This is a genomic window from Pseudonocardia broussonetiae (assembly GCF_013155125.1).
Lineage (GTDB): Bacteria > Actinomycetota > Actinomycetes > Mycobacteriales > Pseudonocardiaceae > Pseudonocardia > Pseudonocardia broussonetiae.
This window is the reverse complement of record NZ_CP053564.1, coordinates 5,826,620-5,940,422: the sequence shown is the minus strand read 5'-3', so window position 1 is coordinate 5,940,422 and position 113,803 is coordinate 5,826,620. Positions and strand designations below refer to the sequence as shown.

Below are 113,803 nucleotides of genomic sequence, written 5' to 3'. Positions count from 1 at the left end.
CGCTGTGGAGCATCTACGGCGGCCTCGGCGTCACCGTGCTGCTGATCGTCTTCTCGCCGGTCGTGTCGGGCAAGCCCGTCGACCCTGCGACGGGGCGCAGCGCGTCGATGCTGCAGGGCGTGGACTTCAGCTGGTTCCCGCTCGACAACCCGGGCATCGTCTCGATCCCGCTGTCGTTCCTGCTCGGCTACATCGGCACCGTGATGAGCAAGGAGACCCCGAACGCCGACAAGGTCTCCGAGATGGCCGTCCGCTCCCTCACCGGGGTGGGCGTGGAGAAGTCGGTCGTGCACTAGCACCACCGCCCCTCGCGCGAACGGCCCTTCCGCCCGGCACGACCGGGCGGGAGGGCCGTTCGCTCGTCCGTGCCGGAGGTGTCAGCGCAGGGCGCCGGTCAGGATCGCCACCAGCACGGCGCCCCCGAAGAGCACGACCGAGGCCCCGGCGACGAGGACCGCCGTGCGCGCCGGGGCGGCCGGGTCGGCGAGCACGCGGCGCGAGCGCCGGGCGCCGAGCACGGCCACCAGCAGCGCGAGCACCAGCCCGAGGACGCCGAGCACGAGCGCGCCCGACCCGGGGGCGCCGAGGTGGCGCAGCACCAGCAGGACCCCGCTCGCCAGCACCGCCAGCGCCGTGCGCTCCCAGGCCAGCGCCGTGCGCTCGGCCTGCAGCGCCGGGGGAGTGCTCACCCCGTCCCGCCGACGGCGAGCACCACCGCCACCGCGAGCCCGAGCGCGGCCAGCGCCGACCCCAGCAGCAGCGGCATGCGGGTGGCCGGCAGGTCGTCGCCGCGCTCCATCGCGGCCTGCACCCGGTGCCAGCGGAGCACCGCCCCCGCGGCGACCGCGACGCCCAGCGCGGCCAGCGCCACCCCGACGACCTGCCGCGCGCCGGCCACCCCGAACTCCGGGACCAGCGCGACGACGGCGATCCCGCCGGCGACGAGCGCCAGCGAGGTGCGCAGCCAGGCCAGGAACGTGCGCTCGTTGGCGAGGGTGAAGCGGGCGTCCGGCGCGCTCACGCGGGCTCGCGCGTGGCCCGCCGCAGCCGCTTGCGCTCGTACATCGCCTGGTCGGCGGCCTGCCACGCCCCGGGCAGCCCGGCGACGACGCTGTAGGGCGCGTGCCCGAAGGATCCCGACACCCCGGCCGCCTCCAGCGCGAGCTCCATCCGCTCGACGAGCTCGACCGTCTGCTCGACGGTGGCCCCGACGGCGAGCATCCCGAACTCGTCGCCGCCCAGGCGCGCCAGGACGTCGCCGCCGCGGACGCAGCGCGCGAGCGCCGCGGCGGCCCGGCGGATGTAGTCGTCGCCCGCGTCGTGGCCCCGGGTGTCGTTGACGGTCTTGAGGTGGTCGAGGTCCATGACGACGACGCACGCCGGGTCACCGAAGCGGCGGTAGCGCAGCTCCTCCGTGGACAGGAAGCGGTCCCAGCCGCGGCGGTTGAGCAGGCCGGTGAGGGCGTCGGTGTCGGCCTCGCGGCGGGCGAGCTCCAGCTCGCGCGCGGTCGCGGTGGCGAACTCGTCGGCCTCCAGCACGGCCGAGAGCATGCTGGAGAGCAGGTCGAGCAGCGGGCGGATCTCGTGCAGCGAGTCGGGCCTGCTCTCGGGGTCGTAGCCGCAGACCGTGCCGAACAGGGCACCGTCCGGGCGGACGATCGGCGTGCCGACGTAGGCGCCGACGACGACGTCGGGCGCGACGAGCCCGGCCGCCCGCGCGTACTCCGGCACGCGGGACACGTCCGGCGCGATGCGCGGGGTGTCGCCGGCGACCATCGTCCGGCAGAACGAGGTCGCGTACGGGAACTCGGCGCCCTCCGGCATCCCGTAGGCGGGCGCGTCGAGGGCGAGCATGATCTGGCGCCCGTCGACGATCCGGCTGACGGCCCACATGCCCATCGGCACGGCGCGGGCGAGGTACTCGACGACCGTGGCGCAGGCCGCGTCGAACGTGCGGGCGGGCCGCAGGTGCGCCGCGACGAACGGGGTCTGCGACTCCATCGTCCCCTCCCGGTCGGTGCGTCCGCACAGCATATGCACGGGCTGATGACCTGATCGGGGGAAGGGCGGGGCGTGTCGACCCCGGACGTGCCACGGGGCCCGGCCTGGACGGCCGGGCCCCGAGACGTCCCGAACTGACGCGCTGCTCCCACCACGAAGCAACGAGTAAGAGGTTAGCCTACCCTGAATTACGAGGCAAGGGCTTCTCCTCGTTGGTCCCGGCCGATCGCCCGCGGGCCCCGCGTTCACCCGGCTCGACTTCCCGGCGGCCCTGCGTGGCCCGGCAGAGCTCCCCGCGGCGATGCGGGAGCTCGCGTGCCGGGCCGCGCAGGTGACGTGAGCCGTGCCGGAGTCGCCCTAGCCCGGTCCGGCGGTCAGGTCCAGGACGGGCCAGGCGGCCGTGTCGCGCCGCAGCTGCCGGTCGTGGGTGGCGACCACGACCGCCGCCCGCGCGACGCCCAGCGCGTCGGTCAGCTCGTCGACCAGCGCGGGCGACAGGTGGTTGGTCGGCTCGTCGAGCAGCAGGACGTGCGGGCCGGCGGCGAGCACGACGGCGAGGTCGAGACGGCGCTGCTGCCCCACCGACAGCTCCGTCACCGGCCGCTCGGCGTCGTGGGCGGACAGCAGGCCCAGCGAGGCGAGCGACGGCCCCTCACCGCCGGTGGCGGCGCGGTGGACGTCGGCGGCGCGGCGCCGGGACGGGGGCGGCGACTCCTGCGCGAGCAGGCCGACCCGCCCGCCGTGGCGGACGCGGCCCGACGCCGGGGCGAGCGTCCCGGCGAGCACGGCGAGCAGGCTCGACTTGCCGGTGCCGTTCGCGCCCGTCACGACGAGCCGGTCGCCCGAGCCCAGCAGCATGGTGCACGGCCCGGCGAACCGGGCCGGCAGCGTGACGTCGTCGGCCCGCAGGACCCACCCCTCGCGCACCGGGAGGTCGGGCGCGGCGAACCGCAGCGGCGGCTCCGGCACCGCGACCCGGTGCGCGGCGAGGTCGTCGGCGCGCCGGTGCACCGCGCGGACCAGGGCCGGCGCGCGCGTCGCCCGGGTGTGCTTCCCGGTGCCCTTGTCGGGGCGCCAGCCCGTCGTCAGCCGGTCCTGCGCGGCGGTGAGGTCGCGGGCGAGGCGCTCGCCGTGGCGGACCTGCTCGCGGTGCTCGGCCTCCCAGCGCTCCCGCTCGGCGGTGCGCCCGGCGCGGAAACCGGCCCAGCCGCCGCCGTGGGTGCGGGGCCGGCCGTCGCGGCTGGGGTCGAGGTCGAGCACCGCGGTGGCCACGTCGGCGAGCAGGGCCCGGTCGTGGCTGACCAGCACCAGCCCGCCCGGGTGGGCCCGCAGCGCCGCGGTGAGGTGGTCGAGCCCGGCGGCGTCGAGGTGGTTGGTGGGTTCGTCGAGCAGGAGCAGGTCGTGGCCGGCGCCGAGCAGGCAGGCCAGGCGGACGCGGTGGCGCTGCCCGACCGACAGCGTCGCGAGCGGCCGCTCCCGGTCGGTGACGGCGCCGAGCGCGGTCAGGGAGAGCTCGACGCGGCGGTCGGCGTCCCAGGCGTCGTGGGCCTCCGCGGCGGTGAGCGCGTCGGCGTAGCGCCGTTCGGCGTCCGGGTGGCCGTCGGCGAGGGCGGCGGTCGCCGCGTCGAGCTCGCGCAGGGCGCGGCGGACCGCGGCCAGCTCGACGTCGACGAGGTCGCCGACCGTCCGCCCGGCGGCGGGGACCTCCTGGGCGGCCGCGCCGAGGGTGCCGACGCGGCGGACGGTGCCGCGGTCGGGCACCAGCGCGCCGGTCAGCACCTCGAGCAGGGTGGTCTTGCCGCGGCCGTTCTCCCCGACGACGGCGAGGCGGTCGCCGGCGGAGACGGTCAGGTCGACGCCGGTCAGGACCGGTCGTCCGCCGCGGGCGAGGTGGACGTCGGTCGCGCCGAGGTGGGCGCGGGCGCGCGCGGGCAGGGTGGTGCGGGGCACGGGTTCCTCCGGGGACGGGCCCGTCGGGCCCGGTGTGCGGCTGGTGGCGGACGCGCTCGGCCGGGCCCGGACCCGGGGGACCGGGTGGGGCCGCCGAGGGGCCGTCCCTCAGAGGAAGAAGAGCTGGTGCTGCACGGGGACCACGCTAGCGGCGCCCGCAACGGGTTTGCGGTCAGCCGGGGACGCGGGCGCGGGCTCCCGGCCCGAACCCGGGTGCCACGACCAGGGCGCCGCGCTCGCGCCGGCAGGAGGCCACGGCGACGTGGCAGGGGCGCGGCACCGACGCGGGCAGCAGCAGCCCGCCGTCGAGCTGGTAGCGCATGTTGGTGATCTTCCACGTGGTGGCGGCCGGGTCGCCGGGGGACAGCGGCGGCCCGTCGCGGCGGACCACGACCATCGCCTCGGTGACGCCGTCGGGCCAGGTGAGCACGAGCGTGCCGGGGGCGGCGACGGCCAGATCGGTGACCGCCGGGATGCCGCCGGGGTCGGTGACGTCGGGCGACGGGGCGGGCGCGGGGACCGGATGCCGCGGCGCCTGCTGCACCGCTGCCTGCTGTGCCGCTGCCTGCTGTGCCGCTGCCTCCTGCCCGGGCTGCACCTCCTCGGACACCGCCTGCGCCGACACCTCGCCGCCGATCCGGGCCACGACGGCGTAGACGGGGACGTCGGAGTCGGCGGCCGGGGCGCCGTCGATCAGGCCGGTCGTCCGGGTGCGCCCGACGACGTGCCACCGGCCGTCGGGGCAGAGGCGGCTGACCTTGTACTCGACGTCCCGGTCGTCGCCCGGCGTCCAGGTCACGGTGACCGAGGTGTCGTCGGTGCCGCGCTCGGCCCGGACGTCGACGGGGGCGGGGACGGCGGGTGCGACCGGTGCGGGCTCGGGCGCGACGGGCTCAGCGGGCTCGGGCGCGGCGGCGACCGGGGCGGGAGCGGCCGGGGCGGGACCGGCCGGGGCGGGACCGGCCGGGGCGGGACCGGCCGGCGTGGACGGCGCCGGCGCGGGGTCGGGCGCGACGGGGTCGGGCGCGGCGTGCCGGGGCACGGGGACCGCGACCGGCGGCTGCTCCGGAGCGGCCGGCGCGGGCGGCACCGGCTCCGGCCGCACCTCCGGCAGCGGGAGCGGGCGCGTGGGCCGCAGCGCGCGGCGGGTCGGGGCGGCGGCGGGCACCTCCGGCGGCGCCGCGCGGCGCGGTGCGGGCGTGGGTCGCGGCCGCGAGGACGGGACAGTGGCCGCCGCCAGCGCCGCGACGAAGGCCGCGCAGCTGTCGAACCGGCGGGCGGGGTCCTTCGCGGCGGCGCGGGCGATCACGTCGTCGACCGCGGGGGGCAGTTCGGGGCGCAGCAGGCTCGGACGCGGCGGGTCGGCGGCGAGGTGGGCGTAGATGACAGCGGCGGTGTCGTCGCGCGGGTAGGGCACCTGGCCGGTCAGCCCGCGGAAGACCAGGCAGGCGAGCCCGTACTGGTCGGAGCGCCCGTCGATCCACTTGCCCTGGATCTGCTCGGGCGAGGAGTACTGGAGGGTGCCGAGGTACCGGCCGGCGGCGGTGATGTCGCTGCCCGGGTCGGTGCGGCCGCGGGCGATGCCGAAGTCGCACAGGTACACCTGCCCCGACCGCGACCGTCCCGGCCGCGAGATGAGCACGTTCCCCGGCTTCACGTCGCGGTGCACCAGGCCGGCCTCGTGCACCGCGTCGAGGGCGTCGGCGACCGGGCCGAGCAGCGCGCACAGCCGGCCGACGTCGAGCGGGCCCTCCCGCTGCAGCACGGCGCCCAGGTCGTCGCCCTCGATGAAGCGCATCGACAGGAACAGCACCCCGTTGGCGTGGCCGGCGTCGTAGATCGGGACGACGGCCGGGTGCTCCAGGCTGGCCGCGATGGTGGCCTCGCGCTCGAACCGCCTGCGGTACTCCAGGTCGGCGGCGAGCGCGGGGGAGAGGACCTTGAGCGCGACCGTGCGCCGGAGGTTGAGGTGCGTGGCGCGGTAGACCACGCCCATCCCGCCCTCGCCGACGAGCGCGTCGATGCGGTGGCCGGCCAGCACGTGCCCGACCCATCCCGCCGCTGCGCCCTGCTGCTGCGGCACCGGGGCCCCGCCCTCCCCTCGCTCTCGTGCGCGCCGTCCGGGGGCGGGCGCCGACCTGCACGGCCATCGGGGCCGGTCCCCGCCGAGCCTACGGCCTGCGGCCGACGGACCGGAGGCGGCCGACACGGCCCCGCGCGAACGGCACTCTCGCCCGACCCGGTCGGGCGGGAGTGCCGCTCGCCTACCCTCGGGCCCCATGACGATCCTGGTCACCGGCGCCACCGGCAACATCGGCCGCAAGGTCGTCGACCAGCTCCTGACCCGCGGCGCCACCGACGTCCGCGCCCTCACGACCGACCCGGAGCGGGCGGCGCTGCCCGAGGGCGTGGAGGTCGCGCGGGGCTGGCTGCGCCGGCCGCACACGCTGCCCGCGGCGCTGCGCGGCGTCGACCGGATGTACCTCGCCCCGACCCCCGACACCGTCGACGAGGTGCTGGCCGCGGCGCGCGACGCGGGCGTGCGGCACGTCGTCGACCTGTCCGGGGAGCCGGAGAGCTGGTGGGGGAGCGTGACGCGGGCCGTGGAGGCGTCCGGCATCGCGTGGACGCACCTGTGGCCGGGCGACTTCTTCGAGAACGCGCTGACCTGGGCCCCGCAGGTCCGGGCGGCGCGGACGGTGCGCGAGCCGTGGCCGCACGCCGCGAGCGCCCCGATCGCGATGGACGACATCGCCGCGGTGGCCGCGACAGCGCTGCTCGACGAGGGGTCGCACGTGCACCGGGCCCACTCCCTCACCGGCCCGGAGACGCTCCGCCGGACCGCGCTCGTGGAGCGCATCGCCGCGGCGCTGGGGGAGCCGGTCGGGTTCGTCGAGGTGCCGCGCGACGAGGCCGTCGCGGTGCTGGAGCCGGTGATGGGTGCGGACGCGGTCTGGTACGTCGACGCCGTGCTCGGGGGCTTCGCGGAGCACGCGCGGGAGGCGACGCCGATCGTCGAGGAGCTGACGGGGAAGCCGGGCACGACGTTCGCCGCGTGGGCCGTCGAGAACGTGGACGCGTTCCGCTGACACGACGACGGCCCCCGAGCCGGAGCTCGGGGGCCGTGGTCGGGAACGTGCCTAGTCCAGGTAGTCGCGCAGCACCTGGGACCGCGACGGGTGGCGCAGCTTCGACATCGTCTTCGACTCGATCTGCCGGATCCGCTCCCGGGTGACCCCGTAGACCTGGCCGATCTCGTCGAGCGTGCGGGGCTGGCCGTCGGTGAGGCCGAACCGCAGCCGCACCACGCCCGCCTCGCGCTCGGACAGCGTGGCCAGCACCGACTGGAGCTGGTCCTGCAGCAGCGTGAAGCTCACCGCGTCGACGGCGACGACCGCCTCGGAGTCCTCGATGAAGTCGCCGAGCTGGGAGTCGCCCTCGTCGCCGATGGTCTGGTCGAGCGAGATGGGCTCCCGGGCGTACTGCTGGATCTCCAGCACCTTCTCCGGGGTGATGTCCATCTCCTTGGCGAGCTCCTCCGGGGTGGGCTCACGGCCCAGGTCCTGGAGCAGCTCGCGCTGGATGCGACCCAGCTTGTTGATGACCTCGACCATGTGCACCGGGATGCGGATGGTGCGCGCCTGGTCGGCCATCGCGCGGGTGATGGCCTGCCGGATCCACCACGTGGCGTAGGTCGAGAACTTGTAGCCCTTGGTGTAGTCGAACTTCTCGACCGCGCGGATCAGGCCGAGGTTGCCCTCCTGGATCAGGTCCAGGAACGCCATGCCGCGGCCGGTGTAGCGCTTGGCGAGGGAGACCACGAGGCGGAGGTTGGCCTCCAGCAGGTGGTTCTTCGCGCGCTCGCCGTCGCGGACGATCCAGCGGAGGTCGCGGCGCAGCTGCGGGGAGACCTTCTCGCCGGCGTCGATCGCGCGGCGCAGCCGCTCGGCGGCGTAGAGGCCGGCCTCGATGCGCTTGGCGAGCTCGACCTCCTCCTCCGCGTTGAGCAGCGCGACCTTGCCGATCTGCTTGAGGTACGCGCGGACCGAGTCGGCCGAGGCGGTGAGCTCGGCGTCCTTGCGCGCCTGGCGCAGGGCCTCGGACTCCTCCTCGTCCCAGACGAAGTCCGACGACTTCGTGGGGGTGGAGGAGCGCTCGCGGGGGCCGCGGCGGTTGACGCCGGTGTTGGCCGGCTCGTCGTCGTCGTCCTCGTCGTCCTCGTCCTCGTCGGTGGCCTTGCCGGGCACCTGCACGCCCTTGGCGGGCGCGTCGGGAACGAGCTCGGCGTCGTCGAGGTCGACCTCGACCTCCTCCAGGTCGGCGCCCTCGGGGGCTCCGTCCAGCTCGGCGCCGTCGACGTCGGCGCCGTCGAGGTCGGGCTCGTCGCCCGCCTTCTTCGCGGGCGCGGCCTTGGTGCCGGTGCGGGGGGCACGCGGCTTCGGTGCGGTCTTCGCCCGAGGTGCCCGACGTGCCGGGGCGGGAGCGGCGGCCTGGTCGGCCGTCGGCTCGGTACGGGTTGCGGAATCTGCGGCTGCCACCTAGGCCCTCTCACTGCGGTGCGCTCTGTGGTGAGCCGGAGAAAAGCATGCACCGGCTGCCTGACGAGAATCTTGTGTGGTCACGAACCCTGTCGCGTCGCCCCCCGGAGGTACCGGAGGCGGGCGTCCCGCGGCGGGGTGCGGACCCATTGTAACTGCGTGCGCCCGCGGTACTCGCGCCTCGCATCCCGTAGGCGTGTCCGGGGGCCGCGGATGTGGTCGGATGACGCCGTGAGCACCCCCTCCGACAGCCCTGCCCCGACGGTCGACCCGGAGGCGTTGCGCCTGGTCGCGGTGCGGATCGCCACCGAGGCGGCCGAGCACCTGCGCGGCCTCCCGAGGCCCTGGGAGTCCGGTGGCGCGGAGGGCTCGGTCGCCACCAAGAGCACCCCGACCGACGTCGTGACGGCGTCGGACACCGCGGTGGAGACGCTGGTGCGCGAACGGCTCGCCGCGCTGCGTCCGGCCGACGCCGTGGTGGGGGAGGAGCACGGCGGCAGCGCGGGCGTCGACCCCGACCGCGTGGTGTGGGTCGTCGACCCGATCGACGGCACCGTCAACTTCCTCTACGGCCTGCCCTGGTACGCGATCTCGGTGGCCGCGACGCGTGCGGGGCGCTCGCTCGCGGGTGCTGTGGTGGAGCCCGACTCGGGCCGGGTCTGGAGCGCCGCGCTCGGCCGGGGCGCCATGTGCGACGGGCGGCGGCTGGCGGCGTCGGGCGCCACCGACCCGGCGCTGTCGCTGCTGGGCACCGGCTTCGCCTACGACGGGACGCGGCGGGCCCGGCAGGCGGGGATGGTCGCGGCGCTGCTGCCCCGCGTGCGCGACGTCCGGCGCACCGGTTCGGCGGCGCTCGACCTGTGCGCGGTCGCGGCCGGCTGGACCGACGGCTACCTCGAGCACGGCTGCAACTGGTGGGACTGGGCCGCGGCGGCGCTCGTCGCGCAGGAGGCGGGCGCGGTCGTGCGCACGCCCGGCGTCGCGGGGCTGGTGGCTCCCGACGACGGGCTCGGCGCCGACGCCCTGCTCGCGGCCGCGCCCGGGGTCGCCGAGGCGCTGGCGGGTCTGGCTCGCGACGCCGGGGCGGCCTCCGTCTGAGCAGGCGTCAGCAGGGGGTCGTGCTGCGCGCCTCGGCGAGCACGGCCGGGTCCGGTGCGGCCGGGGCGCCGGCCTCGCCGTCGTCGGCGGGGGAGGGGGCGCCGAGCGTCTCCAGCACGTCGCGGACGGGACGGGGCGGGTTGACGTCGCCGAAGCCCGTGCCCACCGCGACGTCGACGGTGTCGTCGGCGCGCTCGTCGCGCACGAGCTCCGCGCACGGCAGCACCAGCGCGAGCGTGCCCGCGGCCGCCTCGCCGGCGGGGCCGAAGCGCACCTGCCCGACGCAGTCCATGTCGCCGTCGGGGTAGAACGGGTCGTTGTCGGGCGGGCCGGCCGTGCCGAAGCCCAGGTCGTCGAGCTGCGCGGCCACCAGGTTGGCCTGGCCGCGCTGGCCGCCCGCGTTGAGCACGCGCACCGGGATCGCGGCGGGCGGCGCGGGCGCGACGGCGTCGAGCGCCCCGGCCTCCAGCGTCACGCCGGGTGCCGTGCCGCCCACCGGCGTCGGGCAGGACTGCGGGCCGCTCGGGCCGGAGGCGCCGACCAGCACCACGGTCCAGGTGACGACCGCGATCACGGCGAGCACCGACACCACGGCGACGATCGGGGTGCGCCGCCTGCGGCGGTAGGGGACCGCGGTCACCGGGCGCTCCGCTCGAGGCCGTGGGCCAGCACGTGCTCGCCCAGCGCGACGAGCGGGTCGACCGCGTCGTCGAGGCCCTCGGCCATCGACGCCGGCACCATCCCGGCGTGCACGCGGGCCAGGATCCCGGCCAGCACCACGGCCAGCTTGAAGGCGCCGAAGGCGACGTACCAGGGCAGCTGCTCCAGGTCGAGGCCCGACCCCCGCGCGTAGGCGGTGGCCAGCTCGGTGCGGGTGGGGAAGCCGGGCAGCCGCGTCGGGCTCGACAGGTGCTGCGCGGCCCGCCACACCGGGTCGTCGTCGGCCTCGTGCCAGTAGACGAGCAGCAGCCCCAGGTCGGCGAGCGGGTCGCCGAGCGTCGAGAGCTCCCAGTCGAGCACCGCGCGGATGCGGCCGGGGTCGTCGGCGTCGAAGAGGCAGTTGTCGATGCGGTAGTCGCCGTGGACGATCGTGTTCCGCTGCGCCTGCGGCACCTCCGCGGCCAGCGCCGCGCTCAGCCCGGTGAGCGCGGTGGCGGTGCTCTCCTCGACGGCGCCGCCCGACTCGCGCGCCGCGTCCCACTGCTTCCCCCAGCGGCGGACCTGGCGGGCCATGAACCCCTCGGGCCGGCCGAAGTCGCCGAGACCGACCTCGTGGGGGTCGACGGCGTGCAGCGCCACCAGCACGTCGACCAGCGCGGCACCGGCGCGCCCGCGGTCGGCCTCGGTGTCGGCCCAGCCCGCCGGCAGCTCGCCCAGCGGCACCACGCCGTCGACGAGCTCCATGACGAAGCACGGCGCGTCGACGGGCGGGCCCTCCTCGGACCAGGCCAGCACGGCCGGCACGGGGACCGCGGTGCCGGCGAGGCCGGTGATGACCCGCCGCTCGCGGCCCATGTCGTGCGCGGTGGCGGCGACCTGCCCGACCGGCGGGCGGCGCAGCACCACCGCGCCCGCCGGGCTGTCGACGCGGTAGGTCAGGTTGGAGCGGCCCCCGCCGATCGGCGACAGCGCGCACTCCGCCCACCGGGGGTCGCCCAGCCGCTCGGCCAACCAGGGTCCGACGGTGCCGGGATCGGCGCCGGGGACGAGGCCGTGGGGGGTGCCGTCGGGTGCGGAGCCGGGGGTCGTCGACGCGGTCACGAACCGGAACCCTAGCCCGCGGCGCGCCGTCGGGCCGGGCCCGTCACGGGCCCCCTCGCGGGGGCTTGACGGGTGGGCTAGGGTTCGCGCCCCGGGACAGGCGCGGGGAGCCCCCGGCGAGTGAGACCGGGGTCACTCCGGGCCCGGGCACAAACACTGCCGCTGTGACGTTGTCCAGCGGCACGACGACGAAGAACTGCTGTTCACAGAGGGTGGGACGATGGCAACCGACTACGACGCTCCACGGCGCAACGAGACCGACGACATGGCGGAGGACTCGCTCGACGAGCTGAAGGCCCGTCGCAACGAGGCTCAGTCGTCCGTGGTCGACGTGGACGAGACCGACACGGCCGAGAGCTTCGAGCTCCCGGGCGCCGACCTGTCCGGCGAGGAGCTCACCGTCAAGGTGATCCCGAAGCAGGCCGACGAGTTCACCTGCTCCAGCTGCTTCCTGGTGCACCACCGCAGCCGCCTGGCCGAGAGCAGCCCCCAGTTCGTCTGCCGCGACTGCGCGGCCTGACGCACCGTTCACCTCGACGCCCCGGACCCGTGGGGTTCCGGGGCGTCCTCGTGTCCCCGGTCAGCGGCCCAGCGCCCTGACCAGCCCCTCGGCGTCGCGCACGCTGACCACCCAGTACGGCGTCGGGTCGGCCGGGTCGGTGACCTCCACCCGCACCACCGGCCGCACCCACGCGCGGTGCAGCAGGTGCGCGGTGGGGTCGAGGTCCGGGCCGAGCGCCACCTGCTTCTCGTCGCGGTCGCGCAGGACGTCGACGCGGCCCACGTGCCGCAGCGCCAGCGCGGCGCCGCCGGCGCGCAGCTCGCCGTCGCGGACCTGCACCCGCACCCGCCCGAGCCAGACCAGCACGGCGACCGCCAGCGGGATCAGCGCGGCGTACCCGATCCAGGCCCGGATGCCCGGGTAGCCCATGTGGATCTCGGCGCCCAGGAGCACCGCGACGCCGATCGCCGGGAGGTACCACCACCACGGCACGGACAACCGCTCGTCGAATCCGGACGTGCCGGACGTCGCAGGGTCCGCGGCCGGTGCGTGCTCGTTCACGATTCCTCAGGGTAGCGTCGGTCGTCGTGTCCGGCCCCGTCGATGCTCCCCAGCAGGCGCCGTCCACCGCACCGCCCGCCGCGCCGTCCCCGCGCGCGCAGGTCGGGCCGCCGGTCGACGAGCGCGCCGCCCCCGTGGGTGGCGCGCGCCCGCTCGAGGTCGAGATCGTGCGGCTCGACCCGGCGCTCCCGCTGCCCGCGTACGCGCGGCCCGGCGACGCGGGCGTCGACCTGGCCTGCACCACCGACGTCGTGCTGGCCCCCGGGCGTCGCGAGCTCGTCGGCACCGGGGTCGCGGTGGCGCTGCCCGCCGGGTACGCCGGGTTCGTGCACCCCCGGTCCGGGCTGGCCGCGCGCACGGGCCTGTCGATCGTCAACGCCCCCGGAACCGTCGACGCCGGCTACCGCGGGGAGATCCGCGTGTGCCTGGTCAACCTCGGGCAGGACGAGGTGCGGCTGGCCCGCGGCGACCGGATCGCCCAGCTCGTCGTGCAGCGGGTGGAGCAGGTGCGGTTCGTGGAGGTCGACGTGCTGCCGGGGTCCGAGCGCGGCACGGGCGGGCACGGGTCGACCGGCGGGCACGCGGTCCTCGGCGGTGGTGCGCGGTGACCGCCGACGCCCGCCTCGGCCGCCGCTCCTCGGCCACCGGCACGTTCGGCACGGCCGCCATCCGCCGCCGCCTCGCCGCCTCGCGCGACTTCGGCCCGTTCGACGCCGAGGACCTCGACCCCGCCGTCGTCGACCCCGGGCTGCTCGACTTCGGGTCCATCCGCGTGCCGGTGCCGCCGGAGGGCTCGGTCACCGTCGAGCCGACGGCCAACGGGCGGCTGCAGGCCGTGCACATCGCGCTGCCCGGCGGGCGGCTGTCGGTGAGCGCGCTGGCGGCGCCGAAGTCGTCGGGCCTGTGGGGCGAGCTGGTGGCGGAGATCGACAGCTCGTTGCGCGAGGGCGGAGCACGGGTGCGTTCGTTCCAGGGCGACTGGGGCCGCGAGCTGCACGCGCAGACCGGCGCCGCGCTGTCGGTGTTCGTGGGCGTCGACGGTGCGCGGTGGATGCTCTACGGCGTCGCCACCGGGCCCGAGCGGCACGCCGCCGGCCTCGACGCGGCGCTGCGGCAGATGCTCAAGGGCACGGTCGTCGACCGGGGCCGCTCGCCGTTCCCGGTGCGCACGGTGCTGCCGCTGACCGTGCCGGAGGAGCTGGCCGACGCCGACGTCGTCGACGACTCGGCGCTCGGGGTGCCCGGGCCGCCTGCCGCCCGTCACGACGCTCCCCGTCACGACGACCCGCCGCGCTACGAGGACGGGCCGCGCTACGAGGACGGGCCGCGCTACGAGGACGGGCCGCGCTACGACGACCCGCTCGCCGAGGGCTCCGGTCCGGCGCGCGCTCCGCAGGGCCGACCGGGCGGGCCGCCGCCCGCCCAGCTGCCCCCCGCTCCTCCGCCCGCTCCTCTGCCGGCCGGTCCGGGCCGGTCCGGGCTGCCCGGTGGGGCCCCGGTGCCGGTCCGCGCGCCCGCCCCGGTGGTGCCCCGGCGCATCGACGCCCCGACGGTCGTGCGGCCCGCGGTGGCGCGCCCCGCCGCGGCGCGGTCGGTGCCGCCGGTCGCCCCGCCCGCCTACCCGCCGCCGCCCGTGCGGCCCGCCGCCGCCGCGTGGTCCGGGGCGTCCGACCCGCGCGGCGCCGATCCCCTCCGTTCCGACCCGCTCCGTCCCGACCCCCTCGGTCCCGGTCCGTCGGGCGGGTCGTGGGCGGAGGAGACGCGGTACGCCGAGCCCGCCGGGCACGAGCCCTCCGCGTACGGGTCCCGGTACCCCGAGTCCTCGCCCTACGACCGCTCGGCCTCCGACCTCGCGCCCTACGAGCCCCCGTCGTACGACTCCCCGTCGTCCTACGGCTCCCGCTCCTACGACGCGCCCTCGTACGACGCGCACTCGTACGACCCGCCCTCCTACGACGCGCCCTCCTACGACAGCCCCTCCTCCGACACCCCGTCGTACGAGTCGCCGTACGGGGCGCCGTCGTACGGGTCGTCGCCGGCCCGCAGCACGGCCGACCCGACGCAGGCCCTGCCCGCCGCCCGGCGCGACCGGCCGCGCGACCGCCCGTCGGAGACGCCCGTCCCGCTGTGGGCCGCCGCCCCGTCCGGCCAGCTCGAGGACGGTCTGGGCGCCGACCCGACCACGGCGCTGGGCCTGGACCCGTCGGGCGACCGCTCCGCCGACCGGTACGCCGTCGCCGACAGCGCCGAGACCGAGTGGTGGCCCGCCCTCGACCGGCACGCTCCTGACCGCCGGACCCCCAACCGCCCCACCGCCGACCGCCCCACGGCCGACCGGCACGACGACGACCCCCGCACCGCCGACCGGCACGACGACGACCGGCACGACGACGACCGGCACGACGACGACCGCCGCGCCGAGGCCGCGCCGACCGAGATCCGGCCCCTGCGCCGCGGCTCCGGGCCGTCGGGCTCCCGCCGCTCGGACGAGCCCTGGTCGGACGAGCCCCGGACGAGCGCGCCCCGCACGAGCGAGCACCGGACGAGCGTGCCGGCCGAGCCCTGGTCGGCGGCCGACCCGTGGGCCGCCGCCACCCCGCTGCACGACGACCTCTCCGCGCCGACCGCGTTCCCCGGGCCGGCCGAACCCACCGCGGCCGCCGCGCCCGCCGACCGCCACCGCCCCGGCTACAGCGGCGCCCGCGACCCCGGCTTCGACGACTCCGGCTACGTCGGCGCCCCGAGCTACGACCCCCGGCGCCACCACCCCGTCGCCCCGCCGGCTGCCGACCCCGCCGCCACCCAGTGGTGGCCCGCGCTCCCGCCCGAGACGCCCGCGGCCGACCCCGCGGCCGACCCCGTCGACGCGCGCCACGGCCGCCCCCTCGAGGACCGCCACCCGGCCCCCGAGTTGCCCCGCACCGGCCGCCGCCGCCGGGCCGAGGACACCGGGACCGGTCCGGCCGCCGAGGCCACCCTCGACCTCGCCGCCCTCGTGCGCGAGCGCCCCGGCCGCCGCCGCTCCCGCTACGAGCCCGAGGCCCCGGCCACCGGGTCCGGGGAGGCCGGCGCCCGGCGCGCCGCCGCCGACCCGCCGCGGCGCGCCGATCCCGACCGCGGCACCCCGTCCGACGACGCCCCGCTCCCGCGGTCCGGGCGCCGCCGCGCGCCCGAGGACGGCGTCACGGACCCCCTGCCGCGGGTCACCGACGACGGCGGGACGGCCCGGCCGCGGCGGCGCCGCAGCGTCGACGTGCCGCCGGACCCCTACTGGGCACCCCTGTCGGCGCGGGGGAGCGACGCGGGCCGCCACTCCCGCCCGCGCTGAGCGGAGCGCTGTGCGGAGCGCTGGGCCCCTACCGTCCCACCGCCCGCCGCCACCCCGCGAGCGCGGCCCGGCCCAGCACGGCGGGGTCGGCACCGAAGGCGTCGAGCGTGGACGTCTCCAGCACCGCGCGGGGGAGCAGTCCGGCCCACCGCCGGGCCTCCGCGAGCGGGTGCACGGCGTCGCCGGTGAGCCCCACGACCCCGGCCGGCAGGTCCAGCCCGGCCAGGTCCTCGCGGGAGGGGCCCGGCTCGGCGGCGGCGGCGTCGAGGGCGTCGGCCAGGCCGGTGCCGTGCGCGGTCCACGCCCGGGCCAGCTCGTCGGCCAGCCAGGCCGGGGCTCCGGCCCGCGCCGCGTCCACCGCGGCCGCGAGCCCTCCGGCCCGCACCTGCGCGGCGGTCAGCCGGGCGGCGAGCGCGGCCGGGGCGTCGACCGGGTCCCCGCCCCAGGCGGGCAGCGCCAGCAGCAGCCCGGCCACCCGGCCCGCCGCCGGACCCGCGGCCGCCCGCGCCGCCCAGCGCACCGCCACGTGCGCGCCCAGCGACACACCGCCGACCAGCAGCGGGCCGTCGGCGCGCTCGAACGCGGCCTCCAGGGCGGCCCGGTACCCGACGACGACGTCCCGGCCCCGGCGCGGCGCGGGCGCCACCAGCGCGATCCCGGCGGCCCGCAGGGGCGCGGCGAACGCCGAGCGCACGAACACGTCATCGGAACCGGAACCGGGCAGCACGACCGCCGCGGAGGGGTGCCGTTCGGCGCTCGGCGCGGCACGCGCGGCTCGGATCACGCGATCGACCCCGTCCGGTGGCATCGACGCAGGTTTCCGGGGAGTTACATTGGAGACCGTAGCGGGCCCGACGGCGGGCCCGGATGTGATGGGGGAGAGATGGGCACCACCGACGGTGGCGCGTTCAAGCGGATGCTCAAGCGCCTGACCAGCGACGTGGACACCCTGGACGCCGACGACCTCTCCTCCGACGCCGAGAAGTCCGGTGCGCAGCGGGCGTCGGACTGCGCCTGCGGCGAGGAGGTCGAGGTGCTCGGTAGGCTCCGCAGCGTGGAGTTCTGCCCCCAGGACGCGAACGCGTCGCTGGAGGCGGAGCTGTTCGACGGGAGCGAGGGAGTCACCTTGATCTGGCTGGGCCGGCGGCGCATCCCGGGCATCGAGCCCGGGCGCACCATGCGGGTGCGGGGGCGGCTCGCCGTCCGCGACGGGCGCAAGGTGCTCTACAACCCGTTCTACGAGATCTGCCAGGCCCAGTGACGGCTGGTCCCGACGGGGAGCGGCCCGCGCGCGAGACACCGACGCTGCTCGACCAGATGGGCGGTGTGTCCGGCGTCGTCGCCTCCAGCATCCCGGTGGGCGTGTTCGTCGTCGCCAACGTGCTGTTCGACCTGCAGCCGGCGATCATCGCCGCGCTCGTGGCCGGCGTCGCCGTGGCCGTGTACCGGATCGTGCGCAAGCAGCCGCTGCAGCCCGCGATCTCGGGGCTGTTCGGCGTCGGCCTGGCCGCATTCATCGCCTCCCGCACCGGCGAGGCCCGCGGCTTCTACCTGCCCGGCCTGATCACCAGCGCCGCCTTCGGGCTGGCGTTCCTGGTCTCGGTGCTGGTGCGCTGGCCGCTGGCCGGGGTCGTGTGGCACGGCGTCAACGGCGACGGGCACGGCTGGCGGCGCAACCCCGCCCTGCTGCGCGCCTACACCTGGGCCACGCTGCTCTGGACGCTCGTGTTCGCCTCGCGCGTGGTCCTGCAGGGCCTGCTCTACGACGCCAACGAGGAGACCTGGCTCGGCATCGCCCGCCTGGCCATGGGCTACCCGCTCACCGGGCTGGCGCTGCTGTTCACGATCTGGGCCGTCCGCCGCGCCCACCGCACGGCGGGCACTCCCGCGACCTGACCGGTCAGCGCTCCAGCGCGGCGCGGATGTCCTCCTCGACGGCCGTGGTGGCGACGAAGAGCAGCTCGTCGCCCGGCTCGAGGGCGTCGTCGCCCTGGGGCACGATCACGCGGCCGCCGCGCAGGATGACGACGAGCGCGGAGTCGCTCGGCAGCTTGACCGAGCGCACCGGGCGCCCGGCCAGCGGCGTGTCCTCGGGCAGCGTGACCTCGACGAGGTTGGCCTGGCCCTGGCGGAAGGTCAGCAGCCGCACCAGGTCGCCGACGGCCACGGCCTCCTCGACGAGCGCGGCCAGCAGGCGCGGCGTGGACACGGCGACGTCGACGCCCCAGTTGTCGCCGAAGAGCCACTCGTTGCGCGGGTCGTTGACGCGCGCGACGACGCGCCGGACCGCGAACTCCGTCTTGGCCAGCAGCGACACCACGAGGTTGACCTTGTCGTCGCCGGTGGCGGCGATGACGACGTCGCAGCTCTCGATGTCGGCGTCCTCGAGCGTGGACAGCTCGCACGCGTCGGCGTGCACCCACTCGGCGGCCTCGACCGTCTCCGGCGCGATGTTCGCGAGCTCGCGCTCGATGAGCATCACCTGGTGGTGGTTGTCGAGGAGCTCGAGGGCGATCGAGCGGCCGACGGCTCCGGCCCCGGCGATGGCGACGCGCATGGTCAGGCCTCCTGCGGGGCGGCGGCCGCGGCGGCCGTGACGTCGCTGACGGTGCCCGAGACGGCGGCGACGTAGAGCGTGTCCTCGGCCTGCACGACGGTGTCGGTCCGGGGCAGCACCCCGGTGCCGAAGCGGACGATGAACGCCACCCGCGAGCCCGTGACGCGCTCGAGCTCCGACACCGGGTGGCCGACCCAGTCCTCGTGCACCGGCAGCGGCAGGATCGCGACCGTGCCCGACGGCTCCCGCCACGCCGACGCGACGCCGTCGGGCAGGATCATCCGCAGCAGCCGGTCGGTGCTCCAGGGCACGGTGGCCACGGTCGGGATGCCGAGGCGCTCGTAGACCGCGGCGCGCTTCTCGTCGTAGATGCGGGCGACGACCCGCTCCACGCCGAAGTTCTCACGCGCGACCCGCGCGGCGATGATGTTGGAGTTGTCGCCGCTGGAGACCGCGGCGAAGGCCTGCGCCTTCTCCACGCCGGCCTCGACGAGCACCTCGCGGTGGAAGCCCTCGCCCACGACCTGGCGGCCGCGGAACTCGGGCCCGAGCCTGCGGAAGGCCTGCGGGTTCCGGTCGACGACCGCCACCTCGTGGCCCAGCCGCTCCAGCCCGGCGACGAGCGACGACCCGACCCGTCCGCACCCCATGATCACGACGTACACGAGGGGGAACGTTAGCGCGCCCGGTGCCCGGACGTCGGGTCGCAGGCATAGGCTGCGCGCGTGTCCACGCTCGCCACCGCGGTGAAGCGCATCCTGGTGGGTAGGCCGCAGCGCAGCGATCGACTCAGCCACACGCTGCTGCCCAAGCGCATCGCGCTCCCCGTCTTCGCCTCCGACGCCATGTCGTCCGTCGCCTATGCGCCGGAGGAGATCTTCCTGACGCTGTCGATCGCCGGCGTCGCGTCGTACGCGTTCTCGCCCTGGATCGGCCTGGCGGTCGTCGTCGTGCTGCTCACCGTGGTCACGAGCTACCGGCAGAACGTCAAGGCCTACCCCTCGGGCGGCGGCGACTACGAGGTCGCGACGGTCAACCTGGGCAGGCGCGCGGGGCTCACCGTGGCGAGCGCGCTGCTCGTCGACTACACGCTGACGGTCGCCGTCTCGATCTCCGCGGCCGCGGCCAACGTCGGCGCGCTGGTGCCCTACGTCGCCGAGCACAAGGTGCAGTTCGCGGTGGCCGCGATCGTCGTGCTCACCGCCGTCAACCTGCGGGGGATCCGCGAGTCGGGCGTGGCGTTCGCGATCCCGACCTACGCGTTCATGCTCGGCATCGCCACCATGATCGTCTGGGGCCTGACGCGCATCCTGCTGCTCGGCGACACCGTGCAGGCGCCGAGCGCGGGCCTCGACCTGGTGGCCGAGGGCGACGCGCTCACCGGCCTCGCGCTCGCGCTGCTCGTGCTCCGCTCGTTCACGCAGGGCTGCGCGGCGCTCACCGGCGTCGAGGCGATCAGCAACGGCGTGCCGGCGTTCCGCAAGCCCAAGTCGCGCAACGCCGCCACCACGCTGCTGCTGCTGGGCGGCATCTCCGTCACCATGTTCATGGGCCTGATCTGGCTGGCCCAGCTCACCGGGGCCAAGATCGCGGAGAACCCGGCGGTGCAGTTCCCCGACGCGCCGCCCGGTTACGTCCAGCAGACGCTGGTGGCCCAGCTCGCCGACGCCGTGTTCGACGACTTCCGCCTCGGCTTCTTCTTCGTCGTCGTGGTCACGGCGCTGATCCTCGTGCTGGCCGCCAACACCGCCTACAACGGCTTCCCGGTGCTCGGCTCGATCCTCAGCCAGGACCGCTACCTGCCCCGCCAGCTGCACACCCGCGGCGACCGCCTCGCCTTCTCCAACGGCATCCTCGTGCTCGCCGGCGTGGCGATCCTGCTGGTCGTGGGGTTCCAGGCCGAGGTCACGCGGCTGATCGCGCTCTACACGGTCGGCGTGTTCACCTCGTTCACGCTCAGCCAGTTCGGCATGCTGCGGCACTGGAACCGCCACCTCGCCACCGAGACCGACCCCGCCGAGCGCACCCGGATGCGCCGCGCGCGCGTCGTCAACGGGTTCGGGGCGGGGATGACCGGGCTCGTGCTGATCATCGTGCTGATCACCAAGTTCACCCGGGGCGCGTGGATCGCGATCGCCGCGATGGCCGTGTTCTACGTCCTCATGCTCGCCATCCAGAAGCACTACGACCGGGTGTCGGCCGAGCTGGTCGCGGGCGACGTCGACGGGGTGCTGCCCTCGCGCAACCACGCGATCGTGCTGGTCTCGACGCTGCACAAGCCGACGCTGCGGGCCGTCGCGTACGCCCGGGCCACGCGCCCCGACGTGCTGGAGGCGGTCACCGTCAACGTCGACGACGCCGACACCAAGCGGCTGATGCGCGACTGGGACAAGCGCAAGATCCCGGTGCCGCTGAAGGTCATCGAGTCGCCGTACCGGGAGATCACCAAGCCGGTGCTCGACTACGTCAGGCGCATCCGCGGCGACAACCCGCGCGACGTCGTCACCGTGTTCATCCCCGAGTACGTCGTCGGGCACTGGTGGGAGCAGATCCTGCACAACCAGAGTGCGCTGCGGCTCAAGGGCCGGCTGCTGTTCCAGCCCGGGGTGATGGTGACGAGCGTGCCGTGGCAGCTCGCGTCCTCGGAACGGGTCGCCACGGCGCGCCCGGAGACCCCGCCCGGCTCGGCCCGGCGCGGGTACGAGACGCCCGCCCGCGACCGCGCCCCCGACCCCCCTGTGAAGGCACGCCGATGACGCTCGACTGGACCGACCGGATCCTCGACCTCGAGATCGGCCCCGTCGCGCACGGCGGGCACTGCGTCGCGCGGTCGGAGGGGCGGGTCGTGTTCGTGCGGCACGCGCTGCCCGGCGAGCGCGTGCGCGCGGTCGTCAACGAGGACGGCGGGGGCGCGTTCTGCCGCGCCGACGCCGTCGAGGTGCTCGACGCCTCCCCGCAGCGCGTCCCGGCGCCCTGCGACTGGGCCCGCGCGGGCGGCTGCGGCGGTTGCGACCTGCAGCACGTCGACCCCGCCGCCCAGCGCGCGCTCAAGGCCACCGTGCTGGCCGAGCAGCTGCAGCGCCTCGCCGGGATCGTGCGTCCGACCGAGGTGGAGGAGCTGCCCGGCGGGCCGCTGGGCTGGCGCCACCGCGTGCGGCTGGCCGTCGACGAGGCCGGGCGCGCCGGGCTGCGCGCGCACCGCAGCCACGACGTCCTGCCCATCGCCGACTGCCCGCTCGCCCCGGCCGGCAGCCTGCCGCCGGTGCTGGAGCACGCGTTCGAGCCCGGGGGAGAGGTGGAGATCGCCTCCGACGCCGACGGGCTGCTGCACGTCGACGCACCCGGCCCGCACGCGGGCGGCTTCCCCGAGGACGGGCCGGTGGTCCAACGGGCCGCGGGCCGGGAGTGGCGGCTCTCGCCCGGCGTGTTCTGGCAGGTGCACCCCGCGCTGCCCGACACGCTCGCCGCGGTCGTCGGCGAGTGGGCGCGGGCGCCGCTCGGCGGGGTGGCGTGGGACCTGTTCGGCGGCGTCGGCCTGTTCGCCGCGGTGCTCGCGGAGCAGGTGGGGCCCGAGGGCGGGGTCACCGTCGTCGAGTCGTCGCGGCAGGCCGTGGCCGACGGGCGGGCGGCGCTGGCCGACCTGCCGCAGATCGGGTGGCGGGTCGGGCGCGTCGAGAAGCTGGTGACCACACTCGACGGGCAGCCCGACGTCATCGTCGCCGACCCGCCGCGCAAGGGCCTGGGCCGCGAGCTCGTCGAGTCGCTGGTGGCGCGCGGGCCGGAGCGGATCGTGCACGTGGCGTGCGACCCGGCGTCGCTGGCGCGCGACGTCGCCCTGTTCGAGGGGCGCGGCTACGCCCTCACCGAGCTGCGGGCGTTCGACGCGTTCCCGATGACGCACCACTTCGAGTGCGTGGCGCTGTTCGTACGGGCGTGAGCCCGGCGGTGCACCGGATCGCTATACGGGCGCCGGGCACGGTGCTGTCGTGGGCGCGGGAGCAGCAAAAGCCCGCGAGTCGGGGTCTCGTTGCGAGCGAGTCGCGGTGTCGTGGTGCGCGAGTCGGGCTGTGACTGTGCGCGAGTCGGGGTGTGGTGATGCGCGAGTCGCGATCTCGCTCGTCCGTCCCACCCGGCTGGCGCGCCCGTCGTCGGCACACCGAACCCGTCCCTCGAACACAGGTTGCGGCTGGTGTGCCGGGTAGGAAACCGGTGTGCGGCGGCCAGCGGGTTGAGTAGAGCCGACCCCGCGCACTCAGTGGCCGCTGGCGCACGTCCTGGCGTGCGCGGAACGCCAGGAGGTGCGCAGCTCGCACCAGGTGCGCGGGCCGCCCGTCGGCCCACCGGCCGGCCGCGCCGGGAGCCCGCACACCGGAACCGGCGTGCGGCGGGCTCCGCCCCGACGAAGCCGCAACTCGCACGCAATGAGACCCCGACTCGCGCGCAGCTACACCCCGACTCGCACGCAATGAGACCCCGACTCGCGCGCAACGAGAGCCCGACTCGCGGGCGGGCGGGCTCGGGCGGGCCGCACCGCTCGTGAGCGGCAACCGTGGCCCTGGCCACGGTTGCCGCTCACGGGGGTGTCAGGGGTGGCAGTGCGGGCTGCTGGCGGGCAGGTCGAGCGAGGGGTTGCCGTCGAAGAACCCGCTCGGCTTGAGCATGAAGCCCGCCGTGCTCACCGGCATCACCGGCCAGTCCTCCGGACGCACCACGTGGTGGGCGCCGAAGGTGTACCAGACGACGACGTCGGCCCCCTCCAGCGGACGGTCGCCCGCCCCGTACACCGGCAGGCCCTGGCCGCCGGGGTGCTGGTTGGGGTAGTCGCCCGCCGCGAAGCGCTGGCTGTCGTCGTCCGCGGTGACCCACAGCTGGTGCCCGGTGAACCCCGCGCGCGGCGCGAACACCGCGTCCGGGGAGTACATCGGCGGCACCGTGGCGCCCGGCATGAGCGCGTAGGCCGTGGGCGCCCCGAGCGCCGACGTCTTCTCCGCGCTCTCGATCTTCCAGTACCGCGCCCGCGCCGCGTCGACGTCACGCTGCGCCACCGCCTCCGACGCCAGCACCGTCTTCTCGACGTGCCACGCGTTGCCGTGCGGGTTCGCCGGCCCGGCCGGGCTCGGCGCGGAGTCGACCTCCACCACCGTGTTGGCGACGCCGTCGACGGTCATGTCCAGCCGCACGCAGAAGAAGTGCTGGTGGTTCGGCCCGTAGAGGCCGGGCGCGACGAGCGTGCCGTGCGCGGGCACCTCGCCGGGGGCGATCGCCGCCGTCGAGATGACGCCCGTCAGCTTGACCTCGTACTCGATCGTGCCGTCGGTGTAGAGGTACCAGAAGTAGCCGTACTCGTAGTTGCCGACGGTGACGATCGTCGACACCACCAGCCGCCGCCGGCGCCGCACCTGGACGGCCCCGGTGCGGAAGTCGGTGTGCTTCCAGGCGATCCCGGCGTCCTCCTCGTGCATGCAGACCGCGTTCGGGATGACGACGGGCACGCCGTCGTTGTCGTGCACGACCCCGTCGAAGTAGTGGATGTGGCCGACGCAGTCGCAGCCCAGCGTCAGCGAGTTCGCCAGCCATCCGACGCCGTACTCGCCCTGGTCGAACACGTTCTTGAAGCGGTGCGTGGGCGCCGGGTCGCCGTAGGGCACGTACATCTCGGCGAGCGAGGCCCGGTGCACGATCGGCCGCCCGTCGTAGGCGACCTGGTGCAGCACCAGCCCCTCGCGCGGGGTGAACCCGATCCGCAGCGTCCACTTCTGCCACTCGACCGCGTGCCCGTCGACGGTGAACGACGGCCCCTCGGGCTGGGTGATCTCGATCGGCTTGACGTCGGTGCGCGGGCCGTCGAACGCGGGCACGTTGCCCGGCTGCGACATCCACGGCTCCTCGTAGTTCCCGGCCAGGGTCGGGAACGGGACGATCCCGTGGTCGGTGACGTCGATGACCGCGCCCGCGTCCAGGTCGACCAGCACGATCAGCCCCTCGACGGGCCGGGCGTACCCGTGCTCGCCGGGCGCGGACCGCAGCCAGGTCAGGGGCCGGGCGATCCGGCGCTGCGACGGGTCGTCCTCCGGCCCGGTCCAGCTCGACGCCCACGGGTCGACCATCGCCAGCGTGAAGTCCTCCACGCCGCGCCGGCGCATGGCCTCCTGCCAGCGGGGGTCGGCCATGACGATCGACTCGCAGGACTCGAACTCCTCGGCCATGATCGGCGGCTGCACGCCGGGTACGTGCGTCCAGGCGACGACCGCGCGCTCGGTCAGCGACACCACGGCCTCGTAGGTGTTGCGGGTGCCGCGCTCGTAGAGCACGACGTGCGCCTCGCGCGGGACCTCCTCGCCCGACCACCCGAGCACCACCGACTTCGGCGGCTCGTGCAGCGCCACGAAGACGAACCGCATGGCGGGGGTGAAGCGGTCGGAGTCGCGCAGGACCGCGGCGGCCGCGGTGATCTCGTCGGCGGTCAGCGGCTCCAGCGGATGGCCGGTGATCACTGCGGTCATGTCGTCACCTCGAACTGCCCGAGACGGGCGTAGACAAGCGGACGCCGGGACCGCAGCACGAGCGCCACGGCCATCCCGACGACGAACACGGCGAGCACCACCCAGGGAAGCACCTGGATGTAGGGCGCGTCACCAGCTCCGGACAGATCGGACCTGTTGACGATCAGCAGCACGCACGCGCCGACCATCGCGAGACCGCCGACGATCGGGGCCGCCAGCGTCGTCCACCAGTGGAGACCGTCGCGCGCGGTCGTCAGGAAGTACCGGATGATCGCGACGCAGACCAGCGCCTGCACCGACAGGATCCCCAGCACGCCCAGCAGCGGCGACCACGTGCCGAGCACCAGCAGCGCCGACTCGGTGCTCGGGTCGGCCAGGGTGAAGACCAGGCAGTAGACGGCGACGACCGCGGTCACGGCCATGGCCGCCGGCACCGGGCTGCGCGTCGCCGACACCCGCGCGAGCGCCGCCGGCAGCACCCCCTCGCGGGCGAGGGAGAAGACGTAGCGGGCGCCGGTGTTGTAGAAGGCCTGCGCGCAGGCGAAGGAACCGGTGACGATGAGGACCTGCATCGCCGTCGTCGCCCACGGGCCGACGTAGCGGTCGGTGAGCGGGTAGAACGCCGAGGCGTACTCGCCGTCGAACTGCGCGGCCACGGCCTGCGCCGAGCCCTCCAGCCCCCAGCCGGTGACGAACACGTAGGAGATGAGCACGTAGAACACGCCCAGGCCGATCACCGAGCCGTAGGTGGCGGTCTTCGCGATGCGGTGCGGGTCGCGGGTCTCCTCGGCGTAGTTGGGCGCCATCTCGAACCCGACCCACGACCAGAACGCCGCGAACAGCGCGATCCCGGCCGCGCCGCCGCCGAACACCCCGACCGCCGCCGGGTTGTCGAAGATCTCGACCGGGTTCAGCGGCCGCAGCGAGAAGCCCTCCGCACCCCCGACGGCGAGCACCCCCACCGCGAGCACGGCCAGCACCAGCACCTCGCTGACCAGCAGGACGCCGAGCACCTTGGCCGTCAGCTCGATGTGGAACAGCGCGAGCACGGTCATCAGCGCCAGCGCGATCGTCATGTAGACCCAGGCCGGCAGCACCAGCCCGGTCAGGCTGGCGACGGTGGTGGCCGCGAAGTACCCGAGCACGCCGAGCACCGCCGCGGCGAACACGATGTAGCAGAGCCCGATCAGCAGGCCGGCCCCCACGCCGACCACGCGCCCGAGCCCCCGGGCGACGAACGTGTAGAAGCCGCCGGCCGACGTCACGCGCCTGCTCATCGCGATGTAGCCGACGGAGAAGATCGTCAGCGCGACGGTGGCGACGGCGAACGCGGCGGGGGAGGCGTACCCGCCGCCGAGGGTGGCGACCGGGACGTTGAACAGCATGGCCGTCAGCGGCGCGGCGCCGGTGACGATGCAGAACAGCACCGAGGTCAGCCCGAGCGCGCCGCCGGCGAGCTGCCCGGGTTCGCGGGGGGTGGTCGTGGTGGGTGGGTCGGCCGTGGCGGTCATGGGCACTCCCTGCGGGGCGGGGAACGAGCGGATCGCTGCAGCGTGCGACGCCCACGTGGCGTCCGTGTCACCCGCTCGTGTCGAACGCGTGGCCCCGAACGGGAACGCCGGGCCCGCCCGGGCGTCGAGCGCCGCGCGTGACCGGGCACCATGTGACGGTGACGAGTACTGCCCCCGCACCGCACAGGACCCGCCAGCCCGGGACCCGCCCGCACACCGTCGAGCAGCGGATCGCCGACGAGCTCGGCGTCCGGCCGAACCAGGTCGCCGCCGCCGTCGAGCTGCTCGACGGCGGCGCCACGGTGCCGTTCATCGCCCGGTACCGCAAGGAGGCGACCGGCACCCTCGACGACGCGCAGCTGCGCACGCTCGAGGAGCGCCTGCGCTACCTGCGCGAGCTGGAGGAGCGGCGCGGCGCGGTGCTGGAGGAGATCGCCAAGCAGGGCAAGCTCGAGCCCGCGCTGGAGGAGCAGATCCGGGCGGCGGAGTCGAAGGCGCGGCTGGAGGACATCTACCTGCCGTTCAAGCCCAAGCGCCGCACGAAGGCGATGGCGGCGCGGGAGAACGGGCTGGAGCCCCTGGCCGACGCCCTGCTCGCCGACCCCTCGCTCGACCCCCAGGCCACCGCGGCCGGCTACGTCACCGAGACCGTGGCCGACGCCGCCGCGGCGCTGGAGGGGGCGCGCTCGATCCTCGTCGAGCGGTTCTCCGAGGACGCCGACCTCATCGGCGGGCTGCGCGAGCGGATGTGGACGCGCGGGCGGCTGGTCACGAAGGTGCGCGAGGGCAAGGAGACCGAGGGCGCGAAGTTCGCCGACTACTTCGACTTCTCCGAGCCGTTCACCAAGCTCCCCAGCCACCGCATCCTGGCCGCGTTCCGGGGGGAGAACGAGGAGGTCCTCGACATCACCCTGGAGCCCGACCGCGAGCCGGTCGAACCCGGCGTGCGGACGGACTACGAGGCCACGATCGCGGCGGCGTTCGGCGTCGCCGACGAGGGCCGCCCGGCCGACAAGTGGCTCGGCGACGTCGTCCGCTTCGCCTGGCGCACCCGCATCCTGCTGCACCTGGGCATCGACATCCGGGTGCGGCTGCGCACCGTCGCGGAGGAGGGCGCCATCGGCGTCTTCGCCACCAACCTGCGCGACCTGCTCCTCGCCGCCCCCGCCGGCAGCCGCGCCACGATGGGCCTGGACCCGGGGCTGCGGACCGGCGTGAAGGTCGCCGTGGTCGACGCCACCGGCAAGGTCGTCGCGACCGACACGGTCTACCCGCACGAGCCCCGCAAGGACTGGAAGGGCGCCCTGGCGACGCTGACGAGGCTGGCCGCCGCGCACGACGTCGAGCTCGTCGCGATCGGCAACGGCACGGCGTCGCGGGAGACCGACCAGCTCGCCCGCGAGCTCGCGGCCACCAACCCCGCCCTCAAGCTGACGCCGGTCACGGTCAGCGAGGCCGGGGCGTCGGTGTACTCGGCGTCGGCGTTCGCGTCGGCGGAGCTGCCCGACCTCGACGTCTCGATCCGCGGCGCCGTCTCCATCGCGCGCCGCCTGCAGGACCCGCTGGCCGAGCTCGTCAAGATCGACCCGAAGTCGATCGGCGTGGGGCAGTACCAGCACGACCTGGCCGAGTCCGCGCTCTCGCGCTCGCTCGACGCGGTCGTCGAGGACTGCGTGAACGCGGTCGGCGTCGACGTCAACACCGCGTCGGTGCCGCTGCTGCGCCGCGTCTCGGGCATCACCGAGGGCCTGGCGACGCAGATCGTCACCCACCGCGACACCCACGGCCCGTTCCGCACCCGCACCGCGCTGGCCGACGTCCCGCGGCTGGGGCCGAAGGCGTTCGAGCAGTGCGCGGGCTTCCTGCGCATCCGCGGCGGCGACGACCCGCTCGACGTCTCCGGCGTCCACCCCGAGGCCTACCCGGTGGTGCACCGCATCCTGGGCGCGGCCAAGGTCGAGATCGGGTCGCTGATCGGCAACGCGCCGAAGCTGAAGTCGCTCAAGCCGCAGCAGTTCGTCGACGAGAAGTTCGGCCTGCCGACCGTCACCGACATCCTCACCGAGCTGGAGAAGCCCGGCCGCGACCCGCGCCCGGCCTTCCGCACGGCCACCTTCGCCGAGGGCGTGCACAAGATCTCCGACCTGCGCCCCGGGATGCTGCTGGAGGGCCAGGTCACGAACGTGGCCGCGTTCGGCGCCTTCGTCGACGTGGGCGTGCACCAGGACGGGCTCGTGCACGTGTCGGCGATGTCGAAGGACTACGTGTCCGACCCGAGCGACGTCGTGAAGACCGGCGACGTCGTGCGCGTCAAGGTCATGGAGGTCGACGAGGCCCGCAAGCGGATCTCGCTGACGCTGCGCCTGGACGACGAGGTCGGCGCCGACGGTGCGCCCAAGGGCCGCCGCGGTGGCGGGCGGCCCGAGGGTGCGGGCGGCGGCGGCCGGGGTGCCGGACGCGGCGACGCGCGCGGGGGCGACCGCGGCGGTGACCGCGGTGGATCCGGCGGCGGGCGCGACCAGCGCGGCGGCCGTGGCGGTGGCAGTGGCGGCGGCGGCGGTGGCGCCGGCAAGGGGGCCGGCGGCAAGGGCGGCGGCGGCAAGGGCGGCGCCCCGCGCGGCGGGTCGAGCAGCTCCGGCGGCTCGGGCGGCGGCGGGCTGGGCAACAGCGCGATGGCCGACGCCCTGCGCCGTGCCGGGCTGGCGAAGGACGAGTAGCAGGCGGCTCGCACACAGGCTCCGGGGCCCGCACACAGGGCCGGACCTGTGTGCGAGCCCCCGGAGGTGTGTGCGAGCCGGTGGGGGCTACCGCTGCAGCACCAGGTCGACCTCGGCGTGTCGGAAGGGGACCGGCACCCCGTGGCGGGCCCCCTCCGCCGGGTCGGTGACCTCGGCGAACTCGACCACCAGGCTCTCCTTCACGGCGAACACCGCGTCGGAGTCGAGGTAGGGCCCGCCGGCCACGAACACGTGCGTGGTCAGCGGGGCGCACCCCGGGGCCTCGACGAGGAAGTGGACGTGCGCCGGCCGGTACGGGTGCCGGGCGGTGGCCTGCAGCAGCCGCCCGACGGGGCCGTCGGTCGGGATCGGGTAGTGGCTCGGCACGACCGTGCGGAACGCGAACGCGCCGTCGTCGTCGGTCCGGAACAGCCCGCGCCCGTTGCCCGGCGGCTGGACGTCGGGCTGCTGCACGTCGTAGAAGCCCTCGGCGGTGCACTGCCAGACGTCGACGGTGGCCCCGGCCAGCGGGGTCCCTGCGGTGTCGCGGACCCGCCCGGTCACGACGCACGGGGGCCCGCCGCCCAGCAGGTCGAGGGAGTCCCCGAGCGCGCGCTCGGGTGAGGCCGTCATGTGGAACGGCCCGAGCACCGTGCTCTCCGTGCCCGCGTCGCTGCCGTTGAGCGTCTCGGTGAGCATCGAGACGCCCAGGACGTCGGAGAGCAGGATGAACTCCTGGCGGGTGTCGTCGCAGGTCTGCCCGACGGCGGTGAGGAACCCGATCGCGGCCTCCCACTCCGCCAGCGTCGGGCGGACCTCGTGGACGAGGTCGTGCAGGTGCGTCACGACGGCGGTGAGCACCTCCCGCAGGCGGGGGTCCGGGGTCGCGGCGAGGCTGTCGAGCACCTCGCCGGTCGTGTCGCCCATCAGAGCTTCAGCAGGAGCTCGGCGTTGCCGTGCGCGATCTTCGCCCGGTCGGACTCGCTGATCGGGGCGCGGGCCAGGAACTCCGTGGCCGTGGCCATGTCCTCGAACGGGTAGTCGGTGCCGAACAGGATGTGGTCGGCGCCGAGCGCGAGCAGCGCGCACAGCAGCGGCGGGGCGTCGCAGACCCCGCTGGTCGTGATGTAGAGGTTGTGCCGCAGGTACTCCGACGGCCTCTCGCGGGCGAGCTCGATGCCGCGGTGGTCGTGGAAGGCCCAGCGCGAGTCGAGCCGCCACAGCACGTAGGGCAGGCCCTCGCCCATGTGCCCGAGGAGCAGCTTGGCGTCGGGGAAGTCGTCGAACACGCCGCCGAACACCAGGCGCAGCACGTGCGACGCCGTGTCGGTGCCCCAGCTCCACATCGGGCCGACCAGCTCCGGGTGCCCCGTCAGCACGTGCGCGGAGTCGACGCCGTTGGCGGGGTGCAGGTACAGCGGCACGTCCAGACCCGCGGCGTACTCCCAGACCACGCGCATCGTGGGGTCGTCGAGGTAGCGGCCCTGGGTGTGGGCGTTCACCAGCGCGCCCCTGAGCCCGAGCTGGGTGACCGCGCGCTCGAGCTCCTTCGCCGCGGCCTGCGGGTCCTGCAGGGGCAGCGCGGCGAACCCGGAGAACCGCGTCGGGTTCTCGGCGATCGTGGCCGCGAGCAGGTCGTTGACGGCGGCGGCGCGCCCGACGGCCACCGACGGGTCCTGCTCGGCCTGGATGCCGGGGGAGTTGAGCGAGAGCACCTGCACGTCCAGGCCCGCGGCGTCCATCCCGGGCAGCCGCTCCGCCGTCAGGTCGAGCAGCCGGCGGGAGGCCTCGGCCCACACGTGCGGCTGCGCGATCGTCGCGGTGCCGGCGCCGTAGCCGGCCAGCTCCTCGGTCACGAAGTGCTCTTCCAGTCCGATCGTGCGCATCGCGTGCTCCTCGTCGAGTCGGTTCGTGGTTTCACCATCATGCATTGACTTCACGAATAAGGAAACCTACGGTTCGGCGGTGTCGGACGTCACGAGGGAGCTGGTCATGTCGCAGGACGAGTACGACGTCGCCGTCGTCGGCTACGGGCCGGTCGGGATGGCGACCGCCGCGCTGCTCGGCCGTGCCGGGCACTCGGTGGTGGTCGTGGAGCGCTACGGCGGTCTCTACAACCTGCCGCGGGCCGCGATCTTCGACGACGAGACGATGCGGACCTTCGCGCGGCTGGGGATCGCGGAGCGGCTGCTGCCGACGCTGCACGTGCAGCGGAACTACGAGTGGCGCAACGGCGCGGGCGAGCTGCTCATCGAGCACGACTTCGCCGCGACCGGCCGCTCCGGCTGGGCCGAGTGGTACATGATGTACCAGCCCGAGCTCGAGGAGTCCCTGGACGCGGTATGCCGCGCGTCGGGCGTCGAGGTCCGCCTCGGCAGCGCCGTCACCGCCGTCCACCAGGACGCGGACGGCGCCGTCCTCACCACCGCCGACGGCCGCTCCGTCACCGCCCGGTACGTCGTGGCCTGCGACGGGGGCAACTCCTTCGTGCGCCGCGCGCTGGACGTCGGGATGGACGACTACGGCTTCGCCGAGCCGTGGATGGTGTGCGACTTCCGGTTCACCCGGCCCGTCGACCTGCCGACCGCGCTGCAGCTCGGCGACCCGGCGCGCCCGACGTCGATCATCTCGCTGGGCCCGCGGCACCACCGCTTCAGCTTCATGCTCGACGACGAGGGCGACTTCGCCGTCGAGTCCGCGCCGGAGAAGGTGTGGGCCCGCGTCGCCGACCGGTTGACCCCCGACGACGCCGAGCTGATCCGGGTCGCGACCTACACGTTCCGCTCGCTCGTCGCGCACCGGTGGCGGGCGGGCCGCATCCTGCTCGCCGGGGACGCCGCGCACCAGATGCCGCCGTTCCTCGGGCAGGGGATGTGCTCGGGCGTCCGCGACGGGCAGAACCTGGCGTTCAAGCTCGACCTGGTGCTGCGCGGCGCCGTCGACGACGCGCTGCTCGACACCTACCAGCCCGAGCGCGAGCCGCACGTCCGGGCCGTCACCGAGAAGGGCATCGAGCTCGGCCGGATGCAGACGATCCGCGACCCCGGGCGCGCCGCCGAGCGCGACCGCGAGCTGCTCGCCAGGCGGGCCGCGCACCAGGCCCCGGAGAGCATCCGCTTCCCCGGACTGGGCGGCGGGATGCTCGCCGCGGGCGGGCCCGGCCGGGGAGCGCTGTCCGAGCAGGGCCGGGTGCTCGGCCCCGACGGCCGCACCGACCTGCTCGACCAGGTCGTCGGCGACGGGTTCCACCTCCTCGTCGCCGACGCCCACCTCGCCGCGCTCGACCTCCCCGCCCTGGCCGCGGCCGGGGTGCGGGTCGTCGGGTTCGGGGACCGGCCCGGGCAGCAGGAGGGCGCCACGGTCGTCGTCGACGTCGACGGCACCTACCGCCGCTGGTTCGACGGGCTGGGGGCGGCCGCGGTCGCCGTCCGTCCCGATCTCTACGTGTTCGGCGCCTCCGCCGACGCGGCACCGCTCGCCGCAGAGCTGCTCGCAGCGCTCGGCGCCCCCGTTCCCGCGCTCGCCGAGCGCTGAGACCCAGGAGACCTGATGTCAGAGACGACTCAGACGGCCACGAGCCGGGCCGGGGGCGTGTCCTCGCGGACGGTCCTCGCCGTGGCGGCGGGCTTCGCGGCGCTCGAGGGCTACGACCTCGCCTGCTACGGCGTGACGGTGCCCTCGCTGCTCGCCGACCCCGCGATGGGGGCGACGAAGGCGTCCGCGGGGACGGTCGGGTCGCTGGTGGCGATCGGCATGCTCGTCGGGGCGGCGCTGTCGGCGGCGCTGATCCGCCGGTTCGGCGCCCGGAAGCTGCTGTTCGGCGGCGCGACGCTGTTCTCCGTCGGGATGGGCGTCTGCACGGTCGCGCCGACGTTCGGCCTGTTCGGCGCGGCGCGGCTCGTCGTCGGCATCGGGCTGGGGATCGTGCTGCCCACCGTCACCGCCTACGTCGCCGACCTCTCGGCGCCGGAGCACCGCGCCCGCAACGTCGGGATCATGATGGCCGGCTACGCGACCGGCGCGCTGATGGCGCCCCTGCTCGGCGCGGCGCTGCTGTCCGGGTCGTCGTGGCGCTGGATCTACCTGATCGGCACCGTCCCGGCGCTGTTCCTCATCCCGCTCGCGGTCCGGCTGCTCCCGGAGAGCCCGGTGTCCCCGCCCGCCGCCGAGCCCGGCCGCGGCGACCTCGCGGGCCTGCGTCCGCTGTTCGCCCCGGGCCTGCGCGCGGTCACCCTCCTGTTCTGGGCCGTCTCGTTCTGCGGCCTGCTGCTGGTGTTCGGCATCAGCACCTGGCTGCCGACGATCATGCAGGCCGCCGGGTACTCGCTCGGGTCCTCGCTGCTGCAGACCGCGGCGATGTGGGTCGGCGCGGGCGTCGGGATGGTCGCGGGCGGCACCGTCGCCGACCGGGTCGGGATCAAGCCCGTCGTCGCCACCGCGTTCCTGGCCGGCTCGGTCAGCCTGCTGCTGATGAGCACGAACCCGGCGATCGGCCTCCTGTTCCTGCTGATGTTCGTCAGCGGGCTGGGCTTCATCGGGTCGCAGGTGCTCACCAACGCGTTCGTCGTGACCCGCTACCCCGCGGAGCTGCGGGGCCGCGGCATCGGCTGGGCGCTGTCGGTCGGGCGGCTCGGCGCGATCGCCGGACCGGTCCTCGGCGCGATGATCCTGTCGTCCGGGCTGGACGTGGAGTGGAACTTCTACCTCTTCGCGGTGCCCGGCGTCGTCGGTGCCGTGCTGGCGTCACTGGTGCCGGTGGTCCGGGCGCGGCGTACCGCGGAGCCGGGCTTCGTATAGTGCGCCTCGTGGCAGACGGTGAGGGCGCGACGGACGCCCGGCAGGGCATCCAGTCCGTCGAGCTCGCCATGACCGTGCTGCGGGCGCTGGAGGAGGGCCTCGGCCCGATGAGCCTCACCCAGCTCGCCGGGGCCAGCGGGATGAGCGCCAGCAAGGCGCACCGCTACCTGGTGAGCCTGGGCCGGGTCGGGCTCGTCGCGCAGTCGCGCAGCTCCGGGCTCTACGACATGGGCCCGGCGCTGCGCCGCCTCGGGATGGAGGCGCTGCGCCGCATGGACGAGGTCGGCCTGGCGTCGGAGTACCTGCCGGGGCTGCGCGACCGCACCGGGCACGCGGTCAACCTCGCCGTCTGGGGGGACCACGGGCCGGTGATCGTCCGCTGGGACTACGGCTCGTACGCCCTGCCGATCACCGTGCGGGTCGGGGCGACGCTGCCGCTGGCCGGGTCGTCGGTCGGCCGCGTGTACCTCGCGCACCTGCCCGAGACGCTGACCGGCCCGGTGCTGCGCGGGGAGCGCGAGGCCGGGGTGCCCAACACCGCGTCGGACGCCGAGATCGGCCGGATCACCGCGGCGGTGCTCCGCGACGGCGTCGCGCTCACCACGGGCGGGGTGATCCCCGGCGTCACCTCGGTGGCGGCGCCGGTCTTTGCCGCGGGGGAGTCGCTGCCGCTGGTGGTGGCGCTCGCGCTGCCCGCGCGGGTGGCCACGGACGAGGTGCTGGCCGCGGTCACCGCGGAGCTGGTCGAGACCACCGCGGCGATGTCGGCCGAGCTCGGCAGCTCCCGCCCGGTGGCGCGGCGCAGCGGCTGACTCAGCCCGCCAGCACCGCCACCGCCCGCTCCACGTCGTCCAGGCCGGGCAGGACGTGGTGGGCGCCCGCGGCGGTGAGCTCGTCGACCGTCGCCGGGCCCGTCGCCACCCCGACGGCGACGACGCCCGCCCCGAGCGCGGCGGCCACGTCGTGCACGGTGTCGCCGACGACGAGCACGTCGGCGTCGGCGAAGGGGCCGTAGGCGGCCTCCGCGCGCTCCCGGCTGCGGCGCACGAGCTCGGCGCGGACCGGGTGGTCGTCGCCGTAGCCGCCGACCGCCGTGTCGAGGTGCGGGTGCAGGCCGAACGCCGTCACCTTCGCGACGCCGACGGCGGCGATGTTGCCGGTGACCAGCGTCTGCACGACCCCGGGCCGCCCGGCCAGCGCGGCCAGCACCGCGGCGGCGCCGGGCAGCAGCGTGCCGTGGGCGGGGAGCCGGTCGGCGCGGGCGGCGAACTCGGTCGTGTAGCGGGCGAAGAACGGCTCCAGGTGCGGGCCGGCGTCGTCGATGCCGTGCTGGGCGAACAGCTCGGGGGTGATCGACAGGTCGGTCCGGCCCGCCGCCACGAGCGCCCCGCGCCACGGCACCCCGGTGACGGCGGTGAAGGCCGCGGCGAACGCGTCGACGCCGAGCCCGCCTGCGACGAGCAGCGTCCGGTCGACGTCCCACTGGATCAGCCTCATGGGCCGATCCTGCGCCATGCCTCCCGGCCCGGTCTCAGGCGGTCGGGTCCCGGGCGGTCGGGCCTCAGGCGGCCGACTCGTAGGCCGTGCCGAGCAGGCGGTCGGAGAGCCGGGCCAGCGCGGCGTCGTCGACGCCGTGCGCGGCGAGCCAGCCCGCGGCCCCGCCCTCGTGCCCCTCGACCTCGTCGAGCACGGACTCCAGAGCCGCGCGGTGCACGCCCATCAGCGCGCGGTTGCGCGGCTCGCGGATCCCGGCGGCGCGCAGCGTGGCCCACAGGCGGGGGAGGTTGGCCTCGGTGCGCAGGTAGTCGGCGACGACGTCCTCGCGGCGCACGCCGACCGCGCGCAGCAGCACCGCGACGACGACGCCGGTGCGGTCCTTGCCCGCGGTGCAGTGCACGAGGACGGGGCCGGGGGAGTCGGCGACGAGCGCGGCGATGTGCGCGATCGAGCCGGCCGCGTCGCGGGCCAGGAGCGCGTAGGCCTCGGCCAGGTCGTGGCCGGTGGGCTGCGCGGCGGCGAGCGCGGGCGCGAGGTCGGCGCCCATCGGCACGGAGTGCACGGTGGTGCCGGGCAGGTCGAGGTGGTGCGGGGCGGGGTGCTCGCCGGGCACGCGCAGGTCGATGACGTCGGCGGGCGGCCACACCGCCACCTCGGCCGCCGCGGCGGTGCCCGACAGCGGCAGCTCGCTGCGGTAGAGGACACCGCGGCGGACGATCCGTCCGTCGTCGGTGCGCAGTCCGCGGAGGTCCCGGAGGTTGGCGGGGGCGTGGTTCGTCACGCCGTCCAGGCTGCCGTCCGCAGGTGAACGGCGGGCGACGTCGTGACCGAGCGCCCGTGTGATCTCTGCGTCAGGTGCCCCGCCGTCGCGGTGAGCGGCGTCACCTGGGAGTATGTGAGGCCGATGGTGCGTTGAGACCATCAGAGACCGCAACGGCCAGGCAGAACTCGTGCAGAGGGCCCGCGGGCTCGCCCGCGGGTACGCCGACGTGTGCCCGCTGACTGCGACGGAAGATTCCACTTGTCTGAGCTCGACCTCGACCTGCCCACCTTCTCCGACCTGCCGCTGCGCGACGAGCTCCTCGCCGTCGTCGACGAGCTGGGCTACACCCACCCGAGCCCCATCCAGGCCGAGGCGATCACGCCCCTGGTCGAGGGCCGTGACCTGCTGGGCCAGGCGGCCACCGGCACCGGCAAGACGGCGGCCTTCGCGCTGCCGATGCTGGAGCGCATGGCCGACCAGCGCCCCTCCCGCGAGCGCGGCGCCGCCCCGTTCGGCCTGATCCTGGCCCCCACCCGCGAGCTCGCGCTGCAGGTGTCCGAGGCCGTCCAGCGCTACGGCGCCGGCCTGCACGCCCGCGTGCTCACCGTCTACGGCGGCGCGCCGGTCGGCCCGCAGCTCAAGGCGCTGCACCAGGGCGTCGACGTCGTCGTCGCCACCCCGGGCCGCGCCATCGACCTGATGAACCGCGGCGCGCTCAAGCTGCACGACCTCGAGGTCGTCGTCCTGGACGAGGCCGACGAGATGCTCGACATGGGCTTCGTCGAGGACATCGAGACGCTGCTCGACGCCACCCCGGACACCCGGCAGGCGGTGCTGTTCAGCGCCACCATGCCGCGGCGCATCGAGACGCTGGCGCAGAAGTACCTGCGCGAGCCGGTCACGGTGCGGATCCGCCGCGAGGAGGTCGCGGAGGGCGAGGCCCCCAAGGTCCGCCAGACCGCCTACCTCGTGCCCCGCACCCACACCACCGCCGCGCTGGGTCGCGTCCTGGAGGCCGAGCGCCCCACGGCCGCGATCGTCTTCTGCCGCACCCGGCTCGACGTCGACGCGGTCACCGAGACGCTCACCGGCCGCGGCCTGCGCGCCGAGGCGCTGCACGGCGGCATGGACCAGGAGCACCGCACCCGCGTGGTCGAGCGGCTGCGCAGCGGGCGCACCGAGCTGCTCGTCGCCACCGACGTCGCGGCCCGCGGCCTCGACATCGACCTGCTCACCCACGTCGTCAACCACGACGTGCCGCAGAGCTCCGAGGCCTACGTGCACCGCATCGGGCGCGTCGGGCGGGCCGGGCGCGAGGGCGTCGCGATCACGCTGGCGCCGCCGTCGAAGGTCTACGCGCTGCGCAACGTGGAGCGGCTCACCGGCCAGCCCATCGAGATGGCCGCCGTCCCCACCGCGGCCGATCTGCGCGCCGCCCGCCTCGAGCGCACCCGTGAGGCGCTGCGCGAGGCGCTGGCCGAGATGTCGGCCGACGACGACGGCGTGGCCGCCATGGTCGCCGGGCTGGCCGAGGAGTTCGACGCCGCCGACGTCGCGACCGCCGCGATCCGGCTGATGGCCGCCGCCGCGGGCACGCCCGACGACGGCGAGGACATCCCGGTGGTCAGCGCTCCGCGCTCCGGCTCGCGCGACGCGCGGGGTCCGCGCGACGCCCGCGACTCCCGGGGCCGCGGCGGCGCCGCGGGCACCCGGGCGCCGAAGGCCGGCACCACCCGGCTGTTCGTCAACGCCGGCCGCGCGAGCGGCGTGCGCCCGCAGGACATCGTGGGCGCGCTGGCCAACGAGTCGAACCTGACGGGCCGCGACATCGGCGCCATCCAGATCCACGAGCGGCACGCGCTCGTCGAGATCCCGGAGCACGCCGCCGACGACGTGCTGCGCAGCCTGCGCGGCACGACGACGCTCAAGGGCCGCCGCGCCAACGTGCGCCGCGACCGCGGCTTCGCCTCCGCCGGCAGCAGGGACTAGTCCACTAGGCCGAACGGCCCAACGCCGTCCTGCTAGCGTTCCTTCCATGCGCTGGCGGACGGGGGTGGCCGTTCTGGCCGCGCTCCTGGCCGGGTCCACGGGGGCCGGGTGCTCGGCCACCGTGCCCGGCACCGGCTCGCCCGCCCGCGACGCCGCGCTGGCCGCCCTGCCCTTCGACGACGGCGAGCGCGTCCTCGCCGGGCAGCTGGCGGTGCTGCGGTCGTGGGACGTCTGCGCGATGCACGACGTCGCCGCGGCCGAGCGCGCCTCCGGGGCCGTCGCGTTCGCGCTGCGCCCGGTCCGCGGCTACGACGGCTGCGAGGTCGCGCTGGAGTCCGCCGCCGACGGCGCGCTGTCCTACGTGACGATCGAGGTCGCGGAACTCGTGCGGGGCCCGGGCGCCCCCCGCGAGATCGGCGGCCGCTCCTTCCCGCCCGTCGCGCCGGCCGAGGAGGCGCACGGGCGTCCCGAGTGCGGGTACGCCCGCGAGGTCGCGCTGGGCTGGGGCGTCGTCGTGCGCGGCGAGGCGGCCGACGACCCGGCGGCGTCCTGCGCGCTCGCCGCTCGGTACCTCGCCGACGTCCTACCGCGCATCGACGCCCCGCCGCGCCGCGCCGCCGCGGGCACCGACCCGGCGTTCGCGGTGGGGGAGCAGGACCCGTGCGCGGCGCTCGCCGCGATCGTCACGGCGCCCGCCGACGTCACCGTCACCGGGCCGCGGACCTGCTCGGCCCCCGGGCTCGCGGTGGCGCTCGGGCTGGGCCAGGTCGAGGTCGACGTCGAGGGCGTCGCGGGGATGCTGCCCGACGGCCGGGTCGAGGTCGTCGACGACGCCCCGGACGGCTGCACGGTGACCCGCCAGGTCAGCGACACGACGCTGCTGGTCCCGTCGCTGCCCTACCTGTTCCGCGAGACCCTCGCCGTGACCGCGCCCGGCTGCGACGCCGCGCGCACCGGCGTCGACCGCGCGGCCGCCGCGCTGCCGGGCCCGCTCCCCGCCGCCCCGGACGCGCTCGCCCTGGGCTCGCTGGAGGACCTGCCCACCGCCGACGACGTCGGCGCGCCGTTCGACCCCTGCACGACGATCGGCTGGTCGGCGTTCCCGGCCGAGGTGCGCCCGCCCGGCGTCGACCCGCACCCGTTCCCCTCGCCGGTCGAGGCCGACACGCTCTACCGCGTGGGCTGCGACTACGCCTCCGACGCGCTGGTGTCGGTCGTGAGCTGGGGCCCGGCGGCGGGCGCCTACAGCGTCGACCCCGCCGCACGCCCCGGCGTCGCCACCCGCTTCGGCGACCGGCCGGGCCTGGAGCACCGCGCCGCGGCGGCGCCCGGGCAGGCGGCGCTGTGCCTGTCGACGATGCAGCTGGGCAACGGGCTCGCCGGCGTCGTCACCCTCGCCCGCGAGACGCAGGCCGACCTCTGCGCGGTCAACCGAGCGGTGCTGGAGGCGCTGGCACCGCGCGTGCCCTGACGACCGGAGGACACCGAGCCTGCGGTTGTCCCCGTCGCGCCCCCGGGGTAGGCAGTGGCGCATGGCCGATGACGTCCCGGAGTCCCCGCTCGTCGAGGCGGCGGTGCGGCGCGCCATGTGGCGCCTGCTGCCGTTCCTCGGGCTCTGCTACCTGCTCAACTACGTCGACCGCGTGAACGTCGGCTTCGCGGCGCTGCGGATGAACCCCGACCTCGGACTGTCCGCCGCCGCCTACGGGCTGGGGGCGGGGCTGTTCTTCGTCGGCTACTTCTTCTTCGAGGTGCCGAGCAACGTGGTCCTGCACCGGGTCGGCGCCCGGTTGTGGATCGCGCGGATCATGCTGACCTGGGGGATCGTCGCGTCGGCCACGGCGTTCGTGACGAACGAGCTCGGCTTCTACGCCGTGCGGTTCCTGCTCGGCGTGGCCGAGGCCGGGTTCTTCCCCGGGATCATCCTGTACCTGACGTACTGGTTCCCGCGGGCGCGGCGGGCGCGGGTGGTGGCGCTGTTCTTCCTGGCGGTGCCGCTGTCGACGGTGCTGGGCGCGCCGCTGTCGACCTGGCTCATCGAGAACGGCGACGGCGTGCTCGGCTTCGCCCAGGGCTGGCGGTTCATGTTCTTCGCCGAGGGCGTGCCGGCCGTCCTCGTCGGGCTGCTGGTGCTCGTGCTCCTGCCCGACCGCCCCACCACGGCCCGCTGGCTCGAGCCCGACGCGGCCCGGGCGCTGGAGGCGCGGATCGCCGACGAGGACGCCGCGCAGGTGCCCGAGACCACCGGGATGCGCGACGCGCTGCGCGACGGGCGGGTCGTCGCGCTGTCGGTCGTCTACTTCGGGGTGGTGTTCGGGCTCTACGTGCTGGCGTTCTTCCTGCCGCAGGTGGTGTCGGACCTGCAGGAGCAGTTCGGCGTCGAGTTCTCGCTCGTGCAGATCGGGCTGATCACCGCGGTGCCCTACGCGGTCGCGTCGGTCGTGATGGTGCTCAACGCCCGGCACTCCGACGCCACCCGCGAGCGGACCCTGCACGTCGCGGTGCCGGCGCTGGTCGGGGCGGCGGGCGTCGCCGTCGCCCTGTTCCTCGACTCGCCCTACCTGGTGATCGCCGCGATGTGCGTGTGCGCGTCCGGCGTCTTCGCCGCGATCCCGGTGATCTGGCAGATCCCGCCCACGTTCCTCACCGGCGTCGGCGCGGCCGCGGGGATCGCGCTGATCAACTCCTTCGGCAACCTCTCCGGGTTCGTCGGCCCGTACCTGACCGGGTGGCTGCAGGGCGTCACCGGCGACTTCCGCGTCGGCATGTTCGTCGTCGCCGGGTTCATGGTGCTGGCCGCCGTGGTCGTCCTGGTCGTGGGACGACGGGTGGGCACCCGCGATGATGGAGCCCCCACCACGGCAGGAGCCCGCCCATGACGGACATCAAGCCCCGCTCCCGCGAGGTCACCGACGGCCTGGAGCGCACCGCCGCGCGCGGCATGCTGCGCGCCGTCGGGATGCGCGACGAGGACTTCGGCAAGCCCCAGATCGGCATCGCGTCGAGCTGGAACGAGATCACCCCGTGCAACCTGTCGCTGCAGCGCCTGGGCCTCGCGGCCAAGGAGGGCGTGCACCGGGCGGGCGGGTTCCCGATGGAGTTCGGCACGATCTCGGTGTCGGACGGCATCTCGATGGGGCACGTCGGGATGCACTGGTCGCTGGTCAGCCGCGAGGTGATCGCCGACTCCGTCGAGACCGTCGTGCAGGCCGAGCGCCTCGACGGCACCGTGCTCCTCGCGGGCTGCGACAAGAGCCTGCCCGGGATGCTGATGGCCGCGGCGCGCCTGGACCTCGCCGCGGTCTTCCTCTACGCCGGGTCGATCATGCCCGGGTACGTGGGGGAGCGGGAGGTGACGATCGCCGACGCGTTCGAGGCCGTCGGGGCGTGCCAGCGGGGCCTGATCACCCGCGAGGAGGTCGACGCGATCGAGCGCGCGATCTGCCCCGGCGAGGGCGCCTGCGGCGGCATGTACACGGCCAACACGATGGCGAGCGCCGCCGAGGCGCTCGGGATGGCGCTGCCCGGCTCGGCCAGCCCGCCCGCGGTCGACCGCCGCCGCGACGGCATCGCCCGCGCGTCCGGCGAGGCCGTCATCGGGATGATCGAGAAGGGCATCACGGCCCGGCAGATCCTCACGCGCGAGGCGTTCGAGAACGCGATCGCGGTCGTCATGGCGTTCGGCGGGTCCACCAACGCGGTGCTGCACCTGCTCGCCATCGCGTGGGAGGCGGGCGTGCCGCTGGAGCTCGCCGACTTCACCCGCGTCGGCGACCGCGTGCCGCACCTGGCCGACGTCAAGCCGTTCGGGGCGCACGTGATGTCCACCGTCGACCGCGTGGGCGGCGTGCCCGTCGTCATGAAGGCGCTGCTCGACGCCGGGCTGCTGCACGGCGACGTGCTCACCTGCACCGGCTCCACCGTCGCCGAGAACCTCGCCGCGATCGACCCGCCGGACCTCGACGGCGAGATCCTGCGCGCCCTGTCGAACCCGATCCACCCCACCGGCGGCATCACGATCCTGCACGGCTCGCTGGCGCCCGAGGGGGCCGTCGTCAAGAGCGCCGGGTTCGACTCCTCGCGCTTCGAGGGCACCGCCCGCGTCTTCGACGGCGAGCAGGGCGCGATGGACGCCGTGCCGGACCTGCAGCCCGGCGACGTCGTCGTCATCCGGTACGAGGGGCCGCGCGGCGGGCCGGGGATGCGGGAGATGCTGGCCGTCACCGGGGCGATCAAGGGCGCCGGGCTGGGCAAGGACGTCCTGCTGCTCACCGACGGCCGCTTCTCCGGGGCGACCACCGGCCTGTGCGTGGGGCACGTGGCGCCCGAGGCCGTCGACGGCGGGCCGATCGCGTTCGTGCGTGACGGCGACCGGATCGTGCTGGACATGGCGTCGCGGACGCTGGAGCTGGTCGTCGACGAGGCGGAGCTCGCGCGCCGGCGGGAGGCGTGGTCGCCGCCCGCCCCCACCCCGGAGCTGCGGCGCGGGGTGCTGGGGAAGTACTCGAAGCTCGTGGGGTCGGCGGCGCAGGGGGCGGTCTGCGGGTAGTCGGCGCGCGCCGACTACGCGGCCAGGTGGGCGAGGGCCGTGCGGCGGGGTCTCTGCGCGGGGTCGATCCAGCGGGGTGGGACGAACTCGGGTAGCCCGTCGCGGGTCCTCACCTGCCAGTCGGTGTGGTGGATCTGGCGGTGGTGGGCCTTGCAGAGCATCACCAGGTTGTTCAGGGCGGTGGGTCCGCCGTGTTCCCAGTGGTGGATGTGGTGGACCTCGGACCAGGAGGGTGGTCGGTCGCAGCCGGGGTGGGCGCAGCCGCGGTCTCGGGCGGTGACGGCGCACCGGAGGCGCAGTTCGTTGACCGGGGCCGGGGTGTGGTCGTCGGGTTCGGCGCCGCCCTGGTCCAGCAACGCGACCAGCGCGGTACCGAGGGTCTGGAGCTCGGTGGGGGTGAGGCGGGTGGCGTCGGCGGCGAGCTGGGCCTCCACCGAGGCCCACTGCTCGGGGGTCAGGCGGGACGCGGCGTCGGTCGCGAGGACGCGTCCGATGACCTCGACGTGGCGCAGCGCGATGTCGCCGTCGGCGAACGCAGCGGCGGTGGCAGGCAGCCGGGCGGGGAGCGGCGTCCCGTCGAGCGTGGTGCGGGCGTGTACGTCACCGGCGACGGCCGTGCGGCGCCGGGCGTCGAGGTGATCGACGGACAGCAGATCGGCCAGTGCCCGCGCGGTGGACCGGTAGCCGCGCGTCAGGAAGGCGCCCTGGTCGTCGGGAGTGGCGATGGCGGCGGTGGAGAGGGCCTCGACCCGCCGGGCGAGGTTCTCGCACAGCGTGAGCATGACAGCAGCTCGGTCTCGGAGGCGGTGGTGAGCTCGTCCGACGCGGCAGCGAGGTGCTGCTGCGCGCAGGCCCGGAGGCAGGCCGACCACGACGGCAACCGACCCGGTAACCGTTCGTCTGCCCCACGGGACCACCGCTGAGCGACGATCGCACCCGGACGGGACCGGAACCGACCGCACGCCGAGGCCCACGATCACGAACCACGCGAACCCTGCCTAGGCTGGCCGACATGAAGGAAGACCGTGGGGCCCGGGAGATCGCGAAGGCCGCCGAGGCGATCGGCGACCTGCTCTACCGCGCGGTGGAGGCCACGCTGGAGGAGCCCTCGCCCGACCCCGGCCGCCAGGCCACGGCGCAGTTCGTCGAGCTGGACGCCCGCGCGGTGCCCGACGGCGACGGCGGCCCGGCGCAGCTGATGGCCACGCTGACGCTCGTGCGGCTGCTCAGCCTGGTCCGCGAGGCCGTGGCCGACCGCCCGGACCGCGTCGAGGAGGCCCTCGGGTGGATCACCGAGCGGATGGGCAAGCGGTACTCGGCGCGGGCGCGGTACGTCACCGGGGTGCTGGAGAGCGAGGCGGACACGGCCGACGTGCCCGCGAAGCGCCAGGTGCTGATGTCGGAGTTCCTGCCGTCGCTGGTGTGGCTGCTGACGGGCGCGGTGGCCGTGTTCGGTGACGGCGACCTCGACTGGCTGCGCGGCCTCGAGGCCGGCACCCCGACGACGGCCAGCTTCCTCACCGGGAGCTGACCGCCGCCGGTCGCTCAGGCGACGCGGTGCAGCGGGGTGATGACGAGGTCGCCGTCGAGCAGCTCGGGGATCTTCGGCAGCGCGGCCTGCAGGTGCGGGGTGCCGAGGTGGGCGTCGAGCGCGGCCTGGTTGGTCCAGTGCTCGACGAAGATGAACACCGCCGGGTCCTGCGCGCCCCGGTGCAGCGCGTAGGTGACGTTGTCGGCCTCGGCGCGCGTGGGCGCGATGAGGGCCTCGAGCACGTCCTGCAGCTCCTGCTCCTTGCCGGGCTTCGCGCGCATGGTGGCGACGACGGTGAGCAGGTCGCGGTTCTCGTCGGTGGGCAGGGTCACGGGCGCTCCTCGGGGTGGTTCGGCGGTGAACGGAGATCACCGTAGACCGCGAACCGGTAACGTCCGCCCGGCGAAGGTGTGTGCGGGGCCACACGGGAACGAGGAGCAGTCGATGGTGAGCGAGACCGGGTTCGACAGCCACGGCACGCGGTGCTCCGCGTGGTACCTGGAGGCCGGCACCGACGCGCTCACCGGTCCCCGCGGCCGCCCGTGCGTGGTGATGGGGCACGGGTTCGGGGCCACGAAGGACGCGGGGCTGCTGCCGTTCGCGGAGCGGTTCGCCGCGGCCGGCGCCGCCGTGCTCGTGTTCGACTACCGCGGCTACGGCACCTCCGAGGGCAGCCCGCGCCAGAACGTCTTCCACGTCGCGCACCGGCAGGACTACCACGCCGCGCTGGCCCACGCCCGCGGCCTGCCCGGCGTTGACCCCGACCGGATCGTGCTCTGGGGCAGCTCCTACTCCGGCGGGCACGTCGTGCCGGTGGCGGCGCGCGACGGGCAGGTCGCCGCCGTGATCTCCCAGGGCGCGGCCATGGACGGGCTCGCGGCGCTGCTGGAGATCGGCCGCTACGCCGGGATCGGGCAGCTGCTGCGGCTCACCGGGCACGGCCTGCGCGACCTCGTCGGCTCCGCGCTGGGCCGCGGCCCGCACCTCATCCCGGTCGTGGGCCCGCCCGGCTCGCTCGCGGCGATCACGGCCGAGGGCGCGGAGGACGGCTACCGCTCGATCATGGGCCCGACGTTCCGCAACGAGATGCTGGCCCGCGGAGCCCTGTTCATCCCGCTCAACCGGCCCGTCACCGCGGCCGCGAAGCTGCGGGCGCCGATCTTCCTGGTGGTGGCGGCCGACGACAACATCGCCCCGCCCGCCGCCGTCCGCGCGGTGGCCGCGAAGGCCGGCGCCGGTTCGGAGATCCTCGAGCTGCCGTCCGGTCACTTCGACATCTACTCCGGCGAGATGTTCGAGCGGTCCGCCTCGGCGCAGGTGGCGTTCCTGCAGCGGGTGCTGCGCGTGGAAGCGCCTGCGGTCTGACGGAGCTCCTCGACAGCGCTGACTCGCCTCGATCACCCGGTTCTGCGACCGGCTGCGGGCCTCGACGGGTCGGGCGGACCTGGCCGACGTGACGCGCGAGAACCTCGAGGGCTGGGTGTTCGACGACGCCGACCGGTGGGAGGCCTCGACCACGAACACGAAGATCGCCGGTGTGCGCAGCGTCGGCCGGTGGCTGGTCGAGGAGGAGTACCTGACCAGCGACCCGGCGTCGACCTGCCGCCGGAGGTGCTCGGTGACCACCAGCTCAAGGCGATCCTCGCGTGGTGCGTGGGCCGGTCGTTCCTCGAACGGCGTGACCACGCGCTGGTCCGGGTGCTGCTGGACACCGATGTGCGGGTGTCGGAGCTGTGCCAACTGACGGTCAGCGGCACGGACCTGGACGCCGAGGTGACCACGGTGCTGGGGGAGGGCAGCCGGCCGTTGGCGTTGTCCGGTCGAGACAAGCGGCCCGACCAGTTCTATCCGAACAGACCATCGGTGGGACAAGTGACGGACGGCACAGTGAGGCCAGCGACGCCGCTACCCGGGGCCCGCTCGGAGCAGCCCGGGCGAGTCATCCGGAGCAGGTTCAAGGAGGAACGCATGGCCGAGGTCCTGGCCGAGGGCTACAACGTCTTCGACACCGCCAAGTCACCCAGCGGGACGATCAAGTACCTGGAGAAGCCTGCGGACGTGATCGGTCTGATCAAGTCGGGCAAGCTCAAGGATCACATCCTGCTGGTCCGCGGGGGTACGACCACCTTCCTCGCGCCGGCCCTGAGCATGGGCGCCATCGGCGTGATCACCATGTCGGGTTCGCCCGAGTCGCACCTCGGGATCCTCACGCGGGAGTTCCAGACCCCCTGTGTGATGACCGCCTCCCTCACCACCAGCGAGTCCCGCTACGTCGTCGGCGAGACCGGCGACGAGCACTTCGTGGAGATCGCGAAGGCCCTCGACGGCCGCAAGGTCCGGCTCGAGTGCACCGACCACGAGGTCGGCCGCGTCGTGGCCGACGACTGAGCGCCCGCACCCCGACACGGACAGGAGTACACAGTGACCACGACTGAGGGCAAGCGCGCCACCTACAAGAAGCGGTACGAGCCCGGTGACGACGGCCTGCGTTTCCAGGACCTGACCTACACCGGCAACTTCGTCGGCATGGAGCCCGTCGTCGACGGGATCAAGGGCGACCGGATGATGAAGGAGCGCGCGAAGAGCGGTGTGCTGGAGAGGGTGTCGAAGGAGGACGTCCTCCGTGACGAGTTCACCATCCCCGAGCTCAACGACCTCAACAACTACCTCGCCTGGAACATCTGGGACGTGCTCGTCATGCGCGCCACCGAGGGCGTCAGCGGTATGATCCCGCGCCAGGAGTACGAGATCCTGGCCTTCATGCACGAGTTCTACCGGTGGCCGGAGATCCTGCGCATGACCACCAAGGAGGTGGGTGCGCAGGGGATCATGGACATCGGCGCCAGTGCGCGCCGCGAGATCGGCACCAAGGTCAACGCGGTGCACGACTGGTGCATCGGCGCCGTCGGGTTCGGCATGGGGCGCTGTGGCCTGCTGGCGCTGGAGGTCATCGGCCCGGACGACTACATCGGCGAGAGCAACGAGATCCTCAAGTTCATGCAGCGCGTCCTGTGGGGCAAGCGGCAGGACGGCTTCATCCTCAACTCCCAGGACAACTACCGCTGCCAGATCCACGAGCCGGACTTCCTCTCGCAGATCACCTCGCAGATCGAGCCGATCGAGAACGGCAGCCCCAAGCACAGCGCGTTCACCCAGTTCAACGCGGCTGCGGAGCTGTTGTCGTTCCTCGACCACTACGACTGCCGGCTGGGCCTGGGCGACACCGGTCCGTACGAGCTGCCGGACGGGCAGCTGCTGATCCTGCGCGACCTGTTCGTCAACGAGGAGGCGTTCCACTGGAGCGACGTCTGCGACGACGAGGGTCTCCCGCACTGCTACACGCTCGCGCTGACCATCGACCCGGAGAAGATGTCGCTGGCCGAGATCCGGGTCAACGACATCTCCACCACGTTCACCCGGCCGAAGAACTACATCGAGGCCATCACGGGCGGTGCGGTGTTCGCCCGGGAGAAGTGGGACACCCCGATGGGCGAGGTGTACCCGATCAAGATCGACGATCTGGCCGACCACCTCGGCCGCGTCCAGAGCGCCACGCTGAAGCTCTACAGCAAGACCGCCCGGATGAACCGGCGCGACCTGATCTGGAACGGCCAGTACGTCTACTACGTGGACATGATCCTTCCGCACCTGCGGCTGGCCGGGACCTACGAGAAGGCGTGCCAGGACTACGACCTCTGGGAGATCGACCAGCGCGTCGCGAACTACTACTACGACATCACCAAGCGCGGCTTCGCCCAGGCGACGGTGCCCAGCAAGATCTTCTCGGGCGCGGGCTACCTGCCCTTCTCCGAGGACGCCGACCGCCGCAACTCGAAGGGTCGCTGGCTCTAGGGCGGCTCGTCCCCTGTCGTCCCACCGGGCGGCGCGCCGTGCGCGCGCCGCCCGGTGTCCGTTGCACGGGAAGGAACCTCTATGACCGCCCCGGTCCTGGACAAGACCGACTACGACGTGCTGAACGTCGTCGCACTCAAGAAGATGGTCGCCGCCGACGTGATCGCCGGCGACACCGGGATGGCCGCGTCCGACGTGGGATCGGCCTTGGAGCGGCTCGCCGGGCAGGGACTGGTCGTGGACGCGGCGGGTGCCGTGTTCCCGGCCGACGAGGCCGAGCCCGCACTGGTCGCGGCCGCGGCGCACCACTACGCGGCGATGCGCGAGGACCCGGACCTCGTGCCGCTGGTCGATCGGTTCGAGACTGTGAACGCCCAGTTCCTGACCACGATGTCGTCCTGGCAGCAGATCGAGGTGGGCGGCCGGAAGGTCACCAACGACCACTCCGACGCCGAGTACGACGACAAGGTCATCGCGCGGCTGGACAAGCTCGTCCAGCGTCTCGGCCCGCTCCTCGACGCGCTGGCTCGGCGCGACCCGCGCTTCGACGCCTACCCGCGTCGCTTCTCCGTCGCGATGGAGGGCATCGACGCCGGGCGCCACGAGCTGGTCTCCTCGCCCACACTCGACTCGGTGCACAACGTCTGGTTCGAGTTCCACGAGGACCTGCTGCGCACCCTGGGCCGGGAACGCGTCGAATGACCTTCACGCTCACGTTCACCGACGCCGATCCCGCCGACGTCGACCGGCTCGGCGGCAAGGGGGCCGGTCTGGCCCGCATGACGCAGGACGGGCTGCGCGTGCCGCCCGGGTACATCGTCTCCACCGACGCCTGCCGCCACTACCTCGCCGCGGGCGCGATGCCGGACGGGCTGGTCGACGAGGTGTTCGACCGGCTCGCGGCCCTGGAGACGGCGTCGGGCAAGACGTTCGGGACGGGTCCGCTGCCGCTGCTGCTGTCCGTGCGCTCCGGGGCGCCGATCTCGATGCCCGGGATGATGGACACCGTCCTCAACCTCGGGCTCGGCCGCGAGGCCGCGATCGCGATGGCGACGGCTACCCACGACGTCCGGTTCACCGCCGATCTCGTGGCCCGCTTCCACGCCATGTACGCCGAGACGGTGCTGGGTGCTCTCGACCCGGGCGACGGCATCGCCGACCTCGTCGCCGCCGTCTCTGCGGACGACGACCCGGGCGCGGTCCACGACCGCGTGTGGGCGGCGTGCGAGAAGGCACTGGACGACGACTGCGGCGAGAGCGTGCCGGACGACCCGCGCGCCCAGCTCGTCGGCGCGGTGGAGGCCGTCTTCCGCTCCTGGAACACCCGCCGGGCCCGGACCTACCGTGACCACCACAAGATCCCGCACGACCTCGGCACCGCCGTCGTGGTGCAGGCGATGGTGTTCGGCAACCTGTCCTCCGACTCCGGCTCGGGCGTGGTCTTCACACGCAACCCGGTCACCGGCGAGCCGGGGCTGTTCGGCGAGTACCTCGCGCACAGCCAGGGTGAGGACGTGGTGGCCGGCACCCGCACCCCCGACCCGGTCGCCACCGCGCTCGCCCCGGAGGTGCTCGACGAGCTGCGGACGACCTGCGCCGAGCTGGAGCGGCGCCAGGGCGACGTGCTCGACATCGAGTTCACCGTCGAACGCTCCACGCTGTGGCTGCTGCAGGTGCGCAGCGCCAAGCGCACCCCGGAGGCGGCGGTGCGGATCGCCTCGGACCTCCTCACCGAGGGTGCCCTGACGCCGGGTGCCGCGCTGCGGGCGGTCTCCTCCGAGCAGGTCCGCCAGGTGCAGCGGCCCGGTTTCGCCGACGGGGACGTCGAGGCGGCCCGGGAGGACGGGCGGCTCCTGACCACGGGCATCGGGGCCTGCCCCGGCCAGGTCAGCGGCGAGCTCGTCCTGGATCCCGACCGGGCGAAGGAGGCGGCCGACGCCGGCACCGCGGTGATCCTCGCCCGGGCCGTCACCAGCCCGGCCGACCTGCACGGCATGATCGCGGCGCAGGGCATCGTCACGGCCACCGGTGGCTCCACCAGCCACGCCGCCGTCGTCGCCCGCGCCCTGGGCACGGCCTGCGTCGTCGGTGCGTCGGCGATGACGGTCGACCCGGAGGCCCGCGTCCTCGCGGTGGACGGGCGGAGCATCGCCGAGGGCGAGCCCGTCTCCCTCGACGGCGCCACCGGCGAACTGTTCACCGGGTCCTTCGCCACGTCGACCCCGGCGTCGGCGACCGGGTCGATGTCGGCGTTGCTCGCGGTCGCTGCCGATGCCGCCCGCTGCGAGGTGCTCTGCCGGGTGACGCTGCCCGGCGATGTGGCCGGCGCGCGCGAGGCGGGAGCACACGGCCTGGTCACGGCCGTCGACGACGTGCTGGCGGCCACCGGTCACCTGGACGGTCTCGTGGAGGGGCTGCTCGGCCACGGTGCCGGCCGGGACGGCTTCGGCGCGATCGCGGCACTGGTGGAGGCCGAGTTCACCCCGCTGCTGGCGGCCGCGGGCGACGTGGAGGTCGGCGTCCGCGCGATCGACCTGGTCGCCGACGAGGCCCGCGAGCTGCTCCAGCAGACGGCCGTCACGACGCGGCACCCGGAGCTGTCGGTACCGCTGGGCCGCCCGGAGCTGGTCCGGGCGCAACTGGAAGGCCTGGGGCGTGCGGTGCTGGCGTCCGGATCGCGCGCCCGCGTCCACCTCGCGGTACGGCACATCAGCGACCCGATGGAGGCCCGCGCGCTCACGGCGCTGGCGGAGGAGACCGGGCCGGATGTCACCGTCGGCACCTACCTGACCAGCCCGAGGGCCGCCTACGGAGCGGTGGACATCGCGGCGGCCAGCGCGGTCGTCTGGCTCGAGGTGCGCACCTTGCAGGCGGCGATGTTCGGGATCCCCGCCCGCCAGCTGCTCACCGCGGAGCCGTTGGACGGGTACCTGCGGCGCGGGCTGCTGAGCTGCGATCCGCGGACCACGCTCGATCCCTCGGTGCAGGTTCTGCTCACGGAGGTCGCGAGGGCGACCGACGACTCCGGTCGACGGATCGGGATGCGGCTGTCCGGCGAGGTGTCCGACACGGTCGCGGCCCAGCTGTACGCCTCGGGCTTCCGTCGCTTCGCCGTCGACGCCGCGCAGACCCGCCCGCTCGTGCTCGCCCTCGGCAAGGCCGCGCTCGCCGGGTGACCCGTCAGGGGACCGGCTCCAGCAGCCCGTCGGTGAGCTCGGCGAGCACCGCGGCGGGGATCCCGCGGGCGGCGGCCCAGCCCGCGGCCCCGCCCCAGTCCCGGTCGAGCACGTCGAGGAAGCCGCGGATGGTCCCCTCGTGCGTCTGGTAGAGCTCGGGCGCCACCGCCGCCATGTGGTCGCGGTAGAACGGCCAGCCGCGGAACCGTTCGACCATGCGCGGCATGTTGTGGGCGCTCGCCAGGTAGTCGTCGACGATGTCGGACTCGTCGACACCGACGAGGCTCAGCGTCAGTGCCGTCACCAGCCCGGTGCGGTCCTTGCCTGCGGCGCAGTGCAGGACGGTCGGGCGGCCCGCGGTCGCCGCGAGGACCCGTACCACCGTCGGCAGCACCGGACCGGGTGAGTTCAGGGTCGAGCGGTAGAAGTGCAGGGTCTGCTCGGCCGGGGGCACGTCGGTCACCGGCGCCGTGGGCAGCGGCGCGTTGAGGTAGCAGATCCCCGCGGCGGCCATCGGTCCGCGCCCCTGCGTCACCGTCTCGGCGCCGAGCCGCAGGTCCACCAGCAGCTCGACGCCGAGCCGGTCGACCAGCCGCGTGACGTCGTCGTCGGTGAGTGCCTGGAGGGTGTCGCTGCGGAACAGGACGCCGTCGCGCACGCGGCGCAGCGGACCCGCCCGCAGCCCGCCGAGGTCGCGGAAGTTGAACGCCCCGGCCAGCGGCGAGACGTGCCGACCGCCGGGGTCAGCCATCGGCGCACACGGCCCGCACGGCGGCGAGCAGCTCGGCCGGCACGCATTGCAGTAAGGCCACCTTGCTGCCGTCTGGTTGCGGCAAGGTGGCCTTACTGCAATCCGGGGCGGGGGCGGTGGGCAGCGCGGCGAGCACGTGCGACCTCGCCGCGGTGCGGCGCCGTCGGCGGGCCGCAGCGGCCTCCCGGACCGGGTCGTCCTGCCCGTCGGTGCCTGAGCATCCGCACCCGCAGTCCTTCTCCACGGGGCGGGCCGGCACGGCACACGCCCCGCCCGGCGGCTCCACCGCCGCGTCGCCCAGCAGGTAGGCGGTGATCTCCTGCGGCCACAGCGCCACGAACTCCGCCCCGGCGTCGAGGAGCTCGTCGACCGAGTGCATCCCCCACGCCACGCCGACGACGCGGATGCCGGTCTCCCGGGCGTCGCGCACGTCGCCCGCCGTGTCGGTGACCAGCACCGTGCCGGCCGGGTCGGGCGCCGGGTGCTGCCCGGCCTCGTCGTAGTCGGCGGCGCAGCGCCGGCCGAACCCGCTGCCGGAGTCGGCGAGGAACGCGCGGATCGCGGCCCGCTTGTCCGGGGCCACGTCGCCGCCGAACACATGGGCGAAGCAGAAGGCCAGGTCGCCTGCGACGAGCACGCGGCGCAGCACCTGCATCGCGTTGGACGACATGACCGCGAGCGTGCAGTCCCCGGCGAGCCTCCTGACCACGTCGCTCATCCCGGGGATCATCGCCGGCGTGTAGTCGGTGCGCAGCAGGGCGAGGAACGCCGCCTTCACCTCGTCGGCGTGCGCCTCGTCGCGGCACAGCGTACGGATCGAGGCGAACACGTTGTTGCGGAACAGGTCGAAGTAGCGCTCCGGGCTGTCGACGCCGAGCGAGAACCGGTCGTTGATCCGGGAGAACACCTCCCATGACGCGACGCGCGTCTGCACCAGCGTGCCGTCGAGGTCGAAGACGACGGCCCGCACCGGCGGCGCGGGGGACGGAAGGGACGACGAAGGAGGCCCGGTGTGGGTAGGCCCGGCCATGTCAGGCCCGGTTGTAGACGGCGCCGAGCTCGCCGAGGCCGATGAAGTCCATGCACTCCCCGTACCCGGTGCGGCCGTTCAGCGTCCAGCGGTGCAGCACGTTGTGCCCGACGGTGCCCGGCCACGCCTGCCACGGGAACGTCGTGAGCCCGGTACCTTCCAGCTCCCACGTGCGGTCGGCCGAGTCGGTGACCGACAGCTGCACCGCCTCGCCGTAGAACCCCGTCCTCCACGACGTGCCGCTTCCGGCCTTGAGGCCGTGGACCTTGCCGCCCTCCAGCACGTAGCCGTGGGTCATCGTCAGCGGGGAGGGCGCATCGGGACCGGCGTCGGTGGAGAAGTCGGAGATCACGTGGATCGCGAGGTCGCGGTCGAAGTGGGCGTGCATCCACGACAGGCGCGATGCCTGCCGCTCGGCGCGCACGCCCCAGCTGTGGTCCATCGTGGACACGCAGTCGATCGGGAACGTCTCGCCGCGCAGCGACAGATCGCCCTCGAAGTGCCCGGTCTGGTCGAAGTGGCCGGCGTAGGCGTGGCCCCAGGTCTTGGCCATGTCCTTGCCGGCGGCCATCGGGTCCTGGGCCGGGTCGTTGATGTCGTAGGCCTCCATCAGCGCCGTGTACCGGAAGCGCAGGTCGAGCCCGGCGGCGGCGTCGGTGTAGGAGACGTCCCACACCGCGTTCGGCTCGGAGCACACGACCTTGAGACCGTTGGCCAGCTCGTAGTCCAGCAGGTTCGACGGCTGGGGTACGACGAGGTGCTCCCACGCGTCCCAGTAGTCCGCGGCCCACGGCATCGTCACGCGTCTGCGGTTCACCGACACCGTCGAGCCGACGACACCGAGCGGCTCGCGGAACAGGCCGTAGACCCCGATGTTGATCGGCGCCTCGGTGTCCTGAGCGGCGTAGAGGCCGAAGTAGTTGGTCTCCGCCCACAGCGGGTCGTCGCTGGTCGGCGGGTGGAACTGAGCGTCCTCGGGACGGATCACCGGTGCACCTCCTGTGTCCTGCGTCACCGCTCACCCTGCCTGCGGCGAGGAGGTCCGGCCAGAGCGTCCGGGGACAACGACGCCGCCGGACGTTGTCCCCTCCGGATAGCGCCTGGCCCGGAGGAGTCGACCTACTGTCGCCTTCCATCGAGTGGCACGGCTCACAGCCGGCCCGGGACCGGCCGTGGAGGTGACGACGTGCTGCTCGCCAAGGTGCTGGGGCAGGTGGTCGCGACGGTCAAGGAGCCGGGCCTGGAGCGGTTCACCCTGCTCCTGCTGCAGGACGCCACCGGCGCCGATCCCGAGCGGTCCACCGGCGCGGCCTACGTGGCCGTCGACCTGGTGGGGGCCGGTGTCGGCGAGATCGTCCTGGTGGCGGCCGGCGGGGCCGCGCGGATCGCCGCGGGGGCCGACGCCCCCACCGACCGGGCGGTCGTCGCGATCGCCGACACGGTCGTCCGCAACGGCACCGTCACCTACAGCAAGTTCTGAGACGCGCCTTGAAACACCTACTGGAGGACCCATGGCAACCCCCTCGACCGGCGCAGCCGGCACGCCGACCGGGCCGCGCGGTGCGCTGGGCCTGATCGAGACGAAGGGCCTGGTCGGGGCGATCGAGGCCGCCGACGCGATGGTGAAGGCCGCCAACGTGCAGATCGTCGGGCACCGCGAGATCGGCGGCGGCCTGGTGACGATCATGGTGCGTGGTGACGTCGGCGCGGTGAAGGCCGCCACCGACGCCGGTGCCGTCGCCGCGGGCAAGGCGGGCGAGGTCGTCTCGGTCCACGTCATCCCGCGCCCGCACGACGAGACCGAGGGCATTCTCGCGATCCTCACCCGCCCGAAGGGCTGATCCCCGGTGACGGCTGCATGGGACGCCGACCTGGCGGGCCTCGCGGACGTCCGGAGCAAGGCCCGGGCGGCGCGGGAGGCCTTCGACCGGCTCGCCGGCTGCGACCAGGAGACCCTCGACCGCTTCGTACGGGCCATGGCCCTCGCCGGCACGAAGGGCGCCGAGGAGCTGGCCAGGCTCGCCGTGGACGAGACAGGCTACGGCGTCTACGAGCACAAGATCCACAAGAACCGCTACAACACCGGTTTCGTCGCCCGCTGGATGCTGGAACGCCGGGCGGTGGGCGTGCTGTGGGTCGACGAGGACGCCCGCGTCACCGCCGTCGGCAGCCCGATGGGCGTCATCGCGGGGATCATCCCGGTGACCAACCCGACGTCGACGGCGCTGTTCAAGTGCCTGGCGGCGGTGAAGTCGGGCAACGCGATCGTGCTCGCCCCGCATCCCCGAGCCGCCCGGTGCACGCTGCGGGCCGCCGAGATCATGGCCGAGGCGGCAGTGGGCGCCGGTGCCCCGGAGGGGCTGATCTCCTGCCTGGAGTCGCCGACGCTGTCCTCGACCCAGGAGTTGATGCGCCGCGAGGAGATCGCGCTCGTGCTCGCCACCGGTGGGCCGGGGATGGTCCGCGCCGCGTACTCCAGCGGGAAGCCGACCATAGCCGTCGGGGCGGGGAACGTGCCCGCCTATGTCGGGGCGTCGGTCGCCGACCCGGCCGAGGCCGCCGAGATGATCATCACGTCGAAGTCGTTCGACAACGGCACGGCGTGCGTCGCCGAGCAGTCGGTGGTCGTCGTGGAGGCCGTGGCCGACGCCTTCCTCGCCGCGTTCGAGCAGCGGGGTGCCCACTGGATGAACGAGGCCCAGCAGGCCGCGCTCGTCCGCACGCTGTTCGACGAGCGGGGGGCCCTGCGCCCGGCCGCGGTCGGGCAGAGCGCGGTGGGACTGGCGGAGCTGTCCGGGTTCGCCGTGCCCACCCGCACGCGCGTGCTGGCCGCGAGGCTCGACCGGGTCGGGCTCGACACGCCGCTCTCCCGCGAGATCCTCGGTCCCGTGCTGTCGGTGTACCGGGAGCCGGACGCCGCGGCCGGCTGGGCGCGCTGCCGCGAGGTGCTCGCGCTCGACGGCGAGGGCCACACGTGCGCGGTGCACGCTGCCGACCCCGAGGAGATCGCCCCGTTCGGCACGCTCCCGGCCGGCCGGATCGTGATCAACACCCCGGCGCTGTTCGGCGGCATGGGCTACTCCTGTGAGGTCGACCCGTCCTTCCAGCTCGGCACCGGCACGTGGAGCGGCTCGATCTGCTCGGACAACGTCACCCCGCTGCACCTGATCAACATCAAGCGGATCGCGCACGAGGTGCGGCCGTGGCGGACCGTGTACGACCCGGTGGAACTGTGATCGTGACCACCGACCCACGCGCGCTGCTGGACGCCGCCGCGGCCTGCGCCGGCACCGTCCCGGAGACCGTGACCGGGCCGCTGCGGGTGGGCGTCGACCTCGGCACGGCCACCTGCGTGCTGGTGGTGCTCGACGCCTCGGGCGCCCCGGTGTGGGTCGACGCCCACCCGTCGGGCGCGCTGCGCGACGGGGTGGTGGTCGACTTCGCTGCCGCGGTGGCCGCCGTGCGGCACCTGCGGACGCGGGCCGAGGAGGCGCTCGGCGCACCGCTGACGGCCACCGCCACGGCCTACCCTCCGTGCATCCCGGTCCGCGACGCTCGGGCGTGCACCTACGTCTGCGAGACGGCCGGGTTCGCCGACGTCGTCCTGGTCGACGAGGTCACCGCCGCGCAGCGCACGCTCGACGTCCGGGACGGGGTGGTGGTCGACGTCGGGGGCGGCTCGACAGGCGTCGGTGTCTTCCGGGACGGCGTGCTCGAGGCCCTCGACGACCGGGCCGGCGGCGGGCACCACCTCGACCTGGTGCTGGCCGGCGCGCTGCGGATCCCGGTGGAGCAGGCCGAGGCGCGCAAGCGCGAGGATCCGGCCGGGGCCTTCCCGATCCTCGTGCCCGGCCTGCAGAGGATCGCCGAGTCGGTCCGTTCCATGACCCGCGGCGTGGAGCACCTTCCCGTGCACCTCGCCGGGGGTGCCCTGATGATCCCCGGCGCGGACTCCGTGCTGGCCGAATGGCTGGAGCGCCCCGTCGTGACCTACCCGCACGCCCTGTTGATCACGCCGCTCGGGATCGCGAGGTCGGCGCCGTGACTCCCACCTTGCGCACCTACGCGTTCGTGGACCGGATGCAGCCGCAGTGCGCGGCGCACATCGCGGCCACCAGCCCCGGTGACGTCCCGCTGGCCGGGATGGCGGAGCTCTACATCGAGATGGCGCCGGGCAACGAGGTGTTCCGGGCCGCCGACATCGCGCTCAAGGCCTCCGGCGTCCGCCCGGCCCTGCAGATCATCGAGCGCGAGTTCGGGCTGCTGGAGATCCACTCCGAGCAGCAGGCGGAGGTGCTGGCCTCCGGGCAGGCGGTGCTCGACGAGCTCGGCCTGACCGAGGCGGACCGCATCCGGCCGACGATCGCGTCGACCCAGTTCATCACCAACGTGCACCCCTACCAGGCGCAGCTGCTCAACAAGTGGCGCAAGGGCTCGATGATGATGCCCGGGCAGAGCCTGCTGGTCATGGAGGTGGCCCCGGCGGCATACATCGCCGTCGCGGCCAACGAGGCCGAGAAGGCCGCCGACATCACCGTGATCGAGCTGCGGGCGGTCGGCCGGTTCGGGCGCATGTTCCTGTCCGGCAGCGAGAGCGACGTGGTGACGGCCCGGGACGCGGCGGTGGCCGCGCTGGAGGGGATGCACGGGCGGGAGGACGGGCGATGAGCTCCCGCGTGGTCGGGGCCGACGACGTCGACGCGGCGGCGCAGGCCGGGATCCTGGCCGTCGGCCCGCGCGACGTGGTCACCCCGCTGGCGCGCGAACGGGCCAGGGAGCGGGGCGTCGAGATCGTCGTCGCCACGCCGGGCACGACGGCCGCGGTCACCGGGGACCGCCGTACCGGGTCCGGGACCTCGTCGGTGCCGCCGCCGCGACCGGCACCCGCCGCCCCGCGCCCCTCGCCGGCAGGTGCCCGCCCGCCGACCGTCACCGGTCGCAGCTCGACCGCCCCCCGCCCGGTCCGGCCGCCGTCGGGCGCGCTGTTCCGGCGGGGCGCCCCGCTGCCGTCCGCCGTCCGTCCCGGCGCGGTCCGGCGGGTGATCGTGGTCGGGGCGGGGAACGTCGGCACGGTCACCGCGATGCGCCTCGCCGACGCCGACGTGTTCGGCGAGATCGTCCTGGTCGACGTCGACGAGGGCCGGGCCCGCGGGGTGGCGCTCGACCTCGCGCACTCCGCGGCTCTCGGTGGGTTCGCCACGCGGGTCCGGGGGTGCGGGACGGTCGAGGAGGCGGGAGCCGCCGACTACGTCGTGATCACCGCGGGACGGGCCCGGCAGCCCGGGATGAGCCGCGCCGACCTGGTCGGCTCGAACGCCGCGATCGTCGGCGACGTGGCCGCGCGAGCCGCGCGGACCTCCCCGGACGCGGTGCTCGTCGTCGTCACCAACCCCCTCGACGAGATGACCCAGCACGCCTGGCAGGCGTCGGGGTTGCCCGCCGAGCGGGTCGTCGGGATGGCCGGGGTGCTCGACACCGCGCGCTTCCGGGCGCTGGTGGCACCGGCGGCAGGGGATCGCCCCGACCGGGTGCGCGCGCTCGCGCTGGGTGGCCACGGCGAGGAGATGGTCATCCCGCTCTCGCAGGCAACGGTCGGTGGCCGCCCGCTCGCCGAGGTGGCCGACGGGGTCGACGCGGCCGTCGACCGGGCCCGAGGATCCGGCGCCGAGGTGGTCGGCCTGCTGCGCAACGGCAGCGCGTTCCTGGCGCCCGGCACGGCGGCCGCGTCGATGGTGCTCGCGATGGTCCGCGACACCGGCGAGGTGCTGCCCGCCGCGGTGCTGGCCGACGGCACCTACGGCATCCGCGACGTCTACGTCGGGCTGCCCGTCCGGCTGGGCCGGGGTGGGGTGCGGGAGATCGTCGAGGTCGACCTCGCGCCCGACGAGCTCACCGCGCTGCGCGCGGCCGCCGACCGGATCCGCGAGCGCGTGGGAGCGCTGACACGGTGAGAGCCGTCGTGTACACGGGGGAGGGGCGGGTCGAGGTGGACACCGTGCCCGACCCGGGTGTCGAGGAGCCCACCGACGTCGTCGTGCGGGTGCGCCGTGCGGCCGTGTGCGGCACCGACCTGCACGTCGTCGCCCATCCGACCGGGCTGCCCGAGGGCTTCGTCCTCGGCCACGAGTTCGTGGGCGAGGTGGTGGACCTGGGCGCCGGCGTGCACGGTCATCGCCGCGGTGGCCTCGTGGTCGGAGCGGACTTCACGTCGTGCGGCCGGTGCTGGTGGTGCCGCCGCGGCGATCACTGGGAGTGCGCCGAGCGACAGTTCTTCGGCACCGGCTCGGCGTTCGGCCCCGCGTTGCCGGGTGCGCAGGCCGAACTGGTCCGCGTACCTCACGCCGACACGGTCCTGCAGGCGGTCCCCGACGGCGTGGACGTCGACGCCGCGGTGTTCCTGGGCGACACGCTCGCCACCGGGTACGCGGCGGTGCAGCGGGCGGCGATCCGGCCCGGCGACACCGTCGCCGTCATCGGCGGAGGACCGGTCGGGCAGCTCACCAGCCTCGCCGCGCAGGCCTGCGGGGCCGGGATCGTCGTGCTCGTGGAGCCCGTCGACGCCCGTCGCGAGCTCGCGGCCGCCCAGGGCGCCGTGGTGGCCACCCCCGACGACGCCCGCGCGCTCGTCGACCGGCTCACCGACCGCCGCGGTGCCGACGCCGTGATCGACGCGATCGGCGGGCCCCGCGGCCTGCAGACCGGGTTCGCACTCGTGCGCCGCCGCGGCACCGTCGTCTCCGTCGGCGTGCACACCGACCCGGGCTGGGAACTGCCGGTGGCGCGCGCCTTCGCCGACGAGCTGACCCTGACCTTCGCCATCGGCGACCTCGCCCGCGACGCCGGCCCGCTGCTGGCGCTGGTGCGCTCCGGCGCGGTCGACCCGACGGTCGTGGCGTCGGAGACCGTGCCGCTCGACGCCGTTCCGGAGGCATATGCACGCATGGCCGGGCGCCGTACGCTCAAAACGCTGATCGCGATCCAGTGAGGGATGGACGGGCCGACGCAGGAGGCCCGGGGTGGGTAGGGACGAGCACAGGCGGAGGACGGGCGATGACGCCAGCCGAACGCGAGAGCTACGCGGCGCTGCGCCTCGTCGACGACCCCGCCGCGGAGCTGGAGCGTCTGCTGGAGCGGGTGCCGCCCGATGCCGCGGCCGCGCAGGCCGAGCTCACGGAGCTGGCCGGTCGGCTCGTCGGTGCGGAGGTCATCGCACGTCCGATCGGCGACGAGCTGGAACTGCAGTGGGATCCGTCCCGGGCGGTGCCCGCAGGCGTTTGCTCCCTGCTGCGTCGCGCCGCCGCATGGCTCACCCTCGCCACCGCCCGCGACACGGCGCGGCACGGCGCCGTCGCCGAGGCCGCGGAGACGGCGGTCGTGCGCGACATCGTCGAGCGGCTGCTGACGGTGCACGACCTCGACCAGGTGCTGCTGTCCATCGCCGACCGCACGTCCCAGCTGCTCGACGCCGACATCTGCGGAGTGTTCCTGCGCGAGGGCGACGAGGTGCGCATGCGCTCCTGCGTCGGCCACCGCGTGATCGACACCTCCCGGCTGCGGATGCAGCGCGGCCAGGGCGTGGCCGGGCTGGTGTTCCTCACCGGGGAGCCGGCGAAGGTCGACAACTACCTGGATGACCACACCATCAGCCAGGACTTCGTGTTCCTCGCGGTGGCGGAGGAGACCCAGTCCGCACTGGCCGTGCCGCTGCGGCTGCACGGCGAGCTGGTCGGGGTGCTCGAGGTGTGGCGCCGCCGCCCGTCGCTGTTCACCGAGCGCGACGTCCGCCGGATGGTGACCTTCGCCGACGTCGCGTCCGTCGCGATCGACAACGCCCGGCTGCACGACGAGCAGGCCGCGGCCGTCCGGGAGATGGAGCAGGTGGGCGAGGAGCTGCGCCGCCAGGTGGCGGTGCTGGACCGCTCGTCCCGCCTCCAGCAGACGCTGCTCTTGACGGTGCGCGACGGCGGTGGCCTGCCGGCGATCGCGCGGACCGTGGGCGGGGAGCTGCACTGCCAGGTCGGGATCTACGACACCCAGGGCGTCCTCGTCGCCTCGCACGGGGGCCGCAGCCTCACCGTCGAGCTGCCCGGCACCGTGCCGTCGGGCACCCGAGCCGGGCGCACCACCATCGCCGGGCGGGCGGTGTGGACCCAGCCGGTGCACGCCGACGGCGACCGGATCGGCTGGGTGCTGCTGCGCCCGGACGGCGACTCCACGGAGATGATGGACGCCGTCGCCGGCCAGGTGGCCATGGCCTGCTCGCTGGCCCTGCTGCGGCAGCGCGCGGCGAGCCGGGCCCGGTCCGAGGCACTGGAGCAGGTGCTGTGGGACCTGCTGCAGGGGCCGGTCGAGCACCGCATCGCCGCGCGCACCCGGGCGCAGCACCTCAACGTCCCGCTCGGCGGGGCGCTACGCGTCCTCTACGGACGGCTGGAGAACGTCGAGGAGCTCGCCGCGGAGCACGGCTGGGACACCTCGCAGACCGACCGCGTCCGGCGGGACGCGGTGCGCGCGGTCCGCTCCGCCGACGAGGGGCAGGCGCTGTCGCTGGCCAGCCTGCGCGGCGACTTCGTGGTCGTCGTCGTGTCCGATCTCGACCGGACGGGTGTGAAGGACCTGGTGGCGCGGATGAGCGCCGTCGTCCGGGACGGCAGTGGCGGGCTCCGCCTGACGTGGGGGATCAGCCGGCCGCACGAGGACGTCGTGGAGCTGCCGAGCGCGCTGAACGAGGCGCGCACGGCCCTGTCGGCCGCACACCGCCTCGGCGGGGAGAACGTGTTCCTCTACGAGGAGCTGGGCATCGTGCGCCTGCTGCTCGGCTCCGGCGACGACCCGGACCTGCAGACCTTCATCGAGGAGGCCACCGGGCCGCTGCTCGCCTACGACCGCGACAACGACGGGTCGCTGATCCGCACGCTGCGCGCCTTCTTCGACGCCGACTGCTCCCAGCGGGTGGCCGCCGAGCGGCTGTTCGTCCACCACAAGACGCTGCGCTACCGGCTGGAGCAGATCAAGCAGCTGACCGGGCTCGACCTCAGCCGGCACGAGGACCGGATGCGCGCCGACTTCGCGCTGCGGCTGCTGCAGGTGAGCGGTGTTAACGAGCCGGACGCCGACGGCGACGCCGCCGACCTGCTGGGGCGGTCGGTCAGGTCGGTGTGATGGCGGCGCCGATCACCGTCTCGGTCTCTCCGTGCGGCCGGGGGATGACCCGGGCGACGTAGAGGTCCCCGACCGCGGCCGCGGCGGCCGAGCCGGCGTCGACGGCGGCCTGCACGGCACCGACGTCGCCCCGCACCAGTATCGAGACCTGCCCGTTGCGCAGCGTGCGATAGCCCTCGACCACGACGTTCGCGGACTTCACCATCGCGTCAGCCGCTTCCAGCGCCCCGACGAGCCCCTTGGTCTCGACCATGCCGAGTGCTCCGCTCGAAACCGCCATCACGTCTCCTCGGTGGGCAGGTGATACCCGACCAACGCTAGGCCCGGAACGGGCCAGGACGGTTATCCCGTTCGGACAACGAGTGGTCGCGTGGCTTGTCCTTCCAGAGAATGGATCCTGATCCGCCATAGCGACGGACCACCATGGACGCAGCGTCCGAGATCTCCGCAGTTCCGCCGAGCGTCCAGGTGGTGTTCACGGCATCGCCTGGATCCTGCACGCCTTCGCCACCCACCCCGACGAGTGACCTGCACGTTCACCCCCGCCCGCGATGGCTTCCGCCTGCTCACTGGCCGTCCCGGTGCTCGTGGTCCCCACGTCGTCGGGCTCGAGCTGTTGCCGCGATGGTGGCGAAAGTGACCACCAGGCCGCCACTGCCGGCCGTGATGAAGGTGGTGCGCGGGTCGGTGAGCTCCAGTAGCAGTGCGCCGAGGAGGTAGGACCCCGCCGCGGCCACGCCGATGCCGCCGTAGAGGTTGCCGAACACGCGGCCGAGCATGTCCGGGGCGACCTGGCGTTGCAGGAAGGTGTTCACGCCGACGTCGATCGCGCTGAGTCCGATCCCCCGCAGGAGTTGCAGAGCGAACGCCGCCGCGACTGCCGAGGCGAGTCCGGTGAGCAGGTTCCCGAGGCTGCTCACCGCGAAGCCGGCGATGAGCAGGACGACCGGAGAAGAAGGCACTGATCGGCGGGTGAGCAGCGCGTAGCCGACGAGCAGGCCGATACCGACCGCGCCGTAGAGCACCGCCACCGCGGACCCGTCGCCCTGCAGGGTGTCGCGGGCCAGGAAGACCAGCGCGACGTCGTCGACACCGTTGAACGCCACGACTGCGGTGAACCCCAGGACGACGGCCCGGACCAGCGGCGCGGTTGCGACGTAGCGCAGCCCGGCGCGGGCATCGGCGAGCACCGTCGTTCGCGCACCGTTGCGGGTGATCGGAGGCAGCCCGGGGAGGAGGACCAGCAGCCCGGCGGAGATCAGGAACGTCGCGACGTCGACCAGCAGCACACCGCGGACACCGATCAGCGGCAGCAGGACGGCAGCGGCCAGCGGTCCGACTGCTTCCACACCGTTGGACCCGAAGCCCAGGGTGGAGTTGGCCGCTTCCAGCTGTCGGTCCGGGACCAGTGCCGGCACGGCCGACCTCGACGCGGGCTGGAAGATCTGCGCGGCCACCGCCCGTGACGCCACCAGAGCCAGCAGCAGGGGTAGCGGCGGCAGGGTCAGCAGGATGAGCAGCACCGTGACGGCCTGGGCGAGCTCGCACGCGATCATGACCCGACGCAGGTCGAACCGGTCGCTGATCACTCCGGTGAGCGGAGCCAGCAGGGCCGGGGCGAAGTCACCGACCAGCAGTAGCGCGGCAACGGCGAAGGCCTGCCCGGTGTCCTCGGCGAGGTGGAGCAGCAAGGCGACCAGACTCAGCGAGTCGCCGAACACCGACACCGCCCGCGAGGTCCACAACCGGCGGAATCCGATGTTCGAACGCAGGACAGTGGAGCGTGGGCCGCTTCCCCCCGAGCCGCAGTCGGATGACGGGTCCACCCGCGCACCCCCCGCCAGACTCCGGCGCCGCCGTTGCTGCGAAGGATGGCATCGCGCGTCCCTACGTACAGCGCTCCTGGATCGCCATCACCCGGCCCGGAGCCCTGGACCGACCAACCGTTCAGCGGCGCGGGGCTGCACCTCGCCCCAGTTGCTGCGCAGCACGTACCGGCGGGCGCCGATCAGCGCGTGGGCGTGAGCGAGGGCGGCGTCGTTGACCGTGTACTTCGCCATGCGTCCATGGTGGCGGCCGACGCAAGGCGAGGGCCGGACCGCCGGAGGTCTGCGGTCGAGGGTGGCCTGCTCGAGGGTGCTCGGCCTGGCGATGGTGCCACGCGGAACCTGCGACGGCGGCGGGGTGGAGCGGGGCGACCGCGTCTCGGTCGCCAGAACGCGCTCCGGGGCTGCGGCACCACCGCAGCAACCCCTCGAACACCCGAGATCGCTCGTCACATCGGCACCCGGCGCGACGTCCGGTGGACGCTGCCGACCCGGCAGGCGCGCGTCAGACTGGTGGGATGCGAGAGGAGTACTACCACGACCCGGATGCGCCGACGTCGAACTCGTTGGCGCCCAGCGCGTTCGCGGTCGTGCGCGACGACGCCGGCCGGGTCCTGCTGGTGCGCCGGGCCGACAACGGGCACTGGGAGCTGCCGGGTGGGCGGGTCGACCTCGGCGAGTCCGCGCCGACGGCCGCGGAGCGGGAGGTGGCCGAGGAGAGCGGGGTGACGGTGAAGGTGACCGGTGAGGCGGCCTGGGTGCCCGTCGACCGGCTCGACGCGCTGGTGATGCACCCGACGATGCGCCGACGCGTCATCGACGCCCTCGGCGAGCCGAATGTGCCCCATGTGCGGTAAGAGTGTGGCCGGTCGGCGCCTGCCGGTGCCGGTGGCCGCATCCAGCGATGGCCTGTTCGAACCGGTTGGGAGACCCCGTGGTGGTACGTGAGAACTTCCGGGAGTACCTGGAGCAGCTGCTGCGCGAGGGCTACAGCGTGCGCCACGACGAGCACCTCTCGGACCCTGACCTGATCGACCCCGGTGGGGATCCCGTCGAGACCTGGCGTGAGGACTACCCCTACGACGAGCGGCTCGACCGCGACGTCTACGAGGAGCAGAAGTACCAGCTGCAGATCGAGCTGCTGAAGTTCCAGTACTGGGCGCAGGACACCGGCACCAAGCACGTGGTCCTGTTCGAGGGGCGCGACGCGGCCGGCAAGGGCGGGACGATCAAGCGGTTCATGGAGCACCTCAACCCGCGCGCGGCCCGGGTGGTGGCGTTGAACAAGCCGTCCGAGACCGAGCGCGGCCAGTGGTACTTCCACCGCTACATCGCCCAGCTCCCGACCGCGGGGGAGATCGTGCTGTTCGACCGGTCCTGGTACAACCGCGCCGGGGTCGAGCGGGTCATGGGGTTCTGCAGCGACGACGAGTACCGGGTGTTCCTGCGCCAGGCGCCGCTGTTCGAGGAGATGCTGATCGAGAGCGGGTTCTCCCTGACCAAGCTGTGGTTCTCGGTCACGCAGTCCGAGCAGCGGACCCGGTTCGCCATCCGGCAGATCGACCCGGTGCGGCGGTGGAAGCTCTCACCGATGGACATCGAGTCGCTGGACCGCTGGGACGACTACACCACGGCGAAGGAGGCGATGATCGAGCGCACCGACACCGACCACGCCCCGTGGACCTCGATCAAGAGCAATGACAAGAAGCGCGGCCGGATCAACGCGATGCGGTTCTTCCTGAACCAGTTCGACTACGAGGGCAAGGACCCCGCGGTCGTCGGGCCTCCGGACCCCCTGGTCGTGCAGCGCGGCCGGGACTCCATCCAGGACTAGAGCAGACGGTGACCGCCGGTCGGAGCTCAGCCCTTCGGTACGACGGGGTGCGGAACGGCGCATCCCTCTCCGGCCCGCGGTCCGGCCCGACGGCACCGCCCGTGCGGGTCAGTACGTCCGCCGGAGCCGCATGTCGAGGGGACGACCGTCGGGATCGAGCAGGGACCGGTAGACCGGGGCGGTGAACCAGCGGTGGTGGGCCGGCAGCCCGGCATCGGCCCCGACCGAGTGGCTCCGCAGCCGCCCGGCCGGTCTCGGTCCGCGGCAGCCGCCGGCGTGCCAGAGGTCGACCTCGGCGGCGCTCCTCCGGACGGCGTCGGCGGCCCGCGCCGCGTCGAGCAGTGCGTCGTCCTCGTCGACGCCGAGGTGTTCGCGCAGGAGGGTGAGGCGCAGTCCGCGGGCGAACCGGCGGGCCCCGTCGCCGAGCCCGCCCGGGTCGGTGGGCGCGCGGTCGTCGCGTTCGGCGTCCACGACGGCGGCCGTCAGCTCGGAGTCGTGCGTCCAGGACCGGGTGTTGAAGTTGTCGCTGCCGACCGCCGCCCAGACGTCGTCGACGACGCACAGCTTCGAGTGGACGTAGACGGGACGGCCCTCGACGTTCTCGACGTCGAGCACCTGGACCCGGTCCCCGCCGGCCTCCCGCACCATCGCCAGTGCCTCGGCGTGTCCCAGCAGCGCGGCGTCGGTGTAGAACGGGTTCTCGTTGTCCGGCCGCCGCGGCACCACGGCGATGAGGTGCAGTCGCGACGAGCGCTGGAGGGCGGCGGCGAAGATGCGCGCGACGTCGAACGACCACAGGTACTGGTCCTCGACGTAGATCAGTCGCTCGGCCCGGCCGAGCGCTTTCGTGTACGCCAGGGCGATGCTGCGCTCACCCCGGGGGGCGTACGGGTAGCGGGGGCGGCGGCGGGGGTAGGTCCTGAGGAGCTGGACCGCGCAGGTCCCGTCCGGCGGTGGGGCAGGTGCGGCCGGCGCGAGCGGCGAGGCGGTGCGGTCGGTGCGGTGGAACCAGTCGGGCACGACCTGCCACGGTAGCCGCGACAGTGCGGCCGGGTTCGTCCACCGCTCGCGGAAGGTCTCCTCCGCCTCGCCCACCACCGGCCCGTGCAGCATCAGCTGCACGTCGTGGTAGGCGGGATTGGGGCCGTAGACGGGGTCGGCGCCGACGCTCTGCCGGTCGCCGCGGTGGTCGGCGTCGTCACGGCTGCCGTGGTCGAGGTCGATGCCCCCGATGTAGGCGACGTCGTCGCCCCGGCGGCCGCGGTAGCGGACGACGACCATCTTCTGGTGGTGGCAGCCGAACGCGAGCACCCGCTGGTCCAGCAGCACCTCGCCGCCCGCAGCGCCCACCGCACGGGCGAGCACGCGGTTCGCGCCGAGGTGCAGTCCCACCAGGCCGCTGTGGGCGTGCCACAGGAGCCCGCGCACCGCCGCGCCCCGGCGCGCCGCGGCGGAGAGCGCCTCGCCGACGGTCGGTCCACCGTCGTCCAGGAGCTGGTCGGCGTCCGCTCGCCACCCCACGAACTGGACCGAGTCACCGCCGCCCGCCACGGCGAGCGACCTGGCCAGGGCGGCGTAGTAGGACCGCCCGTGCACGAGCGCGCGGACGGAGTTCCCCTCGGTCCACGGCTGCAGGCGGGTGGCGGAGTTGCGGCGCTCCGGACCGGAGAGGAACCAGTCGCCCACCGAACCCCGCCGGGGCTGCCCGATCCCGAGAGCCGCTCGCGCCAGCGGCAGGAGCTCCTCCCCGTTCGGCGCGCCGACGACGGGCACCTCGGCAGCTGCCGCAGCCCGGAGGAGCCGCCTCGTGGCCGGGTGGTCGTCGTCGAACACCCGGCGCAGCGCGATGAGCGCGACGCGGTCCGGGCGGCGCTGCGCGAAGCCGGCGAACACCTGCGGACCGGTGCCCCCGTCATCGCCGAGGAGCACCCACCGCACCCCCGGCATCCGATCGGCGATGCTCTCGACGGCCCGGAGCTTGCGCGCCGCCCTCCCGGCCGGTCCCAGCGCCGGACCGCGTCCGGTGGTGAGCACGGTGCCCGACGGATAGCCGTCGCGGCGGAGCAGATCGGTGATCGGCCGGGCCAGCAGGGCGGGGAAACCGGTCACGTAGTGCACCGGCGCCTCACCGAGGTCGACCGAGAGCGCGCGCACGACGCGGGGCATGGCCAGCATCGACCGACGATCCCGGGGGCTGCTCGTGCCGAGGGCGCGCAGTCGCCCCACCAGGCGGCGCAGGGATCCCCACCGGAGCACGCCGTCGACGTCGAAGACCACCGCGCGAGCACCGTCGTCCACGGGCTCGGGCTCCACGGAGGAGGAGGGTGACGACGACCGGGCGTCCTCCGGTGGTGCGAGCCGCGGCTGTTCCATCGTCCACCTCTGGTCCGGTCCGGTCCCGTGCGGTCGTCCCGAGCATGCAGGGCGGCCGGTCGTGCGCCCTCGTCCGTCGTGGGTGAGGACGCCGCACGCACCGCGTCCTGCAGGGAGCACTCCGCCCCGGTGATCAGGCCTTCCCGGGCGCGGTACCCCGCTGGGAGGGTCGTCCGGTGCCGGCCACGGGGACGAGGCGGCGGGGCCGGGTCGGTCCCCCCTCGGAGCGACCCGACCTCGACGCGCCCCCGTGGCCGGTACCCCGGACCGCCGCCGGCGCGGGCGGCAGGACCGCCCAGACGACCTTGCCCCCGTCGGCCGGGCTGACTCCCCACTCCCGGCTCAGAGCGGCCACCAGGGACAGTCCGCGCCACTCGCCACGAGGAGCCGTGGCCGGGTGGCCGGACGTCGTCCAGTTCCGGCGGTAGTCCCGTACGGCGATCTCCAGCCTGGATCCGGCGAGCTGGACGGCCACCCGGCAGCCGGTACGAGCGTGTGTCACGGCGTTCGTCACCAGCTCGTTGACCACCATGACGGCGTCGTCGTGGAGCTGCGCCGCCGACGGGTGGTCGTGGGCGGGGTCCCAGTCGTCGCACGCCGACCCGACGAAGAGGCGGGCCCGGTGGGCGGACGACGGTGCCTCCGGGAGGTCGAGCCGGCGGGCGACGAACGGCGGGCGCACGTCCAGGAGCCGTCGCGCCGTGGCCTCGTCCGGAGCGAGCGGGACGGCGGACGGCACCCGCGCCGCCCACAACGCAGCGGCCAGCGTCCGGTCGGCGCCGAAGAGGGCGAGCCGCGCCCACGGCCAGCCGCCCGCTGCCAGGAGTGCGGACGGGAGCACCTGAGCGGCGGCGGAGGACGCCAGCCGCAGCCCGGACACGTCCACCAGCACCCGGTCCGCACCGACCAGTGCCGTGAACACGGCGGCGCACGCCGAACCGCCCGAGCGCCGTGACAGCTCGCCCGTCAGACCGAGCACGCAGCTCCCGGCATCCCGGTGCAGGAGCTCGACCGCCAGACCCCCTGCTCGTTCCGTGCGCATCTCTGGGCCTCCGGTCCTCGCGCTCGTGCCGAGACTGACCGGGAGCGGACGCCCACGCCTCACCCGCTCGGGGCGACTGCGCGGCTCGGCCGGCGGAGCGGCCGTGGGCGGCACACCGAGCGGCCGACGGGGTGGCGCTGCGGGGTCGTGACGAGCCGAGCGCGGCACGCTCGCGGAGCACGCTGCTCGATCGCGTCCGTGCGCATCATGCGTCGCGGGTGACGACGCGCGCAGTCCCGTCGACGAGGGTGGCCCCGCAGCCGAGGGCCGCGCCGGCCACCGGACACCCACCGGAGGCGGCCGCGTCCGGCGCCGCCTCACGGCGCCGAGCAGGGAGGAACGCCTGACATGCGTGAGCCGCAGCCCGTGCGCCTGACCCCCGCCGAGCGGCGCGCTCTCCGGCTGATCGCCGACTCGCTCTCCGAGGAGGACCCGGTGCTGTCCCGGTTGCTCGGGGCATCGACCGAGCGCGAGAGACCGCGACGGTGGTGGGCGATCATCGTCTGCAGCTACACGTGCGTCGCACTGGTCGTGTTCACCATCGGGACGGTCGGCGGTGACACGGCGGTCCGTGGCTGGGGCACGCTGATGCTGCTGATGATCCCGTTCGTCGCCGCCGCGGCCGCGGAGATCTCGGACCCACCCGGCTGACCCGCCGCGGTCCGGGGAGCGCCGGAGCGGTCACGCGATGTCCCGGTCGTACGCCGTCAACGCCCGGGCGGCCGCGACGTCGAGCGCGATGATCACCACCGCGTAGACCGGGTGGAGGGGGAGGAGCGCGAAGTTGAGGATCGTGCTGAGCACCACGAGCACGGTCGCGGCCGTCGTGCCCCACGCCCGCTCCGTCAGGACGGCGACGCCCGCCCCGGCCGTCGCGATCCCCACGAGGATCAGCGCCCACCCCCACGAGGCGGGATCGGTCGAGCCGAAGTACGCGGGCAGGGCCGTGGGGTCGGCGCCCCGGGCCACCACGGCCGCGCCGGCGAGGACCTGCCACAGACCGAGGACCAGCAGGGCCGCAACGGCGAACAGGGAGAACCCGTTCACCCACGGGCGCTCGTGCATCCTGCGGCCCGCTCCGTGCGGGGACGGGTTCACGGTGCTCATCTGCTGCTCCGATCGAGAGGGTCCGCGGAGCAGTGCCGCGGTCGTGCAGTGTCGCGGCCGCCGGGCCGGCCTGCCTCGCCCTGTCGGGGTGGTACCCGGCGAGCGGCCCGGAGGCCCTGGGTGCAGGCGCGCGCCGGCCCGTGACGGGCTGCGCGGCCCGTTCACCTGGAAGAGGTGGCCCGCCGCCACCGCGCGCACGTGATGCTCGTCGTTCCCGAGGACGTCAGCAGGAGTGCGGATGACGACGGTGCGCAGCAGTCGGACGCCGGGGCGCAGGCGGCGGGTACTGGCGTCGGTGTGCCGGTCGGCTCTGACGACCGTGCTCCTGCTGGTCGTCTACTACCGGGCGCCGCTGGACCGGCCCGCGGACGTCCGCGTGGCGCTCTGGCTCGCCGTCGGGATCGCCGGCCTGAGCGTGGCGGTGGCCTGGCAGGCGCGGGCGATCGCCGCGTCGGACATGCCCCGGCTGCAGGCCGTCGAGACGGCTGCGGTGGGGCTGCCGGCCCTGCTCCTGCTCTACGCGTCGGCGTACGCGGTCCTCTCGCACGGCGAGCCCACGAGCTTCACCGAGGTGCTCGACCGCACGGACGCCCTCTACTACACGATGACGGTCTTCGCGACGGTGGGCTTCGGGGACATCGCACCCACCGCGCAGACCACGCGGATCGTCACCATGACGCAGATGGTCGTGGGGCTCCTCGCCGTCGGCCTCGCCGCGAAGCTGCTGCTCGGCGCGGTCGAGGAGGCCGTCCGCCGCAACGCGGCGCGCGCCGACCGGCTGACCGCCCAGGACGAGCAGCGGCCGGACTAGCGCTGCGCCGGGCGGGGGCGCCTGCCCCCGGCGTGAGCCGTCGCGAGGACCCGCGGCTCCGGTCGGGGCTCGGCCGGGGAGCCCCGCCGCAGCTTCCGGGCGATCGAGCGGCCGTACGGGGTGAGGCGCCAGACCGCCACGTGCCCGACGAGCGGCCAGTCCTCGCCACCGCCGACCGCCAGCCCCGCCTGCTCCAGAGCGCCGCACATCGCCCGCGTGTGCGCAGGCGACACGATCCCGTTGTTGGCCAGTGCATCGAGCAGCGCAGCCCTCCACGCGCTGCTCAGGACCATGCGGCTCACAGCACTGCGCGGCGGTAGGTGGAGAGGGCCCAGATGATGGCCACGTCGAGCGCGATGATCAGCAGCGACCAGAAGGGGTAGCTCGGCAGGAGCACGAAGTTCGCGATCAGGCTGAGGCACGCGAGGACGATCCCGAGCACGCGCGCCCACGGCTGCCCCTTGAGCACCGCGAACCCCGCGACGACGACCAGGATCCCCAGCAGCAGCTGCATCCACCCCCACGCGGACAGGTCGACCACGTAGACGTATCCCGGCATCCTGACGTACACCTCGTCGTTCATCACGGCGGCGATCCCCGCCAGGGCGTGCCACACGCCGCCGATCCCCATCAGCAGCGCCGCAGACGTCGTCAGTCCGGCGGCCCACGGCGACTCCCGCTGCTCGGGGGCCGACCACGCCGGGTTTCCAGTACTCATCACGCAACTCCTCCACCACGGGACCGGACGAGGACCGATGGTGGAGCCGGTCGCGGCGCCGGGCCTCGCCCCCGACGGGTGAACCCCCGGTCGCCGCGGCACCTCCGCCCGGCCCGGTCCGGCCGGCGCCGGCGATCATCCGCACCGGGTGAGGGGAGACGCGCCGGTGGCGGTCAGACTCGCCGCGTCCGGCGGAGCGCCGACGAGCGCGCCGCTCCGGACGAGGTCGAGTCCGCCGTCATCAGCTCTGGGCGGACGAGTGCACCGCTGCCGTGGGTGCCGGAGCTGCAGTCGTCGAGAGGACGGTGGATCGACATGACCGGGACAGGAGCGCCGAGCGTTCCCGAGGGGGCGACGGGCAGTCGGGCGCTCGGCCTGCTCCTCGCGATGGCGATGTTCGTGCTGGTCGTGGACACCTCGCTCATGAACGTGTCCATCTCGGCGGTGGTGCAGGACCTCGGCACGACCGTGAGCGGCGTCCAGTCGGCGATCGCGCTCGAGGCGCTGGTCTCCGCCGCCTTCATCCTCATCGGGGGCAAGGTCGGCGACCTGGTGGGGCGCAAGCGGGCGTACGTGCTGGGGCTGGTGGGCTACGCCGTGGGCGCGACGGCGATGGCGTTCGCCCAGACCCTGACCGCGGTCGTGATCTTCTGGGCCGTCGTCGGCGGCCTGGGCGCGTCGCTCCTGCTGCCCGCGATGCAGTCACTCATCCACGGCAACTTCGAGGGGGCGGCCCGCAAGAAGGTGTACGCCCTGGTCGGGGCTGCGGCGGCGATCGCCGCCGCCGTGGGTCCCCTGCTCGGGGGCTTCATCACGACGTACCTGTCCTGGCGGGTCGGGTTCGTGTTCGAGGGCGTCGTCATCGCCGTCGTGCTGACGGGCATCAGGCTCGTCCACGACGTGCCCTACACCGGTGCCCGGCAGATCGACCTCGTGGGTGCGGCGCTGTCCGTCCTGGGCATGGGGGGCGTCGTGCTGAGCATCCTGGTCTGGCAGGAGGGAGGTGGCGCGGTCGGCCTCATCATGCTGATCGGTGTCGCGGGCCTGGTCGGCCTGGTGCTCTGGCTGCGGCGGCAGGCGGACCGGGGCAGGACGACCCTCCTCGACCCGGCGCTGTTCGTGTCGAGGCACTTCAGGATCGGCGTGTCCCAGCAGCTGTTCCAGCAGATCGCCCTCGGCGGCACGATGATCGTCCTGCCGATCTACCTGCAGATGGTCCTCGAGTACGACGCGATGGAGGCCGGTCTGGCCCTGTCGCCGCTCTCGCTGACCATGTTCGGCGTCGCGGTGCTGGCGGGCAGGAGTGCGGGGAAGCGGCGCCCGAGCAGGATCGTGCAGCTCGGGTTCGCGCTCTTCGCGGTCGGGGTCGTCGCCCTCATCGTGATCGTCCCTCAGTCGGGCTCGGGCTGGAGCCTGTCCCTGCCGCTGGTGGTCGCGGGATCGGGACTGGGGCTGCTGGTGTCCCAGCTGAACAACTACACGCTGTCGCCGATCGCGGACGAACGCGTGAGCGAGGCCGCCGGCGTCAACTCGGCGGCGGGCTCCTTCGGGCTCTCGTTCGGCCTGGCGTTCTCCGGGGCCATCATGCTGGCGACGCTCGCTGCGACCTTCACGGCGGAGGCGGAGTCGAGCACGGTGCTCCCGCCCGACGATCAGCAGCGCGTGGCGCAGGTGCTGGCCGAGGACGCCGAGCTGATGAGCAACACCAAGCTCAGCGGACTGCTGGCGGAGCAACCCGAGGAGATCCGTCAGGAGATCCTCCGCATCAACACCGAGACCAGGCCGTTCGCGCTCCAGGTGTCGCTGGCCGTGCCGCTCCTCGCGGGGCTCGTCGGTCTGGTCAACTCCTTCCGGATGACCCGCCTTCCGGACCCCCGGCCCGCCGGACCGGACGGCCCCGTCGCAGGATGAGACGAGAGGAGGGGGGCGCGACATCGCGCCCCCCTCCTCTCGTCTCACCGGCCCGGCGTCACACCCGCTCGGATTCCTCCTCCTCGAAGGCCTCCCGGAGCTTCGCCTCCTGATCGGCCGACAGGTTCGTCGAGATCAGCTCGGGGTCCGAGTCGCGGAAGCTCTCGATCACCCGGTCGGTCACCGTGTCGGACGTCATCACGAACAGGGCCGACGTACCCGGTGTGACCTTCTCGCGGACGCTCCGGATGAAGCCGTCGTCGATGCCCACGTCGGCCATCGCGCCGGTCAGGGCCCCCATCGCCGCGCCGACCGCCATGCCGAGGAACGGCACGAAGAAGATCAGCCCGAACAGCATCCCCCAGAAGGCGCCGCCCAGTGCGCCGGCGCCCGTCAGGTTGCGGAGCTGCTCGGTCTTGGGCTTCTTGCGGTCGGCGGGCCACGTCAGGACGGCCGCATCGACGATCCGGACCAGTTCCTCCTTCTGCAGGCCCTGCAGCGTCGTGAGAGCGTTGCCCGCTCCTTCCGCCGTGTCGAACTTCCACACCGTCAACGTCGCCATGTGCCTTGCCTTCCCTCGGAGCGATGGTCCCGACGACTGTGGTTCCGCGTCGTCCGGGCGGCATCACCCGGCCCGGGTGAGCGGTCGGCACCACGCCCTCCGCGGGCGCGGGTCAGGTCCGGTCGCGGTGCAGCGCGCGCATCCCCAGCACGCCGGCCACAGCCCCTGCGCCGAGCAGCCCGGCCGTCGTGCGGCCGTCGGGCCCCGACCGCACCACGACCTCCGACCTGATGACGGCCGGTGCCGGCACGGGGACGACGGGTTCCTGCTCCTCCTGCCGACCGGTGGCCGCCCACGCGGTGACGAACAGCACCCAGCGGGACGCGAAGAAGATGAAGATGAGCAGGCCGAGCGTCGACCCGAACACCGCGCCGCTGGGCGACCCCGTCACGAGGCCGAGGTAGACCGTCATGACCTGCTTGAGGACCTCGAAGCCGACGGCGCCGAGCAGCGCGGCCCGCACGGCCCCCCGGAGCGCGACGTGTCGCCGGGGCAGCCGGGTGATCACCCAGAGGAACACCAGGAAGTCGGTCGCGAGCGCGAGCAGCACCCCGAGCACCCGCGGCAGGACCATGCCCCATCCGCCGACGCCGAGGAACGCGAGAGCGTCGGACGCGAGGCCGGTGACGACGAAGGTGACGAGCAGAGCGGCGCCGAGCCCGAGCAGGGCCGCCAGGTCGACGAGGAGCCGTCGGGGCAGCGCCGGTGGATCCGGCGGTTGTGCCCACTGCTCCGACAGCGCGTCCCGCAGGTTCGACGTCCATCCGATGCCGGAGTACAGCGCCGCCAGGAGACCGACCCCCGCCACGACGTTCCGCTGCGCGACCGCCTGGTCGATGATCTCGTTGATCGGTCCGGCGAGCCCGGGTGGTGCGGCCGAGGTGATGGCCCTCCGCACCTCCCCGAGCAGCGCGGGATCGAGGTGCAGCACGTAACCGGCGATCGCGACGCCGATCATCAGGAGCGGGACGAGCGACAGCACGCTGAAGAACGTGACCGCGGCGGCGTAGTGGTCGCCGTGGTGCTGCGTGTACCGGACGCCCGCCCGCAGCAGGTGGTCCAGTGACCGGTAGCGCGTCCGGAGCCGCTGCACCACGGTGGTGTCGCCATCCGGTCGCCCGCCGGGCCTGCCGTTCGTCGTGGCCGTCACGCGACACCCCTCCTCGTGGCCGCCGCCCGGCGGCTCGGCGACGTCCCCGTGTCAGGCGGGGCGCTTCGCGTCGGCACCGAACAGGCCGACGCCGTACAGGCGCTCGAGTCGCCGCACCGTGTACGGGTGCGTCATCGGCAGCTGCGCGAGACCGACCCAGAAGCCGTGGAGCCGCCGTCCCTGCTCGACGAGCTCGTCCAGGTGCACGTCGTTCTCCGTGTACCGGCCGGAGGCGAGCAGCACCAGCCCCGTCGCCCCGCCGGGCGACAGGTACGCCCCGTGCCGGTCGCAGGAGTACTCGCGCAGTCGGGACAGGGCCGGCCCGAGCAGCGGGATCCGCTCGGAGTAGGCGACGGCGATCTGGTACCAGAGCGCGACGTGGTGCAGGCGGACGTGGCCCATCTCGTGCCCGAGGATGAACCGCAGCCCGTCGCGGTTGTCGTTCCAGAGGTTGGCGAACAGCTCGTTGGACAGCACCACGTAGTCGTGGCCCGTCGCCTGCGCGGCGAAGGCGTTCAGCGCGCCGTTGCCGTTCATCAGGAAGATGTCCGGTCGGCGCTTCAGCCCGAGCGCGGCCGCGAAGCCCTCGGCGGTCTCGTAGAGGTCGGGGAACTGGCTCGGGGACAGTGCCACGGCGTTCCCCCGCACGGAAGCGCGCTGCGTCTCCCGCACCACGACGAGGACCGGGACCAGCAGCAGCAGCCCGATCAGGGCGCTGCGGACGGCGAGCGCCCACCCGGACTCCCTGAGCGACTCGGGGAGGAACGGCAGGAAGATGGCGGCCTGCAGGATCGCGACGACGATGACCACGTTCAGGACGACCATGAAGAGGAAGAACGGGACCTCGGCGGGGTGCCGCAGACGGCCGGGCGGGGGAGCGGCTGCCGCGACCCGTGCCTGCGGCGGCTCCGTCGCAGCGTCGCGCCGGGACCGTGCCGGCACCTCCAGGGTGCCCTCCGGGCGGCCGTTCGGGTGGCCCAGGTCCTCCCGGCCGACCGGCTGGTCATGCGTGCTCGACATCGTCTGCTCCGTTCCCTGCGTGTCCCGGGGCCCCTGTCCGGCGACCCGCCGGCGGACGTCCGCCGCGTCCCGGGCCGAGGGGACGGTGCGACCCGGGCCACCGCACCACCGCGGAGGAGCCGGAGCCTCACCCGGTCGGGGTGAGCCGCCCCGGTGCGGCGTCGCGGCCGACGTCACCGGCCCCGGGCGAGATCGACAGCACCGGTCAGGAGCAGGTAGGCCCCCAGCGTGCCGCAGAAGGCCACGACGAGACCCCTCCGGTGACGCATCGACCACGAGGTGGCGCGCGCCAGGGAGTCCCTGGTCGCGGTGAGGCGGTAGGTCGACAGGACCAGTGCCACGAGGGGCACGCCGAGGCGGAACGCGTTGTAGATCGACAGCTGCACCACGTCGGACACCGTGCCGGGCGCGTAGCCGGCGATCGCGTTGAGCGCGGCGAGGTAGACCACGCCCGGCAGGTGCAGGAACACGCCGAGGGTCGCGGCGCCGGAGGGCGACAGGCGGTCCAGTCGTCGCTGCAGCCACCGCGGACTCCCGGCGGGCCCGGGGTCGTGACTCGGCACGTACCCGATCCGGTCGGCTCCGGCGCAGCCGAGCAGGAGGAGACCGAGGACGACGTCGACGACCGGCCGGGCGGTCGCCGCCCGCGCCGGACCGACGTGCTGGACGATGAGGAGGACCAGGGCGCCGACGGCGAGACTGAAGGCGAGACCGGAGAGCACGTACGCCGTCAGCAGGCGCCGCGGCCGCCCGGTCGACAGGATCGCGACGACCACGGCCGCGCTCGTCGGGCGGACCACCGCCGTCAGCGCCAGCAGGACGACCTCGATGCTCACGACGCGAGCCCGCCCCCCTCCGGCCCGCCGCGGCGCCGGGGCGGCACAGCGCCACCCTCCCTGCGCTGCGACATCGGCGCTGCCCCTCACCGGGGCACCGGTTGAGCGTCCGACGTACCGGGTCGCCGGGCACCACCCGCCGGGGATGACGGGGCCGCACTGGTCGGCCGTGCTCGTTTCACCCGCCGGGGATGAGGGGCCCCGCGGGACGGGACGCCACGATCGCCGGGAGTCGGACGAGCGCAGCCAGGAGGCCCCTGATGGTCGTTCCCCAGCCGGTGCCGGTCCAGGCCGGCGCCGCGAGCCCCGGCGACGACACGGCCGGTGCGGTCTCCGGCGGATCCTCCGGCAGGTACCCGCGCGCCTCGAGCATCCTCCTGGGCCTGGCTGCCGCGGTCGTGATCGCGGTCGGCATGAGCGTCCTGCGCGGCATCCTGGCCCCGACACTGCTCACCCTCGTCCTCACGATCTGCGCGGCGCCCGTCCGCGTCCGGTTGCGGGCGCGGGGCGTCCCCAGGGGGATCGCCACGACCGCGGTCGCTCTCGTCGTGTTCGCGGTGCTGGCGGCGTTCGTCTACGCGCTGATGATCGCGCTGATCGAGTTCATCGCGATGCTGCCGACCTACTCCGAGCAGTTCGCCCGGATCGGTTCGCTCGTCGCCCGCTGGCTGGAGGGTCTCGGTATCGGTCAGGAGCAGATCCAGGCGGCCGTGGCCGGAGCGGATCCGCGCAACGTCGTCGGCACGGTGGCCGGTGCGCTGGGCGGGGTCCTGGACCTCACCGGGGCGCTGGTGATCGTCCTCACGATGATGATCCTGATGGCGTCGGACTCGTCGTACACGCGCGTGATCTTCGGTCAGCTCGCGGCGGTCGACCCGGACCTGGTCGGGGCCATGGAGACGTACACGTCGAACGTGCGGCGCTACATGGTGGTGACCACGGCGCTCGGCATCGTGCAGGGCACGCTCAACACCATCGCCCTGGCCGTCCTGGGCGTCCCGGCGGCGCTGCTGTGGGGTCTGCTCGCCTTCCTCTGCAGCTACATCCCCAACGTCGGCTACTTCGTCGCGCTCGTCCCGCCCCTGCTCTTCGGGTTCCTCGTCGGTGGCTGGCCGACGGCGATCGCGGTGCTGGTCGTCTACGCCGTGATCAACGGGTTGGTGCAGTCGATCATCCAGCCGCGCGTCGTGGGGCAGGCCGTCTCGCTGAGCCAGACGCTGACCCTGTTCTCGGTGCTGTTCTGGGCCGTCGTCATCGGGCCGATCGGCGCCATCCTGGCGGTACCGCTGACCCTGCTGGTCAAGGCCGTCCTCGTGGACGGCGACCCCCGGGCCCGGCGGTGGCGGCCGCTCCTCGGACCGACGGCCGAGACCCGTGCACTCCTGCGGGCCGAGATCGCGCAGGAGCGGGCGGACCGGGCCGCGCGGTCCGCGACGGTCGGCCCGCACGCCGCGGAGGAGGGGGGCTCGGGCCGATGGGGCAGCGCAACCGGGCACGAGCGCCTGTGAGGACCCGTCGCCGCCGCCCGCCCGTGGGGCCGGAGTGCGGACGACGTGCCGGGACCGGGGAGCGGGGAGGAGCGTCGTGAGCGCCGGCTGCGGGGACGGGACGGGGCCGGCCGGCACCGGGGCGGGCGGTGGCGCCGCGGACCTCGTCGACGTCGTGCTCGGTGTCGGGGCGGTCGTGTGGCGGGTCGGTCGACGGGCGTCCGAGCCGGTTCGCCGGGCGGGGGAGGGGCTGCTCGCCCGTGTGGTCGCCGGTGCGACCGGTGCGGAGCTGCTCGAGCGGGGCCGGAGGACCCGCGCCGAGCTGGAGCAGGTCGGGGCGGCGCTCGTGCAGCGCGTCGCGGTGGGGGTGGTGGAGCTCGTGCTCGACGGGCTCGACCTGACGGAGCTGGTCCTCCGGCGCGTCGACCTCGACGCCATCGTGCGCCGCGTCGACCTCGACGCGGTGGCCGCGAGCATCGACCTCGACCGCCTCGTCGGCACGGTGGACCTGGACGCCGTGGTGAAGCGGGTGGACGTGGACGCCGTGGTGCGGCGGGTGGACGTGGACGCGGTGGTGCGCCGCGCCGACCTCGACGCGGCGGCGGCGAGCATCGACCTGGACCGCCTGGTGGCTGCGGTCGACCTCGACGCCGCGGTCCAGCGGGTCGACCTGGTCGGCATCGCCCGGTACGTCATCGCCGCCATCGACCTCCCTGAGATCGTGCGCGACTCGACGGGAGCGCTGTCCACCGATGCCGTGCGGGCGATCCGGACGGGCGCGAGGGGCGCCGACGAGGTGGCTGCGAGCGTCGTCGACCGCCTGCTGCGCCGCCGCCGGAACGACCCGGTCGTGCCGTGAGTGCGGCGGCACCGCCCGACGGGAGCGCGGCGGGTGCGGTGACCCGGCTGCTGGCCGCGGTGCTCGACCTGCTGGCCGTCCTGCTGCTGCTGACCGCCGCCTTCCTCGGCGTCGCCGCCGCGGGGTTCCTGGTGGCGCCGCTGTCGTTCCGCTGGCCCACCCCGCCTCCGGAGCTGTCGATCCTGCTCGGGGCGCTGCTCGCCGTCGGGTACCTCACGGTCGGATGGGCGACGACGGGGCGGACCGGTGGGGCGGCCGTGCTCGGTCTGCGCGTGCTGTCGTCCTCGCGCGGACAGCTGGGCTGGGGGCGCGCGCTCGTGCGCGCGGTGCTGTGCGTGGTCTTCCCGCTGGGGCTCCTGTGGTCCGCGGTCAGCCGGGAACGCCGGTCGCTCCAGGACGCGGTGGTCCGCTCGGCGGTCGTCTACGACTGGCACGGTGCGCGCACCGGGACGACCGGTCTCACCAGGAGCAGGTGAGGCCGGCGCCCACGGGCGGCGGGAGCGGTCTCGACACTGCGCGGCGCGGACGGCGGACCTGTGCGGGGCGGGGCCGGGTACCTGGACCTCGCGCCGTTCATCCAGGCGTCCATCCGACCATCGCGCTCGCTCCGGCCGACCAGCTGGTGCGCGCCCGGTTCGCCGACGACGCGCTCGACCCGGTCGCGACGGTGCTGCCGCACGTCACGCTCACCCGACCCGGGCGATGCCCGACGGCACGCACGGGCGCACTGTGGTCGTCGAGGTCCGGGGCTCCGGACTCGGGCGCTGACCCGGGATGAGGCGGAATGGTGACCATGCGGTACGAGTTCCGGGTGGACGGCCGCCTGACGGACGAGGCGCGTGCGGCGTTCGTCGACATGCGTGTCACCGAGGCTCCGCCGCAGACCGTCCTCGACGGCGAGGTGCTGGACGAGTCGCACCTCCACGGCATCATCGCGCAGTTCCGGGCGCTGGGCATCACCGTGGTGTCCGTGCTCCCGGTCCCCTGAGCCAGGCGTCGACGTCCTGGCGCGGCCGGCGCCGCGGGCCGGTGGCTTGTTGCCCGGCCCGCGGCGCGCCGGCCGCGCACGGCGCACCCGGGAGGAGGCGGCGGCCCACGCTGCGCGACCCACCGGGGACCGCCCGGTCGGGGCGGGAGCGGTCACGCCTGCGACGGCGCACGCGCGTCGGCGGCGGGCGGGAGGTCCGTGACCACCCGCCCACCGCATCCGACCGCCGGGCTGCTGCTTGCCCGACCCGGTCAGGTCCCGGCAGGGACCGCCTGCTGCTCGTGCCTGCTGGCCCGCGCCGGTGCGGGGCCCGCTCCCAGCGCCTTGGCCTTGGCCTGTGCGAACTCCTCCGTCGTGAGGGTGCCGCGGTCGCGGAGGTCGGCGAGCTTCCCGATCTCCTCGGCCGTGCTCGGCGCAGGGGTCCGTGCCGTCTCCCGGACGTAGTGGTCGAACGCCTCACGCTGCTGGCTCTCCCGGGCCGCCGCCCGCTCGTTCATCGAGCGTCCGCGGACGATGAGGTAGACGAGCGCGCCGAGCCACGGGATGAGGAGGAGGAACAGGGTCCATCCCGCCTTCGCCCACCCCGACATGCGGTGGTCCCGCATGATGTCGCCGAAGATCGAGATGAGCAGGCCGATCCACGCGAACAGCAGCATGAACCAGAACATCGTCAGAACCAGGTCCCAGAACGACATGCGAACTACTCCTTCATCGAGCCGTCGCACCGCAAGGGCCGCGAGGCTGCCGCTGATGGGTCACACGCTGGTACGTCGGCACGCGACCGGCATCACCCGCGGAGGGCGAGCCGCTCGTCCGGCGCGCCGTCCGCGCGGCCGGCACGGGGCCGCGTACCCGGGTCCGGGCGATGTCGGGTCCACTGTTCACCCCGCTCGGAGGATGCCGTCGACCGGTCGGGTCACGACCATCGCGCCATGACCGACACACAGGCGACGACGGTGGGGCCCGGGACCGCGGTGGGCGCTGGGCCGGTGCGCCGGGTCTACATCCACGACGTCGCGGCTCCGAAGGCGACCGCGGTCGTGCCGTCGGTCTTCGTCGCGGCCCGGGACGACCGGGGGCGGCTGCTCCTGGTGCGCCGGGCCGACAGCGGTGCGTGGGAGCTGCCGGGCGGCCGCGTCGACGTCGGCGAGAGCATGCGGGAGGCGGGGGTCCGCGAGACCGTGGAGGAGTCCGGGGTGCTCGTCCGCATCACCGGCGTGGCCGGACTGTTCACCGACCCGGGGCACGTCGTGGTGGACCCGTCCGGGACCGAGGTGCGCCAGCAGTTCGTCGTGTGCCTGCGAGCCCGGGCGGTGCGCGGCGTCCCCGTCCCCGATCTGGTCGAGACGATCGAGGCGGCCTGGTTCGACCCCGCGGTGGTCGGGACCCTCCGGACCGAACCCGGGGCAGGTCTGTGGATCCCGTGGGTCCTGTCCGGTGGACGCGATACCCATCTCGACTGAACGAGTCCGTTGTGCCGTGCCGAGCGCGAGGAGTCCGACGATGACCGATGTCCAGAGCAGGCCGGCGCGCACAGCCGAGTCGCCTCCGCCCCAGACCCGCGAGCAGCGCTCCGCGCGGGGGAGGGCGGCACGCCGCGTGGTACCTCGTTCCGCTCATGCGGAGTGCGTGCGCATGCCCGGCCGGCCCACCGCGCTGAGCCTGCTGCAGAGGCAGGAAGCCGCACGCGTCCCCGAGCTGCTGGCGATCCGCTACGGCCGCATGGCCGTCTCGCCGTTCACCTACTTCCGCGGCGCCGCGCTGCCGATGGCGGCCGACCTCGCGGACACGCCGAGCACCGGCCTGGTGGTCCAGGCGTGCGGTGACGCCCACGTGGCGAACTTCGGCCTGTTCGCGTCCCCGGAGCGGCGTCTGGTCTTCGACATCAACGACTTCGACGAGACCCAGCCCGGTCCCTGGGAGTGGGACGTCAAGCGGCTGGCGGCGAGTCTGGAGATCGCCGGACGCGACAACGGCTACCCCGCTGCCGAGCGCCAGGACATCGTCGTGTCCGCGGTGGCGTCCTACCGCCGCGCCGTCCGCGAGTTCGCCGACCGACCCGCCCTGCAGGTGTGGTACGCCGTCGCCGAGGCGGAGGCGCTGCAGACGCGACTCGCGTCGCAGCTCGGGGGTCACCGCCGCAAGGCGCTCGCCCGCACCATCTCCAAGGCCTACACCAAGGACAACCTCGGAGCGCTCGACCGGTTCGCCGCCGTGCACGACGGCAGCCCGCGGATCGCGGCCGAGCCGCCGTTGGTCGTGCCCCTGCGCGACCTGGTCGGGGAGGACACCGACCTCGAGCAGGGGTTGATCGAGGTCCTGGAGTCCTACCGGACGAGCCTGCCGCCGGAGCGGCGGGCGCTGCTCGACCAGTACCGGCTCGTGGACGTCGCCCGCAAGGTCGTGGGCGTGGGCAGTGTGGGAACCCGCTCGTACATGCTGCTGCTGCTCGGGGACGGTCCGCGCGACCCGCTCTTCCTCCAGGCCAAGGAGGCGGGGCCGTCTGTGCTCGAGGAGTTCGTGGGGCCGGGTCGCCACGAGAACTCCGGCGAGAGGGTCGTCGTCGGTCAGCGGTTGATGCAGGCGGCGAGCGACATCTTCCTCGGCTGGGTGCGGGTGCAGGGCTTCGACGGCCGGACGCGCGACTTCTACCTGCGCCAGCTTCGCGACTGGAAGGGGTCCGCCGACCTCGGCACGATGGTGCCCGACGGTATGCGGATGTACGGCGAGCTGTGCGGCTGGACGCTGGCCAGGGCGCACTCCCGCTCCGGCGACCGCATCGCGATCGCGGCGTACCTCGGCTCCGGCCCGGCGTTCGACCACGCCGTCGGGAAGTTCGCCCGGGCGTACGCCGACCAGAACGAGGACGATCATCTCGACCTGCTCGCCGCCGTCGCGGACGGTCGGGTCACGGCGGAGTCGGGTCTCTAGCGATGGGCGGGTCAGGGCTCCGGCGTCGGGAGGAGGCGGAGACGATGAGCACGACGTGGTACGAGCTCCGGGTCAACGGCACCCTGTCCGATCGCGGACGGGGCGCCTTCCACGACCTCGGCGTCGTGACGGTCCCACCGCAGACCATCGTCTTCGGGCAGATCGACGAGATGGCCGATCTGCCCGAGCTGCTGGCGCTGTGCAGCGCGATGGGGCTGGAGATCGTGTCCCTGCGCCGGCTGCCCGAGGGAGGCCGCCGGCTGCCCGAGGGAGGGGGGACGTAGGGACGCGTCCGGCAGCCGGGTCAGCCGGCCGGACGCCGGACCGGGTCGGTCAGCGCAGGATCGTCGGTGAGCGCAGGATCGTCGGTCGGCGCAGGATCACGGCGACCGGCCCGCTGCCGGGGAGCAGGGGAGTCGGGGCCCCGGTCGGAGGACGACGCCGCGACGACCACGACGGCCCCCTGGACCACGAGGAACACCCCGAGGATCCAGGCGAGGGCCACGGCGGTCGCGCCGGGCGAGGACAGCACGACGACGCCCCCGACCACCCCGACCACTCCGCTGACGACCGTGAGGATGCGCCCGGAACCGCCGTGGCCCGTGACGGCCCGGAGGAGGTCGGCCAGGCCGTGGCACAGCCAGAACGCCCCGAGCAGGAGGGTGAGCACGACGATCGTCCTGTCGGGTGCGCGCAGGCAGACCAGCCCGACGACGAACGCGAGGAAGCCGACGAGCACGCCGAGGACGGTGGCGCCGACGCCGCTCGACGTGGTGAGGGAACCGACGATCCGCATGACCCCGAGGACGAGCAGCTGCACCCCGAGGACGATGGCGAGGACCTCCACGGTGATGCCCGGCCACACGAGCGCCGCCAGACCCGCCGCGATGCTCAGGGCGCCGTAGGCGATCCACCACCAGCGGGACCCACCGAGGTCGGTGACCACGTCCCCGACGTCGCGCTGCACCTCGTCGTGCTGCACCTCGTGGCGCTGCATCCCGTTCTCCGACATCGCATCCTCCGAGCGGTTCGGCCCGAGCGCTCCGGCGCAGGGCCCCCGTCATCCTCATGAGGTGCGGCGGCCTCGGGTTCACCCGGGACGGATGAACGGGACCGGGACCACTCCGGTGCGCCGCGAGCGCCGGTGCCTGCAGCTGCGGTCGGTGGGGCGGCGCGTCAGTGCAGGGCGAGCTTCAACGCGATGACCACACCGCCGAAGCCGGCGCTCAGCGCCGCCCAGCCCAGCGCTGCCGCACGGTCGGTGCCGGCCCGGCGGGCCGCGACGTACCCCAGCGTTCCGAGCTCCAGCGTGGCCACCCCCAGCGCGGTGAGCACACCCGTCCGCAGGTCCCGGGTGGCGGCGACGACCACGACCAGCACCACGAGCGGGGTGTAGGCCGCCTCCACCATCGGCCAGCCGTGCCGCAGCACGACCAGCGCCGCCCGCACGCGTCCCCCGCCTCGGGGCTCCTGCACCGCGGCAGCCAGCAGGCGCGCGTACCGCTCGGCGGCCCAGTACACGACGATCGTCACCAGCACGGTCGTCACCACCTGGCCCAGCGAGCCGTGCAGGCTGGCCGCGCCCATGGCCGCGGCGCCGACCACCGTCCCGTGGATCGCGTGCGCCAGCTCCCGGTCGTCGGCCCACCCCCGGCGTCGCCAGCGCAGCAGCGCGGTGGCGCGACGACCCCGGGGCGGGCGCGCGGCAGGTGCCCCCGGGCCGGTGGCGTCCTGTCGGCCGCTCACCGCCCCTGGGCCCCGCCCGCTCGGTTCCGGTACCACCTGACGCACGGTCCGCGGTGCGCCCCGCGTTGCAACCACCTGTTCGGGGTGAGGCCCGCCGATCCCGGGTCGGCCACGGTCGGCGCGACGACCACATCCGGGAGGGGCAGGCATGAGCGAGGCCGCCATCGCCGAGCACGGGATCATCGGGGACCTGCAGACGGCCGCGCTGGTCAGCACGGACGGCTCGATCGACTGGTTCTGCTGTCCGCGGTTCGACTCGCCGAGCGTGTTCGGCGCGCTGCTCGACGACGCCCGTGGGGGGCACTTCCGGGTGCGACCGGACGGCGGCGCGTGGTCGGCCGAGCAGATGTACCACCCGGACTCGGCCGTGCTGGTGACCCGGTTCTCCACGCCCGACGGCGTGGGGGAGGTGGTCGACTTCATGCCCGTGCTCGACGGGTCGGCGTCCGCGCGGCACCGGATCGTGCGGATGCTGCGCTGCGTGCGCGGCCGCACGACCTTCGTCGTGGACGTGGCACCGCGCTTCGACTACGGGCGCAGCGAGCACCGGACCGAGCTGACGGAGCACGGCGCGGTGTTCCGCACCGACCCCCTGACCCTGACCCTGCACATCGTGCGCGAGCCCGGCGACCGCCCGCTCGCGACGGTCGCGGTCGAGGAGGGCGACCTGAGCGCCCGGATCTCGCTGGAGGCGGGTGACCTGCGCGGTCTCGTGCTGGAGTCCGCGAGTGACGGGCCCCCACGGGAGGTCCCGCTGTCGGAGATCCGCGCCCTGTTCGACGACACGGTGGGCTTCTGGCAGCGCTGGCTGGGCCGCTCGACCTACACGGGCCGCTGGCGCGAGATCGTCCACCGGTCGGCCATGACGCTCAAGCTGATGACCTACGCCCCCAGCGGCGGGCTCGTGGCCGCACCGACGGCGAGCCTGCCCGAGCAGATCGGCGGCGAGCGCAACTGGGACTACCGGTACACCTGGGTGCGCGACGCCTCGTTCTCCGTGGGCACGCTGCTGGCGCTCGGCTTCGTCGACGAGGCGGCCCGCTTCGGCAGCTGGCTGGGCGACCGGATCCGTGAGCAGGTCGGCGGTGCCGGGGGTCCGCTCAACATCATGTACCGGGTGGACGGGTCCTCCGACCTCGAGGAGGAGGTGGTGGAGCACTGGTCGGGCCACCGCGGCTCCCGGCCCGTGCACGTCGGCAACGGGGCAGCGGACCAGCTGCAGCTCGACATCTACGGCGAGGCCCTCGACAGCATCCACGCCGCGGACCGCGCCGGACTCGTCCTCCCGCACCGCGGGTGGATGGCGGTGCGCCGCGTGCTCGACTGGGTGGCCGAGAACTGGGACCAGCCCGAGGAGGGCATCTGGGAGACCCGCGGCGGTCGCCACTCGTTCACCTACGGACGGCTGATGTGCTGGGTGGCGCTCGACCGCGGGATCCGGCTGGCCGCCGCCCACGGCCGGCCCGCACCCCTCGAGCGGTGGACGGCCGAGCGCGACCGGATCTACGAGCAGGTGATGGACCAGGGGTTCGACGCCGAGCGCGGAGCGTTCGTGCAGCACTACGGGTCCCGGGTGCTCGACGCCGCGCTCCTGCGCATGCCGCGGGTCGGGTTCGTGTCGCCGACCGACCCGATGTGGCTCTCCACCCTGGACGCGATGGACGCGGAGCTGGTCACCGACAGCCTGGTGTACCGGTACGACCCGGCGGCGTCCCCGGACGGCCTGCGCGGCGACGAGGGCACGTTCTCGCTGTGCAGCTTCGCCCGGGTCGACGCGCTGGCGCGGGCGGGGCGGCTGGACGCGGCGCGGATGGCCTTCGAGAAGATGCTCACCTACGCCAACCACCTCGGCCTCTACTCGGAGGAGATCGCGCCGACCGGCGAGCAGATCGGGAACTTCCCCCAGGCGTTCACCCATCTGGCGCTCATCGACGCAGCGGTCACCCTCGACGCGATGCTCGACGGCGCCCGGCCGCCGTGGTCCTGACCGTTCTCGTCGTCCCGGTCCTGGTGATGCTGTTCCTGCTCGCGATGGAGCGCCTGGAGAGTGCGCTGGGTCTGTGCGCCGGCGCGACCTTCGTCACCGACGGCGTCCCCGATGGCGTCCCCGACGGCGTCCCCGACCGCGTCACCGACCACAGCGCCGGCGCCGGACCCGCCGGAGCTGGTAGGCCGAGACCCCGGCGAGCCCGGAGCCGGTGAAGAACAGCGCGAGCGAGGCGGTGAGCAGCCCGGCGATGCCGATCAGCACACCGAGGGCGGTGAGGAGCCCGAGGACGACCTTGACGGCGATCGCGCGGGCGCGGTGGAGCGCGGCCGCGAGGGTGTCGGTGCGGCGCCCGAACCGGCGGACGAAGTCCGGGTCCTCGTCGCGCATCTGCTGCTCGATCGCCTGCAGCCGGCGCTCTTCCTCGTGGCTCAACATCGCACCCCTCCCGCCCACGGGTTCCGGGCCCGCGCAGCCCCAGCCAAGCCGCGGTCGTGGTGCCGGTCACCACCCGAACAGGACGACATCGGTCAGTCGCCCGCTCCCGCCGCGGCCGGGCGCCAACCCGCTCCGGTCAGCTCCCGGTACGCGGTCACCGCAGCGTCGACGGTGGGGTAGAAGTGCGAGGGATCGATGGTGCCGAGCAGCTCGTAGCGGTCGATCTTCTCCCGGACGGGGTCCTTCATCTCGGCGAAGACCAGGTGCACCTCCCGCTCGTTGAGCCAGACGTCGAGGTCGTGGAGCATGTCGGCCGCCGTGGTGTCGACGTCGGTGATCGGCTCGGCGGCCACCACCACCCAGCGCAGCCCGGGGTCTCCTGCGGCCAGCGCCTGCACCCGCTCGCGGAAGGTGCGGGTGTTGGCGAAGAAGAGCGGGGCGTCGAACCGGACGATCACGCACCCGGGCAGCCGCTCGGCGTGCGGGTAGCTGTGCACGTCGTGGAAGCCGGGCAGGTCCGGCACCCGGCCGAGCACGGTCTGGTAGGGCCACCAGGCGCGCCGGAAGACGTTGCCGATGGACAGCGCCACGGCCAGGGCTATGCCGGGCAGCACGCCGAGCGCGACCACGCCCAGGAACGCCGCGATCGACAGGGTGAACTCGGTGCGCCGCTGCCGGTGCAGCCGCACGGTCCCCCGCCAGTCGGCGAGGCTCAGTGACGCGGCGATCACGACCGCGGCCAGCGTCGGCTGCGGGAGGTCCCGCAGCAGGCCCGGGGCGAAGAGCAGGATCAGCGTGATCGCCACGGCGCCGACGATCCCCGTGAGCTGGCTCTTGGCCCCGGCCTGCTCGGCCACCGCGGTGCGCGAGCTGCTGGTGCTCACCGGGAAGCCGCCGAACAGCCCGGCAGCGAGGTTCGACGCGCCGATCGCGGTCATCTCCCGGCCGCCCTGCACGGTGCGCCCGGCGCGGGCCGCGAACGCCGAGGCCGTGGAGATCGTGTCGGCCACCGACACCACCGCGATCCCCAGCGCCCCGGCCAGCAGCAGCGTGAGGTCGGACAGGGTGACGTCCGGGATCGTCAGCGGGGGGAAACCCGCCGGCAGGATGCCGACGACGTCGACGCCGCGCTCGTCGAGACCGAGGACCGCCGTGGCGGTGATCGAGAGGACGACCACCACGAGGATCGCCGGCACCTTCGGCAGCAGCCGCTGCAGCGCCAGGATCGCGGCCAGTCCGGCGGCGCCGACAACCAGCGCCGCGGGGACGGTCTCGCCGCGCGCGATGCCGGCCACCAGTCCGGTGACCTCACCGAGGAAGCCCGACGCGTCGACCGAGAACCCGAACAGCTTGGGCAGCTGGCTGACGAAGATGGTGAGCGCGAGCCCGTTGAGGTAGCCGATCATCGTGGGCCGGGAGATCAGGTCGGCCACGAAGCCGAGCCCACCGACGCCGGCCAGGACGCTGATGGTGCCCGTCAGCAGCGCGAGTGCCGAGGCGAGCGCGACCGCGCGTGCCGGGTCGCCGTTCGCGCCGGCCAGCGGGAGGATCGTCGCCGCGATCATCGGACCGAGCGAGGAGTCGGGTCCGAGCACCAGGATGCGGGACGGCCCGAACACCGCGTAGCCGAGCAGGCACAGGATCGACGTGTACAGCCCGGTGATCGCAGGCAGGCCGGCCAGCTCGGCGTACGCCATGCCCTGCGGCACGAGCAGCGCGGTCAGGACCAGCCCGGCGACCAGGTCCTTGGGCAGCCAGCGCACCTGGTAGTCCGCCAGCCCGGCCAGCCCCGGGGCGACGGCGGCCAGCCGCTTCGGTGCCCGCCGGGTCGAGGCGGTCCTCGGCGTGCTCACGGGGCGGCCGCGGTCGCGCGCTCGTCACTCATGCGTGTTCTCCCCGCCGACGCTCCGCTCCTGGCACGGCGGCGAGAGTGTCGGCGCACCGCCGGCGTCGCATCGCCCAGCAGGGATGAGCGGAGTCGCGGAGGTGGAGCACGTCCGACCGACGACGGGACCCGACCCGGGGAGGTTCACCCCGTGCGGGTGGGCGCACGCCGCACCCGGCCGGTGACCCTGGCGGCCCGCGTGCCGACCCACCCGCAGAGGAGACCGGAAGACGATGGCGTTCGCAGTGGACGACGGGCCCCTGGTGCTCGAGCTGGTCTGGGTGGCGCTGATCCTCGTCGTGGTGGGGGTCTGGTGCTGGTTGGTCGTCCTGGTCCTCGGCGACGTGATCCGCCGGGACAGCCCCGGCGCGGCGAAGGCGAGCTGGACGGTGTTCCTGGTCTTCTTCCCCTACGTCGGGCTGCTCAGCTACCTGGCGACGCAGGGCAGCGGGATGGTCGAGCGGCGGCGCGCGCGGGAGGCCGCCCGCCCGGGACCGGCGGACCAGATCGCGGCGGCGAAGCGCCTGCTCGACAGCGGCGCCATCACCGCGCCGGAGTACGAGGTGCTCAAGCGTGACGTCCTCTGCGCGGAGCACCACAAGAGGCGGCCCGCACAGCGACCGGACCACCGGACGTGAGTGCGCGGGGCCCCGTGGTGTCACCCCCTGCGGGTGACGCGGAGCCGGGCGATCCGCGCCAGGTTCACCCCGTGACGACATCAGGAACGGCAGCCCCCGGTCCGGCCGCGGCCGACGGGCGGTCCCCCCTGGGCAGGATCGGCATACCGCGCGGCCTCGTCGTCCTGCTCGGTGTCGCCGCCGCCGTCGTGGCCGCGGCCGGGATCCGCTCGCTCGCCTGGTTCATCGGGCCGGTGTTCCTCGCCATGGTGATCGTCATCGCCCTGGCCCCGGTGCTCGGCAAGCTGCGTGACCACGGCTGGCCCGCGTGGGCCGCGACCGCGGCGCTGGCGGTGGCGGTCTACGCCGTGGTCCTGGCGATGGCCCTGTGCGTGGTCGTCTCCGCCGCCCGCCTGGCCTCGGCGCTGCCCGAGTACGCGGTCGCCGGTCGCGAGTCGGTCGGATCGGCGACCTCGCTGCTCGAGAGGTTCGGGGTCGAACCCGCCGAGCTGCGACGGGTGGTCGAATCGCTGGACCTGGGCAAGGTCACGCAGGCGGCGGTCGCCGTGCTGAGCGGTATCGCCGGACTGGCCAGCAACCTGATCTTCCTGCTGACGCTGCTGCTCTTCCTCAGCGTCGAGACCGGGTCCACGCGCGACCGGATCGCGATCGTCGCCGCCGACCGGCCCTCGGTGGCCGGGGCGCTCGTCGGCTTCGCCCGCAACACCCGCCAGTACCTGGTGGTCTCCACGGTCTTCGGGCTCATCGTCGGAGTACTGGACACCATCGCGCTGCTGTTCATGGGCGTGCCGCTCGCGGTCACCTGGGGAGTGCTGGCGTTCGTCACGAACTACATCCCCAACATCGGGTTCCTCATCGGCGTCGTGCCGCCGGCGCTGCTCGCCCTGCTCGTGCACGGACCGGACCGGATGCTGCTCGTCATCCTCGTCTACTGCGTCCTCAACTTCGTGGTGCAATCGCTGATCCAGCCCCGGTTCGTCGGGGACGCCGTCGGGCTGTCCATGACGGTCACCTTCCTGTCCCTCGTGTTCTGGGCGTGGTTGCTCGGACCGCTGGGGGCGGTGCTGGCGATCCCGCTGACCCTGTTGGCCAAGTCCCTGCTGGTCGACATCGACCCGCGGGCCCGCTGGGCGCACGCCTTCCTGTGCGAGTCGCCGCCGGCGCACGACGCCGCCGAGCCGGCGCCGGACGCCGTGGCCGGGCTCGGCGCCGCCCGCGACGGGTCGACGCCGCCGCACCGCCCCTGGCACCGACGGCACCGGCAGGGTGACGAGGCGGTGCCGTCGTGACCCACAGGGTCTGAGAGCAGCCACCGTTCGCGGGGAGGAGCGAGGATGATCGACGACACGGACGACCTGAGCGTCCGGCGGGCGGCCCACCGGCTGCCGGCCCACCGGCTGCCGGCCGCGCAGCGGTTCGGCGAGCCGGACCGGTACCACCCTCGCGGCGCACGGGTCACCGCGGCATCGACGGCGCGGCTGTCCGCCCGGTGGGCCGACGACTTCGCCGGCATGCTCCGGGTCGAGATCCGTGCCGCCGAGCAGCACGGGGTGATCAGCGTCGGAGAGGGCGAGCAGCTGCTGGCGCGGTTGGTCGTCATCCTCGACCAGGCAGTGGCCCCCTCGTGCGCGCCGTGATCCGGCCGTTGCGGGCCCCGTTCCCGCAGTGCGTGCCCGGGACGGTTCGGGCCTCTCACGGACCGATCAGCGTCCGGACGGCCCTAGGCGGTCCCCGCGGTCGGTGCGAGCCTGGAGAGCAGGACCGAGCGGAACGGGAGGTGGCGATGCGTGACGTCGCGCGGTCCACGCTGACCCCGCCCGCGCTGCCACGCGACCTGGTGACCCGCCCGTCGTTGCGGGCCGTCCTCGACTCCGCAGCCACCAGTGCACTCACGCTGGTCACCGCCCCGGCGGGCTACGGCAAGTCCCTGCTCCTCGCGGACTGGATCGTCCGGGACCCGGGCGTGCCGGCGGCGTGGGTGTCGTTGGACGAGGAGCACGACGACCCGTCCCGGCTGTGGACCGCGGTGCTGGCGGCCCTGTGCGCGTGCGCGGCGGTGCCGCCGTCGAGCAGGCTGAGGCGGCTCGTCGCCTCCCGGACCACCGTGGAGATGGACTTCCTCGACGACCTCCTGCTCGGCCTCGCCGCGCTGCCGCAGCCACTGCGCCTGGTACTCGACGACGCCCACCACCTGCACAGCGCGCCCGTGGTGGACCACCTGCGCATGGTCGTGCGGGCCCGCCTCCCGCAGGTGCAGCTGGTCCTGGCCGGTCGGCTGGACCCCCCGTTCCCGCTGGCCCGGCTACGCCTGGAGGACGAGCTCGTCGAACTGCGGGCGGAGCACCTCCGCTTCTCCGCGGCCGAATCGGCGGACCTGCTGCGCCGCAGCGGCCTGCGCCTCACACCGGAGCAGTGCGGGCTGTTGCACGAGCGCACCGGCGGGTGGGTCGCCGGGGTGCGGCTCGCAGCCCGCTCGCTGAGCGAGCACCCCGATCCCGATGCGTTCCTGGCGGCCTTCTCGGGTGACGAGAGGGCCGTGGCGGACTACCTGATGGGGGAGGTGCTGGCCGGGATCACGGAGGAGCACCGGGACGTGCTGCGTCGCACGAGCATCGTCGACCCGATCCCCGCCGCCCTCGCCGTGGAGCTGTGCGGCCGCGACGACGCCGCCGTCCTGCTGCACGATCTGGAACACGACCTCGGCCTGGTCACCCGCACCGGGCCGGAGGGGGCCGACTACCACGTCCAGGAGCTCCTCCGCACCCACTTCGTCGCCGACCTGCGCCGCCGCGGCGACGACGCGACCGCGGCGCTGCACCGGAAGGCCGCGCTCTGGTGGGATCGTCGGGGGCACCCCGCGGAGGCGGTCCGGCACGCCGGTGCCACCGGGGACGCGGGGCTGCTCGCGGAGATGCTGGGGCAGCGCGGGGCCGAACTGGTCGCCGCCGGTGAGCACGGCGTGCTGCGCGCCGTGCTGGACACCGCCGGGCACGAGCCGGCTGTCGAGGTGTGGCGCTGCGTCCTCGCCGCCCAGGTCGACCTCGAGAAGGGCGACACCCCGGCGGTCGCGGAGCACCTGCGGCACGCGCGGCTGTCGGGTCGACCCGCGACGGGGACCGATCTCGCCGCGCTGCTGACCGCGATCGAGCGGTTGGCCGGGCTCGACGCGTCCGTCCCGCCCGTCGAGCCCGTGCCCGAGAACCCCTCGCTCGCCGCGCTGGCCCGTGCCGGCCGCGGCTCGGCCGGGATCGCGACGGGGGCGTTCGCCTCCGCCCGCGCCGACCTCACCGCGTCCCTCGCGAGCGCCCGCCGGCTCGAGCTGCCGCTGCTCGAGGCCCAGTGCCTGTACGCCCTCGCGGTCGGCGCGTGGACCGAGGGCGACCTGGTCGAGGCGGCGGCCGTCGCGACGGCCGCCTGCGAGGAGGTGTCCGACCGGGGATGGCAGTCGACCGGTCTGGCGGCGTCCGCCCGGGCCGTCGCCGCGCTGGTCGCCGTGGAGCAGGGCCGGCCGGACGCCGCCCTGGCCTGGGCGGACCTCGGGCTGCGGAACGTCTCGGCCAGGGTCCACCCGGCGGTCCGCTTCGCCCTGCGGGTGGCCCGGGGTGCCGCCCTCCACGACACCGGTGAGAAGTCGTCCGGCCTGCTGGAACTGCAGCAGGCCCGGGCCGCGGTGAGCGGAACGGACCTCCCGCCCGTCGTCGCGGCCGCTGCAGCGGTCCTCGAACAGCGCATCGCGCTGCGGCTGGGCCACACGCGGGCTGCGGCCGCGGCCGTCCTGCCCCTGGCCGGGGTGGCGGAGGCGCGCTGGGAGAACCGGCTGATGCGGTCCTGGGCGGAGGTGGCCGCGGGATCGTTCCGTGCGGCACGGGCGACCGTCGCACCGGTGCTGGATCCGCGCGCACGTCCGCTCCGCCCGACGACCGTGGTCGAGGCCTGGCTGGTGACGGCGAAGGCCGCGATCGAGGACGGCGATCGCCCCGCCGCCCGGGAGGCGTTGCGGTCCGCCCTGGACCGGGCCCGGCCACTGGACGCGGTCCGGCCCTTCGTCCTCGCCTCCGCCCCTGTGGGAGCCCTGCTGGTCGACGAGCTCGTGGGCGGAGGTCAACGGGCCCGGTTCGCGGCGCACGCACTGGCCGGGGCGAGACGCTCGACCCGCCCGCCCGGCCTGGCGCTGACCGCGCGGGAGCACGACGTCCTGCTCAGGCTGCCCTCGTTGCTCAACCTGGACGAGATCGCCGACGAGCTCTCGGTCTCGGTCAACACGGTCAAGAGCCACGTGCGGTCGATCTACGACAAGCTGGGGGCGGCGACCCGGCGCGGGGCAGTGCTGACCGCACACGAGTTGGGCCTGTTGCGGTGAGAGCGCCCACCTGTCACCGGCAGTGCCCGGCCGACCCCCTGCCTGGCGAGTGCGCGCACCTCGCCGTCGCCGGTGGGCCCGGGGGCCGTGCGATCGGTCCCACGTCCGGACCGGAGAGGGCTGAGCAGATGATCCACCCGGCCAGGACCCCGCACCACCCGGTCGCGGAGACCGGTGGGCGGAGTCCAGTGCCGGGCGATCGCGTGCACCGGCACAGCGTCCGGTCCGCGGAGGAGCCGGGGTGAGGCCGGGTCGGCAGCCGAGCACGGTCCGAGCAGCCGTGCCCCGTCCTCCACTGGGGATCGAACGCAGGACGGGCTCGCCGACGGTCCCGCGTCCTCGGCTCTACGCGCACCTCGCCGCCGACCGGTCGGTGCCGGTGACCGTCGTGGCCGCCGCAGCCGGGTGGGGCAAGACCGTGCTCGCCGCGTCGTGGGCCGGAGCCGGAGCTGGCGGCAGACCCGTCGCCTGGGCGGGGCTCTCCCCGCCCGACGACGACGTCGTACCGTTCTGGTCCCGGCTGGCCGAGGCGCTGCGCACGGTCGTCGGACGCGCCGCGGCCGAGGCGCTGCACCCGCTCACGCAGGGCTCGTCGGCCGGCCCGGACCCGGCCGCTGCGTTCCTGGCAGCGAGCCTGCTGGTCGAGCAGCCGGTCGTCCTGGTGCTCGACGACCTCCAGCGCATCACCTCCGCCGCGGTGCACGAGGGGCTGGTCCGGCTCGTCGTGCGGGCGCCGCCGATGCTGTCGCTCCTGGTGCTGACCCGCCGCGACCCACCGTGGCCGCTGACGCGGTTGAAGATCGCCGGCGCGGTCCGGCAGGTGCCCGCCGCAGAACTCGCGTTCAGCACCGACGAGGCCGTCGACCTCTTCGCCCGGCTCGGCCTGGCGGTCGACCGGACCCGGGTGGATCGGCTCGTCGAGCGGACCGACGGCTGGCCCGCCGCGCTGCGGCTGGCGGCGCTGCACCTGACCGGGAGCGCCGACGACGGCACGGTGCTCGACACCTTCTCGGGCGATCACCACGCCGTGGCCGGCTACCTGATCGACGAGGTGCTGGCCCAGCAGCCCGCGGAGCTGGTGCGGCATCTCGAGCGGATCAGCGTGGCGGACCGGGTCTGCGCCGACCTGGCCGCCGCCCTGACCGGCGTCGCCGACGGCGAGCAGCTGCTCGCGGAACTGTCGGCCGAGCACCTGGTCGTGCCGACGGCGGACCTGCCCGGACGCTGGTACCGCATGCACCGGCTGCTCGGCGACGTCGTGCGCTCCCGGCCGGCGGCCGAGAAGGGGCGCCGCGACCGGCACCGCCGGGCGGCGGAGTGGTTCCGCCGCGCCGACCTGCCCCTGGAGACGATCCGCTCGGCGACCGCGGGGCGGCTCTGGTCCCTGGCCGCGGTCGTGGTCGGCCGGCACGCGCTCGGCCGCGTCCTGCGCGGACAGGCCGCTGAGCTGGAGGCAGTGCTCGCCACCCTCCCGCGCCCGGTGCTGGTCACCCACGTCGAGCTGGCCCTGGGTCTCGCCGCCGCGCGGATCGTGCAGGGTGACCGCAACGACGTGGCCGGCCTGCTGAGCGCGGCCCGGGCCGGGACCGAGATGCTCTCCGACGTCCGGGCGGCCCGTGCCGGGGTGCTCATCGGCCTGGTCGAGGGCGGGTTCGCCCGGCTCCGCGGCCGGTGGGACCTCGTGGGCGAGGTGTACCGCGCCCTACCGCGTGACCCGGTGCAGCTCGCCCGATCGGAACTGGACGACACGGAGCTCGTGCCGATCGTCGTCGACAGCGCTCTGGGTCTGGCCGCACTCCTCGACGACGACCTCGACACGGCGGTGCACCGCTTCCGGGCGGCGCTCGCCGTCGAGTCACCGGCGCCGACGCTGCCGCACATCGAAGCGGCGTCCTACCTCGCCCTGTCGCTGTGCGAGCGCGGTGACCTGGACGCGGCGCAGACCCGTGCCCGCCGGGCCCTCGCCCGGGCGTCGGCCTCGGGGCTCGAGGCCCCGGCACAGGTCGTCGCCGCCCATCTGACGATGGCCCGGGTCGCCCTCGACCGGGCCGACGTCGGCGAGGCCGACGACTGGCTCACCCGCGCGGTGCGAGCCGAGGCGGGCAGCGGTGAACCGCACGTCGTGGTCCTCACCGCTCTCGTCCGGGCTGCGCGCCACGGGGCGGCGGGAGACCACGAGCGGGCCCTGTCCGTCCTGCGCGGCGCGGCTGCGGCGATCGACGTGCCGGATCTGCCGTCGCCGCTGCGCCGACGTCTTCGCACGGCCGAGGCCGTCGTGCTCGCCCGCCTCGGAGACCGGGCGGCCGCTCGCGCCGTGGCCGAGGACGACCCGGAGGAGACGCCGCTGGCCTCCGCCCGCCTGCTGCTGGTCCTGGGCGACGTCCCGGCCGCTGTCGCGGCGCGGCGCGGTGCACGGCCCTCGGCCCATCCCCGGGCCCGCATCGTCACCGGCGTCCTCGACGCCGCCCTCGCCCTCGCGCACCACGACGAGGAACTGGCACTGGAGCGGATCGAGCAGGTGCTGACCCGGGCAGCCACGTTCGCCCTGCGCGGACCGCTCCTCGAGGAGGCGGCCGTCCTGCGCCCGCTGCTCGAGCTGCGGCTCGAACGGGGTTCGGCCGTGCCCGCCTTCCTGGTCGACCTCCTGCGGCGGATGGACAGCGTTCCCGGCCGCGGCGACCGGCGCACCGGCCGGACCGGCCGGACCGACAACCTGACCGACCGCGAACGCACGGTCCTGCGGTACCTGGCCAGCACGATGACCAACGCCGAGATCGCTGCGGAGCTCCGCCTCTCGGTCAACACGATCAAGACGCACGAGCGGGCGCTCTACCGCAAGCTCGGGGCGACCAACCGGCGGGGAGCGGTGGCCCGGGGACGGGTGCTCGGATTCCTCTGAGGGGACGCTCACCCCCTGAGGATGGTGTCGTCTCACCCTCCGCGGACCACGATGGCGGTCAGGAGGGCGAAACCGCCATGCGCATTCCGATGAGCAAGATCACGATGCCCGAGCTGCCACCTGGTCTCGCGTCCCGCGGCCACCTGCTCGATCTGCTGGACAGCGCGGAGCCGGGGCAGCTGGTCTCGGTCGTCGCACCGGCCGGGTACGGCAAGACCGTGCTCGTGGCCGAATGGTCGAGCCGGCCCGGCGGTCTGCCCGTCGCGTGGGTGGCGGTGGACGCGGCGGACGACGCAGCGCGGTTCCGCGCGACCCTGTTGGCCTCGCTCGCCGCCGTCCCCGGGTTGGCGCCCGGGATCGCGCGGGTCGGCGCCCGCGGGTCGGACGCGGACTTCGTCGACGACCTGGGGGCGGTGCTCGACGCTGCGTCGCCGGTGCGGTTGGTCCTCGACGACGTCCACGACCTGGCGGAACCCGCACTGCGGGACCTCGCCCGCCTCGTCCGCCGTCGACCGGCAGGCTTGCAGCTGGTGCTGGTCAGCCGGCGGGACGCGCTGCTGCCGCTGCCCCGACTGCGCCTCGAGGGCCAGCTGCGGGAGCTGCGGGCCGACGCGCTGCGGTTCGACCTGGCCGAGACCGAGGCCCTGCTGCGCGCGTGCGAGGTGGTGGCGAGTGCGGAGGAGGTGGCGGTCCTGCACGAGCGCACCGACGGCTGGGTGGCCGGACTGCGGTTCGCCGTGCTGGCGCTGCGGTCCACCGACGATCCCGGCGGCTTCATCGCGCACTTCTCGGGGAGCGACCGCTCGATCGCCGACTACCTCACCGACGAGGTGATGGCCGGTCTGCCCGCACCGACCAGGAGGCAGCTGGGGATGGGCGCGGTGTGCGGACGCCTGCAGGTCGGGCTGGCCGAGGCGCTGTTCGGTCGCCCCGACGCCCGACGCGTACTGGACGACATGGTGCGCGGCACCGGGCTGGTGTACCGCACCGATCTCGAGAGCTACCACATCCATCCGCTGTTCCGCGCCTACCTCGAGGCCGACCTGGAGGGCCACCACCCCGCTCGGCACCACTCGTCGCACACCATCGCGGCACGGTGGTGGCTCGCCGCCGACGACCCGGTGCACGCGCTCCGGCACGCGGAGCGCGCCGGCGATCCGGCGCTGCTGGCGGAGGCCCTCCGGGACAGCGGTGTCCGGCTCGTCGCGGCCGGTCGGCAGGACCCGGTGCGGCGGGCGCTCGTCTCGGCCGGGAGTGCGGCGGTGGCCGCCGACGCGCGGATGGCGCTGCTCTCGGCGCTGGTCCTCCACCTGCGCGGAGCGGAGGTCGATGCCGTCGCGGCCCTGGAGCAGGCACGGCGGGTGCGCCCGGCGGATCCCGGACCGGAGCTGGGCGCCCTCGATGCTGCGGTGGGGCTCCTCGTGGACGGTCGGCCGACCCTGCAGGAGGTCCCGCCCGGCCCGGTGCCGCCGGAGCTGGAGGTGCTGGGGGTGCTGGGTCGGGCGGAGGCCCGCGCTGCGGACGAGGAGGACCAGGACGAGCTGCGGGCGTCCCTCGCCGGTGCGGCCGCGTGCGCCCACGCCCACGACCTCGCCTGCCTCGAGGTGCGTGCGCTCTCCCGGCTCGCGCTGCTCGAGGCGGCGTACGGCGATCATCGTGCGATGGCGGCCGCCGCCACGTCCGCGGTCCGGACGTCCGCCGCTGTCGGCTACCCCTCCGCCGAGTGGGCCGCGGAGGCCACAGCGGTGCTGGCCTACCGCGACCTGCTCGCCGGGGAACCGGTGGCGGCCCGGTCCCGGGCCGACGACGTGCTGGCGGTCGGGCAGCCGTTGCCCGAGGTGGCGGACCTCATCCTGCGCGTGGTGCGCCGCGCGGCGGACGCCGACCTGGGGGAGTCCGGGCCGGAGCCGCTCGTGCCGGTCGACTTCTCGGGAGTCGTCGCGCCCGCGCCCCTGCTGGCCGCGCTCGCCTCGCTGGAGCACTTCGCCGTCCTCGCCCAGGGTGGCGACGCGGTGGCCTCCGACACCGCCGTCCGGCTCGAGCGCAGGATCGGCAAGGTCGGCGAGATCCTGGTGATGGACGCCCGGGCCCATGTGCTCGCCGGCCGGTTCGAGGCCGCCATCGCCGCACTCGAGCCGCTGAAGTCGGGTTCGGTGCCGGCGCTGGCCGCGCAGACCGAGGTCGAGGCGCACGTGCTCCTGGCCGGTGCCGCGCTGCACACCGGCGACCCGCTCGGGGGACGGTCCGAACTCGCGGCCGCGCTGCAGCTGGGTGCGGACCTGGACGTCGTGCGGCCCTTCGCCGCGATGTCCGGCCCGCCCGCAGACCTGCTGCGGTCGGTGGCGCCGCCCGCGGTGGGCACGGGGTACCTGCGCCGGATCGCCGTGGCCCGGTCGACGGCGGGCAGGCGCGGGTCGACGTGCCTGAGCGATCGCGAGCACGACGTGCTGGCGCTGCTCCCGTCCCTGCTGAGCGCCACGGAGATCGCCGACGAGCTCACGGTGTCGGTGAACACCGTCAAGAGCCACATCCGCTCCATCTACAGCAAGCTCGGCGTCTCCAGCCGGCGCGAGGCGGTGGACGGCGCGATCCAGCGGCGGCTGCTGGGCTGAGCCGTGCGCCCACCCGGCGGGGCTACGTCACCGGGCCTGCGTCGGCACCGGAACCGCGTCGCGCCACTACCGCCTGCCGAGCTTCTTCCGCAGCTTCGCCCTGGTGGCCGGGTCCTCGGCCTTGCTCCGCGCCTTCTTCCGCAGCTTGCGTCCCTTCGGCGAGTCCGCGAACTTCGCCAGCTTCTTGCCGAGCTTGCCCATCTCGTCTCCTCCGTCGATCACGGATCGGTCGGCCTTCCGGCCGTGGTGGTGGGTGGTGCGGACGTGGTGGTGGGTGCGGACGGGTGGGGAACCCGACCCGCGGCTATGGCCGCCAGCGCCCGCAGGCTGTCCATCACGCGGTCCGGCTGCAGGGTCGACGGCGACGCGCCCGGATGGCGGGGGGAGATGCGCACGCGCAACGTGCGCGGCCGGATCCGGAAGCGGACCGGGGGCACCAGCACGACCGCCTCGCCGTCGATCCCCAGGGGGACGGGCCGTGCCGAGCCGACCTCGAACTCGGAGGTCGACCACTGCTGCAGGACCGCCCGGCCGCGGCGCCCCGCACCCCTGTCGCCCCGGGCCGGCACGACGGCGACCCCGAGCCGGCCGGCGTCGATCCGCGGGCGGGTCCCGGAGCCGAGGGCGTGCCCCAACCGGTAGGGGTTGTTGGACACCAGGATGGTCGCCGCCGACGCGTGGAGGCTCCCGTCGGGGGCCACCCAGTTCAGGTCGAGCGCGTCACCCGACGGCCCCAGCACCGCCGGCACCGTGTCGAGCAGCGTGCGGATCTTGGCGTCGCGGTAGTCCGCGCTCTGCACGGCCTCGGCGTACAGGCCCATCGAGACGTTGTTGACGAAGACCCTCCCGTTGACCTCACCCAGGTCGACGACGTGCTCACCGCCGTCGACGAAGGCGTCGAGAGCCCCGACGACGTCGTCGCGGTCCACGCCGAGGTCCAGCGCGAAGTGGTTGCGGGTACCGGCCGGGATGCAGGCGTAGGGCAGCCCGTGCTCGGCGGCCGCGGTCGCCACCACGGCCTGCGTGCCGTCGCCGCCGGCTGCTGCCAGGCCGTCGGCCCCCTCGGCGACGGCCTGCCGGACGAGCTGGTCGAGGTCGTCGCCCCGTCGCAGCTGCACGCTCCGGATCCCGCGCTCCGCCGCTCGTTCGACGAGCCCGACCGCGGCCGCCTTCCCGCCGCCGGACCACGGGTTGACGAACAGCACCGGGTTCCGGGGCGGCTCGGCCGGGGGCAGCGTGACGTGCACCCGGAACGCGACCCGTGCGGCCGCGTGCCAGATCGCCACGCCGACCACGAGCCCGGCCAGGTAGAGCCACCAGCCGTCGCGGAGGAGCAGGCCGGCTGCGCCGGCCAGCGCGAGTACCGCGAGCACCGCGCCGACGATGCGGGCGACGCCTGTGCGGACCACGGCGAACCAGGCCGCGGCCACCGCGACCACCACGCAGGCCAGCACCCCGAGCCCGCTCGGGAAGCGGATGACGGCGACGGTCGCGCCGACCCCGAGGGTCAGCGCCGCGGCGATCAGCGCGACGGCCGCCGCTGCCTGCTGGCCGCGGCTCACCGTCCACTGCGCGGGACCGCTCATGAGTCCTCCCACCACCGTCGGGGCCCGCCTGCTGTGCGGGCCGGGAGCAGGGTCGCCGGAGAGGAGGGGGCGCGTCTCATCCAGGAGGGGTGACCGGGGGCGTCGGTGCGTCCTACGCCCCGCGTCCGCCGATCGCCGCACACCGTCCGCCCGGGGCGGTGCGCGCTGCGTCGGTCACGCCGGCGGCCGACCCGGTCGTCGGCCTGCTGCGTGACCGCGGGCGGTTTCGCCCTGGGCGGATGACGCCGCGCCGGTGCGCCCGTCCGACTCTCGCCGAGCCGGCGGAGCGCGCTGTGGCGCACGGCGCCGGCGGTGCCGGCCCGGACGCAGGCGGGGACAGCCGTAGGAGGCGTGCTCATGGACGTGGCACTGGTCGTCGGACTGGTCGTGGTGACGGCGTTGATCTTCGACTTCACGAACGGCTTCCACGACACGGCGAACGCGATGGCCACCTCCATCGCCACCGGCGCACTGCGGCCGAAGGTCGCCGTCACGATCGCCGGGCTGCTGAACCTGGCCGGGGCCTTCCTGTCCGTCCAGGTCGCGATGACGATCGCCGGCGGGCTGGTGGACGAGGCGCGGATCACCCCGGCGGTCGTGTTCGCCGCACTGGTGGGAGCCATCCTGTGGAACATGCTGACCTGGCTGCTCGGGCTGCCGTCGAGCTCGTCGCACGCCCTGTTCGGCGGCCTCATCGGGGCCACGCTCGTGGTGGGCGGCGCCGGTGCGGTGAACGTCGGGGGACTGCTGGGCAAGGTCGTGGTCCCGGCGATCGTCTCGCCGCTGCTGGCCGGTCTCATCGCACTCGTCGCGACCGGGATCGTCTACCTGCTCACCGCCAGGGCGGATCCCGGGACCGCGGACCGGGGTTTCCGGGCCGGGCAGGTCCTCTCGGCGTCGATGGTGGCCCTGGCCCACGGCGCGAACGACGCGCAGAAGACGATGGGGGTGATCACGCTGACGCTGGTCACGGCGGGTCTGCTCCGACCGGGCTCGACCCCGCCGTTGTGGGTGGTGCTCAGCGCCGCGCTGGCGATCGCGCTGGGCACCTACATGGGTGGATGGCGGATCATCCGGACCCTGGGGAAGCGGGTCGGCGACATCCGGTCCGCCCAGGGCTTCACCGCGGAGACGACCAGCGCCGCGATCATCCTCACCTCGACCCACCTGGGCATCCCCCTGTCCACCACGCAGGTGTGCACCGGTTCGATCTTCGGTGCGGCGGCCGGGCGACGGCTGGCGTCGGTGCACTGGAGCCTGGCCCGCCGGCTGGTGCTGGCCTGGGTCGTGACCCTGCCCGCCGCGGCGGCGGTGGGCGCCACGGCGTCCTGGGTGGCGGCGCACGGCCCCGGCGGGGTGGCCGTCGTCGCGGCCACGGGACTGGCGCTGGGCGGCGGCATCTACGCGGCGTCCCGGCGCAGCCCGGTGACCGCGGACAACGTCACCGACATGCCCGCCTCGCCGCCCGCCTCGCTCGCGGCCTGACCGGAAGGGGACCACGGTGCACTGGGTGACCCTGATCGTCGTCGCCGCGGTGTCCGCCGCCACCACGGTGGTCGTCGTGGTGCTGGTCGGCTGCGCGGTCGTCGGCCTGTCGGCCGGCACCCGGGCGGACGCCACGGCGGCGGGCCGGGCCGGGGGCGTCGTCGTCGCGTCGGGCTGTCTGCTCGCCGCACTGCTGATCGTGCTCTACGGGCTGTTCGTCATCGCGGCCTGACCGCGGGCGGCGCCGGCACGGCACCGGCACCGCTCGCGCTCCTCGGCGCAGACCGTGCTTTCACACGTTCCGGGGGAGGCGCCGTCGGCACGTCGCCGCGACCGTTCACGTGCCCGCCGTCCCCCACTGCCGAGGAGTCAGACATGTCCACCGAGGTACCTGCCGGCTCGACAGCCGATGCCACCTCGCCCCCCCGCCGAACGGCGCGACAGGGGAGCGGTGGGACCACCTTCGCCGGGACGATGCTGCTGGTGATCGGCAGCTACCAGGCGCTGATCGGCATCCCCGCCCTGCTCAACGACACGATCTACGTCACCGACGCCGGCCACCTCTACGCCTTCGACCTGACCGCCTGGGGCTGGGTCCACCTGCTGCTCGGCGCCGTCGTCGCCCTCGTCGGGCTGGCGATCATGCGGGGCGCGGCGTGGGCCCGGTGGGCCGGGATCGCCGTCGTCGTGCTCAGCCTGTCCGTGAACTTCCTGTTCCTGCCCTACTACCCGCTGTGGTCGGTGGTCACGATCGCTCTCGACCTCGCCGTCCTCGCGGCGCTGGTCATGGACCGGTCGGACGGCCACTGAGGCGTTCTCGCACCGCACACGCCGACCGGGCACCCCACCGGAGCAGCCGGTGGGGTGCCCGGTCGGCTGCGGCGACCGTGCACCCGGGCGTCGGTCAGACGTCGGCGTTCGTCCCTACCGTCTGCAGCGCGGCGACGGCGAGCCCGAAGGCCTCCAGGATGTTCTGGGAGGCGTTGAGGACCCGAGGCGCACCGACGATCGGAGCGACCGCCACCAGCACGTCCTGGACCTGTTCGATGGTCAGCCCCGCCTCGGCGGCCGGTCCGATGTGCATGACGTACGACGTGGCGGAGGCGTCGACCGCCGCGAGTGCGGCGATGCGCACCATGAGCAGGGTCACCGCGTCGAGCTCGGTGCGCTGCAGGGCCGCGGCGTTGATGTCGACCAGGGTGTCGAGAACGGGTGCTTCTCCGAGAGCCATGTGTCTTCCTTCCGGGTCTGGCCGCGGCACTCCGGTGTGCCGCGGGTCGTGGACGGACTTCGGTACCGTCCACAGCCTCTGGCTCCCGGCCCTGCGGCGGCTCACCCGCTCGTGGTGAATCGGCTCGAGCACCTCCGCGATCGTGCCGACGCGACCATCGCGCAGCGCGGTCGGGACTCGATCGAGGACCGACGACGTCCTACCCACCACGGGGGTCGGGGGTTCAGGCCGCGCTGCCACACCTGCGCCGGCGCGGCGGTCGCGTCGTGTGCGTGGGTTCGGTCTCCAGCGGTTCGGTCGGGCCGAGGAGATCGCCTCGGTCGCGGCATTCCTGGCCTCCCCGGGTGCCGACTGCATCACCGGGTCGGTCGTGGACGCGAACGGCGGCAGCTTCACCGGCTGACCGCAGCGCTCCTACGCTGTGACCGTGCACCTCCCGTCCGACGGTGCGGCACCGCCGTCCGCACCGGCCGACCTCGACGAGGCCGCGTCGTCGTTCGCCCTGGTCCGGCCGCGCCTGTTCGGGATCGCCTACCGGATGCTGGGCGCGGTGGCCGACGCCGAGGACGTCGTGCAGGACGTGTGGGTCAAGTGGCAGGTCCACGACCGGGACGCGGTCCGCGACGAGACCGCCTTCCTGGTGACGATGGCGACCCGGCTCGCCATCAACGCCACGCAGACGGCGCGGGTCCGGCGGGAGACCTACGTGGGTCCGTGGCTCCCGGAGCCGGTCGACACGAGCGCCGATCCGGCGCTCGGCGCGGAGCGGGGGGAGGCCCTCGACCTCGCGGTGCTCCTGCTCCTGGAGAAGCTCACGCCCACCGAGCGGGCGGCGTTCGTGCTGCGCGAGGCCTTCGACTACCCCTACGAGCGGATCGCGGAGGTGCTGCGGACGCAGGTCGCGAACGCGCGGAAGCTGGTCAGCCGGGCCCGCAGGAGCATCCGCGTCGAGAAGGAGGCGTCCGTCGACGCCGCGGCGCACCGCCGGCTGCTCTCGGCGTTCCTGGTCGCCGCCCGCGCGGGCGACCTCGACGACCTCGAGTCCCTGCTGGCCGCGGACGTCGTCAGCCACACCGACGGCGGGGGAGCGGTGCGCAACGCCGCCCGCGTCGTGGTGACCGGACGGGAGCGGGTGGCGCGGGTCGTAGCGACCTTCGCCTCGCGGTTCTGGGAGGGGGCCGAGGTGCGCTGGGTCGAGGCCAACGGCTCGCCGTCGGTGCTCGTGTCCCGGGACGGGGAGCCGGTCGCGCTGCTGGCCGTGACCGGCACGACCGACGGGTTGGACCGGCTGATGTGGGTGATGAACCCGGAGAAGCTGGAGCGGATCGCGCGGGCCGCGTAGGCGCCCTGTCACAGATCGCCGGGCTGTCCTGTCCTGCCTGTGGACGTCCGAACACGGACGCCCACTCACAGGAAGCAGGGCGGGTCATGGAGTTCGCAGTCATCGGTGGAACCGGGCTCATCGGGTCGCAGGTCGTGCGGGACCTGAACGCGGCAGGCCACGACGCGGTACCGCACGCGCTGTCGACCGGGGTCGACGTCATCACCGGGGAGGGCCTCGACGCCGCGCTGGCGGGCGCCGAGGTCGTCGTCAACCTGACCAACTCCCCGACGTTCGACGAGGCGTCGCCGGAGTTCTTCCGGACCTCGATGGACAACCTCGTGGCGGGGGCGGTGCGGGCCGACGCCGGGCACGTCGTCGTCCTGTCCATCGTCGGCGTGGACCGGGTGCCGGAGCTCGACTACTACCGGGCCAAGACCCTGCAGGAGGACGTCCTGAAGGCCGGTCCGGTGCCCTACTCGATCGTGCGGGCGACGCAGTTCATGGAGTTCATCGACGCGGTGCTGTCCTGGACCGCCGACGGGGACACGGTCCGCCTGCCGCGGACCCTGCTGCAGCCGTTGGCGGCGGCGGAGGTCGCCGCGACGGTCGCGGAGGTCGCCGCCGGCGCGCCGCTGAACGGGACGCTCGACCTCGCGGGCCCCGAGGTCTACCCGCTCGACGAGCTCGGCCGGATCACGCTCGCTGCAAGGGGCGACACGCGGTCGGTGACCGTGGACGGGTCCGCCGGCCTGTTCGCGGTGGTCCGCCCCGACGTGCTGGTCGCCGGCGAGGGTGCCCGCATCGCCTCCACCCGGTACACCGACTGGCTCAGGTAGGGACCGGCCGCCCGTCGGTCATGCGGGCGCGCTGCGACCCGCCAGCACCCCCGCGAGCGACCCGGTCGCCCTCTCGACGACGGCGGGCGGGAGCCCGCGCCGGGTGCGCAGGGACATCGGCACCGGCTCGACGGCCGGCAGGTCGTCGCGCCGCTCCAGGCCCTCGGGGACGCGGCCCATCGTGGCGAGCAGGGCGACGCCCAGCCCGGCGCGGGCGGCGGCGAGCACGCCGGCGAGGTAGGCGGCCTCGCAGGCCACGACGACCGCCTGCTCCTCGCGGGCCAGGGTCTCCAGCGCCCGCTCGCGCAGCGCGCAGGGGTCGTCGAGCGCCACGAGGGGGAGCGGCTCGCCGGGGGGCCGCACCCACCCCGGGGCGGCGAACCAGTGCAGCTCCAGCACGCCCGCGTCGTGCGACCGCTCGTCCCGGGCGCGGCCCAGCAGCAGGGCGAGGTCGAGCTCCCCGCGGTCGAGGGCCTCCCGCAGCCGCGCACCCCGGTCGAGGCGGAAGCGCACCCGTCCGGTGCCGAGCGCGGCGGGTGTGAGCTCCGGCAGCAGGCGGTCGGCGGCGTGCTCGGTGGACCCGACGACCAGCTCGTCGGGCCGGTCGGTCGTCAGGGCCTGCAGCGCCTCGTCGTGCACGGCGAGCAGCCGGCGGGCGTGGGCCAGCAGGGCGTCGCCCGCGGGGGTCGTGCGCGAGGTCCGGCCGACGCGCTCCATGAGGGGCTGCCCGCACACGCCCTCCAGCCGGCGGACGTGGGCGCTGACGGTGGGCTGGCTCACGTGCAGGGCCGCGGCGGCGCGGTGGAAGCCGCCGCAGTCGGCCACCGCCACGAAGCTGCGCAGCGCCACGACGTCGAGGACCCGGTTCACGCACCCATTCGAGCACGACCGATCAGGAATCCCTCTCGGATGTGATCGGGTCTCGTGCTTGGACGCGGCGCCCGCCCGCGTGCCACGATCACGGGCATGTCGGCCTCACCCGCGTCTCCGCTGCTCACGCAGCGCCGCGCCGTGGACCTCGGCCGCACCTGCTCCGCGACGTGTCGTCGCGCGACCGCCTGACGCCCTCCGCGCCCAGGCCCTCCCGCTCGTCCCCCTCCGCTCGTCCCTCCGCGTCCGCGCGCGCCGCCGCGCCCGGACGCGTCCTGAGCGCGTCCCAGAGAGGCCCACCCATGCCCCGGCAGTTGAAGCTCGGCGCCGTCCTGTTCGGCGTCGGCGGCCCCGGCGACCACGACACGTGGCGCCACCCCGAGGTCCCCCTCGACGCCAGCACCGACATCCGCTGGTACGTCGAGCGCGCGCGGCAGGCCGAGGCCGCGCTGTTCGACCTGGTGTTCATCGTCGACAGCCAGTTCATCACCCCGGACTCCCCGCCCCACTACCTCAACCGGCTGGAGCCGCTGACGCTGCTGTCGGCGGTGGCCGTGCAGACCGAGCGGATCGGGCTGGTCGGCACCCTGACCACCTCGTACAACTCGCCGTTCAACCTCGCCCGCCGCCTCGGGTCCCTCGACCTCATCAGCGGCGGGCGGGCCGGGTGGAACGTCGTCGCGACCGGCGACGGCGGCACGGCGGCGAACTACAGCCGCGACGAGCACTACGACTACGCCGCCCGCTACGGCCGCGCGCTGGAGTCGGTGCGGGTGTGCCAGGGGCTGTGGGACTCCTACGAGGACGACGCGTTCGCCGTCGACAAGGCGGCCGAGGAGTTCGTCGACCCCTCCCGCCTGCACCGCCTCGACCACAGCGGCGAGCACTTCTCCTCGGTGCGCGGGCCGCTCAACATCTCGCGCTCCCCGCAGGGCCGGCCGGTGATCTTCCAGGCCGGCGACTCGGAGGAGGGCCGCGACCTGGGCGCGGAGATCGGCGAGGGCATCTTCACCCACGCCCCGACGCTGGAGGCCGGCGTCGCGTTCGCCCGGGACATCCGGGCCCGCGCGCAGGCGAAGGGCCGCGACCCCCGGCACGTCGTCGTCATGCCCGGCATCACGCCGGTCGTCGCCGACACCGACGAGGAGGCGCTCGCGATCGAGGAGGCCCGCCGGCGCGACCGGTTCGAGCGCGACTTCCCCAAGACCCTCGCCCAGTTCGGCAGGCCGTTCGGCTGGCACGACTTCAGCGGGTACGACCTCGACGCCCCGTTCCCGGAGCTGGGCGACCTCGGGTCGACCAGCTTCCGCACGCAGGCCGAGCGGATCAAGGCCGTGGCCCGCGACGAGGGCCTCACGCTGCGCGAGACGGTGCTGCGGTTCACCGCGTCCACGCCCGCGCCGTTCGTCGGGTCCGCGCGGACCGTCGCCGACCGGATCCAGGAGTGGTTCGAGGCCGGCGCGCTCGACGGGCTGAACGTGCACGTCACCGTGCCCAGCGAGTTCGCCCGCTTCACCGACGGGGTCCTGCCGCTGCTGCGGGCCCGCGGCGTCGTCCGCGACGCCTACGACAGCACGACCCTGCGCGGGCACCTCGGCCTGCCCGTCCCCGAGAACGTCCACACCGCCGCCCGCGCGACCGCGCGTCCGCTGGTCCCCACCCCGTGAACAGGAGCACCACCGCCATGGGCGCCACCCCGTCCCGGCTCGCCCGCCTCGCCGCACTCGCGGTCGCCGCCGTCCTGCTGCTCGCCGGGTGCGGCGGCGCGAGCGCGGCCGGCGCCCGCGACACCACCCTGAGGTGGGGCTTCGCGCTGCCCACCTCGTGGGACCCGGTCACGTCCTCGACCGGCAACGACATCAACACCCTCGCGCTGGTCTACGCCTCGCTCACCCAGCTCGACGAGCAGGGGAACGCCGGGCCGGGACTGGCCGAGTCGTGGAGCTACAACGGCGACGGCACCGCGGTCACGTTCACGCTCCGGCCCGGGCTGACCTTCTCCGACGGCACGCCGCTCGACGCGGACGCCGTGCGGCAGAGCCTGCTGCGCGGCACGACGCAGCAGGACTCGCTGCTCAAGGACCAGCTGAGGACGATCGCCGACATCACCGTCGACGACGAGCGGACCGTCACGCTGCTCCTCGCCGCGCCCGACTACCAGGTGCCGAACCTGCTCGCCGGCAAGACGGGGGCGATCGTCAGCCCCGCGGCGTTCACGGCCGACGCGGCGGCGCTGCCGACGGCACCGGTCGGGGCCGGCCCGTTCACGATGGAGAGCTTCGTCCCGGAGTCCCGCGCCGTGCTCGTCCGCAACCCCGGCTACTGGAACGCCGACGAGATCCTGGTCGAGCGGCTCGAGCTCACCGCGGGCACCGACCCCTCGTCGGTCGTCGCGGCCGTGCAGACCGGCGCGCTGGACGTCGCCACGATCACCGGAAACCAGGTCGCGCAGGCGCAGGCCGCGGGGCTGGAGGTCGAGGTGATCGACTCGTTCGGCGTGAGCCAGGTCGACGTGCACAGCGGGCTGGAGCCGCTCACCGACCGGCGCGTCGTCGACGCCCTGAAGTTCGCCGTCGACCGCCAGGCGATCATCGACGTGACCCAGGGCGGCATCGGGGACGTCGCCTACCAGCCCTTCCCGGCGGGCTACGTCGCCCACGACCCGGGCCTGGACGGCGTGTTCGCCTACGACCCCGACCGGGCCCGGGCGCTGCTCGCCGAGGCGGGCTACGCGCCGGGGCAGCTGGCGCTCACCGTCACCGCGCCCGCCGCGACGCAGGACCGCGCCGAGCTCGTGCAGCAGCAGCTGCAGGCCGTCGGGGTGACCGCGACGATCAACGTGGTCCCGCCCGGCTCGTCGACGTGGCAGCAGGAGGTGTACCTCGGGCGGCGCGCGCAGTTCGCGCTCGACGGCACGGTCGGCCGGGAGTCCCCGGTGCAGAACCTCACGGTCGTCTACGGCGCCGAGGGCCTGATGAACACCAGCAAGGTCGCCACGCCGGAGTTCCTCGCCGCGCTCGACACCGTCCGCCGCACGCCGCTCGACGCCCCGGAGTACCCGGCCGTGCTGCAGGAGGCCGTGCGGCTGGGCGTGCTGATGTCGCCGAGCTTCTCCCTCGCCACGACGCCGCGGATCGCCGTGCGCAGCCCGCGCGTCTCGCCGCTGCCCCACTTCCTGTCCCAGTACCGCTGGGAGGGCGTCACGGTGGGGGAGCGGACGTGACGTCGGTCCTCGTCGCGGCGCCGGCGCCGGCCGTCCCTCGGGCGGCCGCGCCCGCCCCGCCCCGCCGCCGCACCGCGCTGCGCTGGTGGGGGCGCACCCTCGCCGCGACCGTGCCGGTGTTCCTGCTGGCCACGGGGGCCACGTTCGCGCTCGGCGCCGTGAGCGGGCTGAGCCCGGCCGGGCTCAAGCTCGGCGACGCGGCCACCCCGGCGGACGTGGCGCGCGTCGACGCCGAGTTCGGGCTCGACCGGCCCGTTGCGGTGCAGTACGCCGACTGGCTCGTCGGCGTGCTGCACGGCGACCTGGGCGTCTCGTGGTCCAACGGGGTCGGGGTGGCCGAGCAGATCGGCCAGCGGCTGGAGGTGTCGCTGTCGGTGGCCGGCCTGGCCCTGCTCATCGGCGTGCTCGGCGGCGTCGCGCTCGGTGTCCTCGCCGCGGTGCTGCGCGGCACCTGGGTGGACCGGACGATCACCGCGTTCTGCTCGGTGATCGCCACGCTGCCGCCGTTCGTCGTCGCGATCGGGCTGATCGTGGTGTTCGCGGTGCTGGTGCCGCTCGTGCCGTCGGCCGGGTACGTCTCGCCGTCCGTCGACGTGGGCGCCTGGTTCTCGCTGATCGTCCTGCCCGCGACGGCGCTGAGCCTGGACACCGTCGCCGACGTGGCCCGCCAGCTGCGCACCGGGCTGGTCGCGGCCTACCGCGAGAACTTCGTGCTCGGCGCGGTGGTCCGCGGCCTGCCGCCGCGGCGGATCCTCGGCGTGCACGTGCTGCGCAACGGCGCCGGCCCGGCGGTGGCAGTGCTCGGCCTGCGGGTGCCGGTGCTGATCGGCGGCGCTGTCGTCACCGAGAGCGTGTTCGGGATGGCGGGCTTCGGGAGGTTCGCCGCCGAGGGCGCGCTGCGCGGGGACGTGCCGGTGGTGCAGGGCGCGCTCGTCGTCGCGATCGTGGTGGTGCTGGCGTTCAGCCTGCTGGTCAACGCCCTGCTGGTGCGCCTGCGCCCGGCCGCGGCGGGACGGGGGACGTGATGCTGCGCTCCGTCGTCCGTCAGCGGGCCGGGGCGGTGTCGCTCGCGGTGCTGGCCGCGGTCGCGCTGCTCGCCGTCCTCGGGCCTGCGCTGGCGCCGCTCGACCCGCTCGCGCAGGACGCCCGTGCGGTCCTGCAGGGGCCGTCGCCCGCGCACTGGCTCGGGACCGACAACCTCGGCCGCGACGTGGCCTCCCGGCTGCTCGCGGGCTCGACGCTGTCGCTGGTGGCCGCGCTGGAGGCCGTCGCGGCCGGGCTGGTGCTCGGCGTCGTTCCGGGCCTGCTGTCGGTGCTGCTCGGGCGGACCTTCGAGTGGGTCACGCTGCGCGTGGTGGACGCGCTGGTCACGCTGCCGTTCCTGGTGTTCGCCGTGGCGATGACCGCGCTGCTCGGCAACGGGCTGCACCAGGCGATGCTCGCCGTCGGGATCCTCATCGCGCCGGCCTTCTACCGGGTCACCCGCGCCGCGGCGTTCCCGCTCGTCGGCGCCCCCTTCGTGGAGGCCGCGCAGCTCGCCGGCGCCACGCCCTGGTTCGTGCTGCGCCGCCACGTCTGGCCCACCGTGCTGCCGGCCGTCGCGGTGAGCACCGCGGGGCTGCTCGGCAGCAGCCTCGTCATCGTCTCCTCGCTGACGTTCCTCGGCATCGGCGTGCAGCCGCCCGCCCCGACCTGGGGCGGGATGCTCGCCACCGACCTGCTGTTCCTGTTCCAGCGCCCGTGGGGCCCGCTCGCCCCGGCGCTGCTCATCGTGCTGGCCGTCGGGGCGTGCCACGGCCTCGCCGACGCCCTGCGCGACGCGACCGCACCCCGGGAGGCCGTCCGTGCCTGAGTCCCTGCTGGAGGTGCGCGACCTCTCGGTCGTCGCCGGCGGCACCACCGTCGTCGAGGGGGTGGCGTTCGCCGTCGCCCGCGGCGGCAGCCTCGGCATCGTCGGCGAGTCGGGCAGCGGCAAGTCGCTGACCTGCCGCTCCGTGCTCGGCATCCTGCCGCCCGGCTGCACGAACGGGCCGGGCACGTCGATCCGCTTCGACGGCGCCGAGCTCACCGGCCTCGACGAGCCCGCCTGGCGGCCCTACCGCGGCGCGCGGATCGGCGCCGTCTTCCAGGACCCCGCCTCCTACCTCAACCCCTCGATCCCGGTCGGGCGCCAGCTCGCGGAGGTGCTGCGCGTGCGCGGCGGGCTCGGCAGGCGGGCCGCCCGCGAGCGGGCCGTCACGCTGCTCGCCCGCACCGGCCTGCGGGAACCGGCCCGGGTCGCCGGGCAGTACCCGCACGAGCTCTCGGGCGGGATGGCGCAGCGGGCGCTCATCGCGATCGCCCTCGCGCTCGACCCCGAGCTGCTCGTCGCCGACGAGGCCACCACGGCGCTCGACGTCACCGTGCAGGCCGAGGTGCTCGACCTGCTCGCCGACCTGCGCGAACGGCTCGGGCTCGCCCTCGTGCTGGTCTCGCACGACCTGGCCGTGGTCGCGCAGGTGTGCGAGGAGGTGCTCGTGCTCCGGGACGGCGCGGTCGTCGAGCGGGGCCGGGCGGCCGACGTGCTGCGCTCCCCGTCCCACCCCTACACCCGGTCGCTGGTGGAGAGCCACGAGCGGTTCGGGATCGAGCGGTTCCGGGAGGCGGTCCGATGACCCTGCTGGAGATCCGCGACCTGGCGGTGTCGCTCGGGCGCGGCCGGGGCCGTCGCGAGGTGCTGCACGGTGTCAACCTGGACGTGGCCGACGGCGAGGTCGTCGGGCTGATCGGGGAGACCGGGTCGGGCAAGACGACGATCGCGCGCACCGTCCTGGGCCTGCACCGCCCGGACCGGGGGACGGTCACCGTCGACGGGGTCGACGTGCCCGCGCTGCGCGGGCGGAGGCTGCGCGCGTTCCGGCACGCCGGCGCAGTGCAGTACGTGTTCCAGGACCCGCTGCGCAGCCTCGACCCCGACCTGCCGCTCGGGCGCTCGGTCGGGGAGGGGCTGGAGATCCGCGGCACGCCGGCCGCCGAGACCGCGGAGCGCGTCGCCGCCGCGCTGGAGCGGGTCGGGCTCGACCCCGCGCTGGCCGCGCGCCGGCCCGGCGAGGTCTCCGGGGGGC

Annotated in this window: 107 protein-coding genes (2 of these 107 cut by a window edge); 63 read left to right on the top strand and 44 right to left on the bottom strand. The window is 74.6% G+C overall.

What is annotated here, in order from left to right; genetic code table 11:
• Positions 1-296, top strand: partial view of a solute symporter family protein gene (locus HOP40_RS28775; RefSeq protein WP_172164621.1) — the 3' portion only. The gene continues 1,351 nt to the left of window position 1, outside the view; the window shows 296 of its 1,647 coding nt (coding positions 1,352-1,647); its start codon lies off the left edge, out of view; its stop codon occupies positions 294-296.
• 81 nt (positions 297-377) lie between these two features.
• On the opposite strand, the gene HOP40_RS28770 is transcribed toward HOP40_RS28775, so the two are convergent.
• From HOP40_RS28770 to HOP40_RS28750, 5 genes are all read right to left on the bottom strand, one after another.
• Positions 378-689 (bottom strand): DUF202 domain-containing protein, encoded by a 312-nt coding sequence (locus tag HOP40_RS28770; RefSeq protein WP_172164618.1) that lies wholly within the window; start codon positions 687-689, stop codon positions 378-380.
• The gene (locus HOP40_RS28765; protein ID WP_172164615.1) at positions 686-1,021 is read right to left on the bottom strand and encodes a YidH family protein; all 336 of its coding nucleotides are present in this window, start codon (positions 1,019-1,021) and stop codon (positions 686-688) included. Before HOP40_RS28765 ends, HOP40_RS28770 begins: the two co-directional genes overlap by 4 nt.
• The gene (locus tag HOP40_RS28760) at positions 1,018-2,001 is read right to left on the bottom strand and encodes a sensor domain-containing diguanylate cyclase (protein WP_172164612.1); all 984 of its coding nucleotides are present in this window, start codon (positions 1,999-2,001) and stop codon (positions 1,018-1,020) included. Before HOP40_RS28760 ends, HOP40_RS28765 begins: the two co-directional genes overlap by 4 nt.
• A gap of 357 nt (positions 2,002-2,358) precedes the next feature.
• Positions 2,359-3,951 (bottom strand): ABC-F family ATP-binding cassette domain-containing protein, encoded by a 1,593-nt coding sequence (locus HOP40_RS28755; RefSeq protein WP_172164609.1) that lies wholly within the window; start codon positions 3,949-3,951, stop codon positions 2,359-2,361.
• Positions 3,952-4,123: 172 nt separating this feature from the next.
• Entirely contained in the window at positions 4,124-6,034 is a 1,911-nt protein-coding gene (locus HOP40_RS28750) for a serine/threonine-protein kinase (protein WP_172164606.1), read from the bottom strand.
• A 196-nt stretch (positions 6,035-6,230) separates the two neighbouring features.
• Here HOP40_RS28750 and HOP40_RS28745 point away from each other — a divergent pair, with 196 nt between their 5' ends.
• Positions 6,231-7,040 carry an NAD(P)H-binding protein gene (locus HOP40_RS28745; protein ID WP_172164603.1) on the top strand — a complete coding sequence of 270 codons (810 nt, stop codon included), beginning with the start codon at positions 6,231-6,233 and terminating at the stop codon, positions 7,038-7,040.
• 51 nt (positions 7,041-7,091) lie between these two features.
• On the opposite strand, the gene HOP40_RS28740 is transcribed toward HOP40_RS28745, so the two are convergent.
• On the bottom strand, positions 7,092-8,489 hold the full coding sequence (locus HOP40_RS28740; RefSeq protein ID WP_172164600.1) for an RNA polymerase sigma factor: 1,398 nt from the start codon (positions 8,487-8,489) through the stop codon (positions 7,092-7,094).
• 213 nt (positions 8,490-8,702) lie between these two features.
• Between HOP40_RS28740 and HOP40_RS28735 the strand changes: the two genes are divergently transcribed.
• Entirely contained in the window at positions 8,703-9,587 is an 885-nt protein-coding gene (locus HOP40_RS28735; RefSeq protein WP_172164597.1) for an inositol monophosphatase family protein, read from the top strand.
• Between the two features lie 7 nt (positions 9,588-9,594).
• Here the strand turns inward: HOP40_RS28735 and cei are convergent, their stop codons facing one another.
• Positions 9,595-10,227, bottom strand: coding sequence for an envelope integrity protein Cei (gene cei / locus HOP40_RS28730; protein WP_172164594.1), 633 nt, complete (start codon positions 10,225-10,227; stop codon positions 9,595-9,597).
• The gene (locus HOP40_RS28725) at positions 10,224-11,348 is read right to left on the bottom strand and encodes a phosphotransferase family protein (RefSeq protein WP_172164591.1); all 1,125 of its coding nucleotides are present in this window, start codon (positions 11,346-11,348) and stop codon (positions 10,224-10,226) included. Before HOP40_RS28725 ends, cei begins: the two co-directional genes overlap by 4 nt.
• A 220-nt stretch (positions 11,349-11,568) precedes the next feature.
• On the opposite strand from HOP40_RS28725, the gene HOP40_RS28720 reads away from it, so the two are divergent.
• Entirely contained in the window at positions 11,569-11,868 is a 300-nt protein-coding gene (locus HOP40_RS28720) for a DUF4193 domain-containing protein (RefSeq protein WP_172164589.1), read from the top strand.
• A gap of 60 nt (positions 11,869-11,928) precedes the next feature.
• On the opposite strand, the gene HOP40_RS28715 is transcribed toward HOP40_RS28720, so the two are convergent.
• Complete coding sequence (locus HOP40_RS28715; protein ID WP_172164586.1) at positions 11,929-12,411, bottom strand: DUF3093 domain-containing protein; 483 nt, start codon at positions 12,409-12,411, stop codon at positions 11,929-11,931.
• Between the two features lie 134 nt (positions 12,412-12,545).
• Between HOP40_RS28715 and dut the strand changes: the two genes are divergently transcribed.
• On the top strand, positions 12,546-13,019 hold the full coding sequence (gene dut / locus HOP40_RS28710) for a dUTP diphosphatase (RefSeq protein WP_172169405.1): 474 nt from the start codon (positions 12,546-12,548) through the stop codon (positions 13,017-13,019).
• Positions 13,016-15,739 carry a DUF3710 domain-containing protein gene (locus HOP40_RS28705; protein WP_172164583.1) on the top strand — a complete coding sequence of 908 codons (2,724 nt, stop codon included), beginning with the start codon at positions 13,016-13,018 and terminating at the stop codon, positions 15,737-15,739. Before dut ends, HOP40_RS28705 begins: the two co-directional genes overlap by 4 nt.
• Positions 15,740-15,767: 28 nt before the next feature.
• On the opposite strand, the gene HOP40_RS28700 is transcribed toward HOP40_RS28705, so the two are convergent.
• Positions 15,768-16,523 carry an alpha/beta hydrolase gene (locus HOP40_RS28700; RefSeq protein ID WP_240157335.1) on the bottom strand — a complete coding sequence of 252 codons (756 nt, stop codon included), beginning with the start codon at positions 16,521-16,523 and terminating at the stop codon, positions 15,768-15,770.
• A gap of 99 nt (positions 16,524-16,622) precedes the next feature.
• Between HOP40_RS28700 and HOP40_RS28695 the strand changes: the two genes are divergently transcribed.
• Entirely contained in the window at positions 16,623-17,000 is a 378-nt protein-coding gene (locus HOP40_RS28695) for an OB-fold nucleic acid binding domain-containing protein (protein WP_172164580.1), read from the top strand.
• Positions 16,997-17,635, top strand: a complete 639-nt coding sequence (locus tag HOP40_RS28690) for a DUF3159 domain-containing protein (protein WP_240157334.1) — start codon at positions 16,997-16,999, stop codon at positions 17,633-17,635. The genes HOP40_RS28695 and HOP40_RS28690 overlap by 4 nt, the downstream gene beginning before the upstream one ends.
• Positions 17,636-17,639: 4 nt before the next feature.
• On the opposite strand, the gene HOP40_RS28685 is transcribed toward HOP40_RS28690, so the two are convergent.
• Together HOP40_RS28685 and HOP40_RS28680 are read right to left on the bottom strand one after the other, a co-directional pair.
• Positions 17,640-18,296 (bottom strand): potassium channel family protein, encoded by a 657-nt coding sequence (locus HOP40_RS28685; protein WP_172164577.1) that lies wholly within the window; start codon positions 18,294-18,296, stop codon positions 17,640-17,642.
• 2 nt (positions 18,297-18,298) lie between these two features.
• On the bottom strand, positions 18,299-18,961 hold the full coding sequence (locus tag HOP40_RS28680; protein WP_172164574.1) for a potassium channel family protein: 663 nt from the start codon (positions 18,959-18,961) through the stop codon (positions 18,299-18,301).
• Positions 18,962-19,021: 60 nt separating this feature from the next.
• Here HOP40_RS28680 and HOP40_RS28675 point away from each other — a divergent pair, with 60 nt between their 5' ends.
• Both HOP40_RS28675 and HOP40_RS28670 read left to right on the top strand, forming a co-directional pair.
• Entirely contained in the window at positions 19,022-21,052 is a 2,031-nt protein-coding gene (locus HOP40_RS28675; RefSeq protein WP_172164571.1) for an APC family permease, read from the top strand.
• Entirely contained in the window at positions 21,049-22,233 is a 1,185-nt protein-coding gene (locus HOP40_RS28670) for a class I SAM-dependent RNA methyltransferase (RefSeq protein ID WP_172164568.1), read from the top strand. Before HOP40_RS28675 ends, HOP40_RS28670 begins: the two co-directional genes overlap by 4 nt.
• Positions 22,234-22,879: 646 nt before the next feature.
• Here HOP40_RS28670 and HOP40_RS28665 read toward each other — a convergent pair.
• Together HOP40_RS28665 and HOP40_RS28660 are read right to left on the bottom strand one after the other, a co-directional pair.
• Positions 22,880-24,799, bottom strand: coding sequence for a primary-amine oxidase (locus HOP40_RS28665; protein ID WP_172164565.1), 1,920 nt, complete (start codon positions 24,797-24,799; stop codon positions 22,880-22,882).
• Positions 24,796-26,310, bottom strand: a complete 1,515-nt coding sequence (locus HOP40_RS28660; RefSeq protein ID WP_172164562.1) for an APC family permease — start codon at positions 26,308-26,310, stop codon at positions 24,796-24,798. The genes HOP40_RS28665 and HOP40_RS28660 overlap by 4 nt, the downstream gene beginning before the upstream one ends.
• Before the next feature lie 158 nt (positions 26,311-26,468).
• On the opposite strand from HOP40_RS28660, the gene HOP40_RS28655 reads away from it, so the two are divergent.
• The gene (locus tag HOP40_RS28655; protein WP_172164559.1) at positions 26,469-29,027 is read left to right on the top strand and encodes a Tex family protein; all 2,559 of its coding nucleotides are present in this window, start codon (positions 26,469-26,471) and stop codon (positions 29,025-29,027) included.
• 87 nt (positions 29,028-29,114) lie between these two features.
• Here the strand turns inward: HOP40_RS28655 and HOP40_RS28650 are convergent, their stop codons facing one another.
• The gene (locus HOP40_RS28650; protein WP_172164556.1) at positions 29,115-29,954 is read right to left on the bottom strand and encodes a dioxygenase family protein; all 840 of its coding nucleotides are present in this window, start codon (positions 29,952-29,954) and stop codon (positions 29,115-29,117) included.
• Positions 29,954-30,913, bottom strand: coding sequence for an amidohydrolase family protein (locus HOP40_RS28645; RefSeq protein ID WP_172164552.1), 960 nt, complete (start codon positions 30,911-30,913; stop codon positions 29,954-29,956). Before HOP40_RS28645 ends, HOP40_RS28650 begins: the two co-directional genes overlap by 1 nt.
• A gap of 79 nt (positions 30,914-30,992) precedes the next feature.
• On the opposite strand from HOP40_RS28645, the gene HOP40_RS28640 reads away from it, so the two are divergent.
• From HOP40_RS28640 to HOP40_RS28630, 3 genes are read left to right on the top strand one after another with little or no spacing between them, the layout of a single operon-like run.
• Positions 30,993-32,561: a bifunctional 3-(3-hydroxy-phenyl)propionate/3-hydroxycinnamic acid hydroxylase gene (locus HOP40_RS28640; protein WP_205346959.1), complete on the top strand. Its 1,569-nt coding sequence runs from the start codon at positions 30,993-30,995 to the stop codon at positions 32,559-32,561.
• Positions 32,562-32,576: 15 nt separating this feature from the next.
• Positions 32,577-33,824: an MFS transporter gene (locus tag HOP40_RS28635; protein WP_172164549.1), complete on the top strand. Its 1,248-nt coding sequence runs from the start codon at positions 32,577-32,579 to the stop codon at positions 33,822-33,824.
• 8 nt (positions 33,825-33,832) lie between these two features.
• Positions 33,833-34,636 (top strand): IclR family transcriptional regulator, encoded by an 804-nt coding sequence (locus tag HOP40_RS28630; protein ID WP_205346958.1) that lies wholly within the window; start codon positions 33,833-33,835, stop codon positions 34,634-34,636.
• Position 34,637: 1 nt separating this feature from the next.
• Here HOP40_RS28630 and HOP40_RS28625 read toward each other — a convergent pair whose 3' ends face one another.
• Complete coding sequence (locus HOP40_RS28625) at positions 34,638-35,321, bottom strand: haloacid dehalogenase-like hydrolase (RefSeq protein ID WP_172164546.1); 684 nt, start codon at positions 35,319-35,321, stop codon at positions 34,638-34,640.
• 64 nt (positions 35,322-35,385) lie between these two features.
• Positions 35,386-36,102, bottom strand: a complete 717-nt coding sequence (locus tag HOP40_RS28620; protein WP_172164543.1) for a tyrosine-protein phosphatase — start codon at positions 36,100-36,102, stop codon at positions 35,386-35,388.
• 240 nt (positions 36,103-36,342) lie between these two features.
• On the opposite strand from HOP40_RS28620, the gene HOP40_RS28615 reads away from it, so the two are divergent.
• From HOP40_RS28615 to ilvD, 4 genes are all read left to right on the top strand, one after another.
• Entirely contained in the window at positions 36,343-38,073 is a 1,731-nt protein-coding gene (locus HOP40_RS28615) for a DEAD/DEAH box helicase (protein WP_172164540.1), read from the top strand.
• 46 nt (positions 38,074-38,119) lie between these two features.
• Positions 38,120-39,544: a hypothetical protein gene (locus tag HOP40_RS28610; protein WP_172164537.1), complete on the top strand. Its 1,425-nt coding sequence runs from the start codon at positions 38,120-38,122 to the stop codon at positions 39,542-39,544.
• A gap of 61 nt (positions 39,545-39,605) precedes the next feature.
• Positions 39,606-40,952, top strand: a complete 1,347-nt coding sequence (locus tag HOP40_RS28605; RefSeq protein ID WP_172164534.1) for an MFS transporter — start codon at positions 39,606-39,608, stop codon at positions 40,950-40,952.
• Positions 40,949-42,622 (top strand): dihydroxy-acid dehydratase, encoded by a 1,674-nt coding sequence (gene ilvD, locus HOP40_RS28600; protein ID WP_172164531.1) that lies wholly within the window; start codon positions 40,949-40,951, stop codon positions 42,620-42,622. The genes HOP40_RS28605 and ilvD overlap by 4 nt, the downstream gene beginning before the upstream one ends.
• Before the next feature lie 14 nt (positions 42,623-42,636).
• On the opposite strand, the gene HOP40_RS28595 is transcribed toward ilvD, so the two are convergent.
• A complete protein-coding gene (locus tag HOP40_RS28595) occupies positions 42,637-43,404 on the bottom strand; it encodes an HNH endonuclease signature motif containing protein (RefSeq protein ID WP_172164528.1) in 768 nt (255 codons plus the stop codon).
• 230 nt (positions 43,405-43,634) lie between these two features.
• On the opposite strand from HOP40_RS28595, the gene HOP40_RS28590 reads away from it, so the two are divergent.
• The gene (locus HOP40_RS28590; protein ID WP_172164525.1) at positions 43,635-44,153 is read left to right on the top strand and encodes a hypothetical protein; all 519 of its coding nucleotides are present in this window, start codon (positions 43,635-43,637) and stop codon (positions 44,151-44,153) included.
• Between the two features lie 14 nt (positions 44,154-44,167).
• Here HOP40_RS28590 and HOP40_RS28585 read toward each other — a convergent pair whose 3' ends face one another.
• The gene (locus HOP40_RS28585; protein ID WP_172164522.1) at positions 44,168-44,485 is read right to left on the bottom strand and encodes a putative quinol monooxygenase; all 318 of its coding nucleotides are present in this window, start codon (positions 44,483-44,485) and stop codon (positions 44,168-44,170) included.
• Between the two features lie 112 nt (positions 44,486-44,597).
• On the opposite strand from HOP40_RS28585, the gene HOP40_RS28580 reads away from it, so the two are divergent.
• The 5 genes from HOP40_RS28580 to HOP40_RS28560 all read left to right on the top strand — a co-directional run bounded on the left by HOP40_RS28580 (position 44,598) and on the right by HOP40_RS28560 (position 51,181).
• Positions 44,598-45,518 (top strand): alpha/beta hydrolase, encoded by a 921-nt coding sequence (locus tag HOP40_RS28580; protein ID WP_172164519.1) that lies wholly within the window; start codon positions 44,598-44,600, stop codon positions 45,516-45,518.
• A 246-nt stretch (positions 45,519-45,764) separates the two neighbouring features.
• Positions 45,765-46,541: a PEP-utilizing enzyme gene (locus HOP40_RS36170; RefSeq protein ID WP_240157333.1), complete on the top strand. Its 777-nt coding sequence runs from the start codon at positions 45,765-45,767 to the stop codon at positions 46,539-46,541.
• Positions 46,542-46,574: 33 nt separating this feature from the next.
• The gene (locus HOP40_RS28570; protein ID WP_172164516.1) at positions 46,575-48,005 is read left to right on the top strand and encodes a hypothetical protein; all 1,431 of its coding nucleotides are present in this window, start codon (positions 46,575-46,577) and stop codon (positions 48,003-48,005) included.
• Positions 48,006-48,086: 81 nt separating this feature from the next.
• The gene (locus HOP40_RS28565; protein ID WP_172164513.1) at positions 48,087-48,707 is read left to right on the top strand and encodes a hypothetical protein; all 621 of its coding nucleotides are present in this window, start codon (positions 48,087-48,089) and stop codon (positions 48,705-48,707) included.
• Positions 48,704-51,181: a pyruvate, phosphate dikinase gene (locus tag HOP40_RS28560; RefSeq protein WP_172164510.1), complete on the top strand. Its 2,478-nt coding sequence runs from the start codon at positions 48,704-48,706 to the stop codon at positions 51,179-51,181. Before HOP40_RS28565 ends, HOP40_RS28560 begins: the two co-directional genes overlap by 4 nt.
• A 4-nt stretch (positions 51,182-51,185) precedes the next feature.
• Here the strand turns inward: HOP40_RS28560 and HOP40_RS28555 are convergent, their stop codons facing one another.
• From HOP40_RS28555 to HOP40_RS28545, 3 genes are all read right to left on the bottom strand, one after another.
• Positions 51,186-51,932, bottom strand: a complete 747-nt coding sequence (locus tag HOP40_RS28555; protein WP_172164507.1) for a tyrosine-protein phosphatase — start codon at positions 51,930-51,932, stop codon at positions 51,186-51,188.
• A complete protein-coding gene (locus tag HOP40_RS28550) occupies positions 51,925-52,902 on the bottom strand; it encodes an HAD family hydrolase (RefSeq protein WP_240157332.1) in 978 nt (325 codons plus the stop codon). The genes HOP40_RS28555 and HOP40_RS28550 overlap by 8 nt, the downstream gene beginning before the upstream one ends.
• Positions 52,903-52,963: 61 nt before the next feature.
• Positions 52,964-53,950, bottom strand: coding sequence for a DUF7064 domain-containing protein (locus tag HOP40_RS28545; protein ID WP_172164501.1), 987 nt, complete (start codon positions 53,948-53,950; stop codon positions 52,964-52,966).
• Positions 53,951-54,148: 198 nt separating this feature from the next.
• Between HOP40_RS28545 and HOP40_RS28540 the strand changes: the two genes are divergently transcribed.
• The 8 genes from HOP40_RS28540 to HOP40_RS28505 all read left to right on the top strand — a co-directional run bounded on the left by HOP40_RS28540 (position 54,149) and on the right by HOP40_RS28505 (position 62,124).
• A complete protein-coding gene (locus tag HOP40_RS28540) occupies positions 54,149-54,442 on the top strand; it encodes a EutN/CcmL family microcompartment protein (protein WP_172164498.1) in 294 nt (97 codons plus the stop codon).
• A 31-nt stretch (positions 54,443-54,473) separates the two neighbouring features.
• Entirely contained in the window at positions 54,474-54,803 is a 330-nt protein-coding gene (locus tag HOP40_RS28535; protein ID WP_172164495.1) for a BMC domain-containing protein, read from the top strand.
• Between the two features lie 6 nt (positions 54,804-54,809).
• Positions 54,810-56,198 carry an aldehyde dehydrogenase family protein gene (locus HOP40_RS28530; RefSeq protein WP_172164492.1) on the top strand — a complete coding sequence of 463 codons (1,389 nt, stop codon included), beginning with the start codon at positions 54,810-54,812 and terminating at the stop codon, positions 56,196-56,198.
• 2 nt (positions 56,199-56,200) lie between these two features.
• Positions 56,201-57,007: an ethanolamine utilization protein EutJ gene (gene eutJ, locus HOP40_RS28525; protein ID WP_240157331.1), complete on the top strand. Its 807-nt coding sequence runs from the start codon at positions 56,201-56,203 to the stop codon at positions 57,005-57,007.
• Entirely contained in the window at positions 57,004-57,630 is a 627-nt protein-coding gene (locus tag HOP40_RS28520; RefSeq protein WP_240157330.1) for a hypothetical protein, read from the top strand. Before eutJ ends, HOP40_RS28520 begins: the two co-directional genes overlap by 4 nt.
• On the top strand, positions 57,627-58,913 hold the full coding sequence (locus HOP40_RS28515; RefSeq protein ID WP_172164484.1) for a malate dehydrogenase: 1,287 nt from the start codon (positions 57,627-57,629) through the stop codon (positions 58,911-58,913). The genes HOP40_RS28520 and HOP40_RS28515 overlap by 4 nt, the downstream gene beginning before the upstream one ends.
• Complete coding sequence (locus tag HOP40_RS28510) at positions 58,910-59,947, top strand: alcohol dehydrogenase catalytic domain-containing protein (RefSeq protein WP_172164480.1); 1,038 nt, start codon at positions 58,910-58,912, stop codon at positions 59,945-59,947. The genes HOP40_RS28515 and HOP40_RS28510 overlap by 4 nt, the downstream gene beginning before the upstream one ends.
• A 65-nt stretch (positions 59,948-60,012) precedes the next feature.
• Positions 60,013-62,124, top strand: a complete 2,112-nt coding sequence (locus HOP40_RS28505) for a helix-turn-helix domain-containing protein (RefSeq protein ID WP_172164477.1) — start codon at positions 60,013-60,015, stop codon at positions 62,122-62,124.
• On the opposite strand, the gene HOP40_RS28500 is transcribed toward HOP40_RS28505, so the two are convergent.
• From HOP40_RS28500 to HOP40_RS28490, 3 genes are all read right to left on the bottom strand, one after another.
• Positions 62,111-62,404 carry a BMC domain-containing protein gene (locus HOP40_RS28500; RefSeq protein WP_172164474.1) on the bottom strand — a complete coding sequence of 98 codons (294 nt, stop codon included), beginning with the start codon at positions 62,402-62,404 and terminating at the stop codon, positions 62,111-62,113. The genes HOP40_RS28505 and HOP40_RS28500 overlap by 14 nt on opposite strands.
• 286 nt (positions 62,405-62,690) lie before the next feature.
• On the bottom strand, positions 62,691-63,869 hold the full coding sequence (locus HOP40_RS28495; protein WP_172164471.1) for an MFS transporter: 1,179 nt from the start codon (positions 63,867-63,869) through the stop codon (positions 62,691-62,693).
• 168 nt (positions 63,870-64,037) lie between these two features.
• Positions 64,038-64,184 carry a hypothetical protein gene (locus HOP40_RS28490; RefSeq protein WP_172164468.1) on the bottom strand — a complete coding sequence of 49 codons (147 nt, stop codon included), beginning with the start codon at positions 64,182-64,184 and terminating at the stop codon, positions 64,038-64,040.
• 284 nt (positions 64,185-64,468) lie between these two features.
• Here HOP40_RS28490 and HOP40_RS28485 point away from each other — a divergent pair, with 284 nt between their 5' ends.
• Complete coding sequence (locus tag HOP40_RS28485; RefSeq protein WP_172164465.1) at positions 64,469-64,807, top strand: NUDIX hydrolase; 339 nt, start codon at positions 64,469-64,471, stop codon at positions 64,805-64,807.
• A gap of 77 nt (positions 64,808-64,884) precedes the next feature.
• On the top strand, positions 64,885-65,784 hold the full coding sequence (gene ppk2 / locus HOP40_RS28480) for a polyphosphate kinase 2 (RefSeq protein WP_240157329.1): 900 nt from the start codon (positions 64,885-64,887) through the stop codon (positions 65,782-65,784).
• A gap of 108 nt (positions 65,785-65,892) precedes the next feature.
• On the opposite strand, the gene HOP40_RS28475 is transcribed toward ppk2, so the two are convergent.
• Positions 65,893-68,082, bottom strand: coding sequence for a phosphatase domain-containing protein (locus HOP40_RS28475; RefSeq protein ID WP_205346955.1), 2,190 nt, complete (start codon positions 68,080-68,082; stop codon positions 65,893-65,895).
• A gap of 208 nt (positions 68,083-68,290) precedes the next feature.
• A complete protein-coding gene (locus HOP40_RS28470; protein WP_172164456.1) occupies positions 68,291-69,136 on the bottom strand; it encodes an ATP-binding protein in 846 nt (281 codons plus the stop codon).
• A 411-nt stretch (positions 69,137-69,547) separates the two neighbouring features.
• Here HOP40_RS28470 and HOP40_RS28465 point away from each other — a divergent pair, with 411 nt between their 5' ends.
• A complete protein-coding gene (locus tag HOP40_RS28465) occupies positions 69,548-69,850 on the top strand; it encodes a DUF3040 domain-containing protein (protein WP_172164453.1) in 303 nt (100 codons plus the stop codon).
• Between the two features lie 30 nt (positions 69,851-69,880).
• Here HOP40_RS28465 and HOP40_RS28460 read toward each other — a convergent pair whose 3' ends face one another.
• Positions 69,881-70,306: a DUF7144 family membrane protein gene (locus HOP40_RS28460; RefSeq protein ID WP_172164450.1), complete on the bottom strand. Its 426-nt coding sequence runs from the start codon at positions 70,304-70,306 to the stop codon at positions 69,881-69,883.
• A 238-nt stretch (positions 70,307-70,544) separates the two neighbouring features.
• Between HOP40_RS28460 and HOP40_RS28455 the strand changes: the two genes are divergently transcribed.
• On the top strand, positions 70,545-71,117 hold the full coding sequence (locus HOP40_RS28455) for a potassium channel family protein (RefSeq protein ID WP_172164447.1): 573 nt from the start codon (positions 70,545-70,547) through the stop codon (positions 71,115-71,117).
• On the opposite strand, the gene HOP40_RS28450 is transcribed toward HOP40_RS28455, so the two are convergent.
• Both HOP40_RS28450 and HOP40_RS28445 read right to left on the bottom strand, forming a co-directional pair.
• Positions 71,114-71,410, bottom strand: coding sequence for a hypothetical protein (locus HOP40_RS28450; protein ID WP_172164444.1), 297 nt, complete (start codon positions 71,408-71,410; stop codon positions 71,114-71,116). The genes HOP40_RS28455 and HOP40_RS28450 overlap by 4 nt on opposite strands.
• Positions 71,411-71,415: 5 nt before the next feature.
• The gene (locus HOP40_RS28445) at positions 71,416-71,835 is read right to left on the bottom strand and encodes a DUF7144 family membrane protein (protein WP_172164441.1); all 420 of its coding nucleotides are present in this window, start codon (positions 71,833-71,835) and stop codon (positions 71,416-71,418) included.
• 315 nt (positions 71,836-72,150) lie between these two features.
• Between HOP40_RS28445 and HOP40_RS28440 the strand changes: the two genes are divergently transcribed.
• Entirely contained in the window at positions 72,151-73,746 is a 1,596-nt protein-coding gene (locus tag HOP40_RS28440; RefSeq protein WP_172164438.1) for an MFS transporter, read from the top strand.
• A gap of 58 nt (positions 73,747-73,804) precedes the next feature.
• On the opposite strand, the gene HOP40_RS28435 is transcribed toward HOP40_RS28440, so the two are convergent.
• The 4 genes from HOP40_RS28435 to HOP40_RS28420 form a co-directional block, all read right to left on the bottom strand.
• Positions 73,805-74,308 carry a DUF1269 domain-containing protein gene (locus HOP40_RS28435; RefSeq protein ID WP_172164435.1) on the bottom strand — a complete coding sequence of 168 codons (504 nt, stop codon included), beginning with the start codon at positions 74,306-74,308 and terminating at the stop codon, positions 73,805-73,807.
• Positions 74,309-74,420: 112 nt separating this feature from the next.
• Positions 74,421-75,458 carry an inner membrane protein YhjD gene (yhjD, locus tag HOP40_RS28430; RefSeq protein ID WP_172164432.1) on the bottom strand — a complete coding sequence of 346 codons (1,038 nt, stop codon included), beginning with the start codon at positions 75,456-75,458 and terminating at the stop codon, positions 74,421-74,423.
• A gap of 51 nt (positions 75,459-75,509) precedes the next feature.
• Positions 75,510-76,478 carry a M48 family metallopeptidase gene (locus HOP40_RS28425; RefSeq protein WP_172164429.1) on the bottom strand — a complete coding sequence of 323 codons (969 nt, stop codon included), beginning with the start codon at positions 76,476-76,478 and terminating at the stop codon, positions 75,510-75,512.
• A gap of 173 nt (positions 76,479-76,651) precedes the next feature.
• Complete coding sequence (locus HOP40_RS28420; RefSeq protein WP_172164426.1) at positions 76,652-77,314, bottom strand: GAP family protein; 663 nt, start codon at positions 77,312-77,314, stop codon at positions 76,652-76,654.
• Between the two features lie 260 nt (positions 77,315-77,574).
• On the opposite strand from HOP40_RS28420, the gene HOP40_RS28415 reads away from it, so the two are divergent.
• From HOP40_RS28415 to HOP40_RS28400, 4 genes are all read left to right on the top strand, one after another.
• The gene (locus tag HOP40_RS28415; protein ID WP_172164423.1) at positions 77,575-78,822 is read left to right on the top strand and encodes an AI-2E family transporter; all 1,248 of its coding nucleotides are present in this window, start codon (positions 77,575-77,577) and stop codon (positions 78,820-78,822) included.
• 76 nt (positions 78,823-78,898) lie between these two features.
• The gene (locus tag HOP40_RS28410) at positions 78,899-79,660 is read left to right on the top strand and encodes a hypothetical protein (protein WP_172164420.1); all 762 of its coding nucleotides are present in this window, start codon (positions 78,899-78,901) and stop codon (positions 79,658-79,660) included.
• A complete protein-coding gene (locus tag HOP40_RS28405) occupies positions 79,657-80,136 on the top strand; it encodes an RDD family protein (RefSeq protein ID WP_172164417.1) in 480 nt (159 codons plus the stop codon). Before HOP40_RS28410 ends, HOP40_RS28405 begins: the two co-directional genes overlap by 4 nt.
• A 308-nt stretch (positions 80,137-80,444) precedes the next feature.
• Positions 80,445-80,648 (top strand): BAR domain-containing protein, encoded by a 204-nt coding sequence (locus tag HOP40_RS28400; RefSeq protein ID WP_172164414.1) that lies wholly within the window; start codon positions 80,445-80,447, stop codon positions 80,646-80,648.
• A gap of 251 nt (positions 80,649-80,899) precedes the next feature.
• Here the strand turns inward: HOP40_RS28400 and HOP40_RS28395 are convergent, their stop codons facing one another.
• Complete coding sequence (locus HOP40_RS28395; RefSeq protein WP_172164411.1) at positions 80,900-81,343, bottom strand: SHOCT domain-containing protein; 444 nt, start codon at positions 81,341-81,343, stop codon at positions 80,900-80,902.
• 237 nt (positions 81,344-81,580) lie between these two features.
• Here HOP40_RS28395 and HOP40_RS28390 point away from each other — a divergent pair, with 237 nt between their 5' ends.
• The 3 genes from HOP40_RS28390 to HOP40_RS28380 all read left to right on the top strand — a co-directional run bounded on the left by HOP40_RS28390 (position 81,581) and on the right by HOP40_RS28380 (position 83,863).
• Positions 81,581-82,111 (top strand): NUDIX domain-containing protein, encoded by a 531-nt coding sequence (locus HOP40_RS28390; protein WP_172164408.1) that lies wholly within the window; start codon positions 81,581-81,583, stop codon positions 82,109-82,111.
• A 172-nt stretch (positions 82,112-82,283) separates the two neighbouring features.
• The gene (locus tag HOP40_RS28385) at positions 82,284-83,579 is read left to right on the top strand and encodes a DUF2252 domain-containing protein (RefSeq protein WP_240157328.1); all 1,296 of its coding nucleotides are present in this window, start codon (positions 82,284-82,286) and stop codon (positions 83,577-83,579) included.
• A 44-nt stretch (positions 83,580-83,623) separates the two neighbouring features.
• On the top strand, positions 83,624-83,863 hold the full coding sequence (locus tag HOP40_RS28380) for a hypothetical protein (RefSeq protein WP_172164402.1): 240 nt from the start codon (positions 83,624-83,626) through the stop codon (positions 83,861-83,863).
• A 20-nt stretch (positions 83,864-83,883) separates the two neighbouring features.
• Here HOP40_RS28380 and HOP40_RS28375 read toward each other — a convergent pair whose 3' ends face one another.
• Positions 83,884-84,591: an HdeD family acid-resistance protein gene (locus HOP40_RS28375; protein WP_172164399.1), complete on the bottom strand. Its 708-nt coding sequence runs from the start codon at positions 84,589-84,591 to the stop codon at positions 83,884-83,886.
• Positions 84,592-84,755: 164 nt separating this feature from the next.
• Positions 84,756-85,325, bottom strand: coding sequence for a hypothetical protein (locus HOP40_RS28370; RefSeq protein ID WP_172164396.1), 570 nt, complete (start codon positions 85,323-85,325; stop codon positions 84,756-84,758).
• A 148-nt stretch (positions 85,326-85,473) separates the two neighbouring features.
• On the opposite strand from HOP40_RS28370, the gene HOP40_RS28365 reads away from it, so the two are divergent.
• Positions 85,474-87,312 (top strand): glycoside hydrolase family 15 protein, encoded by a 1,839-nt coding sequence (locus tag HOP40_RS28365; RefSeq protein ID WP_172164393.1) that lies wholly within the window; start codon positions 85,474-85,476, stop codon positions 87,310-87,312.
• 141 nt (positions 87,313-87,453) lie between these two features.
• On the opposite strand, the gene HOP40_RS28360 is transcribed toward HOP40_RS28365, so the two are convergent.
• Positions 87,454-87,750 (bottom strand): DUF3040 domain-containing protein, encoded by a 297-nt coding sequence (locus HOP40_RS28360; protein ID WP_172164390.1) that lies wholly within the window; start codon positions 87,748-87,750, stop codon positions 87,454-87,456.
• Between the two features lie 92 nt (positions 87,751-87,842).
• Positions 87,843-89,603 carry a SulP family inorganic anion transporter gene (locus HOP40_RS28355; RefSeq protein WP_172164387.1) on the bottom strand — a complete coding sequence of 587 codons (1,761 nt, stop codon included), beginning with the start codon at positions 89,601-89,603 and terminating at the stop codon, positions 87,843-87,845.
• Between the two features lie 265 nt (positions 89,604-89,868).
• Here HOP40_RS28355 and HOP40_RS28350 point away from each other — a divergent pair, with 265 nt between their 5' ends.
• The 6 genes from HOP40_RS28350 to HOP40_RS28325 all read left to right on the top strand — a co-directional run bounded on the left by HOP40_RS28350 (position 89,869) and on the right by HOP40_RS28325 (position 100,144).
• Positions 89,869-90,273 (top strand): SHOCT domain-containing protein, encoded by a 405-nt coding sequence (locus HOP40_RS28350; RefSeq protein ID WP_172164384.1) that lies wholly within the window; start codon positions 89,869-89,871, stop codon positions 90,271-90,273.
• Positions 90,274-90,344: 71 nt separating this feature from the next.
• Positions 90,345-91,562 (top strand): AI-2E family transporter, encoded by a 1,218-nt coding sequence (locus HOP40_RS28345; RefSeq protein ID WP_172164381.1) that lies wholly within the window; start codon positions 90,345-90,347, stop codon positions 91,560-91,562.
• A gap of 45 nt (positions 91,563-91,607) precedes the next feature.
• A complete protein-coding gene (locus HOP40_RS28340; RefSeq protein WP_172164378.1) occupies positions 91,608-91,910 on the top strand; it encodes a hypothetical protein in 303 nt (100 codons plus the stop codon).
• 146 nt (positions 91,911-92,056) lie between these two features.
• Positions 92,057-94,633 (top strand): winged helix-turn-helix domain-containing protein, encoded by a 2,577-nt coding sequence (locus tag HOP40_RS28335; protein ID WP_172164375.1) that lies wholly within the window; start codon positions 92,057-92,059, stop codon positions 94,631-94,633.
• Between the two features lie 280 nt (positions 94,634-94,913).
• Positions 94,914-97,532, top strand: coding sequence for a winged helix-turn-helix domain-containing protein (locus HOP40_RS28330; RefSeq protein WP_172164372.1), 2,619 nt, complete (start codon positions 94,914-94,916; stop codon positions 97,530-97,532).
• 77 nt (positions 97,533-97,609) lie between these two features.
• Positions 97,610-100,144: a winged helix-turn-helix domain-containing protein gene (locus HOP40_RS28325; protein WP_172164370.1), complete on the top strand. Its 2,535-nt coding sequence runs from the start codon at positions 97,610-97,612 to the stop codon at positions 100,142-100,144.
• A gap of 66 nt (positions 100,145-100,210) precedes the next feature.
• Here the strand turns inward: HOP40_RS28325 and HOP40_RS28320 are convergent, their stop codons facing one another.
• Entirely contained in the window at positions 100,211-100,366 is a 156-nt protein-coding gene (locus HOP40_RS28320) for a hypothetical protein (RefSeq protein ID WP_172164367.1), read from the bottom strand.
• Entirely contained in the window at positions 100,363-101,730 is a 1,368-nt protein-coding gene (locus tag HOP40_RS28315) for a diacylglycerol/lipid kinase family protein (RefSeq protein WP_172164364.1), read from the bottom strand. Before HOP40_RS28315 ends, HOP40_RS28320 begins: the two co-directional genes overlap by 4 nt.
• Positions 101,731-102,087: 357 nt before the next feature.
• Between HOP40_RS28315 and HOP40_RS28310 the strand changes: the two genes are divergently transcribed.
• The 3 genes from HOP40_RS28310 (at position 102,088) to HOP40_RS28300 (ending at position 104,025) form a co-directional block, all read left to right on the top strand.
• Positions 102,088-103,215, top strand: a complete 1,128-nt coding sequence (locus tag HOP40_RS28310) for an inorganic phosphate transporter (RefSeq protein ID WP_172164361.1) — start codon at positions 102,088-102,090, stop codon at positions 103,213-103,215.
• Between the two features lie 25 nt (positions 103,216-103,240).
• Positions 103,241-103,447, top strand: a complete 207-nt coding sequence (locus HOP40_RS28305; RefSeq protein ID WP_172164358.1) for a hypothetical protein — start codon at positions 103,241-103,243, stop codon at positions 103,445-103,447.
• 143 nt (positions 103,448-103,590) lie between these two features.
• The gene (locus HOP40_RS28300; RefSeq protein ID WP_420821772.1) at positions 103,591-104,025 is read left to right on the top strand and encodes a DUF7144 family membrane protein; all 435 of its coding nucleotides are present in this window, start codon (positions 103,591-103,593) and stop codon (positions 104,023-104,025) included.
• A gap of 94 nt (positions 104,026-104,119) precedes the next feature.
• Here the strand turns inward: HOP40_RS28300 and HOP40_RS28295 are convergent, their stop codons facing one another.
• Complete coding sequence (locus HOP40_RS28295; RefSeq protein ID WP_172164355.1) at positions 104,120-104,446, bottom strand: carboxymuconolactone decarboxylase family protein; 327 nt, start codon at positions 104,444-104,446, stop codon at positions 104,120-104,122.
• Between the two features lie 142 nt (positions 104,447-104,588).
• On the opposite strand from HOP40_RS28295, the gene HOP40_RS36660 reads away from it, so the two are divergent.
• From HOP40_RS36660 to HOP40_RS28280, 3 genes are all read left to right on the top strand, one after another.
• A complete protein-coding gene (locus HOP40_RS36660; protein ID WP_338053039.1) occupies positions 104,589-104,849 on the top strand; it encodes an SDR family oxidoreductase in 261 nt (86 codons plus the stop codon).
• Positions 104,850-104,873: 24 nt separating this feature from the next.
• Positions 104,874-105,788 carry an RNA polymerase sigma-70 factor gene (locus tag HOP40_RS28285; protein WP_172164352.1) on the top strand — a complete coding sequence of 305 codons (915 nt, stop codon included), beginning with the start codon at positions 104,874-104,876 and terminating at the stop codon, positions 105,786-105,788.
• Positions 105,789-105,874: 86 nt separating this feature from the next.
• Entirely contained in the window at positions 105,875-106,606 is a 732-nt protein-coding gene (locus HOP40_RS28280; protein WP_172164349.1) for an SDR family oxidoreductase, read from the top strand.
• Between the two features lie 18 nt (positions 106,607-106,624).
• On the opposite strand, the gene HOP40_RS28275 is transcribed toward HOP40_RS28280, so the two are convergent.
• The gene (locus HOP40_RS28275) at positions 106,625-107,476 is read right to left on the bottom strand and encodes a LysR family transcriptional regulator (RefSeq protein ID WP_172164346.1); all 852 of its coding nucleotides are present in this window, start codon (positions 107,474-107,476) and stop codon (positions 106,625-106,627) included.
• A 302-nt stretch (positions 107,477-107,778) separates the two neighbouring features.
• Here HOP40_RS28275 and HOP40_RS28270 point away from each other — a divergent pair, with 302 nt between their 5' ends.
• The 6 genes in view from HOP40_RS28270 to HOP40_RS28245 are tightly spaced (at most 17 nt apart) and all read left to right on the top strand, a layout consistent with a single transcriptional unit that may run on beyond the window.
• Positions 107,779-109,143, top strand: a complete 1,365-nt coding sequence (locus tag HOP40_RS28270; protein WP_172164343.1) for an NtaA/DmoA family FMN-dependent monooxygenase — start codon at positions 107,779-107,781, stop codon at positions 109,141-109,143.
• Positions 109,144-109,160: 17 nt separating this feature from the next.
• Positions 109,161-110,699 carry an ABC transporter substrate-binding protein gene (locus HOP40_RS28265; RefSeq protein WP_172164320.1) on the top strand — a complete coding sequence of 513 codons (1,539 nt, stop codon included), beginning with the start codon at positions 109,161-109,163 and terminating at the stop codon, positions 110,697-110,699.
• On the top strand, positions 110,696-111,724 hold the full coding sequence (locus tag HOP40_RS28260) for an ABC transporter permease (protein WP_172164317.1): 1,029 nt from the start codon (positions 110,696-110,698) through the stop codon (positions 111,722-111,724). Before HOP40_RS28265 ends, HOP40_RS28260 begins: the two co-directional genes overlap by 4 nt.
• A complete protein-coding gene (locus tag HOP40_RS28255) occupies positions 111,724-112,551 on the top strand; it encodes an ABC transporter permease (RefSeq protein ID WP_172164314.1) in 828 nt (275 codons plus the stop codon). Before HOP40_RS28260 ends, HOP40_RS28255 begins: the two co-directional genes overlap by 1 nt.
• Positions 112,544-113,353, top strand: a complete 810-nt coding sequence (locus tag HOP40_RS28250) for an ABC transporter ATP-binding protein (protein ID WP_172164311.1) — start codon at positions 112,544-112,546, stop codon at positions 113,351-113,353. The genes HOP40_RS28255 and HOP40_RS28250 overlap by 8 nt, the downstream gene beginning before the upstream one ends.
• Positions 113,350-113,803, top strand: partial view of an ABC transporter ATP-binding protein gene (locus HOP40_RS28245; RefSeq protein WP_172164308.1) — the 5' portion only. 374 nt of this gene lie beyond the right edge of the window; 454 of the gene's 828 nt are visible here — the first part of the coding sequence; the start codon lies at positions 113,350-113,352; its stop codon lies beyond the right edge, outside the window. The genes HOP40_RS28250 and HOP40_RS28245 overlap by 4 nt, the downstream gene beginning before the upstream one ends.

Bases quoted from the DNA above. Each gene is read 5' to 3' on its own strand.
- HOP40_RS28760 (WP_172164612.1), bottom strand. From the start codon at position 2,001: ATGGAGTCGCAGACCCCGTTCGTCGCGGCGCACCTGCGGCCCGCCCGC.
- HOP40_RS28745 (WP_172164603.1), top strand. From the start codon at position 6,231: ATGACGATCCTGGTCACCGGCGCCACCGGCAACATCGGCCGCAAGGTC.
- HOP40_RS28735 (WP_172164597.1), top strand. From the start codon at position 8,703: ATGTGGTCGGATGACGCCGTGAGCACCCCCTCCGACAGCCCTGCCCCG.
- HOP40_RS28720 (WP_172164589.1), top strand. From the start codon at position 11,569: ATGGCAACCGACTACGACGCTCCACGGCGCAACGAGACCGACGACATG.
- HOP40_RS28695 (WP_172164580.1), top strand. From the start codon at position 16,623: ATGGGCACCACCGACGGTGGCGCGTTCAAGCGGATGCTCAAGCGCCTG.
- HOP40_RS28685 (WP_172164577.1), bottom strand. From the start codon at position 18,296: ATGCGCGTCGCCATCGCCGGGGCCGGAGCCGTCGGCCGCTCGATCGCC.
- HOP40_RS28670 (WP_172164568.1), top strand. From the start codon at position 21,049: ATGACGCTCGACTGGACCGACCGGATCCTCGACCTCGAGATCGGCCCC.
- HOP40_RS28665 (WP_172164565.1), bottom strand. From the start codon at position 24,799: ATGACCGCAGTGATCACCGGCCATCCGCTGGAGCCGCTGACCGCCGAC.
- HOP40_RS28660 (WP_172164562.1), bottom strand. From the start codon at position 26,310: ATGACCGCCACGGCCGACCCACCCACCACGACCACCCCCCGCGAACCC.
- HOP40_RS28650 (WP_172164556.1), bottom strand. From the start codon at position 29,954: ATGGGCGACACGACCGGCGAGGTGCTCGACAGCCTCGCCGCGACCCCG.
- HOP40_RS28645 (WP_172164552.1), bottom strand. From the start codon at position 30,913: ATGCGCACGATCGGACTGGAAGAGCACTTCGTGACCGAGGAGCTGGCC.
- HOP40_RS28635 (WP_172164549.1), top strand. From the start codon at position 32,577: ATGTCAGAGACGACTCAGACGGCCACGAGCCGGGCCGGGGGCGTGTCC.
- HOP40_RS28625 (WP_172164546.1), bottom strand. From the start codon at position 35,321: ATGAGGCTGATCCAGTGGGACGTCGACCGGACGCTGCTCGTCGCAGGC.
- HOP40_RS28610 (WP_172164537.1), top strand. From the start codon at position 38,120: ATGCGCTGGCGGACGGGGGTGGCCGTTCTGGCCGCGCTCCTGGCCGGG.
- HOP40_RS28605 (WP_172164534.1), top strand. From the start codon at position 39,606: ATGGCCGATGACGTCCCGGAGTCCCCGCTCGTCGAGGCGGCGGTGCGG.
- ilvD (WP_172164531.1), top strand. From the start codon at position 40,949: ATGACGGACATCAAGCCCCGCTCCCGCGAGGTCACCGACGGCCTGGAG.
- HOP40_RS28595 (WP_172164528.1), bottom strand. From the start codon at position 43,404: ATGCTCACGCTGTGCGAGAACCTCGCCCGGCGGGTCGAGGCCCTCTCC.
- HOP40_RS28590 (WP_172164525.1), top strand. From the start codon at position 43,635: ATGAAGGAAGACCGTGGGGCCCGGGAGATCGCGAAGGCCGCCGAGGCG.
- HOP40_RS28580 (WP_172164519.1), top strand. From the start codon at position 44,598: ATGGTGAGCGAGACCGGGTTCGACAGCCACGGCACGCGGTGCTCCGCG.
- HOP40_RS28565 (WP_172164513.1), top strand. From the start codon at position 48,087: ATGACCGCCCCGGTCCTGGACAAGACCGACTACGACGTGCTGAACGTC.
- HOP40_RS28560 (WP_172164510.1), top strand. From the start codon at position 48,704: ATGACCTTCACGCTCACGTTCACCGACGCCGATCCCGCCGACGTCGAC.
- HOP40_RS28555 (WP_172164507.1), bottom strand. From the start codon at position 51,932: ATGGCTGACCCCGGCGGTCGGCACGTCTCGCCGCTGGCCGGGGCGTTC.
- HOP40_RS28535 (WP_172164495.1), top strand. From the start codon at position 54,474: ATGGCAACCCCCTCGACCGGCGCAGCCGGCACGCCGACCGGGCCGCGC.
- HOP40_RS28515 (WP_172164484.1), top strand. From the start codon at position 57,627: ATGAGCTCCCGCGTGGTCGGGGCCGACGACGTCGACGCGGCGGCGCAG.
- HOP40_RS28505 (WP_172164477.1), top strand. From the start codon at position 60,013: ATGACGCCAGCCGAACGCGAGAGCTACGCGGCGCTGCGCCTCGTCGAC.
- HOP40_RS28500 (WP_172164474.1), bottom strand. From the start codon at position 62,404: ATGGCGGTTTCGAGCGGAGCACTCGGCATGGTCGAGACCAAGGGGCTC.
- HOP40_RS28490 (WP_172164468.1), bottom strand. From the start codon at position 64,184: ATGGCGAAGTACACGGTCAACGACGCCGCCCTCGCTCACGCCCACGCG.
- HOP40_RS28485 (WP_172164465.1), top strand. From the start codon at position 64,469: ATGCGAGAGGAGTACTACCACGACCCGGATGCGCCGACGTCGAACTCG.
- HOP40_RS28465 (WP_172164453.1), top strand. From the start codon at position 69,548: ATGCGTGAGCCGCAGCCCGTGCGCCTGACCCCCGCCGAGCGGCGCGCT.
- HOP40_RS28460 (WP_172164450.1), bottom strand. From the start codon at position 70,306: ATGAGCACCGTGAACCCGTCCCCGCACGGAGCGGGCCGCAGGATGCAC.
- HOP40_RS28455 (WP_172164447.1), top strand. From the start codon at position 70,545: ATGACGACGGTGCGCAGCAGTCGGACGCCGGGGCGCAGGCGGCGGGTA.
- HOP40_RS28450 (WP_172164444.1), bottom strand. From the start codon at position 71,410: ATGGTCCTGAGCAGCGCGTGGAGGGCTGCGCTGCTCGATGCACTGGCC.
- HOP40_RS28445 (WP_172164441.1), bottom strand. From the start codon at position 71,835: ATGAGTACTGGAAACCCGGCGTGGTCGGCCCCCGAGCAGCGGGAGTCG.
- HOP40_RS28440 (WP_172164438.1), top strand. From the start codon at position 72,151: ATGACCGGGACAGGAGCGCCGAGCGTTCCCGAGGGGGCGACGGGCAGT.
- HOP40_RS28435 (WP_172164435.1), bottom strand. From the start codon at position 74,308: ATGGCGACGTTGACGGTGTGGAAGTTCGACACGGCGGAAGGAGCGGGC.
- HOP40_RS28425 (WP_172164429.1), bottom strand. From the start codon at position 76,478: ATGTCGAGCACGCATGACCAGCCGGTCGGCCGGGAGGACCTGGGCCAC.
- HOP40_RS28415 (WP_172164423.1), top strand. From the start codon at position 77,575: ATGGTCGTTCCCCAGCCGGTGCCGGTCCAGGCCGGCGCCGCGAGCCCC.
- HOP40_RS28400 (WP_172164414.1), top strand. From the start codon at position 80,445: ATGGTGACCATGCGGTACGAGTTCCGGGTGGACGGCCGCCTGACGGAC.
- HOP40_RS28395 (WP_172164411.1), bottom strand. From the start codon at position 81,343: ATGTCGTTCTGGGACCTGGTTCTGACGATGTTCTGGTTCATGCTGCTG.
- HOP40_RS28390 (WP_172164408.1), top strand. From the start codon at position 81,581: ATGACCGACACACAGGCGACGACGGTGGGGCCCGGGACCGCGGTGGGC.
- HOP40_RS28385 (WP_240157328.1), top strand. From the start codon at position 82,284: ATGCCCGGCCGGCCCACCGCGCTGAGCCTGCTGCAGAGGCAGGAAGCC.
- HOP40_RS28380 (WP_172164402.1), top strand. From the start codon at position 83,624: ATGAGCACGACGTGGTACGAGCTCCGGGTCAACGGCACCCTGTCCGAT.
- HOP40_RS28375 (WP_172164399.1), bottom strand. From the start codon at position 84,591: ATGTCGGAGAACGGGATGCAGCGCCACGAGGTGCAGCACGACGAGGTG.
- HOP40_RS28365 (WP_172164393.1), top strand. From the start codon at position 85,474: ATGAGCGAGGCCGCCATCGCCGAGCACGGGATCATCGGGGACCTGCAG.
- HOP40_RS28360 (WP_172164390.1), bottom strand. From the start codon at position 87,750: ATGTTGAGCCACGAGGAAGAGCGCCGGCTGCAGGCGATCGAGCAGCAG.
- HOP40_RS28350 (WP_172164384.1), top strand. From the start codon at position 89,869: ATGGCGTTCGCAGTGGACGACGGGCCCCTGGTGCTCGAGCTGGTCTGG.
- HOP40_RS28340 (WP_172164378.1), top strand. From the start codon at position 91,608: ATGATCGACGACACGGACGACCTGAGCGTCCGGCGGGCGGCCCACCGG.
- HOP40_RS28335 (WP_172164375.1), top strand. From the start codon at position 92,057: ATGCGTGACGTCGCGCGGTCCACGCTGACCCCGCCCGCGCTGCCACGC.
- HOP40_RS28325 (WP_172164370.1), top strand. From the start codon at position 97,610: ATGCGCATTCCGATGAGCAAGATCACGATGCCCGAGCTGCCACCTGGT.
- HOP40_RS28315 (WP_172164364.1), bottom strand. From the start codon at position 101,730: ATGAGCGGTCCCGCGCAGTGGACGGTGAGCCGCGGCCAGCAGGCAGCG.
- HOP40_RS28310 (WP_172164361.1), top strand. From the start codon at position 102,088: ATGGACGTGGCACTGGTCGTCGGACTGGTCGTGGTGACGGCGTTGATC.
- HOP40_RS28300 (WP_420821772.1), top strand. From the start codon at position 103,591: ATGTCCACCGAGGTACCTGCCGGCTCGACAGCCGATGCCACCTCGCCC.
- HOP40_RS28295 (WP_172164355.1), bottom strand. From the start codon at position 104,446: ATGGCTCTCGGAGAAGCACCCGTTCTCGACACCCTGGTCGACATCAAC.
- HOP40_RS28280 (WP_172164349.1), top strand. From the start codon at position 105,875: ATGGAGTTCGCAGTCATCGGTGGAACCGGGCTCATCGGGTCGCAGGTC.
- HOP40_RS28270 (WP_172164343.1), top strand. From the start codon at position 107,779: ATGCCCCGGCAGTTGAAGCTCGGCGCCGTCCTGTTCGGCGTCGGCGGC.
- HOP40_RS28265 (WP_172164320.1), top strand. From the start codon at position 109,161: ATGGGCGCCACCCCGTCCCGGCTCGCCCGCCTCGCCGCACTCGCGGTC.
- HOP40_RS28255 (WP_172164314.1), top strand. From the start codon at position 111,724: ATGCTGCGCTCCGTCGTCCGTCAGCGGGCCGGGGCGGTGTCGCTCGCG.